The organism is Acuticoccus kalidii, from assembly GCF_021556395.1.
Taxonomy (GTDB): Bacteria; Pseudomonadota; Alphaproteobacteria; order Rhizobiales; family Amorphaceae; genus Acuticoccus; species Acuticoccus kalidii.
This window is the reverse complement of sequence record NZ_JAKGCS010000015.1, coordinates 285,273-400,079: the sequence shown is the minus strand read 5'-3', so window position 1 is coordinate 400,079 and position 114,807 is coordinate 285,273. Positions and strand designations below refer to the sequence as shown.

Here is a 114,807-nt window from a genome sequence, read left to right as displayed (position 1 = left end):
ACGGTGATCCCATCGAGCCGTCCCTTCAAGCGTTCGCGCGCGGCGGCGACGATATCGCCGAGGTCGAGCCATTCGCGCCGCACCGCGAGCGCACCATAGCCGAGCCGCGTCATGTCGAGAAGGTTCTGGATGAAGCGGTTGAGCCGCCCGGCCTCGGCGGCGACGGTCTTCAAGAGTTCCGCGCGATCGCGCTCCGACATGTCGCCGCCGAGCGCCTCGAGCGTCGACACCGCGCCGATGATCGAAACCAAAGGCGTGCGCAGATCGTGGCTCACCGAGGATAAGAGCGCGGTCCGCAGCTTCTCCGTCTGGCTATAACGCTGCGCCTCGGCGGCCTCCGCGATCATCCGAGCCCGCTCCAGGATGAGGGCGGCCTGATCGACGAGCGTGTCGAGGAGGCGCCGGTCCGCGGCGCGGAGCGGTTCGCGGCCGTCCTCGCCGCGCAGCCCGAGAACGCCGAGCGTGCGCTCGCGCGCGACGAGGGGAATGAAGAGCCAGCCGCTCGACGGCAGCGTGTCGGTCGACCAGCCGGCGCGCTGGCCTTGCCGCCAGGCCCAATCCGCGGCGGCCGCGGATCCGGGGTCGATCTCGTCGATCGGCGGCGATCCGGCGAACACGACGAGGCGGCCGGAGGCGTCCGGCGTCAGGAGCACGGTCTCGACCGGCACCGAAGAGCGGACCTGGCTCACCACGGTCCAGGCCATGTCATAGTCGCTGGTGGCCGACAGCGCCTTTCGGGTGAACTCGTAGAGCGCGCGGGTGTGCCGCTCGGCGACGCGCATCGCGGCGACCTGCGCGTTCAGCCGTGCACCGAGAATGCCGACGACGAGGCTGAACACGAGGAAGAACGCGAGGGTGAGCACCTGCCAAGGGTGGATCACCGACAGCGTCAGCCGGGGTTCGGTGAAGAAATAGTTGTAGGCGATGAAGGCGAGGATCGAGGTGAACACGGCCGCCGGCACGCGGCCCGCCGCGCCGATCGCGAGCACCGGCGCGAGGAAGACGAGGGAGAGGTTGGCGAGCGGCAGAGTATGGTCGACGAGGAGGCCGAAAGGCATGGCGAGGCCGACATAGAACGCCCCGAGGAGATAGGCGCGCGGTGAGAACGCCTCCACCGCGACGGGTTGGACGGGGGCCGCGCTGTCGGCTCCGCTGCCGAGCACCGTGATCTCGAAAGAATCCCCGCCGGCGATCAGCCCCTCGTGCAGCCGTGGGCGAAAAAGGCGGACGCCTTTCTCCGCCGCGACGACGATCCGCGAGACGTTGCGCCGGCGCGCATAATCGAGGATCGCCTGCGGGGCCGACCGCGCGACGGCGAGCTGTTCGGTCTCCGCGCCGAGCTGCTCGGCGAGGAGGAGCGCCCTTTCGATGGAGGGATCGGTGGTTTCGCCGTCGCCGATGGCGAGGACGATCCACGGCGCGCGGCTGCGGTCGGCCATCCGCTTTCCGGTCCGCACCAGCCGTTCGGCGGCCCCGGCGGTGAGGCAGACGAGAAGCCGGTCGCGCGCGGGCCAGGCCGAGGCGACGGCGTGGCTGCGCATATAGTCGATCATGTCCCGGTCGACCCGTTCGGCCGCGACGCGCAACGCCATCTCGCGTAGCGCCGTGAGGTTGCCGCGCGAGAAAAAGCGCGTGATCGCCCGCGCCGCCTGCTCCGGGACGTAGACCTTGCCTTCGCGCAGGCGCTTTTGCAGCACCTCCGGCGTCACGTCGATCACCTCGATCTCGTCCGCCGTCTCGACGACCTTGTCCGGCAGCGTCTCGCGCACCTTGATGCCGGCGATGCGCTCGACCACGTCGTTCAGGCTGTCGAGATGTTGGACGTTGAGCGTCGTGTGCACGTCGATGCCGGCGGCGAGCAGCTCCTCGACATCCTGCCAGCGCTTCGCGTGCCGCTCGCCCGGCACGTTGGTGTGGGCGAGCTCGTCGACGAGGACGAGCGCGGGTCGGCGTTCGAGGATCGCGTCGAGATCCATTTCCGGCAACATGCGGCCGCGATAGGAAACGAGGCGGCGCGGGATCGCCTCGAGGCCGACGAGAAGCGCCTCGGTCTCCCGCCGGCCGTGCGTCTCGACGAGGCCGACGACCACGTCGACCCCGTCGGTCTTCGCGTCCTGGGCGGCGCGGAGCATTTCGTAGGTCTTGCCGACGCCGGGAGCGGCGCCGAGGAAGAGCTTGAGGCGACCTCTGCCCGCGCGGCCGACCTCGGCGAGGAGGGCGTCCGGGTCGGGGCGGCGCTCGTCGTCAGCCATCGGAGGCCTGTGCTCCGATGGCCGGCTCGTCCGGGAGCGGAAACGCCGCGTCGAGGGCGAGATTGGCGAGAAGGACGTTGACCACCGGCTCGCCGAATAGGCCGAGCGCTCGGCCTTCCACGCGCTCGCGCAGGAACGCGCGGATCTGCGCCGGCGACACGCCGCGGGCTTCCGCGATACGGGCGGCCTGCGCGAACGCTGCATCCGGCGAGATGTGCGGATCGAGGCCGGAGGCCGACGCGGTCACGAGGTCGACCGGCGGCTTGACGCCGTGCGCGGCGACGAAGGCGGACGCCCGGTCCCGCACCGCGCCGATGAGGCGGGCATTGGTGGGGCCGAGATTGCTCCCCGAAGAGTTCGCGGCGTCATACGCCACGGCAGACGGACGGCCCATGAGATAATGCGGCGCCTCGAACATTTGGCCGATGAGGGCCGAGCCGACGATACGCCCGTCGCGCACGATGAGCGAGCCCTTCGCCTCGCGCGGAAAGAGGGCCCCGGACAGCGCGGTCATTCCGAGCGGATAGGCGAAGCCGAACAGCACCGTCATGACGACGATCACGGTCGCTGCGGGTCTGAAGAGGGTCATTGTCGGCATCCTTAGGCAAGGCCGAGGGCGGTGACCGCCATGTCGATGAGCTTGATGCCCACGAACGGGACGAGGAGGCCGCCGAGGCCGTAGATGAGGAGATTGCGACGCAGGAGCGCCGCCGCCGACATCGGGCGATAGGCGACGCCCTTCAGCGCCAGCGGGATGAGGACCACGATCACGACGGCGTTGAAGATGACCGCCGAGAGGATCGCCGACCCCGGCGAGCCGAGGCGCATGATGTTGAGGGCCTGAAGCTGCGGGTAAGCGGCGAGGAAGAGGGCCGGGATGATCGCGAAATATTTCGCGACGTCGTTGGCGAGCGAAAAGGTCGTCAGCGCGCCGCGGCTGATGAGGAGACCCTTGCCGACCTCGACGACGCGCATGAGCTTGGTGGGATCGGAATCGAGATCGATGAGATTCGCCGCCTCCTTCGCCGCGGGCGTCCCGTCATTCATGGCGACGCCGACGTCGGCCTGAGCGAGCGCGGGCGCGTCGTTCGAGCCGTCGCCGCACATGGCGATCAGGTGGCCGTCGGCCTGGGTGGCGCGGATATAATCGAGCTTCTTTTCCGGCGTCGCCTCGGCGACATAGTCGTCGACGCCGGCCTCTGCGGCGATCGCGGCGGCGGTCAGCGGGTTGTCGCCGGTGATCATCACCGTGCGCACCCCGGCGGCTCGCAATTCGGCGAAGCGTGCCTTGATGCCCGGCTTCACCACGTCCTTGAGGTAGATCGTGCCGAGGGCGCGGCGGTCCTGGGCCACGACGAGCGGCGTGCCGCCGGCACGGGCGATCCGCTCCACGTCGTCGCGAACGTCGTCCGGCAGCGCGCCACCGTCCGCGGCGAGCCATCGCGCGATCGCGTCGGTCGCGCCCTTGCGGAGCCTTCCGTCGGCGAGATCGATGCCGGACAGGCGCGTCTCGGCGGTGAAGGGGACGAGCGTGCCGATACGGTCGGCGTCCCCGCGCATCCCCATCCGCTCGGCGAGGGCGACGATGGACTTGCCCTCCGCCGTCTCGTCGCCGAGCGAGGCAAGCCGCGCGGCGCGGATCAGCGTCTCGATCTCCACCCCTTCGGCCGGATAGAACGTCTCCGCCTGGCGCGCGCCGTAGGTGATCGTGCCGGTCTTGTCGATGAGGAGCGTGTCGACGTCGCCGGCCGCCTCCACCGCGCGACCGGATTTCGCGATGACGTTCTCCTTCACGAGCCGGTCCATGCCGGCGATGCCGATCGCCGACAAAAGCCCGCCGATGGTGGTCGGGATCAGCGTGACGAAGAGCGCGAGGAGGTAGGCGGTCGGGATCGTCTCGCCCGAGAAGATCGCGAACGGTTCGAGCGTCACGACGACGAGCACGAAGATGATCGTGAGGCCGGTGAGGAGCAGCGACAGCGCGACCTCGTTCGGCGTCTTGCGCCGGTCGGCCCCTTCCACGAGGGCGATCATGCGGTCGAGAAAACCCTCGCCGGGCGCCTGCGTCACCCTCACGACCAGGTGGTCGGAGACGACGCGGGTGCCGCCGGTCACCGCCGAGCGGTCGCCGCCTTCCTCGCGGATGACGGGGGCGGATTCGCCGGTGATCGCGCTCTCGTCGACCGAGGCGACGCCTTCGACGACCTCACCGTCGGCCGGGATCGTATCGCCGGCATCGATGCGCACGAGGTCGCCTTTGTGCAAGGACCGGGAGGAGACGGGCTCCGGGGGCGCGCCAGGATGGGCGAGGCGCTTCGCCATGGTCTCGGCCTGGGTCGCGCGCAGACTGTCGGCGCGGGCCTTGCCGCGCCCTTCGGCCATCGCCTCGGCGAAGTTCGCAAAGAGCACCGTCGCCCACAGCCAGGCCGCGATCTGGACGATCAGCGGCGCCGGCGCATCGCCGATCCCGAACGCGGCATAGACGCTCGCGAGGAGGGCGATGATCGCCGTTACGAAGATCACCGGGCTCTTCGCGAGGCGGCGTGGGTCGAGCTTCAGGACCGCATCGCGCGCGGCGTGGGAGAGGAGGGCGGGGTCGAAGAGGCCCGGCCCGGCGAGCGGGGGATGTTTCGTCATGAGACGACCTCAGTGGACGGCGAACGTCGTGCCGGCCGCCATCGCGAACTGTTCCGCGAGCGGGCCGAGCGCGAGCGCCGGGAAGAAGGTGAGACCGCCGAGCACGAGGATGACCGCGACGAGGAGGCCGACGAAGATCGGTCCATGGGTCGGAAACGTGCCGGCGGAGGGCGCGAAGGTGCGCTTTTCGGCGAGGGCACCGGCGATCGCGAGCATGGGGATGATGTAGGCGAACCGGCCGAGCATCATGCACAGACCCTGCGCCGTCGTGTGCCATGGGGAGCCCGCGCCGAAGCCGGCGAAGGCGGAGCCGTTGTTGCCGGTCGCCGAGGCGTAGGCGTAGAGGATTTCCGTCAGCCCGTGCGGGCCGGGATCCTGCACCGCGGCGACCGCCTGCGGAACGATGGCCGCGAGCGCGCCGCCGCCGAGAATGCCGACCGGCATTGCGAAGAAGGCGAGAAGCGCGAGCTTCACCTCCTTCGTCTCGATCTTCTTGCCGAGATATTCCGGCGTCCGGCCGACCATCAGCCCCGCAATGAAGACGGCGAGGACGACATAAGAGAGCATCCCGTAAAAGCCCGCGCCGACACCGCCGAAGATCACCTCGCCGGTGAGGATGTTGACGAGGGGCATGAGGCTGCCGATCGGCGTGAAGCTGTCGTGCATCGCGTTGACGGAGCCGTTCGAGGCGGCGGTGGTGGACACGGCCCAGAGCGCCGAGCTCGCGATGCCGAACCGGGCGTCCTTGCCCTCCATGTTGGCCGGCGCCCCGGCGACAACGTCCGCGATCAACGGGTTGCCGACCGTTTCGGCCGCGTAGGTCACGCCGAGCCCGACGGCCCAGACGATCGCCATCGCGGCGAAGATCGCGCGCCCCTGCCGCCGATCGCGCACCATGCGGCCATAGAGGAAGCAGAACGCCGCGGGCAGCGCGAGGATCGCCCACATCTCGATGAGGTTGGTGAGGGCGCTCGGATTCTCAAAAGGATGGGCGGAATTGGCGTTCCAGAAGCCGCCGCCATTGGTGCCGAGCTGTTTGATCGCGATCTGCGCCGCCGCCGGCCCCTGGGCGATCGTCTGCACCCCGCCCGACAGCGTCTCGGCGGAGGTATAGGGCATCAGATTTTGCGGCACGCCGAGCGCCACGAGGGCAAGGCCGACGACGATGGCGAGCGGCAGAAGGATCCACACCGTCGCCCGGACGAGATCGACCCAGAAGTTGCCGATCGTCTTGGTCTCCCGCCGCGCGAAGCCGCGGATCACCGCGACGCCGACGGCGATGCCGGTGGCGGCGGAGACGAAATTCTGCACCGTCAGCCCCGCCATCTGGCTGAAATAAGAGAGCGTCGTCTCGCCCCCATAGGCCTGCCAGTTGGTGTTGGTCATGAAGCTGATCGCCGTGTTGAAGGCGAGCCAGGGCGACAGTCCCGGCAGGTGCTGCGGGTTGAAGGGGTGCGCGGCCTGGGTGAGAAGGATGGCGTAGAGGACCAGCGCCCCGGCGAGATTGAAGGCGAGCACGGCGGCCGCGTATTGCAGCCAATTCTGCTCGGCGGCGGGGTCGATGCCGGCGGATCGGCACAGCACGCCGTCGACCCGCGCGAAAACGGGATGATCCGTCCGCGGCCGGGCAAGGACGATGTCCATCCAGGCGCCGAGGGCGATGGCCGTGGTCGTGACGAGAAGCGCGTAAAGCGCAAATTGTGCGAGATCGATGACCATCGGATGCTCAATAATTCTCCGGGTCGGCGAACGCGAAGCCGAGATAGACGAGGATGCCGATGGCAACGGCTCCGCCGAGTAGGAATTCTATGCTCATGGTGTGCCTCTAGATCCGGGCGCAAAGGCGAATGAGGCCGAAGGACAGCGCAAAGGCCGCGACGAGCGTCGCGAGATAGACGAGCGTCATCATGATGGTTCTCTCAAAGGCGCGGGCCGACCGGCGCGGTGGCGCGGACGAGCGGCCGCCGGGGTGAGAGCGCGTCCAGGCGGCCGGTCCCATCGGGCGATGGGCCGGCGTTTGGCGATCGGCATGGGGTGGTCTCCGCCGTTATTGACGAGGCGGAAGATCGTGCGGCGCGCGTCTGGTCTCTATTCGGAACGCGCCGGGCGGGCGCAAAGACGCTGCAAAATCCTTATGCGGATTTTATAGGCCCGGCGTGGCGGGCCGGCCGGCCGCTCAATAGCGCGGGAAGCACTCGGGATAGTGGGCGTACATCGCGGCGATCGCCATCAAATGCAGGCTGGTGTCGAAATAGTTCGTCATCTTCATTTCGGTGGCATCGGCCGAGATTGGGGTGCCATCGTCGAGGCAGTGCAGCATCTCGTAGATGAAAACATACGATTTACCCCAGAATTTGTCGGTTCTGGCGAACGTGAACACATCGAACGGATAGATGTCGCGCGTGTCGTCGGGCCAGATTTCCATGAGGTAGCGGGTGACCTTCGGGCTCGTGCGGCCGAGTTGCATGAGATAGAGCGGAATGCGGACCGCGTCGTAGCTGAAGCGCGGCGGAAAGCCTCGCGCCGGCACCACCTCGCCGTAGGCATTCACCGTCGACCAGTCGGACGGCGGATGGATCAGCGAATCGAGAATGGCGTCTCCGTCGCGCATCACCTTTTCCCATGGGTGATCCGGCGCGAGGGCCTCGAGGACGGGGAGCGTCAGGGGAATATAGTAGCTGAGATTAAGCGTCGGATCCGGCTCGCGCGGGGTCGGGGCCGCCCACTCGCCGGGGAGGAGGACGGTGAACCCGCCAAACTCCCGGATGAGCTTGGTGCCGGTCGCCTCCGCGATCGCCGTCGCCTCGGCGATATATTCGGCGTTGTCCCAACGCATTCCGGCGAGGCCGAGCGCGGTTGCGATGAGGATCTCGCCGTCGGAGGCGTTGTTGCGATCCGTCAGGCCCCGGCCCGGCACCCACTTCCAGGCGAACAGCTTGTCGGCGCGCTGCATCTTCGCCTTGGCGAAGCGCCAGATGAGGTCGAACGTCTCCGGATCGGAGCCGAGCAAGGCGAGCAGCATCCCATAGCCCTGGCTCTCGGAGTGGGTGATGCCGCCATTCTGCGGATCGAACACGCGGCCATCCGGCTGGATGAACGCCTTTCTGTAGATCTGGAACGCGGCGGCGAACCACTGCTGCTCGGCCGGAGGGAGCTGGCCGAGATAGGGCATGTAGGATTGGTCGAGAGCGTAAGATCGCGGTGAAAGGGAGAGCAGCAGAAGTAGAGCAAGCAACGCTGACCTGAGACGCATGGAATCCTCCAAGAGCAGAGGGCGGCGATGCGGCTTCTTGCTCTCAAAATTTAAGAAAACACAATTTTGAGAAATAATCTCCCGATTTTCGCCTGAATGTCGGCGGCGCCGCACGAGCCGTGCGCGACGCCGTTCTCCAAGACGCCAGAAAGAAAAGCTCAGCCCCGCGCGGCGGCGCACGGTCCGCCGCTCGGCCGCCGATATTTGCGGGCGGTCGCCGGTGTTGAAGGACCGGCCAGGCGGGCCGACCGAGGGCCGCCACCTGACACACCAAGGCCGGCGGTCATCGCGGCCGCGCTCGTTTCGCCTTCGACATTCGATCGCCCCCGTTGACCGTCCGACGTCTCGCCTTGCGTGGCGTCCGCTGGAATGTATAGTGTGCACAAAAGGCGTTCAGGCAGAGGCGCCGTGGTGGGAGAGGCGTGATGGCCGGGCAATTGGCCTCGATGTCCGCGTTCGTGACGGGTGCCGGTCAGGGGATCGGTCGGGCGATCTGCCTCGCGTTCGCCGCGGAGGGCGCGCGCGTCGTGGCGGCGAGCCGCACCGCCGCAAAAATGGCGGACCTGCCCGAACACGGCGATATCGAACCCGTCCCCCTCGACCTTGCCGATCCGGATGCGATCACGGCCGTGGTCGCCGCCGCGGGGCGGATCGACATCCTCATCAACTGCGCCGGGATGGTGGCCAACGGCACCGTCCTCGACTGCGACGAAGCAACTTGGGCCGAAAGCTTCGACACCAACGTCACCGCCGCCTTTCGCACGATCCGCGCCGCGCTTCCGGGAATGGTGGAGCGAGGCGACGGCCGCATCGTCAATGTCGCCTCGGTGGCCTCTTCGGTCACGGGAGTGGCGAACCGCTTTGCCTATGGCGCGAGCAAGGCGGCGATGATCGGCCTCACCAAGTCGGTCGCGCGGGATTTCATTCGCGACGGCATCCGCTGCAACGCGCTCTGTCCCGGAACGACGCTTTCCCCCTCGCTGGAGGCGCGCATCGCTGCCGCGCCCGATCCGGCCGAAATGCGGCGCACCTTCGTCGAGCGTCAGCCGATGGGCCGGCTCGGCGCGCCGGAGGAGCTCGCAAATGGCGCGCTCTTCCTCGCCTCCGATGCCTCACGCTTCATGACCGGACAGCTTCTCGTGATCGACGGCGGACAGACACTGTGACGCCGTACCGACATGCGCCCGACGCGGCGCGCGGCGGAGGCCGCATTCGTTCGCTCGCCCGTCCGAGCCGGCCAAGGCCGCCGGCGCCGGGCGAGAAGACTTGCAACAAGAATGGGAGGATACCGATGACACGTTCACTGATCGCGGGCGCGCTCGCGACGTGCCTGATGTCCGGCGCCGCGTTCGCGCAGGACTTTACGCTTCGCTTCAACCACGTTCTCGGCCCGTCCGAGCCCTATCACCAAGGCTTCCTCGCATGGGCCGAGGCGGTCGAAGAGCGCACCGATGGCGGCCTCAAGATCGACGTCTATCATTCCGCCCAGCTCGGCGTCGAAGAGGACATCATCGAGCAAATCCGCCAGGGCGCGAATGTCGGCCAGAACACCGACGCGGCGCGTCTCGGCAACTACGTGCCGGGCATCGCGGTCGTGAACGGCCCCTATTTCGTCAGCTCCAACGAGGACGTCTTCGCGCTCAACGACAGCCCGACCATGCAGGAATGGCAGGACGAACTCGCCGCCCAGCATGGCCTCAAGGTGGTCTGCTTCGACTGGGTGCAGGGGTTCCGCAACTTCTTCCTCAACAAGGAGGCGCGCACCCCGGACGACCTGTCGGGCCAGCGCGTCCGCACGCCGCCGGCCCCGATCTGGCAGGAATCGATCCGCGCTCTCGGCGCCGCGCCGACCGCGATGAATTTCGGCGACGTCTATCCCGGCCTTCAGCAGCGGGCGATCGACGGGGCTGAGCTCACTTATCAGAACATCGTCGCCGGCAACCTCAACGAGGTGTTGAGCACGGCGAACGAGACCAAGCACATCCTCCTCGTGAACTTCCAGGTCGTCTCGTCCGACTGGTTCGACGGTCTGCCGGAGGATTATCAGACCGCGCTCGTCGAGGAATGCCGCACGGCCGGCCAGGCGACGTCCGGCGAGATCGCCGAAAAGCAGGCCGAGGCGAAGGCGCAGCTCCAAGAGGCCGGCATGACGATCGTCGAGGATGTCGACATGGAAGCGTTCCGCGCCGCTGGTGACGCCGCTTATGAGGCGCTCGGCATCGCCGAGGCGAAGGCCACCGTTCAGTCCGAACTCGGGAACTGAGCGATCCATGAGGAGGACGGGTGAGATCTTGCATCGGGCCGAGGCGTTTCTCGCCGCGGTCCTCCTCTTGGCGATGGTCGTGCTGATCTTCGCCGGTGGCGTCGCCCGGATGATGGCGACGCCGCTCAATTGGACCATCGACTTCGCGACCTGCTTCTTCGCATGGGCGACCTTTCTCGCGGCGGACGTCGCCTGGCGGCGGGACGCGCTGATGTCGGTCGATCTCGTGCCGAAGCTCTTGCCCGCGCGGTGGCGGAGCGGGCTTCAGGTGGTGAACGTCGCGCTGATCATCGCCTTTTTGGTGTTTCTGGTCATCGCCGGGGCGTGGCTCACCTGGGTCAGTCGCGGCCGTTCCTTCCAGGGCATCCCCGAAATCAGCTTCTCCTTCGTGACCGCGAGCCTGCCGGTGGGGGCGCTGCTCCTCCTCGTCACGACGATCGGGAAGGCGCGCCGCATGATCGCGGCACCAAGCGAGGCGTCCTGATGCTGCTCGTCGCGATCGCCTTTTGCGTTCTCCTCGTCATCGGGATGCCGGTCGCGTTCGCGATCGGGATTTCCGGGGCGCTCTTCTTCATCCAACATCCGGAATTGCCGTTCACGATCCCCATCCAGCGGACGGTGAGCCAGACGCAGAATTTCGCCCTGCTCGCGATCCCGCTGTTCATCCTCGCCGGCAACCTGATGAACAGGGCGGGCATCACCGAGAAGCTGCTCGACCTCGCGTCGGTGCTGACCGGGCGGCTCAAAGGCGGCCTCGCCCAGGTCTCCGTAACGCTGTCCGCGCTGATGGGCGGCGTGTCGGGCTCGGCGATCGCCGACGCGGCGATGCAGTCGCGTATGCTCGGCGGGCCGATGATCGAGCGCGGTTTCTCGCGCGGCTTCACCGCGGGCATCCTGTCGTTCGGCGCGCTCCTCACGCCGATCGTCCCGCCGGGGATCGGGATGATCCTGTTCGGCACCATCGGCAATGTCTCGATCGGGCGGCTGTTCGCGGCGGGCGTGATCCCGGCGCTCTGCCTGTGGGCCGGGCTCGCTTTTGCGGTGTATTTCACGGCGCATCGGCGCGGCTACAAGGCGGAGCGTCAGACCGCGCCGAGTGCGCGCGAGGTGGGCCGCGCCTTCGGTGGCGGCTTCTGGGCGCTGCTGTTTCCGGTGATGCTCCTCGCGGGGCTGCGCACCGGACTGTTCACGCCGTCCGAGATCGGGGCGTTCGCGGTGGTCTATGCCGTCGTGATCGGGGTCGTCATCTATCGACGGCTCACCAGGTCGGCGTTCGTCGATGCGCTGTCGACGGCGGTGGCCGATGTCGGCGCTGTCATGCTCCTCATCGCCTTCTCGGCCATCTTCACCTACGGGATCGTTCTCGAACGGGTGCCGGAGGTGATCTCCGGGGCGATGCTCAGCGTCACCGATGATCTGTACGGCACGATGATCCTGATGGTGGTGTTCCTGCTCGTCGCCGGTCTCTTCATCGACGCGACGGTGCTGATCATCATGTTGACGCCGATCTTCGTGCCGATCATCCGTCAGCTCGGCGGCGATCCGGTGCATTTCGGCATCGTCTTCATCATCGCGGCGACGATCGGCAACTTCACGCCCCCGGTCGGGGCGGCGATGTACACGGTGTGCTCGATCCTGAAGTGCACCGTGGAGGAGTATACGCGCGAATCGGTCTTCCTGTTCGTCTCGGTGGCCGTGGTCACGCTGCTCCTCGTCTTCGTGCCGGCCGTGGTGCTGTTCCTGCCGAACATGGTTTTCGGCTGAGCGTGCGGGACCGGGAGGCCGTCGGGTCGGCGGTCTCCCGGTCGGCGCGGCGGCGGTCTACTGGGAGAGCGTCGCGGTGAAGCCGCGATAGGCGTTGAGGCCGTAGAGCTCGACCGAAAGCATGTTCAGCTCGACGAGCGGCAGAGACGCGATGGCGGCGCGGGCGCCGTCTTCGTCCGGCGCTTCGATCGTCAGGATCGCGCCGCGGCCGTCGGCGCGGGAGTTGATCTGGCGGAAGACGCCTTCCGCATAAAGTTCGGTGGCGCGGCGGGTTTCGGCGGCGCTGTGGCGGGCGAAATCCTCGGGCTGAAAGCCCTCACGGCGCGTCAGAATGGCGATGAACTGCAGGGGAATCTCCCATGTCTTCTTGTTATGTGGACGGGACGGCGAGCCTTGCACGCGCGAGGAAGGCGGACAAGCCGCCAACCAACCGACGCGCGTCGCGGCCTCATTGAGCCGCCGCGGCCTGTAGCTCGGTGACGAGCGGCACGCCGCACCGCTCCGACATGCGCCGGACATAGGTCGCGACAGGGTCGGGCATTTTGAGATCGGGGACGATGGTGAGGCCGCGCAGGATCGGGAAGAGGAGAATATCGTCGATCGTGGCGCTCTCGTGGTCGGGCAGGATCGGCACGAGATCCGCAAGACCCGCCTCGATCTTCCCGCGTGCCGTATCGGTGGCGGCGAGCAGCGCGGTGAAATCGCCGAATGTCTTCTCCTTCGCCGCGGTGAAATAGGCGCGCGCCGATTCGGTGCGGAATTCGGGGAAGATCGGATCCGGCGTGCGCGGGATGACGAGCGTGTTCGCCGTGTCGATCCAGGTCCCGAGCCAGGCCTTGATCGCCTCGCGCGGCGCACCGTCGAAGAGGCGCGGACCCGCCACCCCGTCGACCTTGGCGACGATGTCGAGGCTTTCCCCCATGAAGCCGTCCGCGTCCTCGAGGATCGGCAGCATCTTCACGCCGATCATCGAGATCGGTCCCGCCTCATCGTCATTGGCGAGAAAAGCGAGGTCGAACGGGATCGCCTTCAGGCCGAAGGGCATGCGGGCGCGGATGCAGAAGGGGCAATGGTCGTAGACGTAGAGCTTCATGGCGTCCTTTCGGGCGGCTGGTCCGGTCGGACCGTCAATCGAGGGGCGGCGACAGCACCGGCAGGCGCTGTTCGAGAAGGCGGGCGGCGTTCATCACGATATCGTCCCGGAAGCGCGCGGCGACGAGCTGGACGCCGACCGGCAGGCCCGACCCGTCGAGGCCGCAGGGGACGGTGGCGGCGGGCTGCTGCGTGATGTTGAACGGGTAGGTGAAGGGTGTCCAATCCATCCAACGCCGGTAAGGACCGCCGTCCGGCACGTCACGGCCCGCGGCGAAGGGGGCGATCGGCATCGTCGGCGTGACGAGGAGATCGAACGTCTCGTGGAAGGCGGCCATGTGGGCGCGAAGGGCCATGCGGTCCTCCTCCGCGGCCATATAGTCGGACAGGGTGAGCCGCGCGCCGTCTTCCGCGATGGCGCGAAAGCCGGGATCGACCCTGTCGCGCTCGGCCGGATCGATACGGCCGAGGAGCCGCGCCGCGCCGGCGGACCAGAAGGTGTTGAAGACGTCCTGCGGGTCGGCGAAGCCGGGATCGACCATGACGATCTCGGCCCCGAGCCCCTGCAGCGCCTCGACCGCCGCGTCGACCGCCGCGACGATGTCCGGCGCGACGGAGACATAGCCGAGATCGCGGCTATAGCCGATGCGCAGGCCGGCGAGGTCGGCCGGCGGCGGTGCCGTCCAGTCGATGGTGCAGGGGAGGCCGGCATAGCCGTCGCGCGGGTCGGGCCTCGCGAGGATCGTCATCATCAACGCGGCGTCGGTGGCCGAGCGCGTCATCGGGCCGAGATGGGAGAGCGTCGTCATCGCGCTCGCCGGCCATTGGGGGATATAGCCGAAGGTGGGTTTCAGCCCGAACGTGCCGGTGAAGGCGCCTGGAATGCGGATCGAACCGCCGGCGTCGCTCCCCTGATGGAGGAGGCCGAGGCCGAGCGCGGCGGCGATGCCGGCCCCGCCGGACGAGCCGCCGGGCGTCAGATCCTTGTTCCAGGGATTGCGGGCGATCCCGTAGCGCGGGCTGTCGGTCACGCCCTTCCAGCCGAACTCGGGCGAGGTCGTCTTGCCGATGGTGATCGCCCCGGCCTCGCGAAGATGCGCCGCGATCGGCGCGTCGTCGTCCCAGGGCGGGCCGACGGGGGTGGTGGCGGAGCCTTTATAAGTCGGCAATCCGCGCGTCAGCGTCAGATCCTTGATCGTCACCGGAACGCCGTCGAGCGGCCCGATCGGCCGTCCCGCCTGCCAACGCGCCTCCGATGCGCTCGCCGCGGCAAGCGCCCCCTCGGCGTCGACATGGGAGAAGGCGTTGAACACCGGATCGAGACCGTTCGATGCGGGAGAGAATGTCGCGCGCGAGTTCGACCGGCGACAGCGCGCGGGCGGTGAAGAGGGCGATCGCCTCGGTGGCGCGCAATTCGCTGAGCGTGCTGGGAGTGGGCTCGGGCATGTCACCTCGCGTTGCCGGGCCTGGAAGGGACGTTGGATCCTAAAGCGATCCGCTTCGCGAGCTCCAGGGGGGTGAGGGCGGCGATGGCCGGTTCGCCGGCGCCGGGGATCGCGTGAATGCGAACGTGCGCCGCCAACTCCCGTCACTGATTCCGGCCAAAAAAACAGGAAAATTGCGACACGGCCATTCGCATTAGAGATTTGATCGAACCGTTAAATGACCTGCTGTTTCTCGGATATATTCGTCTACAGATAGCAAGAGGGCGGTCATGCAACGCCCATTGACGCCACGTGTGGAAACCAGCACCATCCGGTCATCAAAAGAAAAAATCGCCGACGTTCCGATGTCGGTTTTCATGGATGGGAGGATATCTATGCAGAAGCGCCTTTTCATGGCGGCCGTTGCGGCCGCCTTCACCGCGACGCTGAGCTACGCCCCGGCCCACGCCCAGGCGCAGAACGATAAAGTCCTCGCCTTCGTCACCAACGCTGCCGCCGATTTCTGGACGATCGGCCGCCGTGGTGTCGAAAAGGCCGGTCAGGAGCTCGACGGTTACACCACCGAAATGCACGTCGTCTCGGAGGCGACCGCCGCCGAACAGCGCCGCATCATCGACGACCTCCTGACCCGCGGCGTCGCCGGCATCACGGTGAGCGTCATCGACCCGGCGAACAGCCGCGATCTCCTCAACCGCGTCGCCGAGCAAGCCGTCCTCTTCACGTCCGACAGTGACGCGCCCGACACCAAGCGCATGCTCTATGTCGGCACGGACAATGTCGCCGCCGGCGAGCAGGCGGGCGAGTTGATCAAGAAAGCGCTGCCCGACGGCGGCGACATCATGCTCTTCGTCGGCACGATGGGCGCGGCGAACGCGCAAGAGCGCGTGCAGGGCATCCGCAACGTGCTCGAAGGCGGCAACATCAACATCATCGACATCCGCACCGACGAGGTGGATTTCGCCCGCGCCAAGCGGAACGTCGAAGACACGCTGACGACCTATCCCGACATCGACGGCCTCGTCGGCCTGTGGTCCTACAACACGCCGCAGATCGTGGAAGCGGTCCGCGCGGCCGGCAAGACCGGACAGGTCAAGGTCATCGGCTTCGACGAAGATCCCGTGACGCTGCGCGGCATCGCCGACGGCATCGTCGAGGCGACGGTGGTCCAGCAGCCGTTCGAGTTCGGCTATCAGTCGATGATCAACATGGCGAAGGTGATCGAGGGCGACACCTCGATGATCCCCGATGACGGCCTGATGATCATCCCGACGAAGGTGATCGACGCCTCGAATGTCGAGGAGTTCCGCAAGGAGATGCAGGCGCTCCTGTCCCAATAACCACGCGAGAACCGAAGCGTCCGAGGCGGCTTGCGGGCCGTCTCGGCGACGCGTGGGGGAAACCGTGACGACACCCTTCCTGACGCTCACCAATATCGGCAAGACCTATCCCGGCGTGACGGCCCTTGCCGGCGTCTCGTTCGAGATCGCGCCGGGCGAGGTCGTCGGCCTCATCGGCGAGAACGGCGCCGGCAAGTCGACGATGATGAAGATCCTCGGCGGCGTCGCAACGCCCGATAGCGGCACGATCGAGATCGACGGCACGCAGCACACCGCACTCACCGTGCCGCAGTCGATGGCAGCCCGCATCGCCTTCGTCCACCAGGAGCTCAACCTCTTCGACAATCTCGACGTCGCGGCGAACATCTATATCGGCCGTGAGCCGAAGACCGGCGGCCCGCTCCGCCTCATCGACCGGCAGAAGCTGCGCATCATGGTGCACCCGCTTCTCGAACGGCTGAAGGTGGATTTCGGCCCGCGCACCCCGGTGGCGGATCTGTCGATCGCCCAGCGGCAGATGGTGGAAATCGCGAAGGCCCTGTCGCTCGACGCCCGCCTCATCATCATGGACGAGCCGACCTCGAGCCTCACCGTCTCCGAGACCGAGCGCCTTCTCGGCGTGATCGAGGAGCTGAAGAGCCACGGCGTCGCCGTCATCTACATCACCCACCGCCTCAACGAGGTCGAGGCGTGCGCCGACCGCGTCGTCTGCCTGCGCGATGGGCGTCTCGCCGGCGTCCTGCAGCGCGACGAGATCGAGCACGATGCGATGATCCGCCTGATGATCGGGCGTGACCTCAAGGCCCTCTACACCCCGCCGGCCCGCCCGCCGAGCCGGGGCGCCGAAATCCGCGGCCTCGTGTCGAGCCCGTTTCCCGACCGCGCCGTCGATCTCGATATCCAGCGCGGCGAAATTTTGGGCCTCGCCGGCCTCGTCGGCTCCGGCCGCACCGAGCTCGCGCGGACGATCTTCGGCATCGATCCGCCGCTCGGCGGCACCGTCACGCTCGACGGCGACCCCGTCACGGTCTCCCATCCGCGTGAGGCGATCGCGCAGGGGATCTATCTCGTCCCCGAGGATCGCAAGCAATCCGGCCTCATCATCGAGTTTCCGATCCGCGTCAACGTCACTCTCGCCGACGTCGAGCATTATGCCGAGCGTGGGCTGATCCGCCGGCGCGGCGAGACGGAGACCGCGGAGCGGCAGAAGAAGCGGCTCAACATCCGCGCCCCGTCGGTCGAGACCAAGGTCGTCACCCTGTCGGGCGGCAATCAGCAGAAGGTCGTCCTCGCGAAGTGGCTCTCGATGCAGCCCTCGCTGATGATCTTCGACGAGCCGACGCGCGGGATCGATGTCGGCGCGAAGGCGGAGATCTACACCGTCCTGCGCGAGCTCGCCGATGCCGGGGTCGCCGTCCTGATGATCTCCAGCGACATGGAGGAGGTGATCGGCGTCTCCGACCGCATCGCCGTGATGCACGAGGGGCAGATCAGCGGAATCCTCACCGATCGCGCGACATTCACCGAGGAGAACGTCCTCGAACTCGCGGTCAATGCGCCGGCCCACGCGGCCGCTTAACGAGTAAAGGCACCATGCAGAAGAAAGACCTCGGCCTCTTCGTGCTGATCCTGATCGTCGGCGGCATCACCGCGATCCTCAATCCGGTGTTCTTGTCGCCCGTCAATCTCGGCAACATGGCCAACCTCGTGGGGCTCTTCGGCATCTTCTCGATCGGCATCGGCGTCGTCATCATGACGGGCGGCATCGATCTTTCGGTCGGCTCGATGTTCGCGCTGATCGGTGTGATCTTCATCGACCTTCTCGCCAATGTCGGCTTGCCCTGGCCGCTCTGCGTCCTCGTCGCGATCCTTTGCGGCGTGGCGTTCGGCACGATCCACGGCATCCTCGTCACCCGCTTCAACGTGCAACCCTTCGTTGTGACCTTGTGCGGTCTCCTCATCTATCGCGGGATCGCGCGCTATTACATGAACGATGCCACGATCGGCTTCGGCTATGGCGGCGGCTTCGACACGCTGGAATGGCTCGCCTCTGGCCGCAGTTTCGGCGTGCCGCACACCTTCATCGCCTTCGTGATCATCGCGCTCGTGATGGGGGTGGTCGTCCACCGATCGGTGTTCGGCCGCTATCTCTTCGCCGTCGGCAAGAACGAGGAGGCGGCGCGTTATTCCGGCATCTCGAGCGGCATCGTCATCGCCTCGGCCTACATCATCTCGGGCGCGCTCGCGGGGCTCGCGGCGATCTTCCTCGCCTTTTACACCTACTCGGTCCAACCCTCCGCACATGGCAGCTTCTATGAGCTTTACGGCATCGCCGCGGCGGTCCTCGGCGGATGCTCGTTGCGGGGCGGCGAAGGGTCGATCATGGGCATCGTGCTCGGGACGGTGCTCCTTCAGGTGCTGCAGAATCTCGTGAACCTTCTCGGCATTCCGACATCGTTGAATTTCGCGGTGATGGGCACGGTGATCCTGCTCGGTGTCCTCACCGATCAGCAGCTCCAGAGCCGAAGGGCGCGGCGCCTCGCGGTGCGCGCCCACAAGGCCAAGCAGGGCGGCGCGGCCGATCCCGTCCCGTCCTGATGAAGGCGGGCTCGGAGCGCCGCCAGCCGCGCCGCCCGCGTGGGGGTGCGGCCGGGGGCGTCATGGCCCGCACGCAACGCGGCGGTCAGGCGCGTGCCGGCTCGCCGAGCTGCGCCGTGTCCCGGAAATAGACGTGAAGGTCGGCGACCACCTGCGCCCCGTCGCCGACCGCCGCCGCCACCCGCTTCGTCGATCCGGCCCGGACGTCGCCGATCGCGTAGACGCCATCGCGGCATGTTGCGAGCGGCGAGGGGGCGCCGGACCGAACGCCGGTGAGGATGAAGCCCCGATCGTCGAACGCGACGCCGGTTCCGGCGAGCCAGCCGGTGCGCGGCTCGGCACCGATGAAGAGAAAGAGATGCCGCGCGTCGATCGCCCCCTCGCGGCCATCCTTCGCCCGCCAGCGCACCGCCGACAGGGTGCCGTCCACCCCTTCGACCGCGCTGAGCTCGGTTCGCGTGAGCACATTGACGTTCGGCTGGCTCTCGATCCGGTCCACGAGATATTGCGACATCGAGGAGGCAAGGTCCGGCCCGCGGACGAGGACGTGCACCCGCGTCGCCTTGCTCGCGAGATAGACGATCGCCTGCCCGGCCGAATTGCCCGCGCCGACGAGGACGACGTCGTGCCCATAACAGAGCCGCCCCTCGATCGGAGAGGCCCAATAATGCACGCAGCCGCCTTCGAACTCGTCGAGACGCTGCACGGCGAGGTGGCGATAATCCACCCCGTTGGCGACGACGACCGCGCGGGCCTCGACCGTGCCGCCGCTCGCGAGGCGGAGCGTCTTCGTGCCGCCGGCCCGCTCGTCGAGCCCGACGACCTCTTCCGGAATGGCGAACTCGACGCCGAATTTCTGGGCCTGATTGTAGGCGCGCGCGGTGAGGGCGAGGCCGCTGATCCCGGTCGGAAAGCCGAAATAATTCTCGATCCGCGCCGACGCGCCGGCCTGTCCGCCAAAGGCGCGGCAATCGAGGACGATCGTCGAGAGCCCTTCCGAGGCAGCATAGACCGCGGCGGCGAGTCCGGCCGGTCCGGCGCCGACGATCGCGACGTCATAGAGGTGGGGCTCGGCGCTGCGGGTGAGGAGGCCGATACACCGCGCGAGGTCGTACTCGCTCGGATTGCGCAGAATATCGCCGCTCGGGCACAGCACGATCGGCATGTCCCCCGGATCGACGGCGAACTGGCGCAGGACGGCGCCCGCCTCGGCGTCGGTGTCGGGATCGAGCGTCCGATGCGGGTGCCCGTTGCGGCGCAGAAACCCCGTGAGGCGGACGACGTCGCCCCCATCGGCGCGCCCGATGATGATCGGCCCGCCGGCTCCCATCTCGATCAGATTGACCCGGCGCAGGATCAGCGCGCGCATGATCGTCTCGCCGAGTTCGGCCTCGGCGATGAGGACCGCGCGCAGCCGGTCGGGCTCGATGCGGATCAGCTCCACATCGGTGGTGGCGGTTGCGTCGAACAAAGAGGGGCGTCCGCGGAGCTGGGCAAGCTCGCCGACAAAGTCGCCGTTGGAATGGTTGACCAGCGTCTCGCACACATCCCCGTTGCGGCGCGAGATCGCGACGATCCCCGACACGACGACGGCGAGGCCGTGCCCGGTCTCCCCCATCGAGACAATGGTGTCGCCGGCATCGAAATGGACCGCCGTGCCGAAGCGGCGGAGGCGGTCGATCTCGTCGCTGGAGAGTTTGGGATAGCGCTGCGCAAGGCGCGTGTCGGAGGCGGGATAGAGGGGTTCGCTCATCGATCCTATCCTCGTATGGGCTCGTGGGATCGCCGCCCGCTCGCAGCGCGAGGGGCAGGGCCGTCCACGGCGCTGCTTCTATATCATGCGTCCGGGTGTTCGGCGTCCGCCCCGTCGGTGGGGGTGGCGGCCGCCTCGCCGGTCCTGCGCGTCTTCCAAGGACGAGGCCGATTGCGGACAGCGACGCGTTTGTCCGAATCCTCGAAATGTGCGTGCGAAGCCGCCCGAGCGCTGGACCTTGAATGGTCCGAGGGTTGCATCAAACGGGATTTGCGAGCATCGCAGAGACGGATCGGACGATCGCCCGTCTTGGCGAACCCGAGGAGACATGGATGCGCATCGCCGTGACGGTCGCGGCCGTGATCTGGATCTTGATCACGGCACGGGACGTCCTTCAACCGCTGGCCGTCGGGCTGTTGTTCTGGCTGGTTCTCAGTGCTTCGACCCGCAAGATCACGAGCCTTCTGCCCGCCCGTTTCCGTCGCGGCAAGACGATGGTGCGCATCATCGGTGCCTCGAGCGTGGTGATCATCCTTCTGACGCTCGGCGTCTTCGTCGCGGAGAACATTGCCCAGCTTCACGCCAACCGGGCGATCTATGAGCAGAACCTCGACCACTGGCTCGAAATGGGCGGCGACATGATCGGTCTCACCGAGCATATGAGCGTGTCCGAACTGCTCGGCCGGATCGAGCTGACGAGTTTCGCACTGTCGATCGCCGGATCGACCGCCGCCTATCTCGGCGCGCTGATGGGGGTGCTCGTCTACGTCGTCTTTATCTTCGTGGAGGTGGAGGCGATGGACAAGAAAATCGCCGCCTTCGCCGGCGAGCCGGTCCGTGAGCGCCATATCCGGCGCTTCATGAGCACCGTGAAGCACGGTGTCGACGATTTTCTCGGCGTTCAGGTCTTCGTCGGGATGCTCCAGGCGGTGCCGACCTATGTGCTGCTGGCGCTCCTCGGGGTCGATGCGCCGCTGTTCTGGTCGGTCCTCGTCCTGCTTTTTTCCTTCATTCCGACGATCGGCACCCTGTTCGGCATCGCGCTGCCCACCGCGATGACGCTGCTGCAATTCGGAACGCTGGAGCCCGTGCTGATCGTCGGTGTGGTGCTCGGGATCGTGCAGATCACCTGCAGCAATGTCATCCTCACCCAGATGATGAGCAAATCGCTCAATCTGAGCCCGCTGGTGGTGCTGTTCGCCGTCTTCGCGGGCGGCGCGGTGTGGGGCATCACCGGCGCGCTGATCGCCGTGCCGGTGCTCACCATCATCGCCATCGTCTGTGCCGAGCGGGAGGAATGGCGACCGGTCGCGATCGCCCTGTCGTCCGACGGGAGCCTGCCGCCGCGCCTCACCGACGCCGAACTCGACGCGCTCGCCGATCAGAGCGCCGGCGGGGACACCGGCGACGCGCTCCCTATTCGTTGACGAGGAGGATGCGGTTTCCGCCGACGATGCGGGCCGGCACGAGGGTGATCTCCAGAAGGACGTTGCGAACCCCGTCGACCGGGTTGTCTGGATCCTCGTCGAGGTCGCCGGTGCTGCCGAGATAGCGGCCGATGAGCTGCACCACCTCCGGCGCCTGGGCGAAGGTCGAATGTTGCAGCGAATCGCCGTCGTGCACCCGCGTCACGTCGACCGCGTTGACGCCGAGCTCGGCCAGCTTCTCGGGATCGGTGTTGCCGGCGCGGCTGACCCCGCCGGCGATGCTGCGCGATAGCGCAAGGGCGCGGTCGTTGGCGGACGTCATCACATATATCGGCGGATCGCGCATCGGCAGCGGGGCGAGCTGCCGGCGGAAGAGGTCGATGTCGATATCGGGCGCGGCGAGCATGACGCTGCCGACGCGCTTGGTGGTCTTGAAATGGCCGAGAAGCGCCATCTGACGCAGCGATTCCACGACGAGAAGATTGCCCATCGAGTGCGCGAGGAGGTCGAACGAGGTCGCGTTCGTCTCGCGCAGCGCCTGCATCGTCGAAATCAGCGAGTCGCGCGACTGGAGGGCACTGTTCATGTCGTAAACATAGTCGATGGTGCGGCCGCGCGAGGGCCAGCTGAAGAGCACCGGGATCCCCGGATAGTGGCTGTCATAGGCGAATTGCGCGGTGCGCGTGACGGCGGACGGGAAGTCCGTGTTGAACCCGTGTACGAAGAGGAGAACGTTGCGCTTGCTCGCCGGTCGGTTCGCGAGGTCCTTGTTGATCGAAGCGACGAATTCGGCCTGCGTGCCGAAAACCTCGGCGCTGACGACCACGAAATGCTGACGCGGGTCGGGCGGAAGGGTGGAGGCGCGCGTCACCTCGCCGATCGGCCGGTTCGGCGGGACGGAGACGACGAGGCGCGCATAGGACACCGAGTCGCTGCGTTCGCCCGAGAACAGGAGGCGGGGGTTGTCGGACTGGGCCCGGCTGGTCGCGACATAGACCGGCACCATATGCGCGCCCGGCACGTTGGCTGCCTGCAACGCGATACCGTCGACGCCGATGATCGCGGCCGGGGGGCCGCCGCACGCCGCGAGGCCGAGAAGCAACAGACATACGATTACGCGCACAAACACCCACCTTCCGGAGCGCGACCTCCGGCCTTTCCAACTGGCTCTCGCCGGTTCCGTCCGCCGCTCGGCCGACACGGGATCGCCTCATTGATGAGCGGGATCGCGCGGGTGGGAAAGCGCGAAATGGCCGGAGCCGGGCGACCCGGTGCGGGTTCTCGCCGAGGCGCGGCTTTATTGCACTCGCTGGGCGGTGCTCGGGTCGTCGATCATCTGGAGGATGAGGGGGTAGGTGAGCTCCGGGTTGGCGCCCGGCTCGAGCGGATCGATGAGCTCGTGGCCGAGCTCGTCGCTCGCCGGAAACTCGTAACGAACGACGTCCATGCCGTGCGCCGCCCAGGCGTCGGCGAGGAGCTGGGTGATCGAATTGTCGACCGCCGTATCGGCCGCGTTGGTGACGATGGCGGCCTGCTTGGCGGCCGGCGCCGTCTCCTCGGCCTGGCGGTAGACGGCGAGGCCGAGGCGCATGATCTCCCCGGTCGCCCGCGTCGACTGGCGCTGATAGGCGTGCGGCATCCCCTCGAACTGTTCGCGCAGAACGGGATCCTTCCAGATCGAGAAATGCGGAAGGACGAGCATCGCCCGCATCAGGGCGAGGTTGATCTGCGGCCCGAAATTCGCGAGCCCGAAGAACGGGGCGAGGAGGACGACCCGGTCGACCTCCGGCCGGTTCTGTCCGGCCCAGGCGGCGACGGTGCCGCCCGCCGAGATGCCGACCACGACGACCTCTTCACCGAGACCGGCCGCGATATCGACCGAAACGTCGCCCATCTCGCGAAGCTGTTCGGCGGTGAGGTTCTTGAGGGCATCTGTCGCCCGGTCGGCGAAGCCGTTCTGCGGCATCCGCACGATGAGGACATTGGCACCCTCCTCGAAGAGGATCGGCGCGAAATCGACGAAGGCCTGCGGGCAGCTCGACACGCCGTGGAAGAGGACGACCACGCGGTCGGTCTTCTGGCCATGGGTCAGGAGCTGCGAGGGGCAGAGCGGGTTGAGCGGCTCCGCGTTGCGCGCTTTCTCCCGCTCGAACCGATCGACCGCCGCCGCATACTCGCTCTCCGGGTGGGCTTGCGAGGCGAGGCTCTCGGTCTCGACCGGCATCAGCATCGTGTAGGCGAGAAAGGCGGCGAGGACGAAGAGCCACAGGATGACCGAGTTGCGGAACCGGATCACCAGCGACGTCAGCCCGATCAGGATCACGAGGACGAGGAGAAGCGCGGCCACGCCGATGATGGCGCGCATCTCCACCGTGAGCGAGCCCAAGAGGTTCGTGATCATGTCCACCGAGGGGCTCCTTCGCTCCGTGCGCCTCCGACCCGGCGTGTCGCGGGTGGGACGTGTCGATCCGCCTTCATCCTATCGGTGAAGTATGACGTCCACTATAGGACCCGGCGCGCCACGGCCATGCCTGACATGCGAAAAGCCCGTGTCTTTCAGCGGGCGGACGCGCCCGGCGTCGCGATCGCGGCGTGGAGGAATGCGACGGCGAGGTCGAGCGCTTCCTCGGTCGCCTCCGGGTCATAGACGAGCGTGCTGAGCGCCGACCGCCCCTGTTGATCGAAGCCGTGCGTAACGTCCTCGAAGACGTGCGTTTCCACCGGCACGCCCTCGTCCTCGAGGATGTTCGCGATGGCGAGGCAGTCGTCCGAGGGGGCGATGATGTCGTCCCGGCTGAGGAGGAAGAGAACGGGCGCGGCGTGGCGCCAACCGGTTTTCGTCGCGCGGTTCGCGGGACCGCACCACGGGTAGACGAGAATGCTGGCGACGATCCCGTCCATGCCGCGCTCGCCGAAGCCGGCCGGAGACCGCGAGAGATTGAAGGGCAGCCGGTTCGGAGGATCGAGGGCGAAGAAGTCCATGATGGACCAGCCGCCGTGCGAGGCCCCGATGAGCGCGATCCGCTCGGGATCGACGAACGGCATCCGCCGCGCATCGTCGATCGAAACGAGGACGTCGCCGGCGCGCTCGGAGCCCATGAACATCTGACCGACACAGATGAGCCGCCAGATCTCATAATCGTCGTAGCCGCGGGGGCCGTGACTGTCGACGATGACGGACGCCCATCCCTCTTGGGCGAGACGGCTCGCCCAAAGGTCCATGTTGTCACGCGGGCCGTCGCACCCCGAATAGAGGAGGGCGGTCGGGAAGGGGCCGTCGCCTGCCGGCTTGGTGATCCGGTAAGCGGGGCTGATGAGATTGGAGAGCGCCGACGGCGTGAGCCGCTCCACCGTCCACCCGAAATAATGCGCGACCGTGTTGCCGATGGTGGCGGCGAGCGCGAAGCCGATGATCGCCGCCGACACGATCAGCCCGATTCGGACGCGCCGTCCCTGTTTCGTGCGCCAGAATCGTCCCACGTATCCGCTCCGTCCGTCGTTCGTGCCGCCGCGTTCGGGCGGCCTCGGCCCGGCTGTAGTGCCTCGGCGGCTTCGGCGAAAGCGGTGAGGTGCGTTTTCGCGGGAACGTTGCGGTCCAATGCGACGTTAGGGCGAGGACGACACGACTGAGCAGCCCCGACCGATTGGAAATCGCACCGCCACGCGGTGGGTTTCGAGGATTGGCTCGAACCCGGCGTGGCATATCCGCAACGATCGGGGCGCGCGGCGCGATAGCCTCTTCTGGACCTTGTGGGCTTGCCTGAGCGTCGCCATGTGAAGGTCCGTTGGACCGCCGGAGGCCGCTCGTCGGCAGGATGGGTCGCGCCACAGTCAATGGTGGGACCACTCTGATTTGGCGGAATGGAGTTTCGCTTTGGACACCCTACTCGTCGACGTGATGGGCAAGCCGGTTTGGATGTGGCTTGCGTTTCTTCTTCTGGTTGTTGTCCTTCTCGTCTTCGATCTCGGCGTCTTCCACCGGCACTCCCACGAAATTGGCGTCAAAGAGAGCCTTCTGCTCTCCGCCTTCTACATCACAGTCGCCATCGCCTTCGGCGGCTGGGTCTGGCATCACATGGGGGACGAAGCCGCCGTCCTCTACCTGACGGGGTTCGTCGTCGAGAAAAGTCTCGCGATGGACAATATTTTCGTCATCGCGCTGATATTCGCCTATTTCGGCATTCCACGATCGTTGCAGAGACGGGTGCTCCTCTGGGGCATTATCGGCGTGATCGTCCTGCGTGCGTTGATGATCGGCGCGGGTGTCGCGATCGTCACCGAATTCGAGTGGGTGCTCTACATCTTCGCCGCGTTCCTGATCTTCAGCGGCGTGAAGATGCTTTGGACGGGCGATGACGAGTATGACGTCTCGCAAAATCCGGTGCTGCGCTTCATGCGGCGCCGCTGCCGGGTGACGCCGGAGCTCCACGGCGAGCGCTTCTTCGTGCGAAAACCGGACACGGCGACCGGCAAGGTGCTCACCTACGTGACGCCGCTCTTCCTCGCCCTCGTCGTGATCGAGTTCGCAGACATGGTGTTCGCGGTCGATTCGATTCCCGCGATCTTCGCGATCACGACCGACCCCTACATCATCTACACCTCCAACATTTTCGCCATTCTGGGCCTGCGCGCGCTCTATTTCTCGCTGGCGGCCCTGCTGCATCGTTTCACGTATCTCTCCCACGCGCTCGCGATCGTCCTCGTGTTCATCGGGTCGAAGATTTTCGTCGCCGACGCGCTGGGGCTGACGAAAATTCCGCCTGCATGGTCGCTGTCGATCACGTTGGGCATCCTCGCCGGCGGCATCATCCTCTCGCTCGTGAAGGGGACGCCGGACGTCGAAGACGAGGATGGGACGGCGGTCAGCTCCGGCGATGCCGACCCCGTGCGTCGATGAACGCCGCGGGTCATCGTCCGTTGCCATGAGCGCGGCGGTCGTCGCTCACAGCGAGCCGAGCCTGTCGCACATGCTCGCGGAGATGGCACGGACGGCGGGCCCTCGCGTGACCATCGGGGCGATCGCGGAGGTGCTGTCGCGGCGCTCCTTCGCCGCTCTCATCCTGATGTTCGCGCTGCCGAATCTCTTTCCGATGCCGCCCGGCGCGGCGGCCGTGTTCGGCTTTCCGCTGATGTATCTCGCCGGCCAGATGATCCTCGGCTTTCGCCGGCCCTACCTGCCGGCGATCCTCGCCAATCGCGGGTTCGACCGGAAGACCTTCGCCGGCCTCGTCACCCGCATGACGCCGTGGCTGAACCGATTGGAGCGCCTGGTCAGGCCGCGCCTGTGGCTGAATTATCGAGGCATCGAGCGGCTGATCGGCGTCTATGTGCTCCTCATGGCCTTCGTGCTGGTGCTGCCGATCCCGTTCGGCAATTGGCCGCCCGCCATCTCGATCACCCTCGTCGGCTTCGGCCTGTTGGAGCGGGACGGGCTCGTCCTTCTCCTCGGCATCGCCGTGGGGGTGATCTCGGTCATCGCCTATGGCGCCCTCCTGGTGGGCCTCGCCCATGTCGTCGTTCAGGCGGTGTAGAGCCGGCCGGCCTCAATCGGGAGGCGGCGTCGACGGCAGCGTCTCCTCGGTATAGCGGACGATCGCGGCCAGCCCGTCTTCGCGGCGCAGGGCCTCGCCGATCCGCCGGGCGCGGAGCGTGACCGCCGGTTCGAGCAGCGGCGCGAGCTTTGCGGCGAGCGTCTCGGCCGTGAGCGCCTTGAAAACCATGTGATCACCGACCCCGAGACGGGCGAGATGGCGGCCCCAAAAAGACTGATCGAACATGAACGCGGTGACGAGGCTCGGAATCCCGGTGCGCAGCGCGGCATGGGTGGTTCCGGCGCCGCCATGATGGACGGCCACCCGGCAGAGCGGGAACAGGCGCTGATGATCGATCTGCCGCACGCAATAAAGGTTGCCCACCGGCCCCTCCGGTAGGTCCGACCACCCGGCGACGAACACGCCGCGAAGCCCGAGCGTCGCGAGTGCCGTCTGGACGGCATCGATCGTTCTCGGAATATCGGCGACGAACATGCTGCCGAAGCTGAGAAAGACCGGCGCATCGCCGGCGCGGATCCATTCGAGGAGCGCGGCGTCGGGGCCGCCGCATCCGGTGGCGTCGCGGAGGTCGGTGGGCGCGTTGATGGCGCCGGCCTGAAACGCGCCGGCCCCGTAATCGTCCGGCATCGGGAGGAGGTGCCGGCTCCAGGCGATGGCGGCGGGGCGGTCGCGCTCCACGATATCGACGAGATGGGAGCGGTTGACCGGGGCGAGGCCATTGCGGGCGCGATAGGCGTTGACGATCGGGCGCACGCTGCGAAAGAGCTGGTTGAACGGCACTTTGTAGGTGAGCGGCGTCGCCGGCCCGAGTTGATGCCGCGTGACGGCCGGAAACGCGAACCGGCGCGTCGGCATACACGGCGACAATGAAATCGTCAGCAGCGGAATGCGCCGGGCTGCCGCCACGGCGGCCGGGATTGCGACGCCCGGATGGATCGAAAGGATCGCGTCCGCGCCCTCCGCGGCGTCGTCGACGCGGTGGATCGCCGCCGCGGTCTCGTGCTTGATCTTGGAGATCATCGTCATCGCCTGGGTGACGAAGCCGCTGCGTCTGACGGAATCCTGCACATCGGCGGAATTCAGAACCGACTTCGCCCCCTGCGGCAGCGCGACCGCCGAGACGCCTGAGCGCTCGATCCAATGGATCTGATCAGACGGCGCGACGAGCCGGACATCATGTCCGCGATCCCGCAGCGCGGCGGAGACGATGAGGCCCGGCTCGACGTCGCCACGCGAGCCGATGGCAAAGGTCAAAATTTTCATGAGGCAAGCTTTGAAATAAATGATGAAAATGGGTGTGATGTCGGAATATTTCAGATGGGCTGGCGCATTTTTCTAGAAACAGTAAATCGATTATTCTTCGAATTTAGAAGGAAAGAGGATAAAACTATTGCTGCATCGTCGGATAAAATTAGAATACTGAGAGTGTGCAGTGCAATATTGGTTAAGAATGCAGATCTGCGCAAGTTTTGAGTGCGGGAATATTGGAAAAAGACGCACTTATCCTCGGTGCGCGGCAGGGGGCGTTGCCGCCACGTCGGCCCGATCTGCGGCAGGCGGCAAAGAAGGCATCGCCATTGGCGAGCAAGGTGCGTTATGCGGGGCGGGTTCCGCGAGGCGCCGTTCGCGGGAATCGCCGCGAGAGTTCCGTCTCTTCGCCCCCATCGCATAACGCCGTTCCCGGCCGGTCAAGAGAGTGAGACGTATGAAAATCGTAGCGTTCGCGGTCGGAACACGCGGCGATGTCGAGCCGCAACTGGCGATCGCAGACGCCTTGATGGCGCGCGGCCACGATGTGCGTCTCGCGGTGCCGTCGGATCAGGTCGATTGGGTGGAGGCGTCGGGCGTGCCGACCATCGCTCTGCCGTATCAGGCGAAGTCGCTTCTCAATTCGCCCGAAATCCAGAAAGCGATCAGCTCCGGCCGCATCATCGGGCAGGTGAAGACGCTGATCGCGAAGATCAAAGGCGACTCGGCGGCGACCCTCGAGGCGATCGCCGATGCCGCCGAAGGCGCGGACGCGATGATCACGATGCAGGTCGGAATGAACCTGCCGGCCGCCGTCGCGGCGGTGCGGCGCATTCCGATCCTGCCGATCACGCTGTTTCCCTGGCTACCGACGCGCGCCTTCCCCTGTCCGATGGCGACCACCCGGTCGCTCGGTCCGCTCAATCGCGCGAGCTACGATCTCGTGCTTCGCCAGCTCGCGCGCGGCGTCAAATCCGTGATCGACCCCTATCGCATGGGGCACGGTCTCGCCGCCACCAAGGCGCCGTTCGCCATGGATGTCGTCGCCGAGAACAGGCCCGCCGCGATCGCCTGGAGCCGCCACATCGTGCCGATGCCGGGCGACTATGGCGGCGGCGCCTTCCAGCCGGGGGCGATCGTCGCCCCGCCGGCGCTGCGCGACCGGACGGGCAGCGTCGCGCCGAGCCCGGCGCTGCTCGACTGGATTGCGCGCGGCGATGCGCCGATCTTCTTCAGCTTCGGCAGCATGGCCGTGCCCGACGAGGCGGCGACGGTCGCGCTTCTCCAGAGGGCGCTCAAGGATCTCGGAATGCGGGGGATCCTGTCGACGGGCTGGTCGTCCTTCAGTGAAGGGGAGCACGACGATCTCTTCTCGGTCCGCCATGTCGACCATCAGCGGCTCTTTCCGCATTGCGTCGCGACCGTCCACCATGGCGGGGCGGGAACGACCCATGCGAGCACCGGGGCGGGGCTTCCGACGCTCGTCACGTCCTTCACGGTCGACCAACCCTTCTGGGGCGAGCGGCTGAAGCGGATCGGCGTCGGCGATCATGTTCGCTTCAAGGCGTTGACGCGGGAGAGCCTTGTCGCGCATCTCGGCCCGCTTTTGTCGGCCGAGACCGCGGCGCGCGCCAAGCGCCTCGGCGAGGCGATGGCCGAAGAGACCGCGCTCGCCGATATCGTGCGCTATGTCGAGGAGGCGCTCCCGGGAACGCCGCCGCCGAACTGACGCCTCGTCAACGTCCGCCGCTGACGTCGATGAAGCTGCCGCTCACATAGGAGGCGGCATCCGAGGCGAGCCAGATCACCGCCTCGGCGACTTCCGCCGCCGTGCCCGCCCGCCCGAGGGGGACGCCCGAGCGCAGGCGCTCCAACCGGTCCGGCGCTCCGGCGCGCGCGTGGATCTCGGTGTCGATGAGGCCCGGCCGGATCGCGTTGACGCGGATGCCCTCGCCGCCGACTTCGCGGGCGAGGCCGATCGTCAGCGTGTCGATCGCGCCCTTGCTCGCGCCATAGTGGGCCCATTCGCCACCGCCGCCGAGCAGCGACGCGCGGGAGGAGAGATGGATGATCGATCCGCCTTCCCCGCCCATCGCGGTCGACATGCGGCGGATCGCTTCGCGCGAGGCGATCAGGACGCCGGTGACGTTGACGTCCATGAGGCGCCGGACCTCGTCGAAGGTCATGTCGGCGACGCGGACGATCCGCCCGGTGATGCCGGCATTGTTGACGAGGACGTCGGGCGGGCCGAACGCCTCGTCCGAGGCGGCGAAGAGGGCGAGCACGCCCTCCTCGGTGCCCATATCGCCGCGCACCGCGATCGCCTGGCCGCCGGCCTCCTCGGCGTCGGCGACCATGCGGGCCGCCGCCGCCTCGTCGCTCGCGTAGCTGAAGGCGACGCGGTAGCCGGCCCGCACCGCACGCAACACGGTGGCGGCGCCGATCCCGCGGCTGCCCCCCGTCACAATCATCACTTTGCTCATGCGACCGTTGTGCCTCCCGACGTCGGATCGTTTCGTCGACGGTAACATCGTCTTCACGATTTTTTCACGTGAAACGCGCGGACGGGGCGCGCGCCGCGATCCGTCCACGTCAGCGGGGCGATGATTGCGTGCGCACTTCACGTTTCCGATACCGCGTCGCTTTTACACCGTGACGTTCATCCCTGAGACAGGTGCATACGACACATTCGGCCTTCGATCGGCGAGGCGTCCATTCGGACGTCATGTGCGTGATTTGTCCGATTGCCTTGCGCAGTCGTTGGCTCGATAGTTGCCTCTGTCCGCCATGGCGAGCGTGCGGATCATCGGCATGTTCACTGTCTCTATCCGCATCCGGGTTGGTGCACGGAGGACCCATGGGGTTGGTACGTCAGATCGTCATCCTCGCCACGCTCGTGGTGCTCGTTGGCGGAGGCTACGTCCTTTATCGGGACCACTCGAACCCCGGCGCGTCCGAGCCCCAAGCCACGGCGAGCGGTTCGGCCGGCGCGGCTCCCTCCGCCGAGGCCCGCTCCGTCGCGGTCGAGGTCGAGATCGCCGCGCTCGATACGATCGACATCTCGGTCGAGGCGGTCGGCACGACCCGCGCCCTCCAGTCGGTCGACATCGTGCCGCTGGCCGAGGGGCGGATCGTCGAGCTCGATATCGCGCCCGGCAAGGAAGTCGCGGCCGGTGACGTGCTCGCCCGGCTCGATATCGAGATCGAAGAGGCGACCCTGCGCGAAGCCGAGGCGCTGCTCGACGAAAAGCGGAGCGCGCTCGAACGGTCCGAATCGCTCCTGCGCAACAACTCCTCGACCGTCAGCCGCGCGACGCTCGATCAGCTCCGGTCCGAGCAACTCGTCGCCGAGGCGACGGTACAGCGGGCTCGCCGCCGGGCCGATGACCGGACCGTGCGCGCCCCGTTCGGCGGCGTGCTCGGTATCGGCTCGGTCGATCTCGGCGCCCGCGTCGACACCTCCACCGTGCTGACGACGCTCGACGACCTGTCCGAGGTGGAGATCGAATTCCGCCTGCCGGAGACGGTGTACGGCCAGATCGTGCACGGCCAGCGCGTCGCCGCGACGAGCGCGGCCTTTCCCGACCGCGTTTTCACCGGCACTGTGATCGGCGTCGACAGCCGCATCGAGCCGGCATCTCGCGCCTTCCGCGTCCGCGCCCGGATCCCCAACGCCGACCGGGCGCTGCCGGCCGGTATGTTCATGCGCATCGATCTCGCCTTGAGGGACCGGCAGAATGTCACCGTCCCGGAAGAGGCGGTGACGGTCGAGGGCGGCGGCACGTTCGTTTATGTCGTGGTCGACGACAAGGCCGAGCAGCGGCCCATCGCGATGGGTGTGCGCCGGCATGGCATGGTCGAGGTCATGGAGGGCGTCGCGCCCGGCGACGTCGTGATTTCGCGGGGCGTTCAATCGTTGCGCGACGGGGCGCCGGTGCGCATCCTCAACGAACCCGAGGAGACGAGCGCCCCCGCCGCCGCCAACGCCACCGACGAGCGAGAGGAGCGCCGTTCCTGATGCTCTCAGATCTCGCCATCCGCCGGCCCGTGCTCGCCGCCGTGGCGAGCCTTCTGATCATCGTGTTCGGCATCGGCGCGCTCGCCCAACTGCCGATCCGCGAGCTTCCGGACATCGACACCGCCATCGTCACGGTGCGCACCAATTATACCGGCGCCGCGCCCGAAATCGTCGACACCGACATCACCGAGGTGTTGGAGAGTTCGATCGCCGGCATCTCCGGCGTGAAGACCCTGTCCTCGCAGAGCCGCCGCGGTCGTAGCTCGATCACCGTCGAGTTCGAGGTCGGCCGCAATATCGACGAGGCGGCGAACGATGTGCGCGACGCCGTCGCCCGTGTCCGGGCTGATCTGCCGGACGACGCCGAAGAGCCGCAGGTCGTGAAGAGTGATGCCGACGGCGACCCGGTGATGCGCCTCGCGGTCACCTCCTCGCGCATGACGCCGGCCGAGATCACCGACTATGTGGACCGATACGTGGTCGACCGGCTGGCGACCGTTCCGGGCGTTGCGAGCATCGATCTTTATGGTGATCGTCCGTTCGCGGTGCGGATCTGGCTCGACCGGCGGGCGATGGCGGCGCGCAATCTCACCGTCGCCGATATCGCCGAAGCCTTGCGCCGCGCCAATGTCGAGCTTCCGGCGGGCGAGATCGAATCGCGCGCGCGTCAGCTCACCGTCCGCCTCAACAGCCGCCTTCCGACGGTCGAGGCCTTCTCGAACGTCGTGATCGATCGGGTGGCGGGCTATCCGATCCGCCTGACGGACGTGGCCCGCGTCGTGTCCGGCGTCGCCGAAGATTCGACGATCGTGCGCAATAACGGGACGGTCGCGGTCGGGCTGTCCGTCATCCGGCAGAGCCAGTCGAACACCATCGCCATCTCGAACGGCGTCCGCGCCGAAATCGAGGCGCTGTCCGCCGGCCTTCCCAACGGAATGGCGATCGAGGTCGGCTCCGACGATGCGATCTTCGTCGCCGCCTCGATCAAGGAGGTGGTGAGCGCGCTCGTGATCTCGCTGGTTCTCGTGGTGCTCGTCATCATGGCGTTCCTGCGCTCCTGGCGCGCGACGCTGATTCCGGCGATCACAATCCCGATCGCGCTGATCGGCACCTTCACGCTGATCGCGGCGATGGGCTTTTCGATCAACGTCCTGACGCTGCTCGCGCTCCTGCTCGCCATCGGTCTCGTGGTCGACGATGCGATCGTCGTGCTCGAAAACATCCAGCGGCGGATCGATTCGGGCGAAAGTGCGCTCGTCGCGAGCGTGCTCGGCTCGCGTCAGGTGACGTTCGCCGTCATCGCGACGTCGCTGACGTTGATCGCCGTGTTCGTGCCGCTGTCGATGCTCGACGGGCAGGTCGGCCGGCTGTTCACCGAATTCGGTTTCGTGATGGCGAGCGCCGTCGCGATCTCCACCTTCGTCGCGTTGACGGCGTGTCCGGCGCTCGCCTCCAAGGTTCTGCGTGGCGGAACCGTTTCGATCGGCGAGGGCGGATCGGAGGGCTGGGTGACGCGCAATTTCCGCCGCGCCGTGCAGCGTGCGGTGGAGCTGCCCCTCGTCGTCCTCGCGATCGCGATTGCCGTCGCCGTCGCCGGTGGCTTCGTCTATCAGACGCTGCCGCAGGAGCTGACGCCGAGCGAGGATCGCGGCGTCGTCTTCGTGCCGCTCACGTCGCCGCAAGGCAGCACACTCGAATATACCGACATCGCCGCCCGTCAGGTCGAGCAGATCGCCGAGCCGATGCGTGAGGCGGGCGACGTCGCCACGATCTTCACCTTCTCGGGCAGTTGGGGGCGGCCGAACCGCTCGTTCGTCGTCCTGCGCCTTGCCGATTGGGATAAGCGGGACCGCGATCACCGCGAAATCGTCGCCGCGATGGCGCCCGGCATGCGCGACGTCACCGCCGCGCGCGGCTTCCCGGTGACGCCGGCCGGCCTCGGCCTGCGCGGCAGTCGGACGCCGCTGCGCGTCGTCGTCTCCGGGCCGGATTTCGAGAGCGTGAAGGTCTGGGCGGACGAACTGCTGCGCAAGGCGCAGGAGAATCCGAACCTCACCAACATGGAGATGGACTATGAGGAGAATCAGCCTCAGCTCGACATCTCCCTTGACCGGGCGCGGGCCGACGATCTCGGCGTCTCGGTCGAGACCATCGCCGGCACGTTGCAGACGCTCCTCGCCTCCCGTGAGGTGACGAAATATGTCGATCGCGGGCGGGAATATCCGGTCCTGATGCAGGCCGAGGACAGTGACCGCGCCTCGCCCTCCGATATCGACTTTATCTTCGTGCGCGCGGGCGACGGGGAAACGCTGGTTCCGCTGAGTTCCCTCGTCGAGGTGTCGAACACCGCCGCGGCGGCGGAGCTGCGCCGCTATAACCGCCTGCCCTCGATCACCATCGAAGGCTCCCTCGCCGACGGCTACAGCCTCGGGGAAGCGATCGCCTATATGGAGGATGCGGCGGCCGCCACGCTTCCGCCGGAGGCGCGGCTCGGTCTCGCTGGCCAGTCCCAGCAATTCAAGGAAACGTCGAGCGGCGTCGCGACCACCTTCGCGCTCGCGCTCCTCATCGTCTTCCTCGTGCTCGCGGCGCAGTTCGAAAGCTTCATCCACCCGATCGTCATCATGCTGACGGTGCCGCTCGGGGTGGCGGGGGCGGTGTTCTCGCTGTCCTTCGCCGGGCTGTCGCTCAACATCTACAGTCAGATCGGGATCATTCTCCTGATCGGCTTGATGGCGAAAAACGGCATTCTGATCGTCGAGTTCGCCAATCAGCTTCGCGACGAGGGGCACGGCGTCCGCGACGCGGTGATCGAGGCGACCGTTCTGCGCCTGCGTCCCATCGTGATGACGGTGATCTCCACCGTACTCGGCGCCGTTCCGCTGGTGATCGCGACCGGGGCCGGGGCGGAAAGCCGCATTGCGATCGGCACGGTGATCGTCGGCGGGCTTCTGGTGTCCGCCGTGCTCACCCTCTTCGTCATTCCCGTCCTCTACGACATCTTCGCCCGCCTCACCCGACCGCGCTCGGCGATCGCCCGCGCGATCGAGGCCGAGCTCGACGGCGTCAAGACGAAGCACCGGCCACCCGCCGCGCCGGCCGAGTAGAGGGCCGGTGCGTGGCGCGCCGCACACACCCCCCTGTGAAGTCGCAGCGGGTGCCACTATGTGAACGCCACGGGCAGCCGGACCGTTTAAGAGACGGCGGAGCTTGGCGCGACGGGAAGCCCCGCCACGCACGTGTAGAGTGACGGAGGTTTTGCGTGGAGTTCGTCGAGGGTCGTCTTGTGACGCTGTTTCGGCAGGTCGCGGAGGCGGGTCAGGGCGACACGATCAGCGTGGAAGACGCGCTGGATGCTGTCGGCCAAAGCTCCTTCGCGGCGTTGTTGCTGCTTCCGAGTGCCATCATTGTCACCCCGATCAGCGGCATTCCCGGTGCGCCGACGATTGCGGCCATCGTGATCGTGCTCGTGTGCATCCAGTTCCTGGCCGGCCGACAGCGGATCTGGCTGCCGCGGCGGGTTTTGCGCGTGTGCATCTCGCGCGATCGCTTCACGAGAGTGGTCGGCCGGGCCGAGCCGATGATCAGCCGGTTCGACAGGCTGGTGCGCCCGCGGCTCACCTTTCTCGTGAACCGCGGGATGGTCATCGCGATGGCGCTGATTTCGACGGCGCTCGCCCTCACGATGCCCCCGATGGAAATCCTACCGCTCACGAGCACGTTGACGGCCGCCATCATCGCGCTGTTCGCCCTCGCGATGCTTGCTCGCGACGGCCTTCTCGCCCTCGCGGGGCTGGTCGCATCGCTCGCGGCTGGGATTGGATTCATTGGCTTCGTCGTGCCGGAAGTCGTCGGATGGCTGACCTGACGGCTTCGCTGGCCTTCTGACGTGTGCTGCGACCACCGCCCGCGTCAAGCTATCCCTTGTGCAATTCCTTTGAGAAGATTATCATCGCAAGAATAGTTAAGGATTGCGCGTTTGCGCATAAACTTAGAATAAGAGGTCAGTCCGCGCGCTTTGCCTGCGGAGTGTTGTGGTCAGGGATTGGTTTTTACTCCTATATATTCGAGACAATTGCAGTCCGGCAATCCTCAGGCCGGTCTGCTGGAGGACGATCGATCCGTTACGACAACACCGCGCCAGGGCACTGCGGCAATAGGGAAATGACGATGGATCGTAAACTGAACCAAATCCTCATCGTCGAAGACGAAGCGCTCATCGCGTTCGATCTCGCCGATCTATTGGAGGATGCGGGCTATACGATTCATGGCCCGTATGCCGATGCCGATGAGGCCTTGAACGCGTTGAAGAGCGCCGAGCTCACGCTCGCGATCCTCGACGTCAATCTCGGCGAAGGCCGGACGAGCGAGAAGGTCGCCGAGTACCTGACGCGCACCGGCACGCCGATCGTCTTCGTGTCCGGCTATACGCCGGCCGGCAGCGAGGTTCTGCGCAACTACCCGAACGCGCAGCGCCTGTCCAAGCCATGGGATCCGCAAGAACTGCTCGCCATGGTCGATCGCTTCGTCCGAAAGGGCGAGGGGACGGAAATGCCCGCCCCGAACTGAGCGCCGAGCCGACGCGCCGCGTCAGATCACGCGGCCCTGGTTGAGGATCCCCTTCGGATCGAGCGTCACCTTGATCGCCTGCATCAATTTCAGCTCCGCCTCGGTGCGGCTATGGGCGAGATAGGGCCGTTTCGCGCGGCCGATCCCGTGCTCGGCCGAAATCGAGCCGTGATGCCGCCGCACGATATCGTAAATTCCGGTCTCGACCGCTTTGGTCTCCGCCGCGTCGATCCCGCCGCCGGGGGTGCGCGGCCCGATCACGATGTGAAGATTGCTGTCGGCGATATGCCCGAAGACCACCTGCAGGGCGCCCGGCCAGTGCGCCGCGCGTAAAGCGCGCAGATCGGCCACCGCATCGCCGATCGCGGGGCGCGGGATCGAGATGTCGAAGCCGATCTGCGTCGCGTGCAGGCGCTGATACTCGTAGACGCTTTCCCGATAGCTCCAGAGCCGCTGCGCGTCGCCACCCGAGCGGGCGATGATCGCATCGACGATGATTCCCTCTTCGAGAAGGGCGCCGAGCGCCTCCTCCACCGCCTCGGCCGGATTGTCGCCACCCGGCGCGATCTCGGCGAGGACGATGAGGTCGTGCTCCTCGGCGAACGGGCGCACGATGCCGAGCTGTTCGGTCGCGACGGAGACGAACTCGCTCCACATCCCCTCGAACACCATGAGGCCGGCGCCGAACGTCTCTTCGAGGCATTTCAGAAGCGTCATCGCGGACGCGGCGGAGGGGAGGGCGACGAGGACGGTCTCGACGGCCTTGGGCCTCGGATGCAGCGCGACCACCACGCGGGTGATGACGGCGAGCGTTCCCTCCGAGCCGACGAGGAGCTGCGTCCAGTCATAGCCCGTATTGTTCTTCATCATCTTGTTGAGGGAGGTGAGGATCGTCCCGTCCGCCTGCACCGCCTCGAGGCCGAGAATGTTCTTGCGCGTCATCCCGTAGCGCAGCACCTGGTTGCCGCCGGCATTGGTCGCGACATTGCCGCCGATCGAGCAGGAACCGCGCGCGCCGAGGTCGATCCCGCAATGGAAGCCGGCCTGCTCGGCCGCCGCCTGGACGTCGGCGAGTGTGGTGCCGGCGAGCGCGGTGAGGGTGCCGGCGACCGGATCGATTTCCTCGATGCCCTTCATCTTCTCGAGCGACAGCGCGAATTCGCCCGCCATCGGGTGGGCGCCGGCGGCGAGGCCGGTGAGGCCGCCTTGCGTGACGACCGCCTGGCCCGCCTCGTTGCACAGGCGCAGCGCGATCGACACCTCCATCGTGTCGCGAGGCAGGATGAGGGCGGCGGGCCGCACCGGCTCCAGCTTCGTCTCGTCGGCCCAGTTGCGGCGCGGAATGTCGTCCCCGGTGAGCACACTTTTCGGCCCGAGACGCTCCCTCAGGCTGGCGATCAACGTTTCGTTCAAGCTTATCCTCCCGGCGCGAGCGGGGCGTTGCGGCCCTCTCGTCCTGCCACTTTAGCGCATCATATGCGCCATGCGATGGAACAATTCACGGTCGGTTCAGAGCCGGAATGCGGCCGTGCGGTTGACCATCCGGCGCCGAGCGACGAAGGCTCGGCGGACGGAACGAGTGAGGCGGGCGGAGCGAATGTCGACCGAGACCATTATCAAGGCGGCCGAGGCGGCGCGGGCGGCGATCGTCGCCAACGAGAGCGAGATCGAGCATCTCGACAGGGCGATCGGGGACGGCGACCATTTCATCAATATCAGGCGTGGGGCCGACACGATCATCGCCCTCGCCCCCGAGCTGGACGGCAAGACGCCGAGCGAGGCGCTGAAAGCGATCGCGATGAAGCTGATGTCGACGATCGGCGGCGCGAGCGGTCCGCTGATCTCGAGCTTCTTCCTCGCCGCCTCGAAGACCGAGGGCATCGATGCGCCGTGGACGGCGGAGACTGTCGCGCGTCTCACCGAAGACGGCGTCGCCGCGATCCAGAAGCGCGGCAAGGCCGGCCTCGGCCACAAGACGATGCTCGACGTCCTGATTCCGGTCGCCGAGGCCCTCAAAGCGGGGGCGGCGGCGGGCGAGGATGCCGCCGCGCTCGGCGCGCGCGTCGTCGAGACGGCGGCGGCGGGCAAAGATTCGACACGCGATCTCACGGCCCATTATGGCCGCGCCGCCTTTCTCGGGGAGCGGGCGATCGGCACGGTCGATCCGGGCGCGATGTCCTCCTACGTCATCATTCGCGCGATCGTCGAAGCGCGGTAGAAACGCCGAAAAAGGGGAGGATCCATGAAGAAGCTGATCAACGCGGCCGACGCCGTGCTCGCGGAGAGCCTTGCCGGCTTCGGCAAGGCGCACGCCGATCTCGTCGAGGTCTCGCAGGAGCCGCGTTACGTGATCCGCCGGGGCGGCGGCCGGCCGGGCAAGGTGGCGCTCGTCTCCGGCGGTGGCTCGGGCCATGAGCCGATGCACGCGGGGTTCGTCGGGACCGGAATGCTCGACGCGGCCTGCCCCGGCGAGGTCTTCACCTCCCCGACGCCCGATCAGATGATCGTCGCCGCCGAGGCCGTCGATGGCGGGGCCGGCACGCTCTTCATCGTGAAGAACTATGCCGGCGACGTCATGAATTTCGAGATGGCGGCGGAGATGCTCGACGGCGAAAGCGCCACCATCCTCACCAATGATGACGTGGCGGTGGAAAGCTCGACCCACAGCCAGGGCCGGCGCGGCGTCGCGGCGACGGTGATCGTCGAAAAGATCGTCGGCGCTGCCGCCGAGCGGGGCGACGATCTCGCTGCGCTGAAGGCGCTGGGGGACCGGGTGAACGCCGCCTCGGGCACGATGGGGGTCGCGCTGTCGAGCTGCACGGTGCCGGCGGCCGGCCGACCGACGTTCGATCTCGGCCCGGACGAGATCGAGATGGGCGTCGGCATTCACGGCGAGCCGGGACGGCGGCGCGAGACGATCCGCCCAGTCGATGCGCTGGTCGAGGATATGTTCCGCGCCATCCAGAAGGAGATTGCCCCCGAGGGGGAGGTTCTTCTGCTCGTCAACGGGATGGGCGGGACGCCGCTTCTCGAGCTTTATCTGGTCTATGAGGCGGTGGCGAAGCTGTGCGCGAAAGAGGGCCTCACGATCGCCCGTTCGCTCGTCGGCAACTATTGCACCTCGCTCGAGATGCAGGGCTGCTCGGTGACACTCACGAAACTCGACGCGGAGATGAAGACGCTCTGGGACGCGCCGGTCCATACCGCCGCGCTTCGCTGGTAGCGGCCTCCGCTTTATTGGAGGGTGAGGCTCACGCCGACAGGGCCTTCGCCGAGGCCGTCATAGACGGCCTCGATAAGGCCGGGCGCCGCCATCTGGAACCGGCCCATCGAGCCGAGGCTCAGAAGGTCGCCCGCTTTGAGCGGCATCCCGCGTGCATTGGCGGCCTTCACGATCCACAGGACCGCCTCCAGCGGATGGCCGAGAAGGTTGGAGGCGTCGGCCTCCGCGAGCAGCGTTCCGCCGCGTGAGAGCCGGCCCTTGATGGCGAGGAGGTCGTCGGCTGTCATCCCGTCGATCGGGACGGGCTCGCCCATGACGCCGGCCCGCGAACCCGCATTCATGGCGAGGAGGAGCGGGCCCTTCACCTCGACGCCTTTCGGCGTCATGAGGTCGCCGAGCTCGATGAAGGGGATCACCGCATCGAGTGCGGCGAGCGCCTCCTCGGGCGTTTTCGCCTGGTTGATCGCATCGCTCTTCACGCGGACGAGGAGATCGAGCTCGAAGATCATCCGCGCGCCTTCGGCGATCTTCACCGTGGCGCCGCTCCGGCGCATTTGATCCTGGAAGAGGACGCCGAGGACCGGCCCGTCGAGTCCGAGCTGCTTTTGCGCGCCGGGCGAGGTGGCGGCGGCCTTGTAGCCGATCACCGGGCCGAGTGTTTCGGAGAGGAGGGGAAGGAGCCTGTCCTGATGACAGGCGCCGTCCGGGATGGTGCGGATCATTTCGGCCGCCTTGGCGCCCTCGGGATAGGGCGCGGCCTTGAAATAGGCGTCCGCATAGGGGCCGGCAAAGTCGAACACGCCGCACGAAGACTGCGCTGCGGCGGGGGTGACCGCCAGGGCCAGAACCGTTGCAATCACCCACTTCGCCATGCCGCCCCCCAATTTTGTGTCGGGGTCAGGCGGCCTTGAGCTGCGGCGCGGCCTGATAGTTCAGGATCGGCGCGAGCCAACGTTCGGCCTCCGCGACGTCCCAGCCCTTGCGCCGTGCGTAGTCTTCGACCTGATCCCGTTCGATCTTTCCGATCCCGAAATAGAAGCTGTCGGGATGCGAGAAGTAAAGACCGGAAACCGACGAAGCGGGCCACATCGCGCAACTTTCGGTGAGGCTCACGCCCGTCCGCTCTTCCGCCTCGAGGATCTCGAACAGGGTCCGCTTTTCCGTGTGATCGGGCTGCGCCGGGTAGCCCGGTGCGGGGCGGATGCCCTGATAGGTCTCCTCGATCAGCTCTTGCGGCGTCAGCGTCTCGTCCGCGGCGAAGCCCCAGATCGAGCGGCGGATGCGCATGTGCGCGTATTCCGCGAACGCCTCGGCGAGCCGGTCGGCGAGGGATTGGAAGAGGATCTTGTTGTAGTCGTCCCCGTCCTTGGCGAACCGCGAGGAGATCGCTTCTTCGCCGAGGCCGGCGGTCACGCAGAAGCTGCCGATATAGTCCTGCGGGCCGCCGATCGGGGCGATGAAGTCCGCGAGGGCGGCGTTCTTGCGATCGCCGGAGCGGGGCATCTGCTGGCGCAACGTGTGGAGGCGCGTGATCTCCGCCCCGTCCGCGTCATAGAGCACGATGTCGTCGACGTCCGACTGGGCGCGCCAGAGGCCGATCACACCCTTCGCCGTCAACCACTTCTCGCGCACGACGCGCTCCAACATCGCCGTCGCGTCCTTGTAGAGCGGACGGGCGGCCTCGCCATAGCGCGGATCGTCGAGGACGCGCGGGAAGGCGCCCTTGATCTCCCAGGCCGAGAAGAACGGCGTCCAGTCGATGAAGGACACCAGCGTTTGGAGCGGCGCTTCGATCGTCTGCAGGCCGAGCTTGGGCGGAACGGGCGGCGTGTAGCTCTCCCAGTCGAGGGCCACCTTGTTCGCCCGCGCCTGCTCGATGCTGATCCGCTTCTTGTCGCCCTGGCCGCGCAGATAGCGCTCGGCGACCGACTTATAGTCGTCCCGGATCTCCTCGACATAGGCCGCACGGTCTTTGAGAAGGCGCGAGCACACGCCCACCGCACGCGAGGCGTCGGTGACGTAGACCGCCTGACCCGCCACGTAGTTCGGGTGGATCTTCACCGCCGTGTGGATCTTCGAGGTGGTGGCGCCGCCGATTAGCAGCGGGACATTGAAGCCCGTGCGCTCCATTTCGGCCGCGACCGAGCACATCTCGTCGAGCGAGGGGGTGATGAGGCCGGAGAGGCCGATGATGTCGACATTCTCCTCCTTCGCCACCTCGAGGATCCTCGCCGCCGGCACCATCACGCCGAGGTCGATCACCTCGAAATTGTTACACTGGAGCACGACGCCGACGATGTTCTTGCCGATATCGTGGACGTCGCCCTTCACTGTGGCGAGCAGGATCTTCCCGGCGTTGGAACGCGGGCTGTCCTCCTTCTCGGCCTCCATGTACGGCATCAGATAGGCGACGGCCTGCTTCATCACGCGGGCCGATTTCACGACCTGCGGCAGGAACATCTTGCCGTCGCCGAAGAGGTCGCCGACCACGTTCATGCCGGCCATCAACGGCCCCTCGATGACGTGGAGCGGACGTTCGGCGGCCTGGCGGGCCTCCTCGGTGTCCTCTTCGATATATTCGGTGATGCCGTGCACCAAAGCGTGCTTCAGCCGCTCGTTGACGTCGCCTTCGCGCCAGGTGAGGTCCTGCTGGCGCTTGGCGCCGGGGCCGCCCTTCCACCGCTCGGCCGCTTCGAGCAGGCGCTCGGTCGCGTCGTCGCGGCGGTTGAGGACGACGTCCTCGCACAGTTCGCGCAGTTCGGCATTGAGATCGTCGTACACGGCGAGCTGGCCGGCATTGACGATGCCCATGTCCATCCCCGCCTTGATGGCGTGATAGAGGAACACGGAGTGCATCGCCTCGCGCACCTGCTCGTTCCCGCGGAACGAGAATGAGAGGTTCGAGACACCGCCCGAGATGTGGGCGCCCGGCAGGTTCTCCCGGATCCAACGCGTCGCGTTGATGAAGTCGTTGCCGTAATTGTTGTGCTCCTCGATCCCGGTCGCCACGGCGAACACGTTGGGGTCGAAGATGATGTCCTCGGCCGGAAAGCCGTTCTCGGTCAGGAGCTTATAGGCGCGCTCGCAGATCTCGATCTTGCGCTCGTAGGTGTCCGCCTGGCCCGTCTCGTCGAACGCCATGACGACGGTCGCGGCGCCGTAGCGGCGCACGAGATCGGCCTCGGCGAGGAACTTCTCCTCGCCTTCCTTCAGCGAGATCGAATTGACGATCGCCTTGCCCTGGACCTGGCGCAGCCCCTCTTCGATCACCTCCCATTTGGAGGAATCGACCATGACCGGCACGCGGGCGATGTCGGGCTCGGAGGCGACGAGCTTCAGGAAGGTGGACATCGCCGCCTTCGAATCGAGCAGCCCCTCGTCCATGTTGACGTCGATGATCTGCGCGCCGTTCTCCACCTGATCCCGCGCGACATCGAGCGCGGTGGCGTAGTCGCTCTCCTTGATGAGCTTGCGGAAGCGCGCCGAGCCGGTGACGTTCGTCCGCTCGCCGACATTCACGAAGGGAATGTCGGAGGTGAGGGCGAACGGCTCGAGGCCGGAGAGCTGCATGACGCCGCTCGATTCGGGCACCTTACGCGGCTCGTATTTGTCGACGGCCTCGCGGATCGCCGCGATGTGGTCGGGCGTCGTCCCGCAGCAACCGCCGACGATGTTGAGGAGGCCGCTCTTGGCGAACTCCTCGAGCTGGCGGCCCATATAAGCGGGCGATTCGTCGTATTCGCCCATCTCGTTCGGCAGGCCGGCGTTCGGATAGGCGCACAGGAACGTGTTCGCGACGCGGGAGATCTCCGCGACGTGGGCGCGCATCTCCTCCGCGCCGAGGGCGCAGTTGAGACCGATCGAGAACGGCTTCGCGTGGCGCACCGAGTTCCAGAACGCCGTCGGCGTCTGGCCGGAGAGCGTGCGGCCGGAGCGGTCGGTGATCGTGCCGGAAATCATGATCGGCACGCGCCGCACGCCTTCGGCGAACAGGCCCTCGATCGCGAAGATCGCCGCCTTGGCGTTCAGCGTGTCGAAGATCGTCTCGATGAGGAGAAGGTCGGCGCCGCCATCGATGAGGCCGCGCGCGGCCTCGGCGTAGGCGCTCGCAAGCTCCTCGAAACTGATCGCGCGGAAGCCCGGGTCGTTCACGTCGGGCGAGAGCGACAGGGTCCGGTTCGTCGGGCCGAGCGCGCCGGCGACGAAGCGCGGGCGGTCGGGCTGTTCCTTCGACACCTCTTCGGCCGCCGCCTTCGCGACTCGCGCGCCGGCGACGTTGAGGTCGTAGACGCGATCTTCGAGGCCGTAATCGGCCTGCGCGATGCGGGTCGACGAAAAGGTGTTGGTCGCGACGATGTCGGCACCGGCCAGCAGATATTCGCGATGAATCCGCTGGATCGTGTCCGGCTGAGTGAGGACGAGGACGTCGTTGTTTCCGGCCTGCGGGAGGTCGGACTGGATCGTCGTCGCATTCGCGCCGCCGCCCGCGCCGAGGAATGCGTCCTCGTCGAACTTCTCCGCCTGGATCATGGTGCCCATCGCGCCGTCCAGGATGAGGATGCGGCGGCGCGCTTCGTCGGCGAGTCTCTTGGGCATCAAATTACTCCGAACGTCTCTGGGTTCAGGCCGCCGCGGCGACCTCTGTGGTCGGCTTGAGGCCGATCAGGCGGCAGAGCGCGTAAACGAGCTCCGCCCGGTTCATGGTGTAGAAATGGAAGCGATCGACGCCGCGCTTCTCGAGGTCGGCGACCTGCTCGGCCGCGACGGCGGCGGCGACGAGACGGCGCTGCTCCTCGTCGGTCTCGAGGCCCTCGAAACGGGCGGCGAGCTTGTCGGGAACGGACGCGCCGCACATGTCGGCGAAGCGCTTCACCTGCTTGAAGGAGTGGACGGGGATGATCCCCGGCACCAGCGGGATGTCGATCCCGCGCTTGGCCACCCGCTCGCGATAGGCGTCGAACAGCTCGTTATCGAAGAAGAACTGGGTGATCGCCCGATCGGCGCCGGCGTCCACCTTGGCGGCGAGCTGGTCGATATCGGCGTCCCAGTTGCTGCTGTCGGGGTGGCACTCGGGATAGGCGGAGACCGACACCTCGAAGGGCGCGATCGCCTTGATGCCCGCCGTCAGCTCGGCGCCGTTGGCATAGCCGTCCGGGTGGGACTTGTAGGGCGTCCCCGGACCTTCCGGCATGTCGCCGCGAAGGGCCACGATGTGGCGCACGCCGGCGTCCCAATATTCGCGCACGACCTCGTCGACCTCAGCCTTCGAGGCGGCGACGCAGGTGAGGTGCGCTGCGGCCTTGAGGTTGGTCTCGTTGACGATGCGGCGCACGATGGAGTGCGTGCGCTCGCGCGTCGAGCCGCCGGCACCATAGGTGACCGACACGAATTGCGGGTTCAGTGGGGCGAGCTTTTCGATCGACGCCCACAGCGTCTCTTCCATCGCCTCCGTCTTCGGCGGAAAGAATTCGAACGAAACGAGCGGGGTCGTCATGCGAATGCGCCCTCCTTGTGGCGGGTCTCATCTGAGTTGATCCGCGGGTCGTGCGCGAGCCACAGGGTCACCGTCAGTTCTGAATCGGTGCCTGTGAGGTCGCAGACCTCGTCGGTCTCCAAATTTGCGGTGCGCAACCATTCGGCCATTTCCTCACGGCCGATGCCGAGACGGCGATGCTGCGCCTCGCTGCGAAGTGCCTCCAACGTATGAGGCGCGAAATCGACGACCAGAAGCCGACCGCCGGGGCGCAAGGTCCGCGCCACTTCGGCGACCGCCCGACCCGGATCGTCGAGATAGTGAAGCACCTGATGGAAGATCACGACGTCGAACGAGTCGCGCGGGAGCGACAAAGCGTAGACGTCGTCCTGCATCAGGCGTGCATTGGTGATGCCGGCGCGGGCAAGGTTCGCCCGGGCGACCGACAGCATGGCGGCCGACGCGTCGATGCCGGTCGCCCGCTCGGTCTGGTCGGCGAGAAGCTCCAGAATGCGGCCCGTGCCGGTGCCGACATCGAGGAGCGTGCGCACCGGACGGTCGGTCAGCATGGCGCGCATCCGCGCCTCGACCTCGGCCTCCGGTGCGTGAAGCGAACGAATATGGTCCCACACCTCGGCGTTCGCGGCGAAGTAGCCGGCGGCAGCCTCGGCGTTCGCCCGATGCGTCGCGGCGCGGCGTTCGCGGTCGCGGGTGTGCGTCGGGTCGGCCGAATCGAGATGGTCGAGCACGATATCGGCGAGCCGATAGCCGTGATCGTCCTCCGCGAGGCGATAGAACGCCCACGCCCCTTCCGCTGACCGCGTCACGAGACCCGCGTCGGCGAGAAGCTTCAGATGGCGTGAGATCCGTGGCTGGCTCTGTCCGAGGATCGAGGTCAAGTCCTTCACTGTGAGGTCGGCGTCGGACAACAGGGCAAGGATGCGTAAACGCGTCGATTCCCCTGCCGCACGCAGGATCGCTACGAGCTTGTCGTGTCCGCCCACCGTCGCCGGCTGCTCCACAACACCCAACATGCGCATTTCCATATAAAGAAATCTTTATGACGTTATGGAGTGCGCGAGCCATCCTGTCAATGCCGAGCCGGTTTTCGGGCCGGTGGCGGGGCGTGTCGATTGCTGCGACGATCGGTCTGTCGGGCCGGCCTTGAGACGGCCTCGCTCGTTCGTCATGCCGCCCTACTTGAACACCCGCGATGAGCGCCGGTGTCCATTGTACAATCGCGGACCCCGAACGAAGAGTGGGAGGAAGCCCATGTGGAAGTCGTCGAGCCTTGCCGGTGCCGTTCTGGTGCTCGCCATGAGCGTGCCGGGCGCGAGCGCATACGCGGCGGAGGGGCCGTGCGGCGCGAGCCACATCCTGGAACGCGGTGAAACTTTCTACGATGTCAGCACGCGCTGCAACGTTACGCTGAGCGCGCTGATGATGTCGAACCCGCAAATCAGCAATATCGATTCGGTCGCGCCCGGTACGGAGGTCGTGATTCCGAACCCGGTCGCCGGCTTCGGCGATGAGCCGCTCGAGGGCTCGCGCGAGGCTGCGCCGCTCGCCGGCACGCGCCATGTGGTCGAGCCGGGCGAGAGCTTCGCCTCGATCGCCACCCTTTACGGGACGACGGTGACGGTGCTCGAAACCGCCAATCCCGGCATTCAGGAAGCCGATCTGCGGCCCGGCGCCTCGCTCATCATCCCCGCCGCGGCGACCGACGGTGATGGCAACCCGGTGGCGACTGGGCCGAGCTCGGTCGAAGGGCGCCTCGCGGCGGGCTCGCAATGCCCGATCGTGACGACGGCGGCGGGCGAGGTGGTCGGCCTCATCGGCAACACGCAGGGTTTCCGCAACGGCGACTATGTTCGCGTCGAGGGCGACCTTGCCGAGCAGAATGCCTGCACGCAGGGAACGCGCACGATCAATGTCGCGCGCATGTTCACGGTCGACCCGCCCCTCGGCCAATAATAATGAGGCGTTCGGGTTCGGGCGAAATGCATCCGGGCCCGGTCGCGCGCGCTATTCCGCGGCGAGGGCGCGGGCCTTCTCGCGCAGACTGAATTTCTGGATCTTGCCCGTCGAGGTCTTCGGCAGCACCTCGAACACGACCTTTCGCGGCGCCTTATAATGCGCGATCCGCTCGCGGACGAAGGCGATCAGCCCGGCTTCGTCCGCCTCGCCGCCGGCGACGAGCTCGACGAAGGCGCACGGCGTCTCGCCCCAGCGCTCGTGCGGCATTGCCACCACGGCGACGCTCGCGACGGCCGGATGCGCGTAGAGCGCGTTCTCGACCTCGATCGAGGAGATGTTCTCCCCGCCCGAAATGATGATGTCCTTCGCGCGATCCTTGATCTCGATATAGCGGTCGGGATGGAGGACGGCGAGGTCGCCGGAATGGAAATAGCCGCCGGCGAAGGCCTTTTGCGTCGCCGCCTCGTCCTTCAGATAGCCCTTCATGATCATGTTGCCGCGCATCATGATCTCGCCGATCGTCTCCCCGTCGGCGGGTGTCTCTTCGAGCGTTTCCGGATCGCGCACCGACACGCCGGCCTGCAACGAGTAGCGCACGCCCTGGCGCGCCTTGAGGCGGGCGCGCTCGGGAAGGTCGTGCCCGTCCCAATCCGGGTTCCAGGAGGAGACGAGGGTCGGCCCGTAGGTCTCGGTGAGGCCGTAGACCTGGGTCACCTCGATGCCGATCTCTTCCATCTTGCCGATCACCGAGGCGGGCGGCGGCGCGGCGGCGGTCATCATGCGGATCGGCCGGTCGGCGACGAAGCCGTGCTTGCGCGCGCCCTCGATCACCATCTGCATCACGATCGGCGCGCCGCCCAGATGGGTGACGCCATGGCGGGTGAACGCCTCGATCATCGAGTCGGGATCGACATGGCGAAGGCAGACATTGGTGCCGGCCATCAGGGCGATGGTGTAGGGGAAGCACCAGCCGTTGCAATGAAACATCGGCACCGTCCAGAGATAGACGGGAAAGCGTGGGACGGTCCAATCCACCATGTTGGAGACCGCCGTCGTCGCAACGCCGCGATGCGAGTAGACGACGCCCTTCGGCCGCCCCGTGGTGCCGGAGGTGTAGGACAGGGAAAACGAATCCCACTCGTCGGCCGGGCCCTCATAGACGAGCGGTTCGTCGGCGAAGAGCGCCTCATAGGACAGATCGCTCGGCCCTTCGGTCGGCGCCTTCGCAAGCGGATCGTCGATCCGCACCACCGTCGGCGGCGTCTCGACGCGCGTCAGCGCCTCGCCGAGAAGGCCGGCGAACTCGCAATCGACGAGGACCATCTTCGCCTCGGAGTGGGTGAGCGAATAGGCGAGGGTGTCGGCGTCGAGGCGGATATTGAGTGGCAGAAGGATCGCGTCGGCCATCGGCACGCCGAAATTCGCCTCCACGAAGGCCGGCGTATTGGGGCAGAGGATCGCGACGACATCGCCCTTTTCGATGCCGTGCGCCTTGAGGCCGGCGGCGAGGCGCCGGGCGCGCCGATCGAGCTCGGCCCAACTCATGCGCTGCTCGCCATGGATGACGGCGATCCGGTCGGGGAAGACCTCGGCGGTTCGACCGAGGAAATGCAGGGGCGTGATCGCCGCGATGTTGGCGTCCTGCCGATGAAGTCCGCGTTCGTCCATGGCGCTAAGAATGATCCAGCATGTCTGCGAATTGGGAGAAGGGCACGGGGAAGGAGTAGAGATAGCCCTGTGCATAGCGGCAGCCGATATCGCGCAGCACCTCCTGCTGCTCGATCGTCTCGACACCCTCGGCGATGACGTGCAGGCCCATCGAGCGAGCGATCTGGATGATGCCCTTGACGATCGCGCGCTTCCGTCGGTCGGTCTCGATCCCGAATATGAACTGCTTGTCGATCTTGATCTCTTTGACGGGGAAGCTCGTGATGTGGATCAGCGAGGCGTAACCCGTGCCGAAATCGTCGAGCGAGAACTCGACGCCGGACGACACGAGGAACGAGATCTTGTCGTGCAGCGCCTGGTCGTCGACGCCGATGATCACGTCCTCGGTGATCTCGATGATGAAGTCGTTCGGCTTCAGGTTCCCGTTGCGCGTCTTCTCCAGGAACGTGTCGAGGAAATCGTTGCGCAGCACCTCGGTCCGCGAGGCGTTGATCGAGACGCGGAAGGGCCGGTCGGTGATCTGGCGCAGCTTGGCGATGTCGGTGATCACCGCGTCGAGCACGGCCCGACCGACGCGGCTGCCGATCTCGTGATCGTCGAGCGCGTAGGCGAAATCCTTCGCGTCGAGCAGCATGTCCGGCGTCTGCCAGCGCACCAGCGCCTCGACGCCGACGATCTCGTTCGTCTCGATGTCGATCTGCGGTTGATAATAGGGCACGAACTCGCGCCGGGCGAGGCTGTCGCGCGCCCGCCGCAGGATCGTCTCGCGCCGCTTCACCGCGTCGTTGGCGATCTGCCGATCGAACACGGCGATCGGATTGTCGAGGCGGCGTCTGGCTTGGGACAGCGCCATCTCGGCGGCGCGGGTCAGCTCCTCGGGCCCGCTCGCGTGCTCAGGATAGAAGGCGATCCCGACCGACATGTGGATGCCGTCGCCCGCGCCCTCTTTCTGCATCTCGTCGATCTGTTCGCGGAGACGGCGGATCGGCGGCCCCAGCGCGTCCCGGTCCTTCACGTCGTTGAGGAGGATCGCGAATTCGTTGAGCGAGACGCGGGCGATGGTGTCGCTCTCACGCATGACGGCGGCGATCCGCGCGGCGACGTCCATCATGTGCTTGTCGGGCACGGTGTAGCCGGCGCGTTCGGTGAGGCGGGCGAAGTCGGAAATGTCGAGGATGACGAGGGCGAAGGATTTGTTCTCGCGCCGCGCACGTTGGACGGCGGTCGCCATGCGGTCCTCGAAGAGGAGGCGGTTGGGCAGGCTCGTCACCGGGTCGTGGTTGGCCGCCCACCAAAGCCGGCGCTCGGCGGAAAGCTGGGCCGTCACGTCCTGGGTGATGCCGTAGAGCTTCGTCCCGTTCACGGCGCGGCCGACGGTGCGCACGATGCGCCGCTCGCCCGCCGGCGTGCGGATCGGGGTGGTGAGGTCGAAGCCGCTGCCGTCGGCGGCGGCCCGTTCGAGCTCGAGGCTCAGCTTCTCGCGCGCCGGCGAGGGGTAGAGCTGAAGAACGCGATCGAGCGACAGCTCGCTGCCGGGCTCGAGGCCGTGGATCGCGTAGATCTCGCGCGACCAGATCAGCCGCCCGGTCGACAGGACGTGCTCCCAGCCGCCGACTTTGGCGAGCTCTTCGACATGGGCGAGAAGCTCATGTGAGGTGAGGAGCTTGCTGCGCTCGGTCCTCAGCCCGTCGATCCGGTCGAAGATCGGCAGCGCCGAGGTCGCGGCGCGGCGGAACGCACGGGCGGCGACGCTCTTGCCGTTCTGCGGGATCTGGAACACCACGGCTTCGGTCTCGGGAAACACGATCGCGGCCGCGGTCGCCACCTCCGGCGCCGTGACCGGGACGTCGATCACCCGGCTCGAATGGGCTTCGTCGACGTCGAAATTCGCCTCCGCGACGCCGGCGAGGACGGCGGCGACGATCGTGCGCCGTTCCTCCGGCGGAAGCCGCGAAAACTCCGACGAGGCGGCGCGCAACTCTTCCCCGTCGAGGGCGATGACCCCGCAATGACGCACGCCGATATTGTCGGCGAGCAGATTACATGCCGCCGTCGCGAGGTCGTCGAACGGGTCGCTGCATGCCTCCAACGCGAAACCTTCCGGCCTGTGCCCGCCTTGTGGGTGGCGGAACTCGATGATTGTCAGCCAGTATATGCGCCCGATTTGGACATAATCTAATCATTTTCGCCGAAGCCGGACGCAACGAGCGCCGTCAGCGATTCGGCGGCCTCCTCGGCGTCGGCTCCGCTCAATTCGACGGTGATGGTGCTGCCGAACGGCGCGCCGAGCATCAGAAGGCCCATGATCGACCGGCCATCGACATCGTGCCCGTCCTTCGAGACGGTGGCGTCGGCGTTGAAGCGCTCCAGCTCCCGGACGAAGCGGGCGGCGGCGCGGGCGTGGAGGCCCCGTCGGTTGACGAGCTCCAACGAAAGCTTGCGACTTGTCACGGATGTCAGTTGCCGGCGAGCACGTGGCTCGCGACGCTGATATATTTGATCCCGGCTTCCTTGGCGGCGGCGACCGCGGTCGGAAGGTCCATCGTGGCCCGTGCGCTCGACAGTTTGACGAGCATCGGCAGGTTTACCCCGGCGATCACCTCGACCTTGCCCTGCGGCATCACCGAGATTGCGAGGTTCGATGGCGTGCCGCCGAACATGTCCGTCAGGATGACGACGCCCTGTCCTTTGTCGACCCGAGCGACGGCGGCGACGATATCGGCGCGTCTTTGCTCGATATCGTCATCCGGTTCGATCGAAATGGGTTCTACGGCCTCCTGCGGCCCGACCACGTGCTCAAGCGCAGCGCGAAGCTCCTGCGCCAATCGTCCGTGGGTGACGAGTACGAGCCCAATCACCTGTCGCCCCCTCTTGTCCGACCCTCGTGCGGATCGTTGTCGGGCGGACGTTGACGGCGGATGTACCGAGCCGTCAACCCATCACCCGCGAGAAGGTACGTGACACTTTGCGCCGAAATCTTGGTCGTGCGCGCCGGAAGCGTCACCAAGGGAACGTCGATGCCCTCGAGGGTGACATTTCGGGCATCCTCGTCCGGGTAGCGCGGGGCCTCGCCGGCGGGGAGAAGGTCGACGACGAGATCGACCCGGACGGCCGCGAGCGCGTCGGCGGCGCAGATCCCGAGCCCCCGCACCTCCATCGCGCCGGCGATCGCCGACGGGGCACGGGCGATGAGGCGGCCATGGGCGGCCGAGAGCGCCGTCCGGTCGTCCGCGACGAGGCGGGAAAAGCGGCCCTTCGCGTGCCAGTCGGCGAGAAGGGCGAGGGCGAGGGCGCTCTTGCCCGCCCCCGACGCACCGCGGATCAGGACGCCCGATTCGCCGAGCGCGACGGTCGTCGCGTGGATCGTCGGCGCGGTCATCGCACGCCGGTCGGCCCGATGGGGAGGCGGACGGTGAAGCGCGCGCCCGCGACGTCCCGTTCCGGGCCGAGCGTCGTTCGGTGGCGGTTTTCGGCGAAGATCTCACCGTCATGGGCTTCGATGATCTGGCGCGAGATCGCGAGGCCGAGGCCGGAATTGTCGCCGAAGGACTGCTGCTCGGAACGGTCTGTGTAAAAGCGCTCGAAGATCCGTTCGAGCACCGATTCGTCGATGCCGGGGCCTTCGTCGTCGACCACGACCTCGATGAAATTGGTGAAGCGCTGCGCCGTCACCGTCACGCTCCCCCCGCGCGGGGTGAAGGAGCGCGCGTTGTCGATGAGGTTGGTGAAAACCTGGCCGAGCCGGCTGTCGTTGCCAACCACCTGGAAACCCTGCGGCGAGGGGCGTTTGACGAGCCGGATTTTCTGCTCCCGGTCGTTGGCGAGCTCGGCCTGCGTCGCCACCACGGCGTCGAGCAGTCGGATGAGGTCGAAACGCTCATGACGGTAGCGGTTGAGCTCCGCATCGAGCTTGGAGGCGTCCGAGATGTCGGAGATCAGCCGATCGATCCGCCGCACGTCGTGTTCGATGATCGCGAGGAGCTTCTCGCGCGAGGCTTCGTTGCGGGCGAGCGGCAGGGTCTCGACGGCGCTGCGGAGCGAGGTGAGCGGGTTCTTCAATTCGTGCGCGACCTCGCCGGCGAAGGCCTCGATCGCGTCGATGCGCGAATAGAGCGCGACGGTCATCTCATGCAGCGCGCGGGAGAGGTTGCCGATCTCGCTGGAAACGCGGATCTGCGGCATCGGCACGTAACCGCCGCCGCTCTTGATCTGTTCGGCCGTCCGCGCGAGCCGCCCGATGGGGCGCAGGATGCTCGCGGCGATCACCAAAGACGCGATGACGGCGACCACGGCGGCGGCGAGAAAGACCTTGAGAATTGCGAGCTCGCGATCGCGCGCGATCTCGGTGATGAGGCCGGGCGCGCTCACGACGCGGATGGCGCCGACCACATCGCCGGCGCTGTCGGTCAGCGGGGCGGCGACGGAAACGGTGATGTCGCCGGCATCGTCGGCGCGTTGCTCCGCCGACTTGACCCCGCCGAGCGCAGCGGAGACCTCGGGCGGCGTCACCGATCCGGCGGCCGGCTGCGTGGTCGCCGGGATCGAGGAGGCGGGGGCGCTGTTCGCGGCGATGGGCATTTCCGTCGTGCGGACGAAGAAGCCCGAGAGATAGCGCCATACGATCTCGATCAGCGTCGGCTCGGTGGTGATCAGCGGGGGAAGCTGCGCCGCGGCGACGTCCTCGCGCGTGCGGAGGGCGAAGCGGCTGTCGGCGATCAGGCGGCCACCGACGCCGAAGACCTGGGCGCGCGTCGTCGTCCCCTCGAGCAGCTTCGAGAAGAGGCGTTCGACGCTGTTGAGGTCGATGGCCGTCTCCGCCGCCGGCGGGGCCTCGGTTCCATCGGGGGCGGGCGCGGTGGCCTGCTCGGCCGCTTGCGGCACGACGAGGCGGATGACGGGTTGCCCGTCTTCGTTGCGCGATCCGCTGATGGCCATACCGACCGCATCCGCCTGGACGAGCAGCGTCTCGAGCTGCGCGTCCGCCACGGTGGTCCGAAGCTGGAGGCTGTAGAGCGTGAAAAACAGCAGCACGATGAGCCCGAACAGGCTCACCGCCATGATTTTCAAGGCAAGCTTCGACACTCCGACGGACGACCAAGTGAAGTACCGCCGGCGTTGAGGTCGAAATAGCTCCTTCAGCGGTGCGTTGAACCGCTCTTGAAGGGACATCGGCTCGATCTACTCATCCTTGAAGCGATAGCCTACGCCATAGAGTGTCTCGATCATATCGAAATCATCGTCGACCTGCTTGAACTTCTTTCGCAAGCGCTTGATGTGGCTGTCGATGGTGCGATCGTCGACATAGACGTGGTCGTCGTAGGCGGCATCCATCAGCGCGTTGCGGCTCTTCACGACGCCGGGGCGCTGGGCGAGCGCGTGGAGGATCAGGAACTCGGTCACGGTGAGGACCACCGGCGACCCGTTCCAGGTGCAGGCATGGCGTTCCCCGTCCATCAACAGATTGCCGCGCTCGAGGATCCGGGCCGAGTTCGTTTCCTTCTCGGGTCCGGCCGAGCGGGCCTGAGCGCGCCGCAGAACGGCTTTGATGCGCTCCACCAGAAGCCGCTGGGAAAACGGTTTCCGGATGAAATCGTCCGCGCCCATTTTCAGGCCGAACAGCTCGTCGATCTCGTCGTCCTTCGAGGTGAGGAAAATCACCGGCAGGTCAGACGTTTGCCGAAGGCGGCGTAGAAGCTCGAGTCCGTCCATGCGCGGCATCTTGATGTCGAGCACCGCGAGATCGGGGGGATTGTTCGTCAGCGCCTCCAGCCCGGACGCGCCGTCGGTGTACGTGTCGACTTCGAAGCCCTCCGATTCCAAGGCAATCGACACACTGGTCAGGATGTTGCGGTCGTCGTCGACCAGCGCGATTGTTGTCATGGCTCGTCTGTTCCGTTTCTTGCCGCTTTCGGCCTCACGTCTGGTCTAGGAAATGGCTAGCAGTGTGGGGGAAATGTGGCAGATGGGTCGATAAACCGAAGTCGGACTGCGGACCCGACACTCAAAGACAGGTAACTAAGCCGTGAAACAAAACGAATTCGGCGAGGGAAATGCGGCCCTTTTGGCCCGCTCCCTCATGCGTACCGCACACGATAGCGCATTTGGCACATTGGACGCGAGTGGGGCGCCCAACGTGTCACATGTCGCTGTTGCGACGCTCGTCGAGGGGGATCCGATCATTCTCGTCTCCGACTTGGCCGTTCATACGGCGAATATAAAGCGTGATTCGCGCGCTTCGCTGCTTTTCGTCGCCGAAATGGGCGAAACTGCGGACACGAACACGCGCGCCCGTCTGACGCTGCGCGGCCGTGTCGCGCCGGTGGACGATGCCGCTGTCGCGCGAGACCGGTTCCTCCGGCGCCATCCGGATGCCGCGAATTATATCGACTTCTCCGACTTCCACCTTATGCGATTCGTGCCTGAGGCGGCCCATCTCGTCGCCGGCTTCGGCCGGATTCGCGATCTTCCCGTCGCGGCCTTGCGGGCGCCGCAGGAGGCGGCCGAGGCGCTGTCCAAAATGGACTCCGGCGGCTGCGCCCACATGAACGAGGACCATCTCGACGCGCTCGCCGTGATGGCCGAGGCGCTCGCCGGCCAGCCCGCCGGGCATTGGACGGCCGTGGGCATCGATCCGCAAGGGATCGACATGACGGACGGGACTCGGACCGTCCGGGTGGAGTATGACGAAGTGGTCGCCGACGGGCCGGGGCTTCGCTCGGCGCTGAAGCGGCTCGCCGATCGCGGGCGTGCGCTTCAGCGCGACGGTGCGCAGGAAGCCGCGTCTTGATCCGGCGCGACTGAATCGCGAGATCAAGGCATGCGGCGCGCCGGTTCGGATGCGCCGCTGCCCTCGTCCGAGCCGGTGCGGCCGGCGCGGACGCGACCGTTGGAGGATGGTGATGACAGGTTTGGCGATGGCGGGCGAAGACCCGCTGGACGTGGCCGAGCGTTGGCGCGCCGAAGGGCGCAAGGTTGCGCTCGCGACCGTGGTCGACACCTGGGGCTCGGCCCCGCGGCCGGTCGGCAGCCATCTCGTGATCGATGGCGAGGGGGCGTTCGAGGGGTCGGTCTCGGGCGGCTGCGTCGAGGGTGCGGTGGTGGCGGAGGCTGTGGATATCGCGGCCGGTGCGCCGGCGAGGCTCCTCGAATTCGGCATCGCCGACGAAACGGCGTGGGAGGTCGGCCTTTCCTGCGGCGGGACGATCCGCATCTATGTCGAGCCGCTCGACGGGGAGGCGGACGCGTGAAGCTCGCCGATCTCGCCGCCCTCAACGAGGCCCGCGCCAAACGGCGGACGGTCGCGGTGGTAACGCCGCTCGACGGCTCGCCCGGCCGTCTCGTCGCCGCTGCCGACGCCGCGTCCGATCCGCTCGCCGCGGAGCTCGGTCCGCGCTTCGCCTCCGGCAAGTCCGGCCGCGTCACGACCGACACGGGCGACGTTTTCATTCGCATTCACCGCCCCGCGCCGCGCCTCACGGTGATCGGCGCGGTCCACGTGACGCAGGCGCTCGCGCCGATGGCGACCGCGGCCGGCTTCGACGTGACGATCGTCGATCCCCGCACCGCCTTCGCGACGCCCGAGCGTTTCGGCGACTTCAACCTTCTGGCCGAGTGGCCGGACGCCGATCTCCTCGCGCTCGACGATCAGACCGCCGTCGCGACGCTGACGCACGATCCGAAGATCGACGATCCGGCGATCATCGCCGCGCTCGAGGCGGGCTGCTTCTATGTCGGTGCGCTCGGCAGTCGGAAAACGCACGCCAAGCGCGTCGATCGCCTCAAGGAGGCGGGCTTCGACGATGAGGCGATCGGGCGGATTCACGCACCGATCGGCCTTCCGATCGGCGCGGCCGCACCGGCGGAGATCGCCGTCGCCGTGCTCGCCGAGATCATCGAGGCGCTGCGCAAGGGTATGACGCCGCCCCCCGCGGTCCGCGCGGAAAAAGCGACCGCGGCGTGAAATTCGGCCCGGTTCCCGTCGCCGAGGCGGCGGGCGCGATCCTCGCGCATTCCCAGCGCACCGAGAGCGGTGTGATCCGCAAGGGCACCCGCCTCTCGCAGGCGGACGTCGAGAGCCTGCGCGCGGCCGGCATCGCCCATCCGGTCGTCGCCCGGCTCGACCCCGACGACGTCCACGAGGACGACGCCGCGCGGCGCCTCGCCGAGGCGGTCGCCGGCGCGGGCGTCACGCGCGACCGGGCGGACACCGGCCGCGCCAATCTCTTCGCCGCCCATAACGGCCTCGTCGCGGTGCGCGCCGCCGATGTCGACGCCTTCAACGCGGTCGACCCGGCATTGACCCTCGCGACGCTGCCGGCCTTCCAGCGCGTCACCAAGGGGCAGATGGTCGGAACGGTGAAGATCATTCCGTTCGCCGCGCCCGAGACGAGCGTCGCGGCCGCCATCGGCTCGCTGAATGGCGGCATCCTAGACGTGGCGCCATGGCGGATCCGGCGCGTCGCGGCGATCTCCACGACGCTGCCCTCCCTCAAGGAGAGCGTCATCGACAAGACGCTGTCGATCTTCGACCGCCGTCTCGCCGATCCGGGCGCCGTGATCGCGAGCGAGCGGCGCGTTCCGCATGCCGTCGAGCCGCTTGCGGAGGCCTTGCGCGATGCGGTCGCCAAGGCCGAGCTCTCGGTGGTCTTCGGGGCCTCCGCCGTGGTCGACGCGCACGATGTCATTCCCGCAGCGATCGAGGCGGCGGGTGGGCGGGTCATCCAGGTCGGGATGCCTGTCGATCCCGGCAATCTCCTGGTGCTGGGTGAGATCGGCGGCCATCCCGTGATCGGCGCACCCGGTTGCGCCCGCTCGCCGAAGGTGAACGGCTTCGATTTCGTGCTCGACCGGCTTCTCGCGGGCCTCACCGTGACGCCGGAGGACATCATGCGCATGGGCGTCGGCGGCCTCCTGGTGGAGACCGCCGTCCGGCCGCGACCGAGGCGAGGGACGATGGAAGACGGCAAGGCGGAGCATCCGGCGGCGATCATCTTGGCCGCGGGCCGGTCGAGCCGCATGGGGGCGGTGAACAAGCTCCTCGAAGAGGTGGGCGGGCGTGCGATGGTTCGTCGCGTCGCCGAGGCGGCGCTCGCGAGCCGTGCCGGTCCGGTGGTGGTCGTCACGGGCCACGAGGCCGAGCGCGTCGCCGCCGCGCTCGACGGCCTCGATGTGGTGTTCGTCCACAATGCGGACTATCCGGACGGCCTCTCCACCTCGCTGAGGGCCGGTCTCGGCGCGCTTCCGCCCGAGAGCGATTCCGCCATCATCCTTCTCGGCGACATGCCGTTGATCCGCGCCGGCGATATCGACCGCGTTCTCGCCGGCCTCGGCCGCAATGGGGCGCTGATCGCGATGGCGACGGCGAACGGGTCGCGCGGCAATCCGGTCGCCTGGTCGAACCGGCTTTTTCCCGAGCTTCGGGCGACCGAAGGGGACGCCGGCGGCCGGGCCCTTCTGTCGCGCTATTCCGACAGCGTGGTGGACGTCGAGATCGGGGATATCGCCTCGCTCGACGCCGATACGCCCACCGCCCTCGCCGCCGTGCGGGCGCGCGACGCGGGCTAACGCTCGGACGAGACTGGTGGAGCGACGATCGACCCGCCTTCCAAACCGTGCAAAGCCCTATATATAGAGTGTAACTTCTCGCAGAGCGCCGACCACCCCGTTAAAATGCTGGCGCAGCAACGATTCGGACACTGATGCAAGGCGAACCCCAGCCCCTCGTGGAAGAGTACGGTGCAGGCTCCATTAAGGTCCTCAAGGGCCTCGATGCGGTCCGCAAGCGACCCGGTATGTACATTGGCGACACCGATGACGGATCGGGTCTCCACCACATGGTGTACGAGGTCGTCGACAATGCGATCGACGAGGCCCTCGCCGGTCACGCCGACACCGTCTCCGTCATCCTGAACGCCGACGGCTCGGTGACGGTGAAGGACAATGGCCGCGGGATCCCGACGGATCTTCACCCGGAGGAGGGAATCTCCGCCGCCGAGGTGATCATGACGCAGCTTCATGCCGGCGGTAAATTCGACCAGAATTCATACAAGGTCTCCGGCGGTCTGCACGGCGTCGGCGTCTCGGTGGTGAACGCGCTCTCGTCCGAGCTCGATCTCACGATCTGGCGCGCCGGCCGCAAGCACCGCGTCCGTTTCGCGGACGGTGTGGCCCAGGAACCCCTCGCCGATATCGGCACCGCCGACGGCGAGACGGGGACCGAAGTGCGCTTCATGCCGTCGACGCAGACCTTCTCCGACATCACCTTCGATTTCGCCATCCTCGAAAAACGCCTGCGCGAGCTCGCCTTCCTCAATTCCGGCGTGCGCATCACGTTGCGCGACAATCGCGGCGTCGAGGCGCGCGAGGAGACGATGATCTATGACGGCGGCCTCCAGGCCTTCGTCGAATGGATGGATCGCTCGAAATCGTCGCTCTTTCCGAAGCCGATCACCTTCTCGGACGAGCGGGAGGGTGTCACCGTCGAAGTCGCGATGTGGTGGAACGACACGTATCATGAGAACGTGCTCTGCTTCACCAACAACATCCCGCAGCGCGATGGCGGCACCCATCTCGCCGGCTTCCGCGCGGCTCTGACGCGTCAGATCACCTCCTATGCCGACCAGAACGGCACCACCAAGAGGGAAAAGGTGACGCCCACCGGCGACGATTGCCGCGAGGGGCTCACCTGCGTTCTCTCGGTGAAGGTGCCGGATCCGAAATTTTCCTCCCAGACGAAGGACAAGCTCGTCTCCTCCGAGGTCCGCCCGGTGGTGGAGGGGCTCGTCAACCAGGGCCTGTCGATCTGGCTCGAGGAACACCCCCAGGAAGCGCGCATCATCGTCGCCAAGGTCGTCGAGGCGGCTTCGGCGCGCGAGGCGGCCCGTCGCGCGCGCGAGTTGACGCGCCGCAAAGGTGCGCTCGACATCGCCTCGCTGCCCGGCAAGCTCGCCGATTGCCAGGAGCGCGACCCGTCGAAGGCCGAACTCTTCCTCGTCGAGGGCGACTCGGCCGGTGGCTCGGCCAAACAGGGGCGCCATCGCGGCAATCAGGCGGTTCTGCCGCTGCGCGGTAAGATCCTCAATGTCGAGCGCGCCCGGTTCGACCGGATGCTCTCCTCGAACGAAATCGGGACGTTGATCACCGCGCTCGGCACCGGGATCGGCAAGGATGAGTTCAATCCCGAGAAGCTGCGCTATCACAAGATCATCATCATGACGGACGCGGACGTCGACGGCGCCCACATTCGCACGTTGTTGCTCACCTTCTTCTATCGCCAGATGCCGGATCTCATCGAGCGCGGCCATCTCTTCATCGCCCAGCCGCCGCTCTACAAGGTTCGCCGCGGCCAATCCGAGCAGTATCTGCACGATGACGAGGCGCTCGAGGACTATCTGACCAGTTCCGGCCTCGAAGACACGTCGCTCACTTTGTCGAACGGCGAGGTCCTGATCGGTCAGGATCTCGCGGACGTCACGGTGAAGGCGCGCGCTGTCGCCGATCTCCTGGACGGGCTCCACTCCCGCTATGACCGCAGCGTGATCGAGCAGGCGGCGATCGCCGGCGCGTTCGATCCCGAGGTGTTGGCGGGACCGGAATCGGCGGCGAAGGTGGCGCAGGTCGTCGCCGAGCGGCTCGATGCCATCGCCGAAGAGTATGAGAAGGGGTGGACCGGAACCGTCACCGAGGACGGTGGCCTCGCCTTTGAGCGCACCGTGCGCGGCGTGAAGGAGTTCAGCCCGGTCGACGCGGCGCTCCTATCGTCGGCCGATGCCAAGCGCCTGGCAGCCTACGCCAAGCACCTCGCGGAGACCTATAGCGGCGAGGCGACGCTGAAGCGCAAGGAGAAGGCGGTGACGGTGCACGGGCCCCGCGCCCTCGCGGAGAATGTCTTCGCCGCCGGCCGGCGCGGTCTCACGATCCAGCGCTATAAGGGGCTCGGCGAGATGAACGCCGATCAGCTCTGGGAAACGACGCTCGATCCGAATGCCCGCACCCTGTTGCAGGTGCGGATCTCAGAGGCGGACGATGCCGACGGCGTCTTCACCCGCCTCATGGGCGATGCGGTGGATCCGCGGCGCGAGTTCATTCAGGAAAATGCGCTCCAAGTCGCAAATTTGGACGTCTAAGAGACCTTGATCTCGAAAAATTTACCTCCAAGTCCACGAAAGCATTCAACCAAGGTTCAGTCTAGTACGTTCATATAGTCGTTACGAATGCCGACTCGGGTTTTTTAGGGCTCGGTCAGTCTAGGAGGTATGTCCATGTCAATTCATCGTATGCAACGCGTGGGCGCATGGGCGGGACTTGCCGCAGCCATGGCGTTTGCGATGCCGGTCTTGCCCGCGTCTGCCGCAACACCCGGTCAACCCACGGCGTTGACCATCACGCCGCAACTCGCCGCTCGGTATGAGGCGAAGCGCGTCGCCTCCGCCGAAGCCAGCGAAGGCCTCGTCCAGGTTGCGCAGAACAACAACGTCATTCGCCCGCAGCAGCGGCAGGCGAATCGGAACCAGGCGCAACGCCAGCGTCAGGCGAACCGGAACCAGGCGCAACGCCAGCGTGAGGCGAACCGCAACCAGGCACGGCGCCAGGGGCAGGTGAACCGCAACCAGGCTCAACGTCAGCGTCAGGTGAACCGCAACCAAGCCTATCGCAACCAGGCGTATCGGGATCGCGTCTATCACAACGGTCGCTGGTGGCGTTACAATAACGGCTACTATTACGACGACAATGGTGCTTGGCTCGCCGCCGGCGCGATCGGTCTCGCCGCGGGTGCGATTGCCGGCGCGGCGATTGCGAACCAGAACAACACCGTCGTGGTCGAGCAGCCGGGGGGCTATTACCCCGCGCCGTTCAGCTCCGACTGGTATCGCCAGTGTAGCATGAAGTATCGCTCGTTCCGCGCCAGCGACGGGACGTACCTCGGATATGACGGCGTGCGGCATCAGTGCCGGCTGCCTTAATGCTCTGATTGAGCAGGATACTGCGAAAAAGCCGGCCTCGTGGCCGGCTTTTTTGTTTGCCTAGTTGCGAGCGCCATAACCTGAACACAATTTAAAATCAACCTAGGAGAAACCAACGCCAAACGCGCTTTCTTTGGTTGCAAATGACCCGTAAATCCCGTAATACGTGTGTCATTCAACCGCCACGGGAGGTATGAGTTGCATGTCTAGCACCGCCGGTCATCATGCCGACCTATTGGTCGTCTTTGCGGCGCTCTCGGATGAGACGCGATTCGCGATCGTCAATCGCCTCCTTCGCGATGGTGAGCTTCCGGTCGGCGCGATTGCCGCCCCCTTCAGCGTGACCCCGCCCGCGATCTCCCGCCATCTCCGCGTTCTCGAAAGCGCCGGCCTGGTCGAACGCCGGATCGACCGCCAACGTCGGATGATCCGCGTCCGCCCCGAAGCGCTGGACGTCGTCAGCGAATGGTTGGGTGAGCAGACGGTGCCCTTCACCAAGCGCGCGATGGACGCGCGCCCAATGGCGCTTCACGCCTGATCCCAACGCCCCGCGAGGCGACGCCGCGGGGCCGGAAACCCCGCGACCGGGTAAAAGTCCCCGCTCCAGTCGATCGTGGGCTCACGGTGCGAGGTCGTGCGCCACCCTCTTCACGGCACGGCACGGCACGGCACGGCACGGCACGGCACGGCACGGCACGGCACGGCACGGCACGGCACGGTGAGGTGAGGGCGACGAAACGATCGAGGTTCGCGCTCGACGGGCGTCCCGAGACGGGCGACGGACGACGCGAAAAAGGTGAGGCTGCTGTACTTACCCATGGGGCGCGACAGCCCCTCAGCCGGCGCATATCACGTGGCGGCTCACCGCCGCGCCGGGCTACAACCCGCACCGCCCCCCGCGCCTGAAGCGACATGCCCCGAACGGCCGGCCATCAGGCGGTGCCGCCCCTCTCCGAGGGGGGCACTCCAGAATATCAATTTGTTGCCACAGGAGCCGCGGCCTAGACGCGAAGACGGCGGGAACCGCCGAAGCGGCCGACGGCGCGCGAGAGCGAGCGTCGCGGGCATGATGGTCGGCGCGCCGTCGATCGGTGGTTCGCAATCCACATCATGGGTGGAGTGGGATGAGGTGCCCCCGCTGCCTTGCGGTCAAAGCGGAGGGAGATCGGACCTCGAGGGCGACGTGCGCTTCGGGTCGGCGGCGGGACCCGAAGCGTCGTCTGGTCAATTCCCGAAGAGCGCGTCGTTCTGGTTCGCCTCGGCGGGTTTTTGCTGCTCGGCCTGCTGCTGCATGTTGCGGCGATAGAGCTGGACGAAATCGATCGGGTCGATCATCAGCGGCGGGAAGCCGCCATTGCGCACCGCATCCGCCACGATCTGGCGCGCGAACGGGAACAGCAGGCGCGGCCCCTCGATCAACAGGAACGGCTGAACATGCTCCGGCTTCATGCCGCCGACGCGAATGATGCCGGCATAATGAAGCTCGATCTGAAAGCCGATATTGTCGCCCTCGCCGGCCTTCGCCTCGAGCGTCAGCGTGACCTCGTAATCCTGCTGAGACAGCGCCTTCGCAGACACGTTCACGCCGATATTGATGGCCGGCGTTTCCTTGTTCTGGAGGGAGAGCGGGGCACGCGGGTTCTCGAAGGAGAGATCTTTCACGTACTGAGCAAGGACGCGCACGGTCGGCTGCGTGGCTTCGCCCGCTGCGGTGTTTTCCGTCGTCGTGCTGTCGCTCATAGTCGAAATCCGTTCGTTGGTAAGTTGTGGGGCACGTTGTGCCGGTCGCTAGCACGCACCATACGCGCAAACAAGCAAACCAAGTCGTTTGGTGGCCGCAACGTCACGACACCATGCGGACCCAACGGCCGCGCCCAAGGCTGAGCATGTGAAACTTGTCTGGTGAGGCGGTGCGGAAAACCCCGACGGCGTCCGACCATTCACCGCGACCCGCTTGCGGCCGATCACCCGATAAGGGATGCCTTTTCGGCGACCTTCGGCGACCTTCGGCGACCTTCGGCGACCTTCGGCGACCTTCGGCGACCTTCGGCGACCTTCGGCGACCTTCGGCGACCTTCGGCGACCTTCCGCAAGGCCGCCCGCCGCGTCGGACAAAGCGCAGGGGGCACAGCGTGGTCGGAGGCGCCTCGCGCCTCGCGCGGCTCACCGACGCGGCGGAACCCGCATCGATGGGAGCCCGAACGCGCAGGCCGTGCCGCCGCCGCGCGTCCGGTTCCGCCCATCGCCAGAGACTCGGATCGCCCTCGAGCGGTTCAGCTGTCCCGCCGCCACGGCGTTTCCGGGTCGGAATCGCGGGGGCCGTAGTCCGTCGTGTCGAGATCGATCGTCCGCTGACCTTCGCGGTATCCCCCCGTCGGACCGGCGGTGCCGGACACGGGATCCACGCGATAGACCTTCACCGACGAGGAGATCGAGCGCCACAGCCAGGTGCGTACCGCCGGGATGAACAGGAGGAAGCCGACCGTGTCGGTAATGAAGCCGGGCGTCAGCAGGAGCACGCCCGCGATTGCCACGGTCAATGCGTGACCGATCGACGCTGCCGGCACGCGACGCTCGCGAATATCGTCCTGCAGCCGCTGGAACGCCTGTAAGCCTTGCTGCTTCAACAGCGCCGCACCGATCACCGCCGTGATCACGACCAATGCAATGGTGGGAAGCACGCCGATCGCCTCGCCGACCACAAGAAAAACGGCGATCTCCGAGATCGGAATGATCAGCAGGAACGCAAACAATATGAGCCGCAGCACCAGGTTCACCTCTTTGTTTCGTGACGCTGAATATGGGACATTGGCTGGCGATTTCAGCGGTCGACCATAGACCCTGTGACATCGATTCGTTACGGTCGCTCTGGTCAGGCTCTCGATAGGCCTGTACGCGTACACATTATGTCTTATGTGAGATGTGTAAGCGTCCGACGGCCGGCGCGCCAAACGCAGTCGCTCCGAAATGAGCTGACAGGTACCCGTGGATGAGTGACTTCTTCGACATCTACAATCTGATGATCCTGGCGCTCGCTGTGGCGATCTTCCTGCGCTTGCGCAGCGTGTTGGGTCGCCGCACCGGGAACGAGCGCCCGCCCTACGACCCCTATGCGGCGAAGAGCGGCGAGCAGCGATCACGCGAGACGAGCCGCGACAATGTCGTGACGCTCCCCCGCCAGCCCTCGGCCGAGAGCGCGGGCGGCGGCGCGCCGCCCGACGTCGAGGCGCGGATCACGCCGGTCGCCGCCAAGGGCACGCCGCTCTACGATGCGCTGCACGACATCATCAGCGCCGATCCGAGCTTCGAGCCGAAGCGCTTCCTCGAAGGCGCCTCGATGGCCTACGAGATGGTCGTCACGGCCTTCGCGACCGGCGACCGCGACACGCTGCGCCCCCTCCTCTCGCCCGAAGTGTTCGACGGCTTCGACGCCGCCATCACGGAGCGCGAACGGAGCGGACAGTCGATGTCGACGACGCTGATCGGCATCGAGAAGATCGCGATCAGCGACGCCTCGCTGAAGGGCGACGCCGTCCGCGTCACCGTGCGCATCGAGAGCGAGATGATCACCGCCACCTACGACAAGGCCGGCGAACTCGTCGACGGCGACCCCAACAAGGTCGTGGACGTGGTGGATGTGTGGACCTTCGAGCGTCGCGTGACGTCGCCCGACCCGAATTGGGCGCTCGTCGCGACCGAATCGGCGTGAGTGCGGCGATCGGGGCTCCATTTGAACGACTCGGCCACGGCGCGAACCGCCGTCGCCTTCGCCGACCTTCCCGGCTGGGACGCGGCCGAGGCTGAAGCTCTCCTCAACGGCCTCGCCCGACATCTGCCGCCCGCAGTGCGCGAGCGGCCGCATCAGGCGCGGTGGCTCGGCCTCCTCGCCGATCGGCTGGCGCGCCCCATCCGCGCGCCGCGTGCCTTCGTGGAGGAGACGTTCGTTCCCCTCCGCATCGAAGCCCCCGGCTTCCTCACCGGTTATTATGAGCCGATGATCCGTGCCTCGCGCGTGCGCGAGGGCGCCTTCCAGACACCGCTTTACCGCCGCCCGCCGGACCTCGTCCGGGTCACCCCGCCGCGCGCGGATCTTCCGGGAGACGGCACCTTCGCGCGCCGTCTCGCCGACGGTCGCCTCGTCCCGTACCCCGATCGCGGCGCGATCGCCGCCGGCGCACTCGACGGAATGGGCCTCGAGCTCGCCTTCTTCGCGGATCCGGTCGACGCCTTTTTCGCGCAGATCCAAGGCTCGGCCCGCCTGGTCTTCCCCGACGGAAGCGAGACGCGGATCGGCTATCACGGCAAGACGGGCCATCCTTATACGGCGATCGGCCGCGTCATGATCGACCGGGGCCTGTTGCCGGACGGTGGCGCGACGATGCAGACGATCCGCGCCGCCCTCGCCGCCGCGCCCGAGCGCATCGCCGAAATCCTCGGTGCCAACCACTCTTATGTCTTCTTCCGCGAGCGGCCGTCGATGGGGCCGGAGGCCGGGCCGATCGCGGGGGGCGGTGTGCCGCTCATCCCGATGCGCAGCCTTGCCGTGGATCGCGCCCATATCGGCCTCGGCACGCCCGTCTTCGTGGAGACGACATTGCCCCGCAGCGGCCCCCACAACGGCATCACGATCGCCGAGGACACCGGCTCGGCGATCGTGGGGCCGGCGCGCGGCGATCTCTTCATCGGGAGCGGGGACGCGGCGGGCGCCATCGCCGGGGAGTTGAAGTCGGCGGCGCGCCTCACCCTCATCGTGCCGCGACGGGCGCTGGTATGAAGAAGCGCACCCTCCGGGAGAGCGAGAAGAGCCTTTGGGAGAAGGTCGCGCAAACGGTCTCGCCCCTTCGCCCGCATGCCGAAAAGCCGAAGGCAAAGGCGGCGGCGGCCGACACCGCCGCCGCGCCGCCATCCGAAGCGGCGCATGCGCCGGCGCCGTCCCCCCCGTCACCGGCGAGCCTTCCGGCGAAGAGCGCCAAGACCAAGCGCAAACCGCCGAGCGCCGGCGAGATCGACCGCAAGACGCGGCGCAAGATCTCCCGTGGCACGCTTGCGATCGACGCCCGGATCGATCTCCACGGCATGACGCAGGAGGAGGCCGAACGGGCGCTGATCCGGTTCATCGATTCGTGTTCCGGGCGCGGCCTCCGGGTGGTGCTCGTCATCACCGGCAAGGGGCAGGGCGGGGAGGGGCGCGGCATCCTGCGGCGCAGCGTCCCGGTCTGGCTGACGCGCCAGTCGCTTACCCGTCACGTGGTGAGCTTCAGTCCCGCCGGGCCGACCCACGGCGGCGACGGTGCGCTCTATGTTCGGCTGAGGGTCGGCGGCGGTCGCTGAGGCGGGGCGAGCCGGGCGGACGCGCGACGCGCCCCGAAACGGTCAGCGGACGCCGAGCTTCGCCTCCGTGCGCTCCAGGATCAGCGGGATGACGATATCCTCTTCATCGTCGAGATGACGCACGAGGCCGACGAGGGCGCGGTCGAGAACGCCCGCCAGCGTGTCCCCCGCGCGGGCCGCGTCGCCTCCGCCATAAAGCGCCTTTTGAAGCCCCTGACCGTTGGCGGCGATCTCGTGGATCAGCCCGTCGATCACGTGGTGGTCGGCGTCGAGAATCTCGAAGCCCTTGGCGAGGCGGGCATCCGCGGCCTGAAAGACCGGGAAATAATGCTGATCCTCGATCGCGTGATGCCCGTGCAGCTCGTTGAGGAACATGTTGATGCGCGGGGCGAACCAGCGGAAATACGGGTCCGCCGCGATCCGCCCTTCGCGAAAGTCGAGCGTGCCTTTGGCGACGGCGGCGCCGAGCTCACGGAACATGGCGTGCCGCTCGAGCCAGAAGGCGGCCATCGCGCCGAGATTGTCGTGCGTGGCCCAGGTCGGGCGTGGATGGGCGGCCCGCATCACGGCGATCTCGTCCGGCAGCGATCGCCGCTTGAAGAGGTCGAACGGATCCGTCTCGCCCGGCGCCATGATTACCCGACGAAGCCGACGACGCGCTTGACGTCCGCGAGGATCGGGTCGGCGATCGTCGCCGCCCGCTCCGCGCCGGAGCGCAGGATCGCGTCGAGATGCGCCTCGTCGGCGACGAGGCGGCGCATTTCGTCGTTGATCGGGGCGAGCACGGTCACCGCGAGGTCGGCGAGCGCGGGCTTGAAGGAGGAGAACATCGCGCCGCCATACTCGGCGAGGACGTCGGCCTTCGTCGTCTCGGCGAGGGCGGCGTAGATGCCGACCAGATTGTCCGCCTCGGGGCGGCCTTCGAGGCCTTTGGTCTCGGAGGGGAGGGCGTCGGGGTCCGTCTTCGCCTTGCGGACCTTCTGCGCGATCGTGTCGGCATCGTCGGTGAGGTTGATGCGCGAATTGTCGGAGACGTCGGACTTCGACATTTTCTTCGAGCCGTCGCGCAGGCTCATCACGCGCGTCGCCGGGCCCTGGATGATGGGCTCGGTCATCGGAAAGAGTCCGTCTTCATAGCCGAGCGCGGCGAGCCGCTCGCCATAATCGAAGTTGAATTTCTGGGCGATGTCGCGGGTCAGCTCGAGGTGCTGCTTCTGGTCTTCGCCGACCGGAACGTGCGTCGCCTGGTAGGCGAGGATGTCGGCCGCCATGAGGCTCGGATAGGCGAAGAGGCCGACCGAGGCGTTTTCGCGGTCCTTCCCGGCCTTTTCCTTGAACTGCGTCATGCGGTTCAGCCACCCCATCCGCGCGACGCAATTGAAGATCCAGGCGAGTTCGGCATGGGCCGAGACGCGGCTCTGGTTGAAGACGATGTTGCGCTCGGGGTCGATCCCCGCGGCGAGGAAGGCGGCGGTGACGTGCCGCGTCGCCTTCGCGAGCTCCTCGGGGTCCTGCCACACGGTGATCGCGTGGAGATCGACCACGCAATAGAGGCACGGATAGGACTCCTGCATGGCAACGAAGCGCCGGATGGCGCCGAGATAGTTGCCGAGATGGAGGCTGCCGGTCGGCTGCACGCCGGAGAAGACGCGGGGGGTGAAGGCCACGGGACGCTCATCGCTCGGGGGAATGTGCGCGTCTTATATCGCGGGGGGCGAAGACGGCAACCTTTCCGTGGCGCGGCGGGCCATATCGGCGTCCGGCGGCGCGGTATGAAAAAAGGCGGCGGGTTGCCCCGCCGCCTTTTGAATTGCGCCCGTCATGGCGACGGGAGCGGCCGAATCGTCGATCAGGCCGGCTTCTGGAAGATGTTGATGCCGAACCAGAGATTCCCGGCATCGGCGGCCTTCACCCAATGGTCGAGGCCGACCGCCATGTTCTCGATGTAGCCGGCGGACACGCCATTGTCGCGCAGCTTGTCGGCGTTCGCCGTCAGCTCTTCGAGGACGCGGGCATAGTGGGCGCGCAGATTGTGAGTCTGCTCCTCCTGCGCGATCGTCGTGAAGCCCGCCGCTTCGGCCGCCTCGCGATAGAAGCGCTTGGAGCCGAGATCGTTGAGCTGCAGACGGTTGTAGACCGGCTTGAGATCGCTCGGGGACACATCGTCCGCCTGGCACGGGTCGGTGAAGATCATGTAGCCGCCCGGCTTCAGCACCCGGTAGGCCTCTTCGAGGACCTTCGCGCGGTCCGCCGAGTGCAGGATCGCGTCCTGGCTCCAGACGACGTCGAAGCTCTCGTCCTCTTCCGGCACGTTCTCGAACACGCCGTGCTTCACCGAGATCTTGTCGGCGAGACCCGCACGGCGGATGTGGTGGCGATTGCGGTCGTTCTGCGTGTCGGAGATGTTGAGGCAGACGGCCGAGCAGCCGGTGCGCTTCACGAGGCGCCGCATCGCGCCGCCATAGCCGGCGCCGAAGTCGATGACGCGGGCGTCGGGGCCGAGATTGGGGAGCCGGTCCGCCATCGTGTCGACGGTGGTGTCGCTCGCCTCGCGGATGTTCTTCGTGTTGTCGTAGAGACCGACGTGAAGGTCTTCACCGCCCCAGATCGTGAAATAGAACGTATCGGCGTCGTCACTGTCGTAATAGGTCTCGGTGACGTCGCGGATATCGGTCTCGCCCTCGGCGAGGACGCCGCCCCACTTCGCGATCTTCATCGCCGACTTCTCGGCGACATGGACGAAGAAGTCCGGTTCGGCTTCCTGGTACGTTTCCTGGAAGTCGCCGTAGGTGCGGACGCGCTGGAAGCCGGCCTCGTGCAGCAGGCGGCGCGTATAATTCTTACGGATCGGGCACATGTTGAGCGTGTACTCGGACCCGTCCGGGAAGTTGTACTGCATCCGCAGGAGGCCCTCGTCGATGTGGGCCGGCTCCGCGGTGACCTGATCGCCGCAATAGTAGAACTTGTGCTTCGACGAGAACCCGTGGTCGAGCATCTGATCGTAGTTGCGCTGGTCGAGGATCAGGATGCCGTCGTGCTTGAGCGCGGCATAGAACTCGGCAAGGACGCGGCGGCGGTCGGACTCGTCGTGCAGGTGGGTGAACGAGTTGCCGAGACAGATGATGGCGTCATACTTGCCATTGATGTCCCGATTGAGCCAGCGCCAGTCGGCCTGCACGGTCTTCATGATGAGGCCGCGCGCCGTGGCGTTGGTGAAGGCCTTGGCGAGCATCGCGGCCGAGCCGTCGGCGGAGGTCACCTGAAAGCCGGCCTCGGTGAGGCTGACGGAGTGAAATCCGGTGCCGGTCGCGACGTCGAGCACCGATTCTTTTCCGCGGGCGCGGAGAATGTCGATGAAGAACTGACCCTCGCTCTGGGCGCGGGCCTTCCAGTCGATCAGCTCGTCCCACTTATCGACGAAGGACATGATATATTCGTTGCGATAGTGGTCGGTATCCCGATCGCCGAGCGGGTCGTCGCCATAGACTTGGCTCTGCATCTGAAGGTCGGCGTTGCGGCTTTCGGTCCGGGCCTCAGTCATGAATGGGTCCTCCTTTGCGCGGTTCTCCCGCGCGGTTGGCCAATGAGGATACGAGCGGACGCTGGAACGTCCTCTCGGCCCCGCAGGCAAATTTCATGGGCGCATGGCTAAGCGGCGCAGGGTGCACCGGCAGGAGAGGGCCGTGGATGGGGCCCTCGGAAAATCGCTCGCCAGCCGGAGCCGGAGCCGCCAACCTCACGTCAAAAAGACAGGCGGCGAGAGCGAACCACGCGCGTCGTGAGTTGGGCGCATCCTAACCACCGACGACGACATTTCAATGATGTTCTCAGAAACGGTCTGAAACCCGCGGAAAGCGGTACTTTTTCTGATGTTGCGTCCTACATTCCGAACATGGCCTTGGACCCCACACTGATCTTGACCCCGGAGGGCCTTTATTGTCCGCCGGGCGATTTCCACATCGATCCCGTCCGGCCAGTGCCGCGCGCCGTGATCACGCATGGCCACGCCGATCACGCACGGCGCGGCCATGGCAGCGTGCTCGCGACGGAGGAGACGCTCGCCATCATGGCGGTGCGCTATGGCGAGGACTTCACCGATCGGCGCCAGGGCGCGCCCTATGGCGAGGCCATCCCGGTGAACGATGTGCGCGTGAGCCTGCATCCGGCGGGCCACGTGCGCGGATCGGCCCAGATCCTGATCGAGCATCGTGGGCGGCGCGCCGTCGTCTCCGGCGACTATAAGCGGCAGACCGACCCGACGGCGGCGCCGTTCGAGCTCGTGCGGTGCGATCTCTTCGTGACCGAGGCGACCTTCGCGTTGCCGGTCTTCCGGCATCCCGACGCCGAAAGCGAGATCGAAAAGCTGGTGCAGTCGACGCGGCTTTTCCCCGAGCGGCCACATCTCGTCGGCGCATACGCGCTCGGCAAGGCGCAGCGGGTTCTCGCGCTGATCCGGCAGGCCGGGTACGATCGGCCGATCTATCTCCATGGCGCGCTGCAGCGGCTGACCGATCATTATATCGCGGGTGGCTGCGATTTCGGGACGCTTCATCCGGTGAAGGGCGTCGACCGGAAATCCCTCGCCGGCGAGATCATCCTCGCCCCGCCCTCCGCATTGGCGGATCGCTGGGCGCAGAGCTTCGGCGATCAGGTGACGGCGTTCGCCTCCGGCTGGATGCGGGTGCGCGCACGGGCGCGCCAGCGGGGCGTCGAGCTCCCCCTCGTGATCTCGGACCACGGCGATTGGGAAGACCTGTGCACCACCATCGTCGAGACCGGGGCGGAGGCCGTGTGGGTGACGCACGGCCAAGAGGACGCGCTGTGCCACTGGGCGGCGAACGAAGGGATCGACGCGCGCCCGCTGCGGCTTCTCGGCTATGGGGACGGAGACGACGGAGAGGCCGACTTGTCGGCCGAGTGAGACCGCGCCGCGCGCTTACTGCGTCGCGTAGACGATCTTCGCCATCCATTCGACGTTCTCGGTCGAGAACGAGACGTCCGGGTGATCGGGGTTGACCGCGTGGAAGCTGAGCTGGTCGCCCGAATCATCCTTCAACAGCTTCACCATGACGTCGCTGTTGCGCAGCTTGACGACCACCCGGTCGCCCGGCCGCGTGACGGCATTGGTCGAGATGAAGAGGATGTCGCCATCGCGGTAGAGCGGCTGCATGGAATCGCCCACGACCGACAGCGCATAAAGCGGCTCGTGTCGACGGTCGGGAAAGCTGATGATGCGCGCCGGCAGCGGCAAGGTGGACGGGCCGGTGGCGGTGTCCGCATGGGGCTCGAACCCGGCATGGGCATGCCCGAGGAGCGGAATCGCGAGATCGGGTGCGCCGGGGCCGCCGCTGCGCTCGACGCCGAACAGCTCGCTGATCGACGTCTCGGTCGCCTTCAGAATCTTGGAAATCGACTCCGTCGACGGCCAGCGCGGCCGGCCGTCCGGAGCGAACCGCTTGGATTTATTGAACGTGGTTGGGTCGAGACCGGATCGTCTGGCAAGGCCGGAGGGGGAGAGTCCGTTCTTGTCGGCAAGTGCGTCGATCGCGGTCCAGACTTCGTCGTGGGAAAGCATTCGCTTCCTCCCAATTCCTCGACTCCGACGATCACGCCAGAGCGCTAAAAATCACGTACAGCGCGGCAGGCAAAGAAGATCGGATTTTGTCTCTCAGACCGGAATATCGGGGCGATCGCTTCGATCCACCCGTATTGCGTGCTTTAACACAGGTTGTGATGTGATGGAATGCCTAACTGCATCCTTGCCGCCTATGGCGGGATGCGGATCTGCGAGGGGAGATCCTATGGCGGACGAGCGCCAGACATATAAAATCTTACGGGCAGGAGAACTGGCCATTTTCGCGACCACTGGCCGGTTTGACGGGTCAAACGACGATCTGCGGGATGGATTTGTGCATCTGTCCACGAAGGACCAGCTTTCGGGCACGCTGACCAAGCATTTCGCCGGCGAGGCTAGCATTTTTGTCGCCCAGTGCCCGATATCGCGATTGGGTGAGGCGCTCACCTGGGAGATTTCGCGGGGTGGTCAATTGTTCCCACACCTTTACCGTGCACTCACCCGAGACGACGTGTCGATGATCTTGCCTGTTCCCGACCAGCGCGAGAATTGGGCGCCGCCGACGTGGCCGGATATGGAATAATTGTTATCTCGGAACGAGACGAGATCTAAACTTTTCTGCAAAACGCATGCGACGGGCCGCACCGGCATCGAAACGTCCGGTGCGGCCACGATCGCGACATTTTGGCGCAGTTTGGCCGTTCAGGCCGCCGCCGCCGCCGACTTGAGGAGCTTCCGGTTCACGAGAAGCTCGGCGATCTGCACCGCATTGAGGGCCGCGCCCTTGCGCAGATTGTCCGCGACCACCCACATCGACAGGCCGTTCTCGATCGTCGGATCTTCACGAATCCGGCTGATATAGGTCGCATCCTCGCCGGCCGCCTCGTAGGGCGTGATGTAGCCGCCGGGCTCGTGCTTATCGATCACCAGGCAACCGGGGGCCTCGCGCAGGATGTCACGGGCCTCCTCGGCCGACAGCGGCTCTTCGAGCTCGAGGTTCACCGCCTCTGAATGAGAGATGAACACGGGGACGCGCACGCAGGTGGCGAAGAGCTTGATCTTCGGGTCGAGGATTTTCTTCGTTTCCACGACCATCTTCCATTCCTCCTTGGTCGACCCGTCTTCCATGAAGGTGTCGATATGGGGAATGAGGTTGAAGGCCATCCGCTTCGGGAACTTCTTCGATTCCACCGTGTCGGACACGAAGACGGCCCGCGTCTGGGCGAAGAGATCGTCCATCGCCTCCTTACCGGCGCCCGAAACGGACTGGTAGGTGTCGACGACGACGCGCTTGATCCGCGCCCGGTCGTGGATCGGCTTCAGCGCCACGACGAGCTGCGCGGTCGAGCAGTTCGGGTTGGCGATGATGTTCTTCTTCGTGAAGCCGGTCACCGCGTCGGCATTCACCTCCGGCACGATGAGCGGCACGTCCGGATCCATGCGGAAGGCGGACGAGTTGTCGATCACCACGGCGCCGGCCCTGCCGATCTTGGGTGCCCACTCGCGCGACACGTCACCGCCGGCGGACATCAGGCAAATGTCCACGGTGGAGAAATCGGCGGTCTCGAGGGCTTCGCATTTGAGCGTCGTGTCGCCGAAGGAGACTTCGGTCCCCTGGCTCCGGCGCGACGCGAGCGCCGTCACCTTGTCCGCGGGAAAGCCGCGCTCGGCCAAAATGTCGAGGATCTCGCGGCCGACGTTGCCCGTCGCACCGACGACCGCCACGTGGAAGCCCATCCCAATACCCTTTATGCGCATGTGAGTGTGGCGGTCACATAGGCGCGGAGAGGGGGGCTTGTCCAATCCGAAGCGGGATTTTTTGCCGAATCCGGTCCCGGAGGATCAAATTCCGATAAAGGCCCGTGCCGTCGGCGAGAACTGAAGTCCGAGATAAAGCCCATAGCACACGACGAGGATCGCCCCCTCGCGCCGGCTGATGCCGCGACCCGTCGCCGCGAAGGCGACGAGAAGCACCGCCGACAACAGCATGACCCAGACGTCGAGATCGATGATCTGGGCCGGGATCGGGATCGGCGTGACGATCGCCGTCGCGCCGGCGATGCCGAGAATGTTGAAGATGTTGGAGCCGATGACGTTGCCGAGCGCGACGTCGCCCTGGCGGCGGATCGCCGCGATGACGCTCGTCGCGAGCTCCGGCAGCGAGGTGCCGATCGCGACGATGGTGAGCCCGATCACCGCCTGCGAGATTCCGGCGAGCTCCGCGAGCTTCACCGCCGAATCGACCAGGAAATCCGCGCCCAAGATCACGCCGGCGATGCCCGCGACGGTGAGGACGCCCGCGGTCGCCATGCTGCGCGGCCAGCCGAACTCGGCGATGCTCTCCCCGATCTCCGCCTCCACGGCCGCATCCGCCGCGTTCTTCTGCCGTCGCGAGTCGAGGATGAACGAGGCGATCGTGTAGATCGCGAGCGCGGTGATGAGGACGACGCCGAACCAGCGCTCCAGCGTCCCCGAGACCACGATGCCGAACATCAGCATCGAGACGGCGAACAGCATCACCCCGTCCCGCTTGAGGACGGCGCTCGACGCGGCGACCGGCAGGATCAGCGCCGAGATGCCGAGGATCAGCAGGATATTGGCGATGTTGGAGCCGATGATGTTGCCGATCGCGATACCCGGCGCGCCGACGAGGGCGGCCTGCACGCTCGCGACGAGTTCCGGCATCGAGGTGCCGAAGCCGACGAGGGTGAGGCCGATGACGAGCGGTGACACGCCGAGCCGGGTGGCAACCACGACCGAACCGCGAACGAGGGCTTCACCACCCGCAAGAAGGAGGACGAGACCGATCGCGAGTTCGAGGAAGGGCATAAGAAACTCTCGGGAGGGCGACGGCGCGAGGGATCCCGAACGCCGTTAGATGCTCCACAAGATGATGGCGAGCCCGCCAACCACAAGGGCGGCGCGAAGGAGCGCGCGCCCTTTTGCGATCGTGCCCCACGAAATCGCGGCGAGGCCGAGGGCGACCTTCACCACCGCGAGGATCGTGAAGACGGGCGTCTCGCCGAGGGAAATCAGCGCCGGATTCGCGACCATTGCGAGCGGCACGAGGTAAAGCCCCACCCCCAGCGCCATCGCCGCTCCCGCGACGCGAAGCCACGGCGCCTCGACCATGCCGGCGGCGATGAACACCGCCCCGCAGACCGGCGGCGTGATGGTCGATAAGAGCGCGTACCAGAAGACGAAAAGATGCGCCTGGAGCGGCTCCAGGCCGAGCTCGATGAGCGCCGGGCCGGCGACGGACACGCAGATCACGTAGGCCGCCGTCGTCGGAACCTCCATGCCGAGAATGAGGCAGGCGAGGGCGGTCAGGAGGAGCGCGGGCCAGACGAGGCCCGAGGAGCCCGACAGGATCAGCGACGTCACCTTCACGCCGAGCCCCGTCATGCCGAGCACGCCGACCACGATCGACGCGCACAGGATCACCGAGGCGATCACCGCGACCTGCTCGCCCGCCGTCAGCGCCGCGTTCGCGAGGCGACGCGCCGTGCGGCCGAGATCGAGCGTCAGCCGTCCGTCGGTGAAGAGGAGGAGGAAGCCGGCGAAGATCGCGAAGGTCGCCGCATATTGCGGCGTGAGCCCATAGCCGAACATGCCGACGAGGAGGATCGTGAACGGCACCAGGAAGAAGCAGGACGTGACGATGACATCGCGCGGGCCGGGGCGCTCCTCGGCCGGGAGACCGGCGAGGCGATAGCGCGTCGCGAACGCGTCGATGCCGATCCAGACGGTGAAGAAATAGAGGAGCGCCGGCGGCAGCGCGGCGACCATGATCGTCGAATAGGGGATGCCCGTCAGCTCCACCATGACGAAGGCGCCGGCGCCCATCAGCGGCGGCATGATCTGCCCGCCCGAGGAGGCGACCGCCTCCACCGCGCCGGCGAGCGGACGCGGATAGCCGAGCCGCCGCATGGCCGGCAGCGTGACCGCGCCGGTCGAAGCGACATTCGCCGAGGCCGACCCCGAGATCGAGCCGAACAGCGCGGAGGAGAGGACGGAGACCTTGGCCGCGCCGCCGCGCAGGCGGCCCGCGGCGGAGGAGGCGAGGTTCATGAACCCCTGGCCCGCCTCGCCGGCATTGAGCACCGCGCCGAAGATCACGAACACGGCGACGACACCCACCGAGATGCCGGTCAATTCGCCCCAGAGCCCGCCCTCGGCGATGACGAGGGTGCCGAGAAGGCTCATCGGCGGCAAACCGGCGTGGCCGAACTCACCCGGGATATACTGGCCGAAGAAGGCGTAGAGCAGCGCGATCAGCGCCACCAGCGGCAGCGGCCAGCCGATCGCCCGTCGCGCCATTTCGAGGACGATGCCGAGGAGCACGAAGGCGACGACATATTGCTCCCGCCCGTAAAGCATCCCGTACTGGTCGCCGAGGGCCTGGTTGTTGATCGCGATATAGAGACAGGCGGCGACGCCGACGATCGTGAGCACGAGCCCGGTCCGGCTGAAGCCGCGCACGAAGAGGAAGATCCACGGCAGCGCGAGCGCCATATGGATCGGCCGTGCGATGAGCGCCGGCGTGAGGCCCGAGATCACGAGCCAGAGATGGAAGCCGATCGTGAGCGCACCGAGCGCGATCCAGATCGCGCGCCCGGGCCCCGCGCGATCGAGCGGGGTCACCACACCGTCGAGTGAGGTCATCGTGCCGCCTTGCGATGCGGTGCACGATAGAGGAGGGCGCCGGCGCGGTGTGCGCCGGCGGGGACGGTGGGGTGGCGTGTCACGTGTGGCTCCGATCAGCGCGCGGTGTCGGGAACCGCGATGCCGGCCTCGTCATAATATTTCAGGGCGCCGGCGTGGATCGGGCCTTCGATGCTGTCGAGCATCGCCGGGTCGACGCCGTTCCACCAGCGCGCGGTCTCGCCGAGCTTCTCTTTCTGCTCCCAGAAGGTCTTCGTCAGCGCGTAGGCCGTTTCGTCGTCCATCGCGGTGGTGGTGAAGGCGACGACGGGAAGCGATGTGGTGACGACGTCCTCCTCCTGGCCGGCATAGGTCCCGGCGGGGATCACGAGGCGGGTGCGGCCGGTCTCGGCGACTTGGTCGTCGCTCATCGAGATGACCGTGACGCCGGTGCCGGCGGCCGCTTCGATCACGTTGGGGGCGGGGAAGGAGCCGGCGGTCACGAACGCGTCGATCTGGCCGTTCTTGAGCGCCGCGACGGCGTTGGACAGCTCGGCGTCGGCGATGTTCACCTTGCCGTCGAGGCCGAAGAGCTCGACATATTTTTCACCTTCGCTGGCGCCGAACGAGCCCTTGCCGAGGAGCAGCGTCTTGCCTTCGAGGTCGGCGAGCGAGCCGATCCCCGCGTCGGAGCGGGCGACGAAGTGCATCGTGAGGGACGGGATCGGGAAGAGCGCGCGGATCTCGGCGAATTTCGGGTTGGGGCGCGCCTCGAAGGGGCCCGTGCCGGCACGCGCGGCGGAGGCGAGCGCGGGCGGAGCGGTGAACACATAGTCGCCGCCGCGCACGCCCGCTTCCATCACGTTCTGGACCGAGCCCTGGCTCTCCTCGATCGTGACGGAGACGTCGCCGGCGGCCTTCATGGCCTCGGCGAGCTGCACGCCCATCTGATAATAGGACGAACCGGACTTTGCGGACTTGTAGGTGACGCGCGTTTGCGCGTCGGCACCGTGCGCGGACAGTGCGAGCGCGGCAACCGCCGCAGCGATGATCGACAGACGCATGGATCCCTCCCTGTTGTCCCTTATCCGATCGGCGCCGCCGATCGACTGGGTGCGATTTCGCAGGCTCGTGCGAACAAAGCAAGGCGCCGTTGAACGCTCCCGTGTTCTACGGCGTTGGATGGCCATCAGCCTTTGATCGGGGCGACAACACGATATGAAGCGCTTCACCTGTCAGACCTGCGGCAACGAGGTCTATTTCGCCAACACGCGCTGCGTGCACTGCAACGCACATCTCGGCTTCGAGCCGGCGCGCGCCATCATGCTGTCCGCCCCCGACGGCGAGGATTGGCGCGCACCCGACGATCCCGGCATCGTCTTTCGTGTGTGTGCCAACATCTCGCATTCGGCCTGCAACTGGCTCGTCCCGGCGAGCGAGCCGGAGACGCTCTGCCTGTCCTGCCGCCACAACAAGATGATCCCCAACCTCGCCGACCCGCACGCCGCGGAGCTGTGGCGCGCGCTCGAGGCGGCCAAGCGGGTGATGTTCTATTCGCTCATTCGCTGGCGGCTTCCGATGCCGACCATGGAGGAGGATCCGGCCCGCGGCCTCGCCTTCTCCTTCCTCGCCGACGAAGTGCTGCCCGACGGCTCGGTCAAGCAGCACATGACCGGCCACGCCGACGGCCTCATCACCATCAACATCGCCGAGGGCGACGATGCCGAGCGCGAGCGCCGGCGCACCGAGATGAACGAGCCCTATCGCACCCTCGTCGGCCACTTCCGCCACGAGATCGGCCACTATTATTGGGATCGCCTCGTCGCCGATCAGGGCCGCGAGGCGGACTTCCGCGCCCTGTTCGGCGACGAGCGGGAGGATTATGCCGCCGCGCTCCAGCGCCATTATAGCGAAGGCGCGCCGCCCGACTGGCAGAACAGCTTCATCTCGACCTACGCCACCGCCCACCCGTGGGAGGATTTCGCCGAGACCTTCGCCCACTATTGCCACATCGTCGATTCGCTGGAGACGGCGGCGGCGTTCGGCCTTCACGTCGCCCATCTCGGTGAAGGCGGCGAAGTCAGATACGATCCCTATGTGGAGGGGACGGAGGCCGATCTGATCGCCTCCTGGGTGCCGCTGACGGTGGCGATGAACGCGATCAACCGCTCGATGGGACAGCCGGATCTCTACCCGTTCGTCCTATCGACGCCCGTCGAAGAGAAGCTCGGCTTCATCCACGATCTGATCCGCGCCGCGCGCGCCTCTGCCGCACGGGCGGCCCGTAACGAAATTGCGATGCACGACCAACCTTCCATCCGGCCTTGACCGTCCCCACTTGAGGTGGCCGGAACGGCGGCTCGGCCGCCGCGCCGAACATAGCGTGCGGCCGGGAGCCAGACTCCGGGCCGTTTCGGCGTAGTGGCGGGCCCGTCGGGCCTGGGCGGCCGATCCCCTCGGTCGCCACGTAGGAGCGGAAGACGTGTGTGGATTGTTGAAGAGCGCGGCGTTCGCGCTGGCTCTGTTGGCGGCCGTGCCCGCCTGGTCGAACCGGGCCGAGGCCCAGTCGACGAACGATGCGGTGGCCGTCGTCTCCGCGCTTTACGCCGCCCATGCGGCCCTTCTCGAGGCGGACGGCACGCCGATCTACCTCGCCCCGCGGATCGCCGCGCGCTTCTTCGACCCGTCGGTGACGAGCCGCCTCGCCTCCGCGACGATCGAGTTCGACTTCCTCTATGACGCGCAGGATTTCGAGATCACCGAGCTCGAGATCGCGGCCGACCCCGACATTCCGCAGGTCGACGAGACGTATTTCGTCGTCGTGACCTTCTCGAATTTCGGTGCGCCGCAGCGGCTTTTGTACACGCTGCGGGCCGACAATCCGTCCGGCGAGCTGATGGTCACCAACATCATCGCCCAGAACTGGACCTTGAGCGACCTGTTGTCCTGAGGCCGACGTGGCCGGGCGCGGGCGCCCGGCTTGTCATCAGGCCGCGGCGTCGCGCGCCAGCGCCTCGGCGATCATGGTGCGCGTCTCCTCGACACCATAGAGCGCCACGAACGAGCCGAAGCGCGGCCCCTGCTCCTGGCCGAGAAGCACCTGATAGAGCGCGCCGAACCACTCCCGAAGCACCGGGAAGTGCGCCTTTCCGACGGCATAGACCTCGTCCTGGATGGCCTCGGCGCTCGCCCCGTCCATGCCCTTCAGCCGCTCCGACAGCTCCAGCAGCGCCGTCCGCTCCACGTCGGTCGCGGGGCGGTAGACCTTCGAGGGCAGCACGAAATCGCGATAATATGTGAGGGCGTGGGTGACGAGCTTGTCGAGCTCGGGCTCGGTCTCCGGCGTCGCGTCCGGCGCATAGCGGGAGATGAAGCCCCACAGCACCGACCGCTCCTGCGCGTTCGAGGCGGAGACGAGATTGAGCAGCATGGCGAACGCGATCGGCACGGTCGCCGCCGTCTCGGCCGCACCGGAAATGTGCCAGACCGGGTTCTCGATCTTCTTTTCGGGCGCCTCGTCCGCGTACTTGCCGGCGAAGCTGTAATATTCGTCGACCGCCTTCGGGATCACGTCGAAGAACAGGCGCTTCGCCGTCTTCGGCTTCTGATACATGAAGAGGGCGAGGCTCTCGGGCGAGGCGTAGTCGAGCCACTCCTCCACCGAAAGGCCGTTGCCGCGGCTCTTCGAGATCTTCTCGCCGTTCTCGTCGAGGAAAAGCTCGTAATTGAAGCCTTCCGGCGGCCGCCCGCCGATCGCCTTGCAGATCCGGCTCGACTGGCGAACGGAATCGATGAGATCCTTGCCCGCCATCTCGTAATCGACGCCGAGCGCGGTCCAGCGCATCGCCCAGTCGGGCTTCCATTGCAGCTTCGCCGCGCCGCCAGTGACCGGGGTCTCGAACGTTTCGCCGGCCTCGTCGGTCCAGGTGATCGTTCCGGCCTCGACGTCGCGCGCGATGATCGGCACCTGGCAGACGATGCGCGTCTTCGGGTGGATAGGCAGGAAGGGCGAATAGGTCGCCTGCCGCTCGGCGCCGAGCGTCGGCAGCATGATCGCCATGACATCGTCATAGGCGCGCAAGGTCGCGAGCAGCGCCTCGTCGAAGCGGCCGGAGCGGTAGGCCTCCGTCGCGCTCATGAACTCGTATTCGAAGCCGAACGAATCGAGAAAGCCGCGCAGGCGGGCGTTGTTGTGGTGGGCGAAGCTTTCGTGCGTGCCGAACGGGTCGGGCACCTCGGTCAGCGAACGGCCGAGATATTCGCCGAGCATCGCCTGATTGGGCAGGTTCCCCGGCACCTTGCGGAGCCCGTCCATGTCGTCCGAAAACGCGATGAGCCGGGTGGGGATCGTCCCGCCGGTCAGCGCGATGAAGGCGTTGCGCACCATCGTCGTGCGCGCGACCTCGCCGAACGTGCCGATATGGGGAAGGCCGGACGGACCATAACCCGTCTCGAAGACGACCCCGCGCGGAGCATCACCGAGGCGGGCGATCACCTTGCGCGCCTCCTCGAATGGCCAGGCTTTGGCCGACTGTGCGAACTCCTGGAATGCGCCCAGTCGCGCACCTCGCTCGCGCTCGTCCGCCGCCACCGTCTTCGCCGTCATGATCGTCCGCTTTCCGTTTGGGAAGGATGTATCGTCGCGCAACGACCTCGCGCCTGGCGCGGCCGATGACAAGCCCTCGGCCCATTTATTTTGCCGCGCACGATGAAATCGGAATGGGGCTGGTCGAAAGGGGATTGCGTCAAAGCATTGGCCGTGGCCGCACATGAGTGCTAAAGGCGCAAGATCAGCGAAGGACGCGGAAGTCTCGATGGAACAGCCTATCTCGCATCACGAAGCCCTCGTGTTCGCCATGGTCACGATTTCGGCCGTCGACCGGACGATGACCGATGCCGAGCTCCGCCGCATCGGTGAAATCGTCGAGTCGCTGCCGGTCTTTCGGGACTTCGATTCCGACCGCCTGGTCACCCTCGCGGAAACCTGCGGCGAGATCCTCCAGGAGGATGACGGGCTTGACACCGTTCTCGACCTCATCGCGACCTGCACGCCGAAGACGCTTTACGAAACCGCCTATGCCCTCGCGGTCGAGGTGGCCGCGGCCGATCTTCGCATCCAGCAGGAAGAGCTGCGTTTTCTCCAGATGCTGCGCGACAAGCTCGAGCTCGAAAAGCTGATTGTCGCGGCGATCGAACGGGGCGCCCGCGCCCGTCATCGCCGCATCTGACGCGCGGACCGGGCGGCCGGCGTCAATTCACCGTCGGCCGGTGGTTCGGCAGATCGAGCGAAAAGGCCGGGATGTCGACGAAGAATCGCTCGCCCGTCTCGCGCTCCATCTCGTAATCGCCGACCATGATGCCGGAGGAGGTGGCGAGCGGGCAGCCGGAGGTGTAGCGAAAGCTCGACCCCGGCTCCAACGTGGGCTGCTCGCCGACGACGCCGGCGCCGCGCACCTCCTCGATTTCGCCGTTCGCGTCGGTGATCATCCAATGCCGGTTGCGCAGGCGCACCGTATCCGGACCAAGATTGCGGATCTCGATCTCATAGGCCCAGACGAAGCGGCGCTTCTCGGGCGATGAATGTTCCGGCATGAAGCTCGGTTCGACCGTCACTTCGATGTCGTGCGTTACCTTCCGGTACATCGGGTCCGTCCAAATTCGCCACGTCTCGTGGCCCTCGATTTGAAATAGGATAACCGAACAGCGGTGTCTTTGTTGCACCGCCACCGTTCGGACGTTGAGAAAATTCGGTTACCCGGCCGGGCCGTGTCGGGGCCTTGCGGCCGGATGGACGAGGATCGATGTTCGACTCACAGCTCAGACCACTGATCGACCCACCGCTCGACCGCTTGGCGCGCCGCGCGATCAGGTTCGGCCTCTCGGCCGATCAGGTGACCTTCGCCGGCCTTTTGGTCGGCCTGGCCGCCGCCTTCGCGATCGGCGCCGGCATCTTTTGGCTCGCCCTCCTCCTCATCCTCCTCAATCGCCTCGCCGATGGGCTCGACGGCGCGATCGCGCGGCGCACAGAGGCGACCGATCGCGGCGCCTATTTCGATATCGTCTTCGACTTTCTGTTTTACGGCGCTGTCCCGCTCGCCTTCGCGTTCCACGACCCGATCGCATACGCGCTTCCCGCCGCGATCCTCCTCGCGAGCTTCTACGCCAACGGCGCGACCTTCCTGGGCTTCTCCGCGATCGCGGCCAAGCGCGGGATCACGACGGCCGTTCAGGGCCGGAAGGGGATCTATTATTTCGCCGGCATTGCCGAGGGGGCGGAGACGATCGGCGTCTTCGTCGCGATGACGATCTTCCCGGCGTTCTTTTCCCCGATCGCGCTCGCCTTCGCGATCGTCTGCTTCGTCTCGGCCGCGGCGCGCATCGTCCTCGTCTGGGCCCTTCTCGGCGAGGATAGCTGACCGCCTCGCTTGGCCGCCGGCTTCCGCCCTTGCCGCATGGTGGACCCGGTCGCCGCCGGCGCCGGGCGCGGCATCACGATGGCGTCATCGACGCGTCTTGAAAAAATCGAGCAGCAGCGCGGCAGCCTCCCGCTCGGCGAAGCCGCCATAGATTTCCGGCCGATGGTGGATGGTCGGCTGGGAGAAGAGGCACGGCCCATGGTCGACCGCGCCGCCTTTCGGGTCCGACGCACCGAAATAAATTCGGCGGATCCTTGCCAACGCAATCGCGCCGGCACACATGGCGCACGGCTCCAAGGTCACGTATAGATCGCAATCGGTGAGCCGCTCGGACCGTAGCCGTCCGGCGGCTTGTCTGAGGGCGAGGATTTCGGCGTGAGCGGTGGGGTCGGCATCGGCGACGGTGCGGTTGCCGGCCGCGGCGATGATTTCGCCATCCTTCACGATCACGGCCCCCACGGGGACCTCACCGCGCGCGCCGGCCAGTCGGGCCTCGGCGAGCGCTTTCTCCATGAACGACATCAGGATTGATCCACGAGAATGCCCACTTCCGACGACGAGCGCGTGACCGACACGGACGAGATGAAAGCGCAAGGCGAGCGGGTCGCCAAGGTGATTGCGCGAGCCGGCCTCGCTTCGCGCCGTGAGGCGGAGGTGCTGATCGCCGAAGGCCGCGTCGCCGTCAATGGCGAAACGCTGACGACGCCCGCCGTCGTCGTGACCTCGGCGGATGCCATCGAGGTCGACGGTGCGCCCTTGCCGCAGCGTCTGCGCACGCGGGCGTGGCTGTTCAACAAGCCGAAGGGGCTCGTCACCACCAACCGCGACCCGGAAGGCCGCGCGACGGTGTTCGAGGCGCTGCCCTCCACCTTGCCGCGGGTCGTCACCGTCGGCCGTCTCGACATCAACACCGAAGGTCTCCTGATCCTCACCAATGACGGTGGCCTCGCCCGTGTCCTCGAATTGCCGGCGACTGGCTGGACGCGCAAGTATCGCGCCCGGGTGCACGGCGATATCGACGAGGAGAAGCTCAAGGAGCTGCGCGAGGGAACCGTCGTCGACGGGATCCTCTACGGCCCCATCGAGGTGACGCTCGATCGCGTGACCGGCGACAATGCGTGGGTGACGGTCGCCTTGTCGGAAGGCAAGAACCGCGAGGTCAAGATCGTGCTGGGCACTCTGGGGCTCCAGGTGACCCGGCTCATCCGCATTTCCTTCGGCCCCTTCCAGCTCGGCGAACTGCCGCGCGGCGAGGTAAAGGAGATCCCGACGCGCCAGCTCAAGGAGCAGCTCGGCCCGCGTCTGTCCGAGGAGGCCGCCGCCGACTTCGACGGTCCCGTCACCGACGCGCCGCGCCGCAAGAGCACGCCGGCACGCGGCGTCGCCGTCGCCCACAAGCGGGGCGAGCGGGGGCTCGTGACCGACGAAAGGCGCGGCGAGCGCCGTTCCGGCCAGAGCGAGCGGCCGCGTTATGGCGCCGATCGTTCGCGCGATGAGCGTGGCGAGGGCCGCGCCGCCGGTGGCCCCCGTGGAGGGCGCGGCGCGCCGGATCGCCGCCGCGAGGGTGGATCGTCCGACCGTCCGGTGCGCGGCGACCGCCGGCCGCCCCGTGGCGAGGCGCGTCCGCGCGACGACGCCCGCGGCCCGCGTCCCGATCGCTTCCGTCAGCGCGAGGACGACCGCGGCGGGCGCCATGACGAAGGCCGCTCGATCGGCGACAGGGCGCCATGGCGCGCGCACGACGATCAGCCGCAACGAGAGCGCGACGACCGGGGCGATACCCGTGACCGCCGCGATCGGGAGCGCGGCGACCGCGACCGTGGCGAGCAGCGCGGCGGCGATCGTCCGGCCCGCGCCCGAGCCGGTGGTTTCGACGGCGGACCGCGCCGCTCCGACCGCGACGACCGCGGCCCGCGCCGCGATTACAACGCAGGCGCCCGCGACGAGAATCGCGACGAGCGCCGCGACCGTCCCCGCGGTGACCGGCCCGATCGCCCATCCGGCCGGTTCGGCGGCTCCGACCGCGGCGATCGCCCCTCGGGCAAATTCGGCGGCTCCGATCGCGGCGATCGTCCCTCGGGCAAGTTCGGCGGTTCCGACCGTGGCGACCGCCCCTCGGGCAAGTTCGGCGGTTCCGACCGCGGCGACCGCCCCTCGGGCAAGTTCGGCGGCTCAGACCGTGGCGACCGTCCCTCGGGCAAGTTCGGCGGCTCAGACCGCGGCGACCGCCCCTCGGGCAAGTTCGGCGGTTCCGACCGTGGCGACCGTCCGTCGGGCAAGTTCGGCGGTTCCGACCGCGGCGACCGCCCCTCGGGCAAGTTCGGCGGCTCAGACCGTGGCGACCGTCCCTCGGGCAAGTTCGGCGGCTCAGACCGCGGCGACCGCCCCTCGGGCAAATTCGGCGGTTCCGACCGTGGCGACCGTCCCTCGGGTAAGTTCGGCGGCTCTGATCGTGGCGATCGCCCTTCGGGTAAGTTCGGCGGCTCAGATCGTGGCGACCGGCCGTCGGGCAAGTTCGGTGGCTCCGACCGCGGTGACCGTCCCTCGGGTAAGTTCGGCGGCTCCGATCGTGGCGATCGTCCCTCGGGTAAGTTCGGCGGCTCAGATCGCGGCGACCGGCCGTCGGGCAAGTTCGGTGGCTCCGACCGCGGCGACCGTCCTTCGGGCAAGTCCGGTGGTGCCGGTCGGGGCAGTGATCGGCCGTCGGGCAAAGCCGGCGGTGCCGTTGGCGGCGCGCGTTCCTCCGGCAAGTTTGGCGGAGATCGCGCGGGTGGCCGGCCGGGTGGCAAGCCTGGCGGCGCCCGACCCGTCGGACGTGGCGGCCGCCCGAGCGGTGGCGGCAAACCCGGCGGCCCGCGTCGCTCGAACGATCGCCCGGATCGGCCGAAGCACTGAACCCTTATCGGATGGCGCCACGCGGCGCCTGACCGCTATGTTCGGCCCCGAACCTGCGGGGCCGACGCCCGAGGGCGCGCCGGCTGAAGGGCGGCGACCGTCAACCGGGCCGTTCCGACGCTGCGCACGGGATGGCACATCCCTCGGCAAAAAAAGTGATGCCGTTCAGCGGTCGTTTGTCGGACGAATTTATTGCGGATCGCCCCGGCGGCCGGCCGGGAGGCAAGCCTGGCGGTGCCCGACCCGTCGGACGCGGCGGCCGCCCGAGCGGTGGCGGCAAACCCGGCGGCCCATCGCTCGAATGATCGCCCGATCCGGCCAAAGCGCTGAACCCGTAGCGGATGGCGCCACGCGGCGCCTGACCGCCATGATCGAGCCCGCTCCTCAGGCCGAGGCGCGAGGGAGTGCCGGCTGAGGGGCAGCCACCGTCCATCGGATTGCTCCGAAGTCGACCAAGGACGGCGATCATCGCCGATGATGTCGGCGGTGTCGTTGGTCGCCGTGCGCCCGGCGGATTTTTCCAGATCGCGCCGGTGGGCGTCTGGAAGGCAAGCCTGGCGGGGCCGGCCTGTCGGACGAGGCGGCCGCCTGGGCGGTGGCGGCAACCCGGCGGCCCGCGTCGCTCGAACGATCGCCCCGACCGGCCGACATGCTGAACCCGCGGGGTGACGGGGCGAGGTGGCGACGGGCCCCATGACCGCGCCTCGAGCCTCCCGCCATGGTGTCGCAGGCAAAGGGGGCAGTGTTCCCCGAAGGGCCTGCTCGGAGGCGGTCATCGATGGGGCAAGGGTTTCGCCGGACTCGCACGATCACCGCGCCGAGCGGCTGGAATGGTCCGGCCGCGCCGCGCTGGGGGCGCGCTCGTCGGAGCGCTCGACAGCGTGCGCGCCAAGGTCGATAGAAAAGCCGGATATTGCGGGGAGGCCTTATGCGGATCGTCGGCGGCAATCGGCGCGGCACTCAGATCGTCGCGCCGCGCGGGGATGCGACACGGCCGACGACGGATCGTCTGCGCGAAACGATCTTCAACATCCTCGTCCATCGCTTTCCGGAGGCGCTTGACGCGGGCCGCGTGCTCGACCTCTTCGCCGGCAGTGGCGCGCTCGGGCTCGAGGCGTTGTCACGCGGCGCGGCCTTCGCGCTGTTCGTCGAGACGGCGACCGAGGCGCGCGCGGTGATCCGCAAGAATGTCGAGGCGCTCGGCGCGACGGGTCGCACCCGCGTCTGGCGGCGCGATGCGACCAAGCCGGGGCCGTGCGCCATCACCCCCTTCACGCTGGTCTTCGCCGATCCGCCCTATGGCCATCAGCTCGGCGAGGCCGCGCTCGCGGCGCTGGCGGCGGAGGGCTGGCTCGCGCCCGGCGCGATCGCCGTTCTGGAGGAGCGGGCCGACGCGATGCCCGAGGCCATCCCCGGATGGGAGCGGCTCGATGTGCGGCGCGTCGGCGAAAGCGCCATCGGCTTTTTTCAGGCGGTCTGACGCGGGCCGCGCCGATCGCGTGGCGGCCGTGTCATCCGCGCGTGCCGGCGCGCTGCATGAGGCCACCTTGGGAGGAGCGTTTCTCCGCTCGTCCCCAGTGCGCGCCGTCGTCATCGCGATCTCAAGCCACCGAGTCGGCGGCCTTGTGTTCCGCCGTTCGCGCCGGGCCGGCGGCGACCGGGTCGCGTCACGTCGCGAGGGGCGCGAACGGTCGTCCGCCGACGCGCGTGCGACTTGCGTCAGCGGTGCGTTATCCGCCGGCGGTCTGTTGAAGGGCGGTCGATCCGCGTGACATGGCCGAGCGACACGCTCCCAGCTCCCAGCTCCCAGCTCCCAGCTCCCAGCTCCCAGCTCCCAGCTCCCAGCTCCCAGCTCCCAGGAGTGGAGTCAGTCCGATCCCGGTCGCCAGGCCGCGCGCCGCCGATTGCGCCCGCCTCAAGCCTTGTCGCGGCAGCGGTCGAGGACGATGGGCGCGCCGTGCGGGGTCGCCTCGGCGGCGGCGCGCCAGGCGGCTTGCTCTGCGGCGAGGCGCTCGGGCGGCGCGATCGTGGCGATCGCCCGTTCGAGCGCGGTGACATAGGCCACGAAATAGGCCGTCCCCTCGTCCTGCGCCGCGTGGTCCTTGCGCATTTCCTCGCCGAGGAGGGTGGCGAAGGCGGCCGCGTCGAGCACGCCGGTCGCCACGAGATGCGCCTTCAGCGCGAAGGCGGTCGCTTCCCAGGGGGCGGCGAAGGCCGGCTCGTCATCGTCGGAGCGGATGGAAGCGAGGTCGTCGGGGACGGTCATGCGGGGTCGAGATAGGGTTCGAAGAGATCGGCGTGAATGTCGGCGGCGGTGGTGTCCGGTCCCCACAGGTCGGCCGCCGGGAAGGCGACATTATAGAGTGGCGCCGGGTTCTCGCCCTTGCCGTGCGCGTTGGTGTCGGGAAAGACGTGGCAGCCGTGGATCATCACGATCGTGCCGGTGTGGCCACGCAGATAGGCCGGCGCGCGGGTGTGGGTCGCGGGCCGCATCGGCTTCACCTTCACCCGGTCGCCGACCGCAAAACGCGGCGCCGGGCCGGGCCGCGAGACCGGGCCGCCGCGTCCCATTGTCGGCCGGACCTCGTCGGCGGCGAGGACGCGTTTGGGCGCGGTCTCGCCCGAGCTGATGCCGGCATCGTCGAGAAGGCGCTCGAGCGCCTTGAACCAGATCTCGTAATAGGTCGAGGAATAATAGGTCGTGTGCGGCAGCGTCTCGCGCATGTAGCGGGAGCGGTCGAGCGACCAGTAGCCGCCCGCACCCATGGCGAGGGTCAGCGCGAAGGCGGTGCGCTCCCAATCGGCATGGAAGACCGGCTCGTCCACCTCTGGGGTGACGGGGCCGAAGCCGTGCTTGCCGCCGAGATCGGCCGGACCGTTCATCGGGCGGCCGCTTCGTCGGCGTGGGGCAAGCCCGTGCCGATCATCGAATCGCGCGTAACGATCGCGGCGAGCGCCTCTTCCGACCATCCGTCGGTGCCCTCGGGCCGCATGGGGACGACGAGATAGCGCATCTCCGCCGTGGAATCCCACACGCGGATCTTGGTCGCCTCCGGCAGGCTGACGCCGAAATCGGCGAGCACACCGCGCGGATCGGCCACCGCCTTCGCCCGGTAGGCGGGCGCCTTGTACCAGGTCGGCGGCAGGCCGAGCACCGCCCACGGGTAACAGGAGCACAAGGTACAGACGACCATGTTGTGCGTCTCCGGCGTGTTCTGGAGCGCCACCATGTGCTCGCCCTGCCGGCCGCTATAGCCGAGCTCGGCGATCGCGGGCCCGGCGCTCGCGAAGAGGCGGGCCGCATAGTCGGAATCGGTCCAGGCTCGCGCGACGACCCTCGCGCCGTTCTGCGGGCCGACTTCGTGTTCGTAGAGCGTCACGAGCTCGTCGAGCGCAGCGGGGTCGACGAACCCCTTCTCCTCGAGGACCGATTGCAGCGCACGGACCCTGACGTCCATATCGGAAAGGTGGCTGTGATCGGCGTGATCTGTGCTCATCGCTGGTTCTCTCGTCAGGCGGCGACGCGCGAGCGCTGGGCGGCGTGGGCGCGGCAGGCGTCGGCGAAGGCGTCGAAGATCGCACGGGACGGGCCGTCGGTGCGGACGAAATGCTCGGGATGCCACTGGACGCCGAGCGTGAAGGCGCGGGCCGACGGCAGGCTCACCGCCTCGATCGTGCCGTCCGGCGCGCGGGCATCGACGGCGAGCCCTTCGCCCAGCCGGTCGATCCCCTGCCGGTGCGCCGAATTCACGCGAACCGGAATGTCACCGAGGACGCGGGCGAGTAGGCTGCCGGGCTCGGGCGCGACGTCGTGCTTGAGGCCGAACCAGACGTCGAGGTCCGGCTGCGGGACGCCGCGATGATCCTCCCGGCCGGGGAGCTCGTGCACCTCGGTGTGAAGCGTGCCGCCAAGGGCGACGTTCAGCTCCTGGTTGCCGCGGCAGATACACAAAAGCGGGACCCCGCGGGCGATCGCCTCACGGATCAGCGGCAGCGTGATCCGGTCGCGCTGGCGATCGAACGGCGAGGCGCCCTCGACATTGTCGCTGCCATATTCGGACGGATGGACATTGGAGCGGGCGCCCGACAGGACGATCCCCGACACGACGTCGAGAAGGGGGGCGGGGTCGATCCGCTCATGAATCGTCGGAAGTTGGAGCGGCAGACAGCCGACCATCGCGACGGCGTTGAGATAGGAGGCCGGCCCGCCCGACCAGATCAACATGTTGTGCTCGATCGTGTCGCACGACACGATCACAATCGGCTGCGACAAAAAACCAAACTCCGTCCCGGACCCTGCCGCAATCTAACATGCCGATCCCGGCAACGCGAAGAGGCGCGTTGCCGGGCGCGCGCGGCCGCGGCGGCCTCGGTTGCTGCGACGACCTCAGCGGCCGCTGGAGCAGGCCGGATCCTTCACGAGGCGCGGCTTGCTCGGCGTGCCGATATTGATCATCGGGCAGGTGCGGGCGAGTTCCTCGGCGCCGAGCGGAGCGGGAACCGTCCAGTCGGTGCGGGCGAAGGCGGGACCGGTCGCGGCGAGGGAGGCGAGGACGAGTGCCGTTGTCGTAATGCGGATCAGCATGTTTCAAGCTCCAGAATGACCGCTCAGAAGATGGATCCGGCGCAGGCACTCTGCAAATGCAATCACGCGCTCTTGCACGCCACGCCGATTGCTTAGCATTGAGGCAGAATGACTATTAAAATCGCTTAATATGCAATTCGCAGCTCGACGTGTGCCGGGACTTGTCCATACACGTGAGGACGGATTACACCACGCGCTCATTTCCGGCCGTGGTCACGGCCCAGAAGGGCATTTAATAGGGAGGAAGACCGAGATGGATCGTCGTTCATTTTTGCGGACGACCGGCGTTGCTGCCGCGGCCGCTGGCACCACGGCGCTTGCTGCCCCCGCTGTGGCACAAGGTCGCCATGAGTGGAAGATGGTGACGGCCTGGCCAAAGAATTTCCCCGGCCTCGGCGTCGGCGCGCAGCGTCTGGCTGACAATATCACCGCCGCGACCGACGGCCGCGTCACGGTGAAGCTGTACGCCGCGGGCGAACTCGTCCCCGCCTTCGAGGTGTTCGACGCGGTGGCGAACCGGACGGCCGAGATCTATCACTCGCCCGACTATTATTTCCAAGGCAAGCATCCGGCCTTCGCCTTCTTCACCGCGGTCCCGATGGGCCTCATCACGTCCGAGTTCAACGCCTGGATCATGCACGGCGGCGGACAGGCGCTGTGGAACGAGCTGTCCGGCCGGTTCGGCATCAAGCCGTTCGCCGCCGGCAACACCGGCACGCAGATGGGCGGCTGGTTCCGCAACGAGATCACCTCGGTCGACGATCTCCAGGGCCTCAAATTCCGCGCGCCCGGCATGGGCGGCGAGGTTCTGCGCAAGCTCGGCGTCAATGTCGTCGCGCTGCCGGCGGGCGAAATCTTCCAGGCGCTCCAGTCCGGCGCGATCGACGCGACGGAATTCGTCGGCCCGCTGAACGACCTCGCCTTCGGCTTCTATCGCGTCGCGAAATACTACTACTATCCGGGCTTCCAGGAGCCGAGCGCCGCGATCACGGCCGGCATCAACCAGGCCGCTTTCGACGAGCTGTCGAAGACCGATCAGATCATCGTCCAGCAGTGCTGCACCGCCGATAACGACAACGTCTATGCCGAGTTCACGGCGAAGAACGGTCAGGCGCTCAGCACGCTCGTCAACCAGCACGGCGTCCAGCTGAAGAAGTACCCGGACGACGTGTTCGACGGCTTTGCGAAGGCGTCCGAAGAGGTGGTCGCGGCGATCGGCGAGCACGACGATCTCGCCAAGCGGATCCGCGACAGCTACTTGAAGGCCCGCAAGGATCTGCGCGCGTGGACGCAGATCGCCGAGCAGGCTTTTACCAACGAGCGCACCCGTACGTTGGGTGACGCTTAATTTCGCCTCGTTCGTGGTGATCCTGAAAGGGCACCACGTCTGACCGATTCGGGGGGACGCCGCCGCGTCGCCCCGTTTTGTCATGTCATCGTCCAACCTTCGGTAATTGCGCAGTCCCCATGGAAACGCTGGCCACCACGATCGACAACACGAACCGCTTCGTCGGTAAGGTCGTCGCCTGGTTCGTGCTGTTGATGGTGCTGGTTCAGTTCGGAGTCGTCGTCGCCCGCTACGTGTTCGGCGTCGGCAATCTCTGGGCGCAGGAATCGATCCTCTACATGCACGGCTTCCTGTTCCTGCTCGCCGCCGCCTACACCTTGTCGGATGACGGGCACGTGCGGGTCGACATCTTCTATCGTGGCGCCTCCCTGCGCACGCGCGCGGTGGTGAACCTGCTCGGCTCGATCGTCCTCCTCCTGCCGGTGTCGATCGTCATCGTGGTGTCGAGCTGGCCCTATGTCGCGAACTCGTGGCGCATCTTTGAGAAATCGATGGAGAGTTCCGGCATTCCCGCCGTCTTCGTTCTGAAGACGGCGATTCCCGTGTTCGGCATCATGCTGGCTGCGCAGGCGGTGGTCATCATCCTGCGCTCGCTGATCGCCCTCACGGGACGCGCGGCCGAGCCGTCGCGCCACCATCATGGTGAGGCCGGGGGAGCCGCCGTCTAGTGGATATCGCAGGCACGCTCGATCTCATCATGTTCGGGGCAGCCGTCGTGCTGCTCCTTTCCGGCTTTCCCGTCGCCTTCACGCTGGCCGGCACGGGGCTGATCTTCGCCTTTCTCGGCATGTCCTTCGGCGTCTTCGATTTCGCCTTCGTGAACGCGCTCCCGCAGCGCATCTACGGCACGATGACGAACGAGGTGCTCGTCGCCGTGCCGCTCTTCGTCTTCATGGGGGTGATGCTGGAGCGAAGCCGGGTCGCCGAGGAGCTGCTGCAGACGATGGGCCAGCTCTTCGGCCCGCTCCATGGCGGTCTCGGCATCGCGGTCTGCATCGTCGGCGCGCTGCTCGCGGCGTCGACCGGCATCGTCGGCGCCACCGTCGTCACCATGGGGCTCCTGTCGCTGCCGACGATGCTGCGCTACGGCTATTCGCCGGCGCTGGCATCCGGGACGATCGCCGCATCGGGGACGCTCGGGCAGATCATTCCGCCGTCGATCGTCCTCGTCATTCTCGGTGACCAGATCTCCAACGCCTATCAGGAATCCCAGCGGGTCCTGCAGGAACAGGCGTGGGCGACCGGTGATTATTCGTTCGCGCCGGGACCTCCGGTCTCGGTCGGCGATCTCTTCGCGGGCGCACTCGTGCCGGGGATCGTGCTCGTCCTCTGCTACATGTTGTACATGGTCTTCGTCGCGTTCGTCCGGCCGTCCGCTGCGCCGCCGATCCCGCGCGACGATTCCGACCCGATCACGTTCCAGCGCATCATCCACGCCCTCGTGCCGCCGATCGGCCTGATCGTCGCCGTGCTCGGCTCGATCCTCGCCGGCATCGCGACGCCGACCGAGGCGGCGGCGGTCGGTGGGGTGGGCGCGATGCTCCTCGCCGGCTACCGGCTCGACGAAGGGCGGCCCTATCTCATCTACGCGGCCGTGTTCGCGCTGATCGGCCTCCTCGTGCTGACCGGAATGATGGACCTGCGCGTTTCCCGCTCGGTCATCCCCGAGGGCGACATGATCGGCATCTATGCCGCGCTGGTGCTCCTCGTGATCGTCGTCCTCGGCCTCGTGATGGCGCTCTACCGGATCGCGCAGGCGCGGGTGCTGACTTCAGTCATCCGCTCGACCGCGCAGATCACCTCGATGGTGTTCGTCATCCTGATCGGCGCGGCGCTCTTCAGCCTCGTCTTTCGCGGGCTCGGCGGCGACGAATTGGTGCGCGAGGCGCTGGAAGGCATGCCCGGCGGCGCGCTCGGCGCGATGATCGCGGTGATGCTGATCATGTTCGTGCTCGGCTTCTTCCTCGACTTCCTCGAGATCGTCTTCGTCGTGGTGCCGCTGGTGGCGCCGGTTCTCCTGATGCTCGAGATGCCGGACGGATCGACCATGAGCCCGGTCTGGCTCGGCGTCATGATGGCGGTGAACCTCCAGACCTCGTTCCTGACGCCGCCTTTCGGTTTCGCGCTGTTCTACCTGCGTGGCGTCGCACCACCCGAGGTGAAGACGACGTCGATCTATCTCGGGATCATCCCCTTCGTGCTGATCCAGATCCTGATGCTCGTCGCCCTTTGGCACGTGCCGCAGCTCGCGACGTGGTTGCCCGAACTGATGTATGGCGGGACCTGACGGGCCGCCCCGCTCGCGGGGCGTTTCCGTCAGGCGATGATGCCGTCATCGAGGAGCTCCCGCACCACCGCGGGACGGCGCTGCGGCTCGTAAGTCTCGTAGGCCGCCCCCGCGGGGGCGAGGACCACGCCGAGCACGAGGCCGTCCGGCGTGCGGCAGAGCGTGAATCCCTTCGGCGCGCCGCGGCTCTCGTCCGCCTCGATCGTGGTCGGCGGCGCGGTCGGCGTCGCGACCGGGGCGTGCGGGATCGCCGCGTCGGCCGCGGGCGTTCGCGTATCAGCGTCCAGCAGCGCCATGAGGGCGGCGACGGTGTCGCGTGGTGTCAGGCCGGCCGGCGCCTCAGGCGGTGGGCGCTTTTGAGGGGTTTCGGGGTCGTCGGGTGGGGTGCGCATGGTTCGGCATCCGTCGCGCCGCCAATGGGGCCGAAGCGCCCCGAGCGGCTTCGCATGGCGGGCTCGCCCCATGCGGATCATCGTCGTCGGTGAAGGGGCGGGCGCCTGACGCGGCGACGGCCCCCGACGCTCATCGTGGCGGCTGAACCGGGTGCCGCGGTGCTCGGCCCCCGTCGATCCAATGATTCTCGGCGCTCGTGCGCGGATACATGATCGACGTCCCATCCTGTGACGGCGGCCCGGCCCGGTCGGACATGGCGGCCTGTCGCCCCTAAGGTGCGACGGCGCGCGCCACGACGCAAATGACGTCGTTTCGGTGCGTTCTCGTCATGCGTGTGCCGTGCTGGCGGATGGGATCGCGTACGCTGAACGCGCGGCGCGGCCGACGGCCAGGACGCGCATGGGTTGCGCGCTATTCGGTTCACCGCAAAACGGCTATAGCGGCGATGTCGGCGTTTCGGAGGGAACCGGAAAGGCGTTCTGGAATGCGGCGCGGCCGGATGGGGTGAAGCGGACGATCCGCGAGTCGGGCACCCGCGCCGCCCATCCCTTGGCGTAGATCTCGGCGAGGAAGGCGCGGCCGAGCGCGCCGGCGAGGTGCGAGCGCCGCTCGCTCCAATCGAGGCACTCCCGGCACAAAGGCGCGCGGGCGGCGGTGAGCTGCGCGATGTCGATCCCGAACGAGGCGGCGAAGGCGATGCCGTCTTCGCTGGCGGTCAGCCCGTCATCGGCGGTTCGGAGATGGCCGCGTGCGAGGAGGCTCCGATAGAGCCGCACGCCCATGTCGCCGGCGAGGTGATTGTAACACACGCGCGCCTCGCGCAGCGCCGGATCGCGCGGGCCGGTCCGCGTCCGCAGGTGCCCCTTGTCGGCGGCGAGCCCCATCAGCGCCTCGAGCGTGCCGACGACCGCGTCCCCGGCGAGGGCATAATATTTGTGGCGGCCCTGCTTGCGTGGGGCGACGAAACCGCCGGCCTCGAGCTTGGCGAGATGCGCGCTCGCGGTCTGCAGCGTGACGCCCGCCTCGGCGGACAGCTCGGTGACGGTGAGTGCCTTCCCGCTCATCAAGGCGGTCAGCATGTTGGCGCGGGCCGGATCGCCGATAAGGGCGCCGATGCGCGCGATGTCAGGCCCTTCTTTCATACTTCGATCGTAACCGAACTATGGGAGGCCGACAACCGCCTATAGCGGAGCGACACGAAGGAGGTCCGCCATGCTCACTTGCATCATCCGCTATCATATCGATCCGACGAAGCGCCTGGCGTTCGCGCATTATGCGCGCAACTGGGGCGTCGCGATCCCGCGCTGCGGCGCCGATCTCGTCGGCTATTATGCGCCGCACGAGGGGTCGGCGACGCTGGCCTACGGGATCTACAATATCGACAGCCTCGCCGCCTACGAAGCCTATCGCGCACGGCTCGCCGAGGATCCGTTGGGGCGGCAGAACTTCGCTTTCGCCGAGCGGGAATGCTTCGTCATGCGCGAGGATCGCACCTTTCTGCGCCGGGTCGATGCACCGCCGGAACGCGCCGTCTCTCGCACCGAAGAGGGCCGGATCGACGCATTCGCCTGAGGCACGGCCCCGCCGGGTGACGCGGGCGGGCCGGCGGACGAACATCCCCCGCCGGCCGGCTCAGTGTCCGAACACCGCTAGCCACATCGTGAACGTCACCACGGAGATCGCAGTGGTGATCGTGATGGTGTTCGCCGACAGCGCGAGGCCGGTGTTGAAATAAGTCGCGATGAGGTAGGCGTTGACGCCCGTCGGACACGCCGCGGTGATCACGGCGGCGGCGGCCGCGATCGGCGGAAGCCCCATGATCGGCACGGCGATGACGTAGACGATCGCCGGCATGATCAGAAGCTTCACCACGCTGAGCGCGATCGCGGGCTTCACGTTGCCGCGGATCCCGTATTTGTTGAGGCTCATGCCGAGCGACATCAAGGCGAGGGGAATCGCCGTGTCCGACAGGCGGTCGATCAAGGTACGCGGGACGCCCTCCATCGGCAGCCCCGTCGCGCGGAAGGCGACGCCGCACAGGATGGCGATCACCATCGGGTTCTTACTGAGCGAGCGGACGATGCGCTTTCCGGCGCCGGCGAAGTCGATCTTGCTGCGGGAGAGGCCGTCCCGATGCTCGGCGAACTCGATCAGGAAGGTGGAGACCGTCATCATGATCGGCATGTGGACGGCGACGAGGATGAAGCCGATCACGAGGCCCGGCTCGCCGAACGCCTGATTGAGCACCGGCACGCCGACCATCACGCTGTTGGCGAACGCGGCGGACATCCCGCCGATCACCCCCGCCCGCATGTCGCGCCCGAAAAAGCGCGTGATGACGAAGATGCCGATCGCGATGTTGATGAACGCGCCCGTGAAGTAAGTGAACCAGAACGGCCACGGGTCGATCTCGGGCATCGCGAGGGTGCCGAGGGCGCGGAAGAGGAGGATCGGCACCGCGATGGTGAAGACGAACGTCGCGAGCGCGTCGCCGGTCTCCTGCTTGATCAATCGGACGGCGACGACCGCATAGCCGAGACCGATAAAGCCGAAAACCGGCAGGACCACCGATAAGAGCGCGCCGAGAGACATCAGATCTGTGCCGATGGTCCTTCCGCGCCGACGGAATGGAGCATTCGTCCGTGGCGCTTCAGCCAGGCGCGCGCCCGCTCATGGTCCGGGTCGAGCTCGGCATTCAGCTTCCAGAAGGCGGCCGAATGGTTGAGCTCGATGAGGTGCGCGACCTCGTGCGCCGCGACATAGCGCAGGACGAAGGGCGGCGCGAGGACGAGACGCCACGAGAAGGAGAGGACGCCGGACGGGCTGCACGAACCCCATTGGGCGCGCGTGTCCTTGATGCGGAGCGCCGTCGGCCGGCGATTGACACGGGCGGCGAACTCCTCGACCGCGACATGGAGGTCGTCGCGCGCGGCGCGGCGCAGATAGTCGGCGAGGCGGCGCGGCAGGTGCTGCGGCGTGCCGGGAATGAGGAGCGTCGGCCCATCTGCGTCATCGACGATGGTGACGACGCCGCGCACGGCGCCGGTCGCCTCGATCAAATGCGGCTCGCCGCGCAGCGGGATGGTTCCGCCATGGATGAAGGGCTGAGCCGGCGCGCGTTCCGACAGGCGCGCGGTCAGCCACGCCGCCTGGCTCTTCACGAACCGCTCGGCCGAGGACATCGAGGCGCGTTGCGGGATGGTGACGACGGGGTTCGCGTGGCCGGGCGGAATGCGCAAGGTCATGCGCTTGGCCCCGCGCGAACGGCGCACGTCGATGGTGACGGGTTCGTCGGTGAGGCGGGCGACGAGCTGCTCGCGCCGGGCGGCGTTGAGCCGTTCGCCCGCGACGGACGGTTGTCGCTCCTGGAAGAGGCGCCGCATCATGGCCGGCCCCCCGCGCGAGGACGCACGCCAGCGACGGCCGGCGGGCCGTCTTTCGCGGTCGGTGCATCCTCACCTCGGACCATAAGGCCGCTCCAGAATGGGTCACGGCCGGCGAAACGCCGGCGGCGACCGATAGGGCATCCCGCATCCTCGACCTGCGAGGGACGGAAAGCCAGCGATTCGCTCGTCGTCATGGTGCCATGTAACGACGAGGAATGAACGAACCGTCAGTCGGCCACGACTCCGGTGGGCGCTTGCTCGTGATTGAGGGCCGCCGCCATCAGCGCGCGGGTATAATCGGTCTTCGGTGCGTCGAAAATATCACGGGTGGCGCCCCGCTCGACGACCTTGCCGCCGCGCATGACGATCACCTCGTTGGCGAGAGCCCGCACGACCTGGAGATCGTGAGAGATGAACAGGAAGGTGAGGTCGTGCCGCTTCTGCACGTCGCGCAGAAGGTCGACGACCTGGGCCTGGACGGAGCGGTCGAGCGCGCTCGTCGGCTCGTCCAGCATGATGAAGTCCGGTTCGAGGACGAGCGCGCGGGCGATCGCGATGCGCTGGCGCTGGCCGCCGGAGAATTCGTGCGGATAGCGCGACCGCGTCGCCGGATCGAGACCCACTTCGACGAGGGCCTTCACGACGGCATCGTCCCGCTCCTTGGCGTTCATGTCGGTGTGGACCTTGAGCCCCTCGGCGATGATCTCGCCGATCGACATGCGCGGGGAGAGGGAGCCGTAAGGATCCTGGAAGACGATCTGCATCTTCGAGCGGAGCGGCCGCATGGTGCCCCAGGAGCGGCTGTCGATCGCGTCGCCCATGAAGACGATGCGGCCTTCCGAGGCGATGAGGCGCAGGATCGCGAAGCCGAGCGTCGTCTTGCCGGACCCCGATTCGCCCACGACGCCGAGCGTTTCGCCCTTGCGCACCGTGAGGTCGATGCCGTCGACCGCCTTGATATGGTCGACCGTGCGCCGCATCAGCCCGCGCTTGACCGGGAACCAGACCTTGAGGTCCTTGGTCTCGACCACGATCGGTGCGTTCGGGTTGGGCTCGGGCGCGCGGCCCTTCGGCTCCGCGGCGAGGAGGTGGCGCGTATAAGCGTGCGTGGGATTGGTGAACACCTGTTCCGTCGGCCCGGTCTCCACCACCTTGCCGTCGGTCATCACGGCGACGCGATCGGCGATCTTGCGGACGATGCCGAGATCATGGGTGATGAACAGCATCGCCATACCCTCGCGGGCCTGAATTTCCTTCAGGAGGGCGAGGATCTGCGCCTGCACCGTGACGTCGAGGGCGGTGGTGGGCTCGTCGGCGATCAGAAGGTCGGGCTCGTTGGCGAGCGCCATCGCGATCATCACGCGCTGGCGTTGCCCGCCGGAGAGCTGATGCGGATAGCTCCCGAGCCGCTTTTCCGGCTCGCGGATACCGACGGCGTGGAGAAGCTCCAGCGTGCGCTCGCGAGCCGCCCGGTCCGACAGGCCGCGATGGCGGCGCAGGATCTCGCCGACTTGTTTCTCGACCTTGTGGAGCGGATTGAGCGAGGTCATCGGCTCCTGAAAGATCATGGTGATGTCGTTGCCGCGGACCGTCTGCAGCTCCTTGGGCGGAAGGGTCAGCATGTCCCGCCCCTTGAAGAGGATCCGCCCCGAGGGGTGGGAGGCCGCCGGATAATTGAGCAGCCGCACGCAGGATAGCGCGGTGACCGACTTGCCCGACCCCGATTCGCCGACGACGGCGAGTGTCTCGCCTTTGTTCACCGAGAGCGACACATGGTCGACCGCGATGTTGGTCCGCCCCTCCTGATGGAAGGCGACGGAAAGATCCTCGATCGCGAGGAGGGGGGCGCTGCTGCTCATCGGTGATCCTTTGCGCCGGGGCGCGTGCGGGGCGCCTCATCGCCGCCGCGCCGCGACGGGGTCCGGCCCTCCGCGGTCCGGAAAAGCGTCATCTCGCCCCGCTTCATGTGAACGTCTTTCGCGGATCGAAGGCGTCGCGGACGGCCTCGCCGATGAAGATCAGGAGCGACAGCATCAGCGAGATCACGATGAAGCCGGAGATGCCGAGCCAGGGGGCCTGGATGTTGTTCTTGCCCTGGGCGAGGAGCTCGCCGAGCGACGGTGAGCCCGGCGGCAGGCCGAAGCCCAGAAAGTCGAGCGAGGTGAGGGTCGTGATCGAGCCGTTCATGATGAAGGGCAGGAAGGTCAGCGTCGCCACCATCGCGTTGGGCAACAGATGCCGCCACATGATGGTGAGACTGCGCACCCCGAGCGCCCGCGCCGCCGCCACATACTCGAAATTGCGGGCGCGCAGGAATTCCGCCCGCACCACGCCGACGAGCGCCACCCACGAGAAGACGAGGAGGATCCCGAGCAGGAGGAAGAAGCTCGGCGTGAAGACGGCCGACAGGATCAAAATGATGTAGAGCGCCGGCACCGACGTCCAGATCTCGATCACGCGCTGGAAGAGAAGGTCGGTCCAGCCGCCGAAATAGCCCTGCACGGCGCCGGCCGCAACGCCGATGACGGAGGAGGCGGCGGTGAGGACGAGGCCGAACAGGATCGATATGCGGAACCCGTAAATGACGCGGGCGAGAACGTCGCGGCCCTGATCGTCGGTGCCGAGCCAGTTCCAGTTCCAGATCGTGCAGGACGGGTCGTCGACGCCGCCCGCCATGTTGGCGCAACGCTCGGCCTTCGTGAACATCCAGGACGGCGCGGAGGGCAGCGGGGTCGGCGGCGTGTTGTTGACCGCGCGATAATCGTAACGGATCGGCGGCCAGACCATCCAGCCGTTCGCCTCGATCTCCTCCTGGATGAAGGGATCGCGATAGTCGGTCCGCGCGAGGAAGCCGCCGAATTTCTCCTCCGGGTAGTCGACGAGGACCGGGAAGAGGATTTCGCCCTGATAGGAGACGATCAGCGGGCGATCGTTGGCGATGAACTCGGCGAACAGCGTCAGCACGAAGAGGACGAGGAAGATCCAGAGGGACCAGAAGCCGCGACGGTGCGCCTTGAAGAGACGCCAGCGGCGCTGGTTGAGCGTCGTCGCCGTCCCGAAGCCGGCGCCGGTCGGCAGCACCGTCGCCTCGCGCTCCTCGAACGTCGTCTCGAGCGCCTCGCCGGGCTCGGGCTCACGCTGTCGGTTTGCGCCGAACGGCTTGTCGGGCCCGTCTTCGTCGGATGGTGTCGCCGGGCGGGTGGTCTCGTTCTGGGTCGTCACCATGATCAGACCTCCCGGCTTTCGAAATCGATGCGGGGATCGACCCATGTGTAGGTGAGGTCGGACACGAGGTTCACGACGAGCGCGAGCAGCGAGAAGATGTAGAGCGTCCCGAACACGATCGGATAATCACGATCGATCACGCTTTCGAAGCCGAGAAGGCCGAGCCCGTCGAGGTTGAAGATCGTTTCGATCAGCAGCGAGCCGGTGAAGAAGGCGCTGATGAAGGCGCCGGGAAAGCCGGCGATGATGATGAGCATCGCGTTGCGGAAGACATGGCCATAGAGCACCTCCCGGTCCGACAGGCCCTTCATCCGCGCGGTGAGGACATATTGTTTGCGGATCTCCTCCAAGAAGGAGTTCTTCGTCAGCAGCGTCGTCGTCGCGAAGGCGGAGAGGGAGAGCGCCGTCAGCGGCAGCGCCATGTGCCAGAAATAGTCCAGGATCCGGGCCGGCCAGGAAAGCTGCTCCCAATTCTCCGAGACGAGACCGCCGAGCGGGAAGATGTTCCAGAAGGAGCCGCCGGCGAAGAGCACGATCAGGAGGACGGCGAACAGAAAGCCCGGAATGGCGTAGGCGACGATGATGATGCCGGACGTCCACACGTCGAACGCCGATCCGTCTTTCACCGCCTTGCGGATGCCGAGCGGGATCGAGATCGCGTAGGAGATCAGCGTCATCCAGAGGCCGAGCGAGATCGAGACCGGCATTTTCTCGGCGATCAGCTCGAGGACGCTGCGGTCGCGGAAATAGCTCTCGCCGAAATCGAAGGTGAGATAGTTGCCGAGCATCGTGACGAAGCGCTCGATCGGCGGCTTGTCGAAGCCGAACTGGCGCTCGAGATCGGCGATGAATTCCGGGTCGAGCCCCTGCGCCCCGCGATAGGGCGAGCCGTCGCCCGAGCCGCTCGTCGCGCCGGTGAAGTCGCCGGACTGGCTGCCGCCCGAGACGCGGGCGGTCGCCGACACGTTGGTGCCGCGAAGCTCCGCGATCACCTTCTCGACCGGGCCGCCCGGCGCGAACTGGACGATCACGAACGAGATCAGCATGACGCCGAACAGCGTCGGCACCATCAACAGAAGTCGGCGGAATATGTAGGCGGCCATCAGATCAGGTTGCCTTTGTCCACCAGGTGGTCTCCACGGGCAGGTCGTAGCGCGGTTGCTGGTCGGGGATGCCGAAACGATCCCAATAGGCGACGTTGTGAACGGCCTTGTAATATTGCGGGACCCAGTAGTGGCCGAGCCGCAGGATGCGGTCGACCGCCCGCGCGGCCGTCACCATCTCCTCGCGCGACGAGGCGCTCAGCATCGCCTCGGTGAGCCCGTCGACGACGGGATCCTTGATGCCGGCGAGATTGTAGGAGCCGGTGATGTCGGCGAACGGGGAGGTCCAGAATTCGCGGATCGATTCCGACGGGGTCGGCGCGAAGGCGAAGCGCTGGGTCGTGAGGTCGTAGTCGAAATTCTGGAGCCGGAGCTGGTATTGCGCGGCCTCGACGAGGCGCAAGATCGGCTCGATGCCGAGGAGGCGCAGCCGGTTCGCGTAAGGCTGCAGGATGCGCTCGGAGGTCGGCTGCGAATAGAGAAACTCGATTGTGAGCTGCTCGCCCGCCTCGTTCACCATCTTGCCCTCGCGCCGGCGCCAACCGGCGGCGCGCAGCAGGGCGTCCGCCTGCTTCAAGGGCTCGCGGTCGCGCCCCGTTCCGTCGGTGACCGGCGGAAGCCAGGCCGGACCGAATACCGCGGGATCGAGCTGATCGCGGAACGGCTCCAGCAGAGCGCGCTCGGCCTCGTCCGGCGTGCCGGTCGCCATCATGTCGGAGTTCATGAAGAAGGACGAGGTGCGCTCGTAGAGCCCATAGAAGACGTTGGCGTTGGTCCACTCGAAATCGAAGGCCCAGGTGAGCGCCTCGCGCGTGCGCGGATCCTTGAACTTGTCGCGCCTCGTGTTGATGAACCAGCCTTGCGCCCCGGCGGGCCGCCCGTCCGGGAAATCGCGGCGGACGACGCGGCCGTCATTGATCGCCGGAAAGTCGTATTCGGTCGCCCAGGTCTTGGCGGTGAACTCTTCGCGGAACGTGATCTGACCGGCCTTGAACGCTTCGAAGGCGGCCGTCCGCTCGCGGTAGAAGTCGACCCGGATGGTGTCGAAATTGTTGTGGCCGCGCCCGGTCGGGAGATCCTCGCCCCAATAATTCGGGCGGCGCTGAAAGGTGACATAGCGGCCCGCATCATAGGGGCCGACCACGTAGGGACCGGAGGACACCGGGACCGCCAGCGTCGCCTCGGAAAAATCGTTCTCTGTGTAATAGGCCTTCGAGAGGACCGGATAGCCCGCGACGAGGAGCGGCAGGCGGTTCGAGGTGCCCTCGGCGAAGGTGATCGTCACCGTCAGCCGCTCGGGTGCCTCGACGCTTTCGACGCCGTTCAGCGGCTGGGCGAGCGAAGGATGGCCGCGCTCCTTCAGCGTCTGCAGCGTGAAGACGACGTCTTCGGCGGTGATCGGGCTGTTGTCGGAGAAGGTCGCGTCGTCGCGGAGACGGAAGGTGAAACGCCGCCCGTCGACCTCGACGCTTTCGGCGAGATGGCAGTAGACGGTGTCCGGCTCGTCGAGCCCTCGCACCATCAGCGAGGTGAAGCACAGGCCCATCAGCGGCGGCGAATCGCCTTTGAGGACGTGCATGTTGAAGGTGTTGTAAGTGAGCGGGTTCTGGTTAGTCGTCCACGAGGCGGGGAGGAGGCGAATTTCGCCCCCCTTCGGCGCGTCGGGATCCACATAGTCGAAATGGGTGAAGTCCGGCCCGTGGTGCGGTTCACCGAACACCGTGAGCGCGTGGAGCGGGCCCGTCGGCCCGGTTTCCGCACCGGCGACGGCGGTCGGCGCGGTGGCGGCCGCCTCCTGGGCGCGGAGTGGAAAGGCGGCGAAGTTCAGGGCGGCGGCACCCGAAAGGGCGAGAATACGGCGGCGGTCGATGCCCGTCACGAAGGCTCTCCGATCTTGGCGGCCTTATCCTGATCCCACCACCATATCGTCGGGAAGCCGTGCGTATAGGGCGGAATATTGTCGGGATGCCCGAACCGGTTCCAGCGCGCGGTGCGGAACTCGGTGCTCGTGAACTGCGGCACCACGTAATTGTGCGCGAGGAGAACGCGGTCGAGCGCCCGCGTCGCCGCGACGAGATCGTCGCGATCCTTGGCGCGAATCACCTTCTCGATCAGCGCGTCGATACCGGGATCCTTGATCCCGGCATAGTTCTGCGATTGCGGCTGATCGGCGGCCTTCGAGCCCCAGAAATCGAGCTGCTCGTTGCCGGGCGACAGAGACTGGCCCCAGGCGAGCGTCGACATCTCGAAATCGCGATTGCGGATGCGGTTGATGTACTGCGACGTGTCGACGATGCGCAGCGTGAGGTCGACGCCGATGCGGCCGAGGCTCTGCTTGTAGGGAAGGACCGAGCGTTCGGACGCCGGGTTGTTCTCGATCATCTCGATCGTGAAGGGGGCGCCGGTCTCGGCGTTCACCATCTTGCCGTTGCGGATCTCGTAACCGGCCTCGCGGAAGAGGGCGACCGCCTCGCGCATATTCTCGCGCACCTTCTGCGGCGAGCCGCCGACGGGATTCTCATAAGGCTCGGAAAACACGGTCTCGGGGACGAGGTCGCGCACCTCCTCCAGGATCTCGAGCTCGCGGCCTTCGGGCAGGCCCGACGAAGCGAGCTCGGTGCCGGAGAAATAGGAATCGATCCGCTCATACTGGCCGTAATAGATCGTCTCCTTCTGCGATTCGAAATCGTAGAGGAGATTCAAGGCGCGGCGGACACGCTCGTCCTGGAATTTCGGCAGGCGCATGTTCATCACGAACGCCTGCATCACGCCACGACCCTCGTCCGGGAAGGTCTCGAGGATGACGTCGCCGCGCTTGCGGGCCGGAAAGTCGTAGCGGAGCGCCCAGTTGGAGGCGCTGTTCTCGGAGCGGAAATCGTACTGGTCGGCCTTGAAGGCTTCGAGGGCGACGGTCTGGTCGCGATAGGTGTCGTACCGGACCTTGTCGAAATTGTTGGTGCCCTTCATGGACGGCAGGTCCTTGGCCCAATAATCGTCGACGCGTTCATATTCGACGAAGCGGTTCGGCTCGAACGAGGCGATCTTGTAGGGACCCGAGCCGAGCGGCGGCTCCAGAGTACCCGACATGATGTCGCGAGGCTTGCCGCCGGGGCCGGTGCCGGTCCACCAGTGCTTGGGCATGATCTCGAGCTGACCGACGATGTGCGGCAGCTCGCGATTGCCGGTATGGGCGAAATTGAAGCGGACGGTCTGGTCGTCGACCTTCTCCGCCCCGGTGACCTCCGAATAGTAGAAGGCGCGCGTCGGGTCGGCCTCTTTGGTGACCTCGAGCGACCAGATCACGTCGTCCGGGGTGATCGGGGTGCCGTCATGCCAGCGGGCATCGGGGTTGATGTGGTACTCGACCCAGCTGAAATCGTCCGGATAGCGCAGCTTGTCGGCGATCAGGCCGTAGGATCCGGAGATGTTGATCTCGTCATAGGCCGGCGCCATCAGCTCGTCATAGATGAGGGTGAGGCCCGGCGCCGGATTGCCCCGCTGGAGGACCGGGTTGAAGCTGTCATAGCCCGAGGGGTCGGAGAGGCGGACGGTGCCCGCCTTCGGCGCGTCGGAGTTCACATAATCGAAATGCGTGAAGTCTTCCGGATAGCCCGGATCGCCGGTGAGGGCGGAGGCATGGCGCCATTGTGGCCCGTCGGCGCTGGCGCCTCCGGTCGCGCTCCCGTTCGTCGCGGCGTCCTCGGCGAAGGCGAGTGACGCGGCCGAGGCGAACGCGCACCCGAAGACGATGGCGAGCAGCGTGGCGCGCATGGGACATCTCCACTGTCTGATTCGCGCGCGCCGCCCGGCCGCTGCCGAAGGTCGCGTGCGAGATCCGTGTTGGTCGCGTCGTCGGCCGGTCGGGCGCCCGAAGCGAGCCGAGGACGCATTGTAACGTTCGGAGATTATCGGCGATCCCCATCGGCGCAACCCGCGAAACGTCAGCCTAACTGAGATGTAATTGGCGGGGGCGTGGGGAAGAGGGGCCGTGTGCGACCCATATCGGGTGCGGCGAGGGGCCTCATTCGGCCGCGTTGCGTGGCGCGGCGGGCCCCCGGAAAGACGGGGTGCCCGCAGAACGGGCACCCGCGCGGATCCTCGGTGCGACGATCCGTTACTGGCTGGAGGAGGGGTTCACAACCTCGACATTGCCTTCGGACGGGTTCTCGACCGTGACGTTCGAGCTCGAGCTCGAGCCTTCCGGCTGCTCCTGGAGAGCTTCGACGGCCTCGTCCTGCGCAGCGCCTTGCGATTCGGCCTCGTCCTGCGCCGCTTCGGCAGCATCCTGCGCGGTGGCAGGAGCGACCTCCTCGGCGGGAGCAGCACCCTCAGCCGGCGCGGCCTCCTCGGCGGGGGCGGCGCCCTCAGCCGGCGCGGCCTCCTCGGCGGGAGCGGTGTCCTCGGCCGGCGCGGCCTCCTCGGCGGGAGCGGCACCCTCAGCGGGAGCGGCACCCTCAGCGGGAGCGGCCTCTTCGGCAGGGGCGGCACCCTCAGCCGGCGCGGCCTCCTCGGCGGGAGCGGCACCCTCGGCGGGAGCGGTTCCTTCAGCCGGCGCGGCACCCTCGGCCGGAGCCTCGCCCTGTTCGGCGGCGGTCTCGGCGACTTCTTCGGCCTGGACGGCTTCTTCCTCGGCGGCCGCGGGGTCGGGCACCATCTCTTCGGTCGGTGCCGGCACCTCGGGGTACTCCGGCGCGTTGGGGGAGATGCTCTTCAGGTAGGCGATGACGTCCGCGCGGTCCTCATCGTTCTTGATGCCGGCATAGCCCATCGCCGTGCCCGGAATATCGCTCTGCGGGCTCGTCAGGAACTCGTTCAGCTCGTCATACGTCCAATGGCGGTCGCCATCTTCGGCGTAGCTCCGCATCGCGCCGGAGTAGTTGAAGCCCGCATGGGAGGCGATCGGATTGCCGACGACGCCATAAAGGTTCGGGCCGATCCCGTTCGCGCCGCCTTCTTCGAAGGTGTGACATGCGCCGCACACGCGAGCGAGGCCCTGGCCGGATCCGGCGTCGGCCTCGTTCAGCAGGACCGCGAGGGGCACTTCCTCGGGCGCGTCGCCGCTTTCCTGAGCCTCGGCGATCTCGATCTCATATCCGGGCGTGAACAGCGCGTGCTCGTCGAAGATGATTTCTGACAGCACACTGAGCCCCATCACGAAGACGAGGGCGCCGAGCACTGCGCTCATGATCTTGTTGAGTTCAAACGCGTTCATTGCCGCTGAGACCCTTGTTCGCTATTTCGCCGGCAGGCGTCGGTCCGGCACACCCCATCGCTGCCGGTCCACCCGTCCCTACCAAGTGATCCACCTTATGACTAGGCAAGCTATAGATTGCGACTCGAATCACATCAAATGGGACGCTGCACCGCACGAACCGATTGAGATCATTGTAAACGCCGAAACCCGCCCGACGCTGACGAAAGACCGACCGTGAACCCCATCGTCCTCATTCCCGCACGTATGGCCGCGACGCGGCTTCCAGGAAAGCCGCTGATCGAAATTCTCGGCACGCCGCTGATCGTCCACGTCCTGCGCCGGGCGTTCGAGGCCGACGCGGGCCGCGTGGTGGTCGCCTGCGATGGCGCGGAAATCGCCGCGGTGGTGCGCGAGGCGGGCGGCGAAGCGGTGGAGACCCGCGCCGATCATCCGTCCGGATCGGACAGGATCGCCGAAGCGCTCGGCATGATCGACCCCGACGGGCGGCACGATACGATCATTAACATCCAAGGCGATCTGCCGACGATCGCGCCCGAATCGATCCGGGCGAGCCTCGTTCCCTTTCGTGATAAAGTCGTGGATATCACCACGATCGTCGCCGAGATCACAGAGGACAGCGAGCGCACGAACCCCAACGTCGTCAAATGCGTGGGGGCGATGCGCGAAGACAACACTATGCGCGCTCTATATTTCACGCGAGCCACCGCCCCGTGGGGCGATGGGCCGCTCTATCACCATATTGGACTTTACGCCTACCGCCGCGCGGCGCTGGAACGCTTCGTCAGCCTGTCGCCATCCCCGCTCGAAAAGCGGGAAAAGCTCGAGCAGCTCCGCGCCCTCGAGGCCGGCATGCGAATCGACGCAGCTCTCGTCTCCGAGGTGCCGCTCGGCGTCGATACGCCCGCCGATCTCGATCATGCGGCACGCCGTCTCGCCGCCGGGGTGGCGTCGTGAGCGGGCGGGTGCGCGTCGTCTTCCAGGGCGAGCCGGGGGCGAACTCCCACATCGCGATCACCGAGGCCTTTCCCGAGGCCGAGGCCGTCCCCCTCGCGACCTTCGAGGATTGTTTCGCCGCCGTGGAATCCGGCAAGGCGAACTATGCGATGATCCCGATCGAGAATTCGGTCGCGGGCCGCGTCGCCGATATCCACACGCTGCTGCCGAGCTCCGGCGTCCATTTCGTCGGCGAGCACTTTCTGCCGATTCGGCATCAGCTCATGGCCCTGCCGGGCACCACGCTCGATGACGTCAAAGAGGTCTACAGCCACGTGCAGGCGCTCGGCCAATGCCGTCATACCCTGCGTAAGCTCGGGCTGAAGCCGGTCACCCACGCCGATACCGCCGGCGCGGCGCGTCAGGTCGCGGCGACCGGCGACAAGACCGTGGCGGCGATCGCCTCCCGCCTCGCGGCCGAAATTTACGGCCTCGACATTCTGAAGAGCGACGTCGAGGACGAAGCGCACAACACGACCCGCTTCGTCGTGATGGCCGACAAGCCCGAGCCCATCGGCCGCGACGTGCCGACGATGACCTCGTTCCTCTTTCGCGTGCGCAACGTGCCGGCGGCGCTCTACAAGGCGCTTGGCGGTTTCGCCACCAACGGCGTCAACATGGTGAAGCTCGAGAGCTATCAGCTCGGCGGGCAGTTTTTCGCCACGCTGTTCTATGCCGATATCGAGGGCCACCCGGACGATCCGAACGTGAGCCTCGCGCTCGAGGAACTCAGCTTCTTCTCCGCCCGGGTGCGGATTCTCGGCACCTATCGCGCCTCGTCCTTCCGTGAGACGATTCGCGAGCCGGCCGAGAATGCGGCCCTCAGGCCATCGCCCCAGTGATGATGGCGGCGCCGTCGATGACGGCGTCGTTCGCCACGGGCGCACCGCGCTCGTAATAGGCGCGCAGCAGGTGATGGGCGATCGCCACCGCCGGCGGTGCCGCATAGACCGAATGCGTGCGGTCGAGCATCGGCCCGATATCGGCCCGGTCGAACCAGCGCACGTCCTCGAGTTCGCGGTCGCGCGGCTCGATTTCGGTCGAGATCGCCTCGGCGAAGCAGCCGATCATCAGGCTCGACGGGAACGGCCAGGGCTGGCTCGCATAATAAGAGACGCGGTTCGTCCGCACCCCGGCCTCTTCCCAGATCTCGCGCCGTACGGCCGCCTCGATCGTCTCGCCATGCTCCATGAAGCCGGCGAGGCACGAATAGGTGCCCTCGACGAAGCGGCGCTGACGGCCGAGAAGGCAGCGCTCGCCGTCGACCGCGAGCATGATCACGACGGGGTCGGTGCGGGGGAAGTGGCTCGCGCCGCAGGACGGGCAGTCCCGCCGCATCCCGATCGCGCCCATGATCGTCGGCTGGCCGCAATTGGCGCAGAAACCGTGCGTGGCGTGCCAGCCGGTGACGCTGCGCCCCTGCGCGACCGCGCCGAGAAGCTCGGGCGAGATGCGCGCGTCGATCGCGAGTTGCCGCAGATTGTGGACGGTGAAGGAGTCTCCCGGCTCGGGCACCGGCGCGGCGAAGATCGGCCCGTCGGCGTCGAACCCGAGAAAGACGGCGTTCACCCAATCCGCGCCGAGCGCTTCGGCCTCGGAGCGGGTGAACAGAATGCGTGCGCCCTCTTGATCGGCGACGAGAAGATCGCCCGAATAGAGCAGAGCGCGTCCGTGGCGATCGGCCCGGACACTGTCGGCGAAGGCGCTTTCGTCGCGCCGTTCGGACATCCTGTCGAGGATGTTGCCGCCGAATCCCGTGGCGGCTGAATGATCACTGAGAGGATAGCGAAGGGTCATTCGTCCTAAATAGCGTCTCGTGCGCGTGAAAGCGATCGCCGATGGCGGCGCTCGCATCCGAAGATCGCGTTTCTCAACCGGGAATGGAGCGGCGCATTCGTCCAAAACCACCTTGCGTATGGCGGCCTGATGGGCACAACATCGTTTCGGTGAAAAAGCGACGTCGGACAACCGGCGCGAGAAACGGCGCCCGGCCGAGGCCGCGGCGGGGAGGACACGGCGAATGTTGAAGGGGATCGACCCCTTGCTCGACGCGGACGTGCTCTTTGCACTGCGCGCGATGGGGCATGGCGACCGTCTGGTGGTCGCGGACACCAATTTTCCCGCCGATACGGTGGCGCGCGAGACCGCGTCCGGCAAGCTGCTGCGCATCGCGAACGCCGACACCGAGCGCGTTCTGACCGCGGTTCTGTCGGTCCTGCCCGTCGAGGCGGTGGCGCGGATGGAGGTGATGGGCGCACCCGACGAGATCCCGCAGGTGCAGGCCGACGTCCAGCAGCTTTTGAATCGCGCCGCGCCGGAGGCCGGTGAGATGACCTCGATCGAGCGCTTCGCCTTCTACGACGCGGCGAAGACGGCCTATGCGGTCCTCACCACCGGCGAGCGGCAGTTTTACGGCTGCTTCATCCTCACCAAGGGCGTCGTGCCGCCGGATGCGTGAGGGGCAGGGAACACCCGTTCGGTGAGAGCGCGCGTCGCGATCCTCGGCATTTTCGTCGCCGATCTCGCCTTCGAGGCGCCGCGCCTGCCGCAATTGGGCGAGACGCTTCTCGGCCAAGGCTTCCGCATGGGGCCGGGCGGCAAAGGCTCGAACCAGGCGGTTGCCGCGGCGAAGGCCGGCGCCAACGCCGCGTTGATCACCCGCCTCGGCGCGGATGCGTTCGGCGAGATCGCGCTCGGCATCTGGGGCGAGGCGGGTGTCGACACCGCCCATGTCGTGCGCGATTCGGCACGGCCGACCGGCGCGGCCTTCATCTTCGTCTCGACGCGTGACGGCAACAACGCGATCATCGTCGAGGCCGGCGCGGCGGGTGACCTCACCGCCGCCGATCTCGACGCTGCGCGCGAAGCGATCACCAAGGCCGCCGTCTTCGTCACGCAGCTCGAACAGCCGATCGACGCGGCGAGGCGCGGCCTCGCCCTCGCGCGCGAAGCCGGTGTCGCGACCGTGCTCAATCCCGCCCCGGCGGCCGAGCTCGACGATGCTTTGCTCACCCTTTGCGATTATGTGACGCCGAACGAATCGGAGGCTGCGGCGCTCACCGGCCTGCCGGTCGGCAGCGTCGAGGAGGCGCGCGTCGCGGCCGATCGCCTGCTCGCGCGCGGCGCGCGGGCCGCCGTCCTCACCCTCGGCGAACGGGGCGCCCTCTATCATGACGGGCGCATCAGCGACCTCGTGCCCGCCTTCGCCGTGGGCCCGGTGCGCGACACCACCGGCGCGGGCGACGCCTTCACCGGCGCGTTCGCGACCGCGCTCGGCGAGGGGCGCGCCCCGCTCGAGGCCGTGCGCTTCGCCTGCGCGGCGGGAAGCCTGTCCGTCACCCGCCCCGGTGCGGCCGCCGCGATGCCGACCCGCGCCGAGATCGACGCCTTGCTCGCCGAGAATTGACGAACGAGAGGGATTGGAGAAACCCCGTGGAAACGCCCCTCAACACCAAGACGCTGACGACCCGCGCCGGGCGCAGCCTCACCTTCACCGAGCTCGGCACAGGAACCGCCCCGCTCGGCAACCTCTACAACCCGATCGACGAAGCGACCGCGCAGGCGACGCTCGACGCGGCCTTCGCCGCCGGCTCGCGCTATTTCGACACCGCGCCGCTCTATGGGTTCGGCCTCTCCGAACGGCGCGTCGGCACGTTCTGGCGCATGCGGCGGCCGGAGGGCGCGCTCCTATCCACCAAGGCCGGCCGGCTCCTGAAGCGGGGCGAGCGCGACCCCTCGCTCCAACCGGCCCAGTGGTTCGACGTTCCCGCGCGGGAGATTGAGTATGATTACACCTATGATGGGATCATGCGCTCCTTCGAGTTCTCGCTGGAGCGCCTCGGCGTCGACCGGATCGACATCCTCTATTGCCACGATATGGACATTTGGACCCATGGCAGCCGCGAGGCGATGATGGCCTGTGTCGAGGCCTATCTCGACAGCGGCCACCGTGCGTTCGTCGAGCTGCGCGATTCGGGCGCGATCGACGCCTTCGGGCTCGGCGTCAACGAGTGGGAAGTCTGCCAATATGTCGGCGAGCGTGCGGAGATCGATCTCTTCCTGCTCGCCGGCCGCTACACCCTTCTGGAGCAGGAGGCGCTCACGACGATGCTGCCGATGTGCGAGGAGCAGGGCATCGGCGTGGTGATCGGCGGGCCATACAATTCCGGCATCCTCGCGACCGGCGCGGTCGAGGGCGCGCACTTCGATTATAAGCCCGCCCCGCCCGCCATCCTCGATCGCGTGCGGCGGATCGAGGCGGTGTGCGCGAGGCACGGCGTTGCGCTGCGCGACGCGGCGTTGCGCTTTCCGCTGTGCCATCCGGCGGTGATGTGCGTCATTCCGGGCGGCGTGAAGCCGGAGGAAATCGCCGGCTCGGCCGCGTCTCTCTCCGCCGAGATCCCGGCCGCCTTGTGGCAGGATCTCAAGCGGGAGGGCCTTTTGCGCGAGGACGCGCCCGTGCCCGCCTGAGGCGGACGGCTAGGCCATCTCGTTGGCGATGGTCGTAAACCGGTCGACGAGGCGGGTGAGCGTCGCGACATAGTCGGCGGCGCCGTCGGTGAGCGACCAGGGCGAGCGCTCCAGCATGTAGTGGACCTGCGCCGTCTCGAGCTGGATCGCATGGACCCCCTCGGCCGGGCGGCCATGAAAGCGCACGGTCCACCCGCCGCGAAAGCGTCCGTTGACCACGGTCTCGGCCGTCGCGCGGCATTCTTCGGCGGCGGCGTCCTCGAAGGCCTTGTCGCAGGTCGCGCCGTCATTGGTGCCGACATTATAGACCGGCAGCGTGCCCTCGAAGAGGCGGGGGATCACGGAGCGGATCGAGTGAAGATCGAACAGCACCGCGACGCCGTGATCCTCTTTGATGCGCAAGAGTTCGGCCGCGATCGCCTCGTGATAG

102 protein-coding genes (2 of these 102 running past the window's edge) are annotated in these 114,807 nt (G+C 67.0%); 45 read left to right on the top strand and 57 right to left on the bottom strand.

Annotated elements, in window-relative coordinates:
* The 6 genes from L1787_RS09835 to L1787_RS09810 form a co-directional block, all read right to left on the bottom strand.
* A protein-coding gene (locus L1787_RS09835; protein ID WP_235708629.1) for an ATP-binding protein crosses the window boundary here: on the bottom strand, window positions 1-2,252 show its 5' portion. Its footprint begins 409 nt before the window's first position; 2,252 of the gene's 2,661 nt are visible here — the first part of the coding sequence; its start codon is at window positions 2,250-2,252; its stop codon lies off the left edge, out of view.
* Window positions 2,245-2,841 (bottom strand): potassium-transporting ATPase subunit KdpC, encoded by a 597-nt coding sequence (gene kdpC, locus L1787_RS09830; RefSeq protein WP_235708628.1) that lies wholly within the window; start codon window positions 2,839-2,841, stop codon window positions 2,245-2,247. The genes L1787_RS09835 and kdpC overlap by 8 nt, the downstream gene beginning before the upstream one ends.
* A gap of 11 nt (window positions 2,842-2,852) precedes the next feature.
* Complete coding sequence (gene kdpB / locus L1787_RS09825) at window positions 2,853-4,889, bottom strand: potassium-transporting ATPase subunit KdpB (RefSeq protein WP_235708627.1); 2,037 nt, start codon at window positions 4,887-4,889, stop codon at window positions 2,853-2,855.
* A gap of 9 nt (window positions 4,890-4,898) precedes the next feature.
* Complete coding sequence (gene kdpA, locus L1787_RS09820) at window positions 4,899-6,608, bottom strand: potassium-transporting ATPase subunit KdpA (protein ID WP_235708626.1); 1,710 nt, start codon at window positions 6,606-6,608, stop codon at window positions 4,899-4,901.
* A 106-nt stretch (window positions 6,609-6,714) separates the two neighbouring features.
* The gene (locus L1787_RS09815) at window positions 6,715-6,888 is read right to left on the bottom strand and encodes a hypothetical protein (protein ID WP_235708625.1); all 174 of its coding nucleotides are present in this window, start codon (window positions 6,886-6,888) and stop codon (window positions 6,715-6,717) included.
* A 177-nt stretch (window positions 6,889-7,065) separates the two neighbouring features.
* The gene (locus L1787_RS09810) at window positions 7,066-8,142 is read right to left on the bottom strand and encodes a family 8 glycosyl hydrolase (protein ID WP_235708624.1); all 1,077 of its coding nucleotides are present in this window, start codon (window positions 8,140-8,142) and stop codon (window positions 7,066-7,068) included.
* Window positions 8,143-8,567: 425 nt separating this feature from the next.
* On the opposite strand from L1787_RS09810, the gene L1787_RS09805 reads away from it, so the two are divergent.
* The 4 genes from L1787_RS09805 to L1787_RS09790 all read left to right on the top strand — a co-directional run bounded on the left by L1787_RS09805 (window position 8,568) and on the right by L1787_RS09790 (window position 12,169).
* The gene (locus L1787_RS09805; RefSeq protein WP_235708623.1) at window positions 8,568-9,308 is read left to right on the top strand and encodes an SDR family oxidoreductase; all 741 of its coding nucleotides are present in this window, start codon (window positions 8,568-8,570) and stop codon (window positions 9,306-9,308) included.
* Window positions 9,309-9,433: 125 nt separating this feature from the next.
* Window positions 9,434-10,405 (top strand): C4-dicarboxylate TRAP transporter substrate-binding protein, encoded by a 972-nt coding sequence (locus L1787_RS09800; RefSeq protein ID WP_235708622.1) that lies wholly within the window; start codon window positions 9,434-9,436, stop codon window positions 10,403-10,405.
* A 7-nt stretch (window positions 10,406-10,412) separates the two neighbouring features.
* Window positions 10,413-10,889, top strand: a complete 477-nt coding sequence (locus L1787_RS09795; protein ID WP_235708621.1) for a TRAP transporter small permease — start codon at window positions 10,413-10,415, stop codon at window positions 10,887-10,889.
* Complete coding sequence (locus L1787_RS09790) at window positions 10,889-12,169, top strand: TRAP transporter large permease (RefSeq protein WP_235708620.1); 1,281 nt, start codon at window positions 10,889-10,891, stop codon at window positions 12,167-12,169. The genes L1787_RS09795 and L1787_RS09790 overlap by 1 nt, the downstream gene beginning before the upstream one ends.
* 57 nt (window positions 12,170-12,226) lie before the next feature.
* On the opposite strand, the gene L1787_RS09785 is transcribed toward L1787_RS09790, so the two are convergent.
* The 3 genes from L1787_RS09785 to L1787_RS09775 are packed head-to-tail and all read right to left on the bottom strand — an operon-like array spanning window position 12,227 to window position 14,574.
* Entirely contained in the window at window positions 12,227-12,568 is a 342-nt protein-coding gene (locus L1787_RS09785; RefSeq protein WP_235708619.1) for a hypothetical protein, read from the bottom strand.
* Between the two features lie 49 nt (window positions 12,569-12,617).
* Window positions 12,618-13,262, bottom strand: coding sequence for a glutaredoxin 2 (grxB, locus tag L1787_RS09780; RefSeq protein WP_235708618.1), 645 nt, complete (start codon window positions 13,260-13,262; stop codon window positions 12,618-12,620).
* A gap of 34 nt (window positions 13,263-13,296) precedes the next feature.
* Window positions 13,297-14,574 carry an amidase gene (locus tag L1787_RS09775; RefSeq protein WP_235708617.1) on the bottom strand — a complete coding sequence of 426 codons (1,278 nt, stop codon included), beginning with the start codon at window positions 14,572-14,574 and terminating at the stop codon, window positions 13,297-13,299.
* Window positions 14,575-15,080: 506 nt separating this feature from the next.
* Here L1787_RS09775 and L1787_RS09770 point away from each other — a divergent pair.
* The 3 genes from L1787_RS09770 to L1787_RS09760 all read left to right on the top strand — a co-directional run bounded on the left by L1787_RS09770 (window position 15,081) and on the right by L1787_RS09760 (window position 18,641).
* Window positions 15,081-16,043 carry a sugar-binding protein gene (locus tag L1787_RS09770; RefSeq protein WP_235708616.1) on the top strand — a complete coding sequence of 321 codons (963 nt, stop codon included), beginning with the start codon at window positions 15,081-15,083 and terminating at the stop codon, window positions 16,041-16,043.
* A gap of 64 nt (window positions 16,044-16,107) precedes the next feature.
* Window positions 16,108-17,622 carry a sugar ABC transporter ATP-binding protein gene (locus tag L1787_RS09765; protein ID WP_235708615.1) on the top strand — a complete coding sequence of 505 codons (1,515 nt, stop codon included), beginning with the start codon at window positions 16,108-16,110 and terminating at the stop codon, window positions 17,620-17,622.
* Between the two features lie 14 nt (window positions 17,623-17,636).
* Window positions 17,637-18,641 (top strand): ABC transporter permease, encoded by a 1,005-nt coding sequence (locus L1787_RS09760; RefSeq protein WP_235708614.1) that lies wholly within the window; start codon window positions 17,637-17,639, stop codon window positions 18,639-18,641.
* Between the two features lie 85 nt (window positions 18,642-18,726).
* Here the strand turns inward: L1787_RS09760 and L1787_RS09755 are convergent, their stop codons facing one another.
* Complete coding sequence (locus L1787_RS09755) at window positions 18,727-20,394, bottom strand: FAD-dependent oxidoreductase (protein WP_235708613.1); 1,668 nt, start codon at window positions 20,392-20,394, stop codon at window positions 18,727-18,729.
* Between the two features lie 332 nt (window positions 20,395-20,726).
* Here L1787_RS09755 and L1787_RS09750 point away from each other — a divergent pair, with 332 nt between their 5' ends.
* Window positions 20,727-21,821: an AI-2E family transporter gene (locus L1787_RS09750; protein WP_235708612.1), complete on the top strand. Its 1,095-nt coding sequence runs from the start codon at window positions 20,727-20,729 to the stop codon at window positions 21,819-21,821.
* Here L1787_RS09750 and L1787_RS09745 read toward each other — a convergent pair.
* The 3 genes from L1787_RS09745 to L1787_RS09735 all read right to left on the bottom strand — a co-directional run bounded on the left by L1787_RS09745 (window position 21,811) and on the right by L1787_RS09735 (window position 25,301).
* On the bottom strand, window positions 21,811-22,944 hold the full coding sequence (locus L1787_RS09745) for an alpha/beta hydrolase (RefSeq protein ID WP_235708611.1): 1,134 nt from the start codon (window positions 22,942-22,944) through the stop codon (window positions 21,811-21,813). The genes L1787_RS09750 and L1787_RS09745 overlap by 11 nt on opposite strands.
* Before the next feature lie 174 nt (window positions 22,945-23,118).
* Window positions 23,119-24,222, bottom strand: coding sequence for an alpha/beta hydrolase (locus L1787_RS09740; protein WP_235708721.1), 1,104 nt, complete (start codon window positions 24,220-24,222; stop codon window positions 23,119-23,121).
* A gap of 155 nt (window positions 24,223-24,377) precedes the next feature.
* Window positions 24,378-25,301, bottom strand: coding sequence for a dienelactone hydrolase family protein (locus tag L1787_RS09735; protein WP_235708610.1), 924 nt, complete (start codon window positions 25,299-25,301; stop codon window positions 24,378-24,380).
* Window positions 25,302-25,695: 394 nt separating this feature from the next.
* Here L1787_RS09735 and L1787_RS09730 point away from each other — a divergent pair, with 394 nt between their 5' ends.
* The gene (locus L1787_RS09730) at window positions 25,696-26,718 is read left to right on the top strand and encodes a TerC family protein (protein ID WP_235708609.1); all 1,023 of its coding nucleotides are present in this window, start codon (window positions 25,696-25,698) and stop codon (window positions 26,716-26,718) included.
* A gap of 25 nt (window positions 26,719-26,743) precedes the next feature.
* Complete coding sequence (locus L1787_RS09725; protein WP_235708608.1) at window positions 26,744-27,352, top strand: exopolysaccharide biosynthesis protein; 609 nt, start codon at window positions 26,744-26,746, stop codon at window positions 27,350-27,352.
* 12 nt (window positions 27,353-27,364) lie between these two features.
* Here L1787_RS09725 and L1787_RS09720 read toward each other — a convergent pair whose 3' ends face one another.
* A complete protein-coding gene (locus L1787_RS09720; RefSeq protein WP_235708607.1) occupies window positions 27,365-28,636 on the bottom strand; it encodes a glycosyltransferase in 1,272 nt (423 codons plus the stop codon).
* A gap of 442 nt (window positions 28,637-29,078) precedes the next feature.
* On the opposite strand from L1787_RS09720, the gene L1787_RS09715 reads away from it, so the two are divergent.
* The gene (locus L1787_RS09715; RefSeq protein WP_235708606.1) at window positions 29,079-30,350 is read left to right on the top strand and encodes a glycosyltransferase; all 1,272 of its coding nucleotides are present in this window, start codon (window positions 29,079-29,081) and stop codon (window positions 30,348-30,350) included.
* 7 nt (window positions 30,351-30,357) lie between these two features.
* Here L1787_RS09715 and L1787_RS09710 read toward each other — a convergent pair whose 3' ends face one another.
* Entirely contained in the window at window positions 30,358-31,104 is a 747-nt protein-coding gene (locus tag L1787_RS09710) for an SDR family oxidoreductase (RefSeq protein ID WP_235708605.1), read from the bottom strand.
* 374 nt (window positions 31,105-31,478) lie between these two features.
* Here L1787_RS09710 and L1787_RS09705 point away from each other — a divergent pair, with 374 nt between their 5' ends.
* From L1787_RS09705 to L1787_RS09690, 4 genes are all read left to right on the top strand, one after another.
* On the top strand, window positions 31,479-32,639 hold the full coding sequence (locus tag L1787_RS09705; RefSeq protein WP_235708604.1) for an efflux RND transporter periplasmic adaptor subunit: 1,161 nt from the start codon (window positions 31,479-31,481) through the stop codon (window positions 32,637-32,639).
* Entirely contained in the window at window positions 32,639-35,746 is a 3,108-nt protein-coding gene (locus L1787_RS09700; protein WP_235708603.1) for an efflux RND transporter permease subunit, read from the top strand. Before L1787_RS09705 ends, L1787_RS09700 begins: the two co-directional genes overlap by 1 nt.
* Window positions 35,747-35,901: 155 nt before the next feature.
* On the top strand, window positions 35,902-36,507 hold the full coding sequence (locus L1787_RS09695; RefSeq protein ID WP_235708602.1) for an exopolysaccharide biosynthesis protein: 606 nt from the start codon (window positions 35,902-35,904) through the stop codon (window positions 36,505-36,507).
* A 302-nt stretch (window positions 36,508-36,809) separates the two neighbouring features.
* A complete protein-coding gene (locus L1787_RS09690; RefSeq protein WP_235708601.1) occupies window positions 36,810-37,208 on the top strand; it encodes a response regulator in 399 nt (132 codons plus the stop codon).
* Window positions 37,209-37,229: 21 nt separating this feature from the next.
* On the opposite strand, the gene L1787_RS09685 is transcribed toward L1787_RS09690, so the two are convergent.
* Complete coding sequence (locus L1787_RS09685; protein ID WP_235708600.1) at window positions 37,230-38,621, bottom strand: FAD-binding oxidoreductase; 1,392 nt, start codon at window positions 38,619-38,621, stop codon at window positions 37,230-37,232.
* Window positions 38,622-38,805: 184 nt separating this feature from the next.
* Between L1787_RS09685 and dhaL the strand changes: the two genes are divergently transcribed.
* Together dhaL and dhaK are read left to right on the top strand one after the other, a co-directional pair.
* The gene (gene dhaL / locus L1787_RS09680; RefSeq protein WP_235708599.1) at window positions 38,806-39,426 is read left to right on the top strand and encodes a dihydroxyacetone kinase subunit DhaL; all 621 of its coding nucleotides are present in this window, start codon (window positions 38,806-38,808) and stop codon (window positions 39,424-39,426) included.
* Between the two features lie 24 nt (window positions 39,427-39,450).
* Window positions 39,451-40,431 (top strand): dihydroxyacetone kinase subunit DhaK, encoded by a 981-nt coding sequence (dhaK, locus tag L1787_RS09675; RefSeq protein WP_235708598.1) that lies wholly within the window; start codon window positions 39,451-39,453, stop codon window positions 40,429-40,431.
* An 11-nt stretch (window positions 40,432-40,442) separates the two neighbouring features.
* Here the strand turns inward: dhaK and L1787_RS09670 are convergent, their stop codons facing one another.
* Genes L1787_RS09670 through L1787_RS09655 form a run of 4 tightly spaced genes read right to left on the bottom strand, consistent with a single transcriptional unit; the run spans window position 40,443 to window position 46,938 of the window.
* Window positions 40,443-41,303, bottom strand: a complete 861-nt coding sequence (locus tag L1787_RS09670) for a 2-keto-4-pentenoate hydratase (RefSeq protein ID WP_235708597.1) — start codon at window positions 41,301-41,303, stop codon at window positions 40,443-40,445.
* Window positions 41,304-41,328: 25 nt separating this feature from the next.
* Window positions 41,329-45,027: a methionine synthase gene (gene metH, locus L1787_RS09665; RefSeq protein WP_235708596.1), complete on the bottom strand. Its 3,699-nt coding sequence runs from the start codon at window positions 45,025-45,027 to the stop codon at window positions 41,329-41,331.
* Window positions 45,028-45,052: 25 nt separating this feature from the next.
* Entirely contained in the window at window positions 45,053-45,925 is an 873-nt protein-coding gene (gene metF / locus L1787_RS09660; RefSeq protein WP_235708595.1) for a methylenetetrahydrofolate reductase [NAD(P)H], read from the bottom strand.
* Window positions 45,922-46,938: an ArsR/SmtB family transcription factor gene (locus L1787_RS09655; RefSeq protein ID WP_235708594.1), complete on the bottom strand. Its 1,017-nt coding sequence runs from the start codon at window positions 46,936-46,938 to the stop codon at window positions 45,922-45,924. Before L1787_RS09655 ends, metF begins: the two co-directional genes overlap by 4 nt.
* 238 nt (window positions 46,939-47,176) lie before the next feature.
* Here L1787_RS09655 and L1787_RS09650 point away from each other — a divergent pair, with 238 nt between their 5' ends.
* The gene (locus L1787_RS09650) at window positions 47,177-47,878 is read left to right on the top strand and encodes a LysM peptidoglycan-binding domain-containing protein (RefSeq protein ID WP_235708593.1); all 702 of its coding nucleotides are present in this window, start codon (window positions 47,177-47,179) and stop codon (window positions 47,876-47,878) included.
* Between the two features lie 51 nt (window positions 47,879-47,929).
* Here L1787_RS09650 and L1787_RS09645 read toward each other — a convergent pair whose 3' ends face one another.
* From L1787_RS09645 to L1787_RS09615, 7 genes are all read right to left on the bottom strand, one after another.
* On the bottom strand, window positions 47,930-49,549 hold the full coding sequence (locus tag L1787_RS09645; RefSeq protein WP_235708592.1) for an AMP-binding protein: 1,620 nt from the start codon (window positions 49,547-49,549) through the stop codon (window positions 47,930-47,932).
* 4 nt (window positions 49,550-49,553) lie between these two features.
* Window positions 49,554-51,638 carry a putative bifunctional diguanylate cyclase/phosphodiesterase gene (locus tag L1787_RS09640; RefSeq protein WP_235708591.1) on the bottom strand — a complete coding sequence of 695 codons (2,085 nt, stop codon included), beginning with the start codon at window positions 51,636-51,638 and terminating at the stop codon, window positions 49,554-49,556.
* 86 nt (window positions 51,639-51,724) lie between these two features.
* Window positions 51,725-52,000 carry an HPr family phosphocarrier protein gene (locus L1787_RS09635; protein WP_235708590.1) on the bottom strand — a complete coding sequence of 92 codons (276 nt, stop codon included), beginning with the start codon at window positions 51,998-52,000 and terminating at the stop codon, window positions 51,725-51,727.
* Window positions 52,001-52,005: 5 nt separating this feature from the next.
* A complete protein-coding gene (locus L1787_RS09630; RefSeq protein ID WP_235708589.1) occupies window positions 52,006-52,407 on the bottom strand; it encodes a PTS sugar transporter subunit IIA in 402 nt (133 codons plus the stop codon).
* Window positions 52,404-52,928 (bottom strand): HPr kinase/phosphorylase, encoded by a 525-nt coding sequence (locus L1787_RS09625; RefSeq protein ID WP_235708588.1) that lies wholly within the window; start codon window positions 52,926-52,928, stop codon window positions 52,404-52,406. The genes L1787_RS09630 and L1787_RS09625 overlap by 4 nt, the downstream gene beginning before the upstream one ends.
* Window positions 52,925-54,718: a stimulus-sensing domain-containing protein gene (locus L1787_RS09620; RefSeq protein ID WP_255720374.1), complete on the bottom strand. Its 1,794-nt coding sequence runs from the start codon at window positions 54,716-54,718 to the stop codon at window positions 52,925-52,927. The genes L1787_RS09625 and L1787_RS09620 overlap by 4 nt, the downstream gene beginning before the upstream one ends.
* A gap of 9 nt (window positions 54,719-54,727) precedes the next feature.
* Window positions 54,728-55,429, bottom strand: coding sequence for a response regulator transcription factor (locus L1787_RS09615; RefSeq protein ID WP_235708586.1), 702 nt, complete (start codon window positions 55,427-55,429; stop codon window positions 54,728-54,730).
* A gap of 142 nt (window positions 55,430-55,571) precedes the next feature.
* On the opposite strand from L1787_RS09615, the gene L1787_RS09610 reads away from it, so the two are divergent.
* The 7 genes from L1787_RS09610 (at window position 55,572) to L1787_RS09580 (ending at window position 63,049) form a co-directional block, all read left to right on the top strand.
* Window positions 55,572-56,336 carry a HugZ family pyridoxamine 5'-phosphate oxidase gene (locus tag L1787_RS09610; RefSeq protein ID WP_369415079.1) on the top strand — a complete coding sequence of 255 codons (765 nt, stop codon included), beginning with the start codon at window positions 55,572-55,574 and terminating at the stop codon, window positions 56,334-56,336.
* A 112-nt stretch (window positions 56,337-56,448) separates the two neighbouring features.
* Window positions 56,449-56,796, top strand: coding sequence for an XdhC family protein (locus L1787_RS09605; protein ID WP_235708584.1), 348 nt, complete (start codon window positions 56,449-56,451; stop codon window positions 56,794-56,796).
* A complete protein-coding gene (locus tag L1787_RS09600) occupies window positions 56,793-57,509 on the top strand; it encodes an XdhC family protein (protein WP_235708583.1) in 717 nt (238 codons plus the stop codon). The genes L1787_RS09605 and L1787_RS09600 overlap by 4 nt, the downstream gene beginning before the upstream one ends.
* Window positions 57,506-59,113: an NTP transferase domain-containing protein gene (locus tag L1787_RS09595; RefSeq protein ID WP_235708582.1), complete on the top strand. Its 1,608-nt coding sequence runs from the start codon at window positions 57,506-57,508 to the stop codon at window positions 59,111-59,113. Before L1787_RS09600 ends, L1787_RS09595 begins: the two co-directional genes overlap by 4 nt.
* Before the next feature lie 134 nt (window positions 59,114-59,247).
* Complete coding sequence (gene gyrB / locus L1787_RS09590; protein WP_235708581.1) at window positions 59,248-61,674, top strand: DNA topoisomerase (ATP-hydrolyzing) subunit B; 2,427 nt, start codon at window positions 59,248-59,250, stop codon at window positions 61,672-61,674.
* 135 nt (window positions 61,675-61,809) lie between these two features.
* Window positions 61,810-62,511 (top strand): BA14K family protein, encoded by a 702-nt coding sequence (locus L1787_RS09585; RefSeq protein ID WP_235708580.1) that lies wholly within the window; start codon window positions 61,810-61,812, stop codon window positions 62,509-62,511.
* 202 nt (window positions 62,512-62,713) lie between these two features.
* The gene (locus tag L1787_RS09580) at window positions 62,714-63,049 is read left to right on the top strand and encodes an ArsR/SmtB family transcription factor (RefSeq protein WP_235708579.1); all 336 of its coding nucleotides are present in this window, start codon (window positions 62,714-62,716) and stop codon (window positions 63,047-63,049) included.
* Window positions 63,050-63,735: 686 nt separating this feature from the next.
* Here the strand turns inward: L1787_RS09580 and secB are convergent.
* The gene (gene secB, locus L1787_RS09575) at window positions 63,736-64,251 is read right to left on the bottom strand and encodes a protein-export chaperone SecB (protein ID WP_235708578.1); all 516 of its coding nucleotides are present in this window, start codon (window positions 64,249-64,251) and stop codon (window positions 63,736-63,738) included.
* A gap of 533 nt (window positions 64,252-64,784) precedes the next feature.
* Window positions 64,785-65,288 carry an FxsA family protein gene (locus tag L1787_RS09570; RefSeq protein WP_235708577.1) on the bottom strand — a complete coding sequence of 168 codons (504 nt, stop codon included), beginning with the start codon at window positions 65,286-65,288 and terminating at the stop codon, window positions 64,785-64,787.
* A 212-nt stretch (window positions 65,289-65,500) separates the two neighbouring features.
* On the opposite strand from L1787_RS09570, the gene L1787_RS09565 reads away from it, so the two are divergent.
* From L1787_RS09565 to L1787_RS09555, 3 genes are read left to right on the top strand one after another with little or no spacing between them, the layout of a single operon-like run.
* Window positions 65,501-66,220, top strand: coding sequence for a Tim44/TimA family putative adaptor protein (locus tag L1787_RS09565; protein ID WP_235708576.1), 720 nt, complete (start codon window positions 65,501-65,503; stop codon window positions 66,218-66,220).
* Window positions 66,221-66,241: 21 nt separating this feature from the next.
* On the top strand, window positions 66,242-67,285 hold the full coding sequence (gene mltA / locus L1787_RS09560) for a murein transglycosylase A (protein ID WP_235708575.1): 1,044 nt from the start codon (window positions 66,242-66,244) through the stop codon (window positions 67,283-67,285).
* Window positions 67,282-67,842, top strand: coding sequence for a Smr/MutS family protein (locus L1787_RS09555; protein ID WP_235708574.1), 561 nt, complete (start codon window positions 67,282-67,284; stop codon window positions 67,840-67,842). Before mltA ends, L1787_RS09555 begins: the two co-directional genes overlap by 4 nt.
* A gap of 42 nt (window positions 67,843-67,884) precedes the next feature.
* On the opposite strand, the gene L1787_RS09550 is transcribed toward L1787_RS09555, so the two are convergent.
* The 3 genes from L1787_RS09550 to L1787_RS09540 form a co-directional block, all read right to left on the bottom strand.
* On the bottom strand, window positions 67,885-68,475 hold the full coding sequence (locus L1787_RS09550; RefSeq protein WP_235708573.1) for a hemerythrin domain-containing protein: 591 nt from the start codon (window positions 68,473-68,475) through the stop codon (window positions 67,885-67,887).
* Between the two features lie 2 nt (window positions 68,476-68,477).
* Window positions 68,478-69,509: a tryptophan--tRNA ligase gene (gene trpS, locus L1787_RS09545; RefSeq protein ID WP_235708572.1), complete on the bottom strand. Its 1,032-nt coding sequence runs from the start codon at window positions 69,507-69,509 to the stop codon at window positions 68,478-68,480.
* A gap of 182 nt (window positions 69,510-69,691) precedes the next feature.
* Window positions 69,692-71,383, bottom strand: coding sequence for a glycine/sarcosine N-methyltransferase (locus L1787_RS09540; RefSeq protein WP_235708571.1), 1,692 nt, complete (start codon window positions 71,381-71,383; stop codon window positions 69,692-69,694).
* A gap of 351 nt (window positions 71,384-71,734) precedes the next feature.
* Between L1787_RS09540 and L1787_RS09535 the strand changes: the two genes are divergently transcribed.
* A complete protein-coding gene (locus tag L1787_RS09535) occupies window positions 71,735-72,763 on the top strand; it encodes a ligase-associated DNA damage response exonuclease (protein WP_235708570.1) in 1,029 nt (342 codons plus the stop codon).
* Window positions 72,764-72,778: 15 nt separating this feature from the next.
* Here the strand turns inward: L1787_RS09535 and L1787_RS09530 are convergent, their stop codons facing one another.
* The gene (locus tag L1787_RS09530; RefSeq protein WP_235708569.1) at window positions 72,779-73,417 is read right to left on the bottom strand and encodes a S24 family peptidase; all 639 of its coding nucleotides are present in this window, start codon (window positions 73,415-73,417) and stop codon (window positions 72,779-72,781) included.
* 226 nt (window positions 73,418-73,643) lie between these two features.
* On the opposite strand from L1787_RS09530, the gene L1787_RS09525 reads away from it, so the two are divergent.
* Window positions 73,644-74,000 (top strand): DUF952 domain-containing protein, encoded by a 357-nt coding sequence (locus tag L1787_RS09525; protein ID WP_235708568.1) that lies wholly within the window; start codon window positions 73,644-73,646, stop codon window positions 73,998-74,000.
* A 119-nt stretch (window positions 74,001-74,119) separates the two neighbouring features.
* Here the strand turns inward: L1787_RS09525 and L1787_RS09520 are convergent, their stop codons facing one another.
* The 4 genes from L1787_RS09520 to L1787_RS09505 form a co-directional block, all read right to left on the bottom strand.
* Window positions 74,120-75,154 carry an aspartate-semialdehyde dehydrogenase gene (locus tag L1787_RS09520; protein ID WP_235708567.1) on the bottom strand — a complete coding sequence of 345 codons (1,035 nt, stop codon included), beginning with the start codon at window positions 75,152-75,154 and terminating at the stop codon, window positions 74,120-74,122.
* 105 nt (window positions 75,155-75,259) lie between these two features.
* Window positions 75,260-76,246 (bottom strand): calcium/sodium antiporter, encoded by a 987-nt coding sequence (locus L1787_RS09515; RefSeq protein WP_235708566.1) that lies wholly within the window; start codon window positions 76,244-76,246, stop codon window positions 75,260-75,262.
* A 45-nt stretch (window positions 76,247-76,291) separates the two neighbouring features.
* Entirely contained in the window at window positions 76,292-78,082 is a 1,791-nt protein-coding gene (locus L1787_RS09510; protein WP_235708565.1) for a TRAP transporter permease, read from the bottom strand.
* Window positions 78,083-78,177: 95 nt separating this feature from the next.
* Entirely contained in the window at window positions 78,178-79,125 is a 948-nt protein-coding gene (locus L1787_RS09505) for a TAXI family TRAP transporter solute-binding subunit (RefSeq protein ID WP_235708564.1), read from the bottom strand.
* 154 nt (window positions 79,126-79,279) lie between these two features.
* Between L1787_RS09505 and L1787_RS09500 the strand changes: the two genes are divergently transcribed.
* Both L1787_RS09500 and L1787_RS09495 read left to right on the top strand, forming a co-directional pair.
* On the top strand, window positions 79,280-80,389 hold the full coding sequence (locus L1787_RS09500; protein ID WP_235708563.1) for a zinc-binding metallopeptidase family protein: 1,110 nt from the start codon (window positions 79,280-79,282) through the stop codon (window positions 80,387-80,389).
* A gap of 154 nt (window positions 80,390-80,543) precedes the next feature.
* Window positions 80,544-81,011 carry a hypothetical protein gene (locus L1787_RS09495; protein WP_235708562.1) on the top strand — a complete coding sequence of 156 codons (468 nt, stop codon included), beginning with the start codon at window positions 80,544-80,546 and terminating at the stop codon, window positions 81,009-81,011.
* Window positions 81,012-81,047: 36 nt separating this feature from the next.
* Here L1787_RS09495 and L1787_RS09490 read toward each other — a convergent pair whose 3' ends face one another.
* Entirely contained in the window at window positions 81,048-82,667 is a 1,620-nt protein-coding gene (locus L1787_RS09490; RefSeq protein WP_235708561.1) for a lysine--tRNA ligase, read from the bottom strand.
* Between the two features lie 208 nt (window positions 82,668-82,875).
* On the opposite strand from L1787_RS09490, the gene L1787_RS09485 reads away from it, so the two are divergent.
* Complete coding sequence (locus tag L1787_RS09485; RefSeq protein WP_235708560.1) at window positions 82,876-83,289, top strand: tellurite resistance TerB family protein; 414 nt, start codon at window positions 82,876-82,878, stop codon at window positions 83,287-83,289.
* 22 nt (window positions 83,290-83,311) lie between these two features.
* Here L1787_RS09485 and apaG read toward each other — a convergent pair whose 3' ends face one another.
* Window positions 83,312-83,704, bottom strand: a complete 393-nt coding sequence (gene apaG / locus L1787_RS09480; RefSeq protein WP_235708559.1) for a Co2+/Mg2+ efflux facilitator ApaG/CorD — start codon at window positions 83,702-83,704, stop codon at window positions 83,312-83,314.
* Window positions 83,705-83,862: 158 nt separating this feature from the next.
* On the opposite strand from apaG, the gene L1787_RS09475 reads away from it, so the two are divergent.
* Window positions 83,863-84,477 carry a CDP-alcohol phosphatidyltransferase family protein gene (locus L1787_RS09475; protein ID WP_235708558.1) on the top strand — a complete coding sequence of 205 codons (615 nt, stop codon included), beginning with the start codon at window positions 83,863-83,865 and terminating at the stop codon, window positions 84,475-84,477.
* Window positions 84,478-84,561: 84 nt separating this feature from the next.
* Here L1787_RS09475 and L1787_RS09470 read toward each other — a convergent pair whose 3' ends face one another.
* Window positions 84,562-84,999 carry a nucleoside deaminase gene (locus tag L1787_RS09470; RefSeq protein ID WP_235708557.1) on the bottom strand — a complete coding sequence of 146 codons (438 nt, stop codon included), beginning with the start codon at window positions 84,997-84,999 and terminating at the stop codon, window positions 84,562-84,564.
* Between the two features lie 18 nt (window positions 85,000-85,017).
* Here L1787_RS09470 and L1787_RS09465 point away from each other — a divergent pair, with 18 nt between their 5' ends.
* On the top strand, window positions 85,018-87,372 hold the full coding sequence (locus L1787_RS09465) for a pseudouridine synthase (RefSeq protein WP_235708556.1): 2,355 nt from the start codon (window positions 85,018-85,020) through the stop codon (window positions 87,370-87,372).
* A gap of 928 nt (window positions 87,373-88,300) precedes the next feature.
* On the top strand, window positions 88,301-88,852 hold the full coding sequence (gene rsmD / locus L1787_RS09460) for a 16S rRNA (guanine(966)-N(2))-methyltransferase RsmD (RefSeq protein ID WP_235708555.1): 552 nt from the start codon (window positions 88,301-88,303) through the stop codon (window positions 88,850-88,852).
* Window positions 88,853-89,287: 435 nt separating this feature from the next.
* Here the strand turns inward: rsmD and L1787_RS09455 are convergent, their stop codons facing one another.
* From L1787_RS09455 to L1787_RS09435, 5 genes are all read right to left on the bottom strand, one after another.
* Window positions 89,288-89,638: a nitrile hydratase accessory protein gene (locus L1787_RS09455; protein ID WP_235708554.1), complete on the bottom strand. Its 351-nt coding sequence runs from the start codon at window positions 89,636-89,638 to the stop codon at window positions 89,288-89,290.
* The gene (nthB, locus tag L1787_RS09450) at window positions 89,635-90,255 is read right to left on the bottom strand and encodes a nitrile hydratase subunit beta (protein WP_235708553.1); all 621 of its coding nucleotides are present in this window, start codon (window positions 90,253-90,255) and stop codon (window positions 89,635-89,637) included. The genes L1787_RS09455 and nthB overlap by 4 nt, the downstream gene beginning before the upstream one ends.
* Window positions 90,252-90,869, bottom strand: a complete 618-nt coding sequence (gene nthA / locus L1787_RS09445) for a nitrile hydratase subunit alpha (RefSeq protein WP_235708552.1) — start codon at window positions 90,867-90,869, stop codon at window positions 90,252-90,254. Before nthA ends, nthB begins: the two co-directional genes overlap by 4 nt.
* Before the next feature lie 14 nt (window positions 90,870-90,883).
* Window positions 90,884-91,645, bottom strand: a complete 762-nt coding sequence (locus L1787_RS09440; protein WP_235708551.1) for a gamma-glutamyl-gamma-aminobutyrate hydrolase family protein — start codon at window positions 91,643-91,645, stop codon at window positions 90,884-90,886.
* A 114-nt stretch (window positions 91,646-91,759) separates the two neighbouring features.
* The gene (locus tag L1787_RS09435) at window positions 91,760-91,957 is read right to left on the bottom strand and encodes a hypothetical protein (RefSeq protein WP_235708550.1); all 198 of its coding nucleotides are present in this window, start codon (window positions 91,955-91,957) and stop codon (window positions 91,760-91,762) included.
* A 358-nt stretch (window positions 91,958-92,315) separates the two neighbouring features.
* Here L1787_RS09435 and L1787_RS09430 point away from each other — a divergent pair, with 358 nt between their 5' ends.
* The 3 genes from L1787_RS09430 to L1787_RS09420 all read left to right on the top strand — a co-directional run bounded on the left by L1787_RS09430 (window position 92,316) and on the right by L1787_RS09420 (window position 95,592).
* Window positions 92,316-93,305 (top strand): TRAP transporter substrate-binding protein, encoded by a 990-nt coding sequence (locus L1787_RS09430; RefSeq protein WP_369415078.1) that lies wholly within the window; start codon window positions 92,316-92,318, stop codon window positions 93,303-93,305.
* A 119-nt stretch (window positions 93,306-93,424) separates the two neighbouring features.
* Window positions 93,425-93,973, top strand: a complete 549-nt coding sequence (locus tag L1787_RS09425) for a TRAP transporter small permease subunit (protein WP_235708548.1) — start codon at window positions 93,425-93,427, stop codon at window positions 93,971-93,973.
* Window positions 93,974-94,002: 29 nt separating this feature from the next.
* Window positions 94,003-95,592: a TRAP transporter large permease gene (locus L1787_RS09420; RefSeq protein ID WP_235708720.1), complete on the top strand. Its 1,590-nt coding sequence runs from the start codon at window positions 94,003-94,005 to the stop codon at window positions 95,590-95,592.
* A 29-nt stretch (window positions 95,593-95,621) separates the two neighbouring features.
* Here the strand turns inward: L1787_RS09420 and L1787_RS09415 are convergent, their stop codons facing one another.
* Entirely contained in the window at window positions 95,622-95,984 is a 363-nt protein-coding gene (locus tag L1787_RS09415; RefSeq protein ID WP_235708547.1) for a hypothetical protein, read from the bottom strand.
* A gap of 435 nt (window positions 95,985-96,419) precedes the next feature.
* A complete protein-coding gene (locus tag L1787_RS09410) occupies window positions 96,420-97,127 on the bottom strand; it encodes an ArsR/SmtB family transcription factor (RefSeq protein WP_235708546.1) in 708 nt (235 codons plus the stop codon).
* 70 nt (window positions 97,128-97,197) lie between these two features.
* Between L1787_RS09410 and L1787_RS09405 the strand changes: the two genes are divergently transcribed.
* On the top strand, window positions 97,198-97,557 hold the full coding sequence (locus tag L1787_RS09405; protein WP_235708545.1) for an NIPSNAP family protein: 360 nt from the start codon (window positions 97,198-97,200) through the stop codon (window positions 97,555-97,557).
* Window positions 97,558-97,617: 60 nt separating this feature from the next.
* Here the strand turns inward: L1787_RS09405 and L1787_RS09400 are convergent, their stop codons facing one another.
* The 8 genes from L1787_RS09400 to L1787_RS09365 form a co-directional block, all read right to left on the bottom strand.
* Window positions 97,618-98,577: an AEC family transporter gene (locus tag L1787_RS09400; protein WP_235708544.1), complete on the bottom strand. Its 960-nt coding sequence runs from the start codon at window positions 98,575-98,577 to the stop codon at window positions 97,618-97,620.
* Complete coding sequence (locus L1787_RS09395) at window positions 98,577-99,371, bottom strand: M48 family metallopeptidase (protein WP_235708543.1); 795 nt, start codon at window positions 99,369-99,371, stop codon at window positions 98,577-98,579. Before L1787_RS09395 ends, L1787_RS09400 begins: the two co-directional genes overlap by 1 nt.
* Window positions 99,372-99,598: 227 nt before the next feature.
* A complete protein-coding gene (locus tag L1787_RS09390) occupies window positions 99,599-101,230 on the bottom strand; it encodes an ABC transporter ATP-binding protein (RefSeq protein WP_235708542.1) in 1,632 nt (543 codons plus the stop codon).
* A 103-nt stretch (window positions 101,231-101,333) separates the two neighbouring features.
* On the bottom strand, window positions 101,334-102,596 hold the full coding sequence (locus L1787_RS09385; protein WP_235708541.1) for an ABC transporter permease: 1,263 nt from the start codon (window positions 102,594-102,596) through the stop codon (window positions 101,334-101,336).
* Window positions 102,597-102,598: 2 nt separating this feature from the next.
* A complete protein-coding gene (locus L1787_RS09380) occupies window positions 102,599-103,699 on the bottom strand; it encodes a microcin C ABC transporter permease YejB (RefSeq protein WP_235708540.1) in 1,101 nt (366 codons plus the stop codon).
* Between the two features lie 4 nt (window positions 103,700-103,703).
* Complete coding sequence (locus tag L1787_RS09375; protein WP_235708539.1) at window positions 103,704-105,578, bottom strand: extracellular solute-binding protein; 1,875 nt, start codon at window positions 105,576-105,578, stop codon at window positions 103,704-103,706.
* Window positions 105,575-107,470, bottom strand: a complete 1,896-nt coding sequence (locus L1787_RS09370; RefSeq protein ID WP_235708538.1) for an extracellular solute-binding protein — start codon at window positions 107,468-107,470, stop codon at window positions 105,575-105,577. The genes L1787_RS09375 and L1787_RS09370 overlap by 4 nt, the downstream gene beginning before the upstream one ends.
* 343 nt (window positions 107,471-107,813) lie before the next feature.
* Window positions 107,814-108,911, bottom strand: coding sequence for a c-type cytochrome (locus tag L1787_RS09365; protein ID WP_235708537.1), 1,098 nt, complete (start codon window positions 108,909-108,911; stop codon window positions 107,814-107,816).
* Between the two features lie 216 nt (window positions 108,912-109,127).
* Between L1787_RS09365 and L1787_RS09360 the strand changes: the two genes are divergently transcribed.
* Together L1787_RS09360 and L1787_RS09355 are read left to right on the top strand one after the other, a co-directional pair.
* Window positions 109,128-109,868, top strand: a complete 741-nt coding sequence (locus L1787_RS09360) for a 3-deoxy-manno-octulosonate cytidylyltransferase (RefSeq protein WP_369415077.1) — start codon at window positions 109,128-109,130, stop codon at window positions 109,866-109,868.
* A complete protein-coding gene (locus L1787_RS09355; protein ID WP_235708536.1) occupies window positions 109,865-110,749 on the top strand; it encodes a prephenate dehydratase in 885 nt (294 codons plus the stop codon). The genes L1787_RS09360 and L1787_RS09355 overlap by 4 nt, the downstream gene beginning before the upstream one ends.
* Here L1787_RS09355 and nudC read toward each other — a convergent pair.
* Window positions 110,730-111,704 carry an NAD(+) diphosphatase gene (gene nudC / locus L1787_RS09350; protein ID WP_235708535.1) on the bottom strand — a complete coding sequence of 325 codons (975 nt, stop codon included), beginning with the start codon at window positions 111,702-111,704 and terminating at the stop codon, window positions 110,730-110,732. The genes L1787_RS09355 and nudC overlap by 20 nt on opposite strands.
* 223 nt (window positions 111,705-111,927) lie before the next feature.
* Between nudC and L1787_RS09345 the strand changes: the two genes are divergently transcribed.
* Genes L1787_RS09345 through L1787_RS09335 form a run of 3 tightly spaced genes read left to right on the top strand, consistent with a single transcriptional unit; the run spans window position 111,928 to window position 114,377 of the window.
* Window positions 111,928-112,365, top strand: a complete 438-nt coding sequence (locus L1787_RS09345) for an RbsD/FucU family protein (protein WP_235708534.1) — start codon at window positions 111,928-111,930, stop codon at window positions 112,363-112,365.
* A 21-nt stretch (window positions 112,366-112,386) separates the two neighbouring features.
* On the top strand, window positions 112,387-113,313 hold the full coding sequence (gene rbsK, locus L1787_RS09340) for a ribokinase (RefSeq protein ID WP_235708533.1): 927 nt from the start codon (window positions 112,387-112,389) through the stop codon (window positions 113,311-113,313).
* Window positions 113,314-113,339: 26 nt separating this feature from the next.
* Window positions 113,340-114,377 carry an aldo/keto reductase gene (locus L1787_RS09335; RefSeq protein ID WP_235708532.1) on the top strand — a complete coding sequence of 346 codons (1,038 nt, stop codon included), beginning with the start codon at window positions 113,340-113,342 and terminating at the stop codon, window positions 114,375-114,377.
* 9 nt (window positions 114,378-114,386) lie between these two features.
* Here the strand turns inward: L1787_RS09335 and hutG are convergent, their stop codons facing one another.
* Window positions 114,387-114,807, bottom strand: the 3' portion of a protein-coding gene (hutG, locus tag L1787_RS09330; RefSeq protein ID WP_235708531.1) for an N-formylglutamate deformylase. Its footprint extends 368 nt past the window's final position; 421 of the gene's 789 nt are visible here — the last part of the coding sequence; the start codon falls outside the window, past its right edge — the gene reads right to left on this strand; it ends in the stop codon at window positions 114,387-114,389.

Coding starts and splice junctions, on each gene's coding strand:
- L1787_RS09755 (WP_235708613.1), bottom strand. CDS start 20,394: ATGAGCGAACCCCTCTATCCCGCCTCCGACACGCGCCTTGCGCAGCGC.
- L1787_RS09415 (WP_235708547.1), bottom strand. CDS start 95,984: ATGCGCACCCCACCCGACGACCCCGAAACCCCTCAAAAGCGCCCACCG.
- L1787_RS09435 (WP_235708550.1), bottom strand. CDS start 91,957: ATGCTGATCCGCATTACGACAACGGCACTCGTCCTCGCCTCCCTCGCC.
- L1787_RS09345 (WP_235708534.1), top strand. CDS start 111,928: ATGTTGAAGGGGATCGACCCCTTGCTCGACGCGGACGTGCTCTTTGCA.
- L1787_RS09365 (WP_235708537.1), bottom strand. CDS start 108,911: ATGAACGCGTTTGAACTCAACAAGATCATGAGCGCAGTGCTCGGCGCC.
- grxB (WP_235708618.1), bottom strand. CDS start 13,262: ATGAAGCTCTACGTCTACGACCATTGCCCCTTCTGCATCCGCGCCCGC.
- L1787_RS09410 (WP_235708546.1), bottom strand. CDS start 97,127: ATGAAAGAAGGGCCTGACATCGCGCGCATCGGCGCCCTTATCGGCGAT.
- metH (WP_235708596.1), bottom strand. CDS start 45,027: ATGCCCAAGAGACTCGCCGACGAAGCGCGCCGCCGCATCCTCATCCTG.
- L1787_RS09515 (WP_235708566.1), bottom strand. CDS start 76,246: ATGCCCTTCCTCGAACTCGCGATCGGTCTCGTCCTCCTTCTTGCGGGT.
- L1787_RS09555 (WP_235708574.1), top strand. CDS start 67,282: ATGAAGAAGCGCACCCTCCGGGAGAGCGAGAAGAGCCTTTGGGAGAAG.
- L1787_RS09475 (WP_235708558.1), top strand. CDS start 83,863: ATGTTCGACTCACAGCTCAGACCACTGATCGACCCACCGCTCGACCGC.
- L1787_RS09715 (WP_235708606.1), top strand. CDS start 29,079: ATGAAAATCGTAGCGTTCGCGGTCGGAACACGCGGCGATGTCGAGCCG.
- L1787_RS09525 (WP_235708568.1), top strand. CDS start 73,644: ATGGCGGACGAGCGCCAGACATATAAAATCTTACGGGCAGGAGAACTG.
- L1787_RS09470 (WP_235708557.1), bottom strand. CDS start 84,999: ATGTCGTTCATGGAGAAAGCGCTCGCCGAGGCCCGACTGGCCGGCGCG.
- L1787_RS09490 (WP_235708561.1), bottom strand. CDS start 82,667: ATGACGGCGAAGACGGTGGCGGCGGACGAGCGCGAGCGAGGTGCGCGA.
- L1787_RS09535 (WP_235708570.1), top strand. CDS start 71,735: ATGGCCTTGGACCCCACACTGATCTTGACCCCGGAGGGCCTTTATTGT.
- L1787_RS09650 (WP_235708593.1), top strand. CDS start 47,177: ATGTGGAAGTCGTCGAGCCTTGCCGGTGCCGTTCTGGTGCTCGCCATG.
- L1787_RS09530 (WP_235708569.1), bottom strand. CDS start 73,417: ATGCTTTCCCACGACGAAGTCTGGACCGCGATCGACGCACTTGCCGAC.
- L1787_RS09390 (WP_235708542.1), bottom strand. CDS start 101,230: ATGAGCAGCAGCGCCCCCCTCCTCGCGATCGAGGATCTTTCCGTCGCC.
- secB (WP_235708578.1), bottom strand. CDS start 64,251: ATGAGCGACAGCACGACGACGGAAAACACCGCAGCGGGCGAAGCCACG.
- L1787_RS09720 (WP_235708607.1), bottom strand. CDS start 28,636: ATGAAAATTTTGACCTTTGCCATCGGCTCGCGTGGCGACGTCGAGCCG.
- L1787_RS09725 (WP_235708608.1), top strand. CDS start 26,744: ATGAGCGCGGCGGTCGTCGCTCACAGCGAGCCGAGCCTGTCGCACATG.
- rsmD (WP_235708555.1), top strand. CDS start 88,301: ATGCGGATCGTCGGCGGCAATCGGCGCGGCACTCAGATCGTCGCGCCG.
- L1787_RS09620 (WP_255720374.1), bottom strand. CDS start 54,718: ATGTCCCTTCAAGAGCGGTTCAACGCACCGCTGAAGGAGCTATTTCGA.
- L1787_RS09700 (WP_235708603.1), top strand. CDS start 32,639: ATGCTCTCAGATCTCGCCATCCGCCGGCCCGTGCTCGCCGCCGTGGCG.
- kdpB (WP_235708627.1), bottom strand. CDS start 4,889: ATGACGAAACATCCCCCGCTCGCCGGGCCGGGCCTCTTCGACCCCGCC.
- L1787_RS09385 (WP_235708541.1), bottom strand. CDS start 102,596: ATGGTGACGACCCAGAACGAGACCACCCGCCCGGCGACACCATCCGAC.
- metF (WP_235708595.1), bottom strand. CDS start 45,925: ATGACGACCCCGCTCGTTTCGTTCGAATTCTTTCCGCCGAAGACGGAG.
- L1787_RS09690 (WP_235708601.1), top strand. CDS start 36,810: ATGGATCGTAAACTGAACCAAATCCTCATCGTCGAAGACGAAGCGCTC.
- L1787_RS09500 (WP_235708563.1), top strand. CDS start 79,280: ATGAAGCGCTTCACCTGTCAGACCTGCGGCAACGAGGTCTATTTCGCC.
- L1787_RS09710 (WP_235708605.1), bottom strand. CDS start 31,104: ATGAGCAAAGTGATGATTGTGACGGGGGGCAGCCGCGGGATCGGCGCC.
- kdpA (WP_235708626.1), bottom strand. CDS start 6,608: ATGGTCATCGATCTCGCACAATTTGCGCTTTACGCGCTTCTCGTCACG.
- L1787_RS09405 (WP_235708545.1), top strand. CDS start 97,198: ATGCTCACTTGCATCATCCGCTATCATATCGATCCGACGAAGCGCCTG.
- L1787_RS09430 (WP_369415078.1), top strand. CDS start 92,316: ATGGTGACGGCCTGGCCAAAGAATTTCCCCGGCCTCGGCGTCGGCGCG.
- dhaK (WP_235708598.1), top strand. CDS start 39,451: ATGAAGAAGCTGATCAACGCGGCCGACGCCGTGCTCGCGGAGAGCCTT.
- L1787_RS09400 (WP_235708544.1), bottom strand. CDS start 98,577: ATGTCTCTCGGCGCGCTCTTATCGGTGGTCCTGCCGGTTTTCGGCTTT.
- L1787_RS09740 (WP_235708721.1), bottom strand. CDS start 24,222: ATGATCACGAACCTCTTGGGCTCGCTCACGGTGGAGATGCGCGCCATC.
- L1787_RS09655 (WP_235708594.1), bottom strand. CDS start 46,938: ATGTTGGGTGTTGTGGAGCAGCCGGCGACGGTGGGCGGACACGACAAG.
- L1787_RS09505 (WP_235708564.1), bottom strand. CDS start 79,125: ATGCGTCTGTCGATCATCGCTGCGGCGGTTGCCGCGCTCGCACTGTCC.
- gyrB (WP_235708581.1), top strand. CDS start 59,248: ATGCAAGGCGAACCCCAGCCCCTCGTGGAAGAGTACGGTGCAGGCTCC.
- L1787_RS09625 (WP_235708588.1), bottom strand. CDS start 52,928: ATGACCGCGCCGACGATCCACGCGACGACCGTCGCGCTCGGCGAATCG.
- L1787_RS09580 (WP_235708579.1), top strand. CDS start 62,714: ATGTCTAGCACCGCCGGTCATCATGCCGACCTATTGGTCGTCTTTGCG.
- L1787_RS09510 (WP_235708565.1), bottom strand. CDS start 78,082: ATGACCTCACTCGACGGTGTGGTGACCCCGCTCGATCGCGCGGGGCCC.
- L1787_RS09380 (WP_235708540.1), bottom strand. CDS start 103,699: ATGGCCGCCTACATATTCCGCCGACTTCTGTTGATGGTGCCGACGCTG.
- L1787_RS09790 (WP_235708620.1), top strand. CDS start 10,889: ATGCTGCTCGTCGCGATCGCCTTTTGCGTTCTCCTCGTCATCGGGATG.
- L1787_RS09485 (WP_235708560.1), top strand. CDS start 82,876: ATGGAACAGCCTATCTCGCATCACGAAGCCCTCGTGTTCGCCATGGTC.
- L1787_RS09705 (WP_235708604.1), top strand. CDS start 31,479: ATGGGGTTGGTACGTCAGATCGTCATCCTCGCCACGCTCGTGGTGCTC.
- L1787_RS09520 (WP_235708567.1), bottom strand. CDS start 75,154: ATGGGCTTCCACGTGGCGGTCGTCGGTGCGACGGGCAACGTCGGCCGC.
- L1787_RS09615 (WP_235708586.1), bottom strand. CDS start 55,429: ATGACAACAATCGCGCTGGTCGACGACGACCGCAACATCCTGACCAGT.
- L1787_RS09550 (WP_235708573.1), bottom strand. CDS start 68,475: ATGGCGCCGGGCGAGACGGATCCGTTCGACCTCTTCAAGCGGCGATCG.
- L1787_RS09455 (WP_235708554.1), bottom strand. CDS start 89,638: ATGACCGTCCCCGACGACCTCGCTTCCATCCGCTCCGACGATGACGAG.
- L1787_RS09420 (WP_235708720.1), top strand. CDS start 94,003: ATGTTCGGGGCAGCCGTCGTGCTGCTCCTTTCCGGCTTTCCCGTCGCC.
- L1787_RS09815 (WP_235708625.1), bottom strand. CDS start 6,888: ATGGGACCGGCCGCCTGGACGCGCTCTCACCCCGGCGGCCGCTCGTCC.
- L1787_RS09670 (WP_235708597.1), bottom strand. CDS start 41,303: ATGGCGAAGTGGGTGATTGCAACGGTTCTGGCCCTGGCGGTCACCCCC.
- L1787_RS09425 (WP_235708548.1), top strand. CDS start 93,425: ATGGAAACGCTGGCCACCACGATCGACAACACGAACCGCTTCGTCGGT.
- L1787_RS09465 (WP_235708556.1), top strand. CDS start 85,018: ATGCCCACTTCCGACGACGAGCGCGTGACCGACACGGACGAGATGAAA.
- L1787_RS09605 (WP_235708584.1), top strand. CDS start 56,449: ATGACAGGTTTGGCGATGGCGGGCGAAGACCCGCTGGACGTGGCCGAG.
- L1787_RS09800 (WP_235708622.1), top strand. CDS start 9,434: ATGACACGTTCACTGATCGCGGGCGCGCTCGCGACGTGCCTGATGTCC.
- kdpC (WP_235708628.1), bottom strand. CDS start 2,841: ATGACCCTCTTCAGACCCGCAGCGACCGTGATCGTCGTCATGACGGTG.
- L1787_RS09810 (WP_235708624.1), bottom strand. CDS start 8,142: ATGCGTCTCAGGTCAGCGTTGCTTGCTCTACTTCTGCTGCTCTCCCTT.
- L1787_RS09805 (WP_235708623.1), top strand. CDS start 8,568: ATGGCCGGGCAATTGGCCTCGATGTCCGCGTTCGTGACGGGTGCCGGT.
- L1787_RS09585 (WP_235708580.1), top strand. CDS start 61,810: ATGTCAATTCATCGTATGCAACGCGTGGGCGCATGGGCGGGACTTGCC.
- L1787_RS09540 (WP_235708571.1), bottom strand. CDS start 71,383: ATGACTGAGGCCCGGACCGAAAGCCGCAACGCCGACCTTCAGATGCAG.
- nudC (WP_235708535.1), bottom strand. CDS start 111,704: ATGACCCTTCGCTATCCTCTCAGTGATCATTCAGCCGCCACGGGATTC.
- nthA (WP_235708552.1), bottom strand. CDS start 90,869: ATGAGCACAGATCACGCCGATCACAGCCACCTTTCCGATATGGACGTC.
- L1787_RS09370 (WP_235708538.1), bottom strand. CDS start 107,470: ATGCGCGCCACGCTGCTCGCCATCGTCTTCGGGTGCGCGTTCGCCTCG.
- L1787_RS09795 (WP_235708621.1), top strand. CDS start 10,413: ATGAGGAGGACGGGTGAGATCTTGCATCGGGCCGAGGCGTTTCTCGCC.
- dhaL (WP_235708599.1), top strand. CDS start 38,806: ATGTCGACCGAGACCATTATCAAGGCGGCCGAGGCGGCGCGGGCGGCG.
- apaG (WP_235708559.1), bottom strand. CDS start 83,704: ATGTACCGGAAGGTAACGCACGACATCGAAGTGACGGTCGAACCGAGC.
- nthB (WP_235708553.1), bottom strand. CDS start 90,255: ATGAACGGTCCGGCCGATCTCGGCGGCAAGCACGGCTTCGGCCCCGTC.
- L1787_RS09770 (WP_235708616.1), top strand. CDS start 15,081: ATGCAGAAGCGCCTTTTCATGGCGGCCGTTGCGGCCGCCTTCACCGCG.
- L1787_RS09750 (WP_235708612.1), top strand. CDS start 20,727: ATGCGCATCGCCGTGACGGTCGCGGCCGTGATCTGGATCTTGATCACG.
- L1787_RS09395 (WP_235708543.1), bottom strand. CDS start 99,371: ATGATGCGGCGCCTCTTCCAGGAGCGACAACCGTCCGTCGCGGGCGAA.
- L1787_RS09760 (WP_235708614.1), top strand. CDS start 17,637: ATGCAGAAGAAAGACCTCGGCCTCTTCGTGCTGATCCTGATCGTCGGC.
- L1787_RS09565 (WP_235708576.1), top strand. CDS start 65,501: ATGAGTGACTTCTTCGACATCTACAATCTGATGATCCTGGCGCTCGCT.
- L1787_RS09645 (WP_235708592.1), bottom strand. CDS start 49,549: ATGGACGAACGCGGACTTCATCGGCAGGACGCCAACATCGCGGCGATC.